This is a genomic window from Aeromonas sp. 602200, assembly GCF_049173895.1.
GTDB lineage: Bacteria > Pseudomonadota > Gammaproteobacteria > Enterobacterales > Aeromonadaceae > Aeromonas > Aeromonas veronii_A.
On sequence record NZ_JAAKSL010000010.1, the window covers coordinates 56,540 to 161,891 of the forward strand.

Annotated in this window: 106 protein-coding genes, 1 tRNA gene and 1 pseudogene; 63 read left to right on the plus strand and 45 right to left on the minus strand. The window is 58.3% G+C overall.

Going from position 1 to position 105,352, the window contains the following annotated elements:
• Nucleotides 1-164: 164 nt before the first annotated feature.
• Nucleotides 165-1,088, minus strand: coding sequence for an LpxL/LpxP family Kdo(2)-lipid IV(A) lauroyl/palmitoleoyl acyltransferase (lpxL, locus tag G5221_RS13025; RefSeq protein ID WP_421263368.1), 924 nt, complete (start codon nt 1,086-1,088; stop codon nt 165-167).
• A gap of 204 nt (nt 1,089-1,292) precedes the next feature.
• Here lpxL and hldE point away from each other — a divergent pair, with 204 nt between their 5' ends.
• Nucleotides 1,293-2,720 carry a bifunctional D-glycero-beta-D-manno-heptose-7-phosphate kinase/D-glycero-beta-D-manno-heptose 1-phosphate adenylyltransferase HldE gene (gene hldE / locus G5221_RS13030; RefSeq protein ID WP_005335903.1) on the plus strand — a complete coding sequence of 476 codons (1,428 nt, stop codon included), beginning with the start codon at nt 1,293-1,295 and terminating at the stop codon, nt 2,718-2,720.
• 116 nt (nt 2,721-2,836) lie between these two features.
• Here the strand turns inward: hldE and tolC are convergent, their stop codons facing one another.
• Nucleotides 2,837-4,159, minus strand: a complete 1,323-nt coding sequence (gene tolC, locus G5221_RS13035) for an outer membrane channel protein TolC (protein WP_058057939.1) — start codon at nt 4,157-4,159, stop codon at nt 2,837-2,839.
• Nucleotides 4,160-4,463: 304 nt separating this feature from the next.
• Here tolC and nudF point away from each other — a divergent pair, with 304 nt between their 5' ends.
• From nudF to parC, 10 genes are all read left to right on the plus strand, one after another.
• Nucleotides 4,464-5,105 (plus strand): ADP-ribose diphosphatase, encoded by a 642-nt coding sequence (nudF, locus tag G5221_RS13040; protein WP_139443426.1) that lies wholly within the window; start codon nt 4,464-4,466, stop codon nt 5,103-5,105.
• Nucleotides 5,068-5,556, plus strand: a complete 489-nt coding sequence (locus G5221_RS13045) for a DUF1249 domain-containing protein (protein WP_418139029.1) — start codon at nt 5,068-5,070, stop codon at nt 5,554-5,556. The genes nudF and G5221_RS13045 overlap by 38 nt, the downstream gene beginning before the upstream one ends.
• 22 nt (nt 5,557-5,578) lie before the next feature.
• Nucleotides 5,579-6,397 carry a 3',5'-cyclic-AMP phosphodiesterase gene (gene cpdA / locus G5221_RS13050; protein WP_041202814.1) on the plus strand — a complete coding sequence of 273 codons (819 nt, stop codon included), beginning with the start codon at nt 5,579-5,581 and terminating at the stop codon, nt 6,395-6,397.
• A gap of 12 nt (nt 6,398-6,409) precedes the next feature.
• Complete coding sequence (locus tag G5221_RS13055) at nt 6,410-6,997, plus strand: YqiA/YcfP family alpha/beta fold hydrolase (protein WP_421236103.1); 588 nt, start codon at nt 6,410-6,412, stop codon at nt 6,995-6,997.
• 2 nt (nt 6,998-6,999) lie between these two features.
• Entirely contained in the window at nt 7,000-7,623 is a 624-nt protein-coding gene (locus G5221_RS13060; RefSeq protein WP_421209318.1) for an NUDIX hydrolase, read from the plus strand.
• 196 nt (nt 7,624-7,819) lie between these two features.
• Complete coding sequence (locus G5221_RS13065; protein ID WP_421249677.1) at nt 7,820-8,062, plus strand: DUF1656 domain-containing protein; 243 nt, start codon at nt 7,820-7,822, stop codon at nt 8,060-8,062.
• Nucleotides 8,055-8,921 carry an HlyD family secretion protein gene (locus G5221_RS13070; RefSeq protein ID WP_156853640.1) on the plus strand — a complete coding sequence of 289 codons (867 nt, stop codon included), beginning with the start codon at nt 8,055-8,057 and terminating at the stop codon, nt 8,919-8,921. Before G5221_RS13065 ends, G5221_RS13070 begins: the two co-directional genes overlap by 8 nt.
• A 1-nt stretch (nt 8,922) precedes the next feature.
• On the plus strand, nt 8,923-10,932 hold the full coding sequence (locus G5221_RS13075; protein ID WP_421263369.1) for an FUSC family protein: 2,010 nt from the start codon (nt 8,923-8,925) through the stop codon (nt 10,930-10,932).
• Between the two features lie 115 nt (nt 10,933-11,047).
• Nucleotides 11,048-12,958, plus strand: coding sequence for a DNA topoisomerase IV subunit B (gene parE, locus G5221_RS13080; protein WP_213387748.1), 1,911 nt, complete (start codon nt 11,048-11,050; stop codon nt 12,956-12,958).
• 83 nt (nt 12,959-13,041) lie between these two features.
• Complete coding sequence (gene parC / locus G5221_RS13085; RefSeq protein WP_101530211.1) at nt 13,042-15,336, plus strand: DNA topoisomerase IV subunit A; 2,295 nt, start codon at nt 13,042-13,044, stop codon at nt 15,334-15,336.
• 59 nt (nt 15,337-15,395) lie between these two features.
• Here the strand turns inward: parC and G5221_RS13090 are convergent, their stop codons facing one another.
• From G5221_RS13090 to G5221_RS13115, 6 genes are all read right to left on the minus strand, one after another.
• Nucleotides 15,396-17,033 carry a hypothetical protein gene (locus G5221_RS13090; protein WP_421263370.1) on the minus strand — a complete coding sequence of 546 codons (1,638 nt, stop codon included), beginning with the start codon at nt 17,031-17,033 and terminating at the stop codon, nt 15,396-15,398.
• A 694-nt stretch (nt 17,034-17,727) separates the two neighbouring features.
• Nucleotides 17,728-19,215, minus strand: coding sequence for a peptide MFS transporter (locus G5221_RS13095; RefSeq protein WP_421263371.1), 1,488 nt, complete (start codon nt 19,213-19,215; stop codon nt 17,728-17,730).
• Nucleotides 19,216-19,740: 525 nt separating this feature from the next.
• Nucleotides 19,741-20,643 carry a cold adaptation protein AtcC gene (gene atcC, locus G5221_RS13100; RefSeq protein WP_421206164.1) on the minus strand — a complete coding sequence of 301 codons (903 nt, stop codon included), beginning with the start codon at nt 20,641-20,643 and terminating at the stop codon, nt 19,741-19,743.
• Nucleotides 20,644-20,654: 11 nt separating this feature from the next.
• On the minus strand, nt 20,655-21,422 hold the full coding sequence (atcB, locus tag G5221_RS13105; protein WP_026458895.1) for a cold adaptation protein AtcB: 768 nt from the start codon (nt 21,420-21,422) through the stop codon (nt 20,655-20,657).
• A 12-nt stretch (nt 21,423-21,434) separates the two neighbouring features.
• On the minus strand, nt 21,435-21,977 hold the full coding sequence (gene atcA / locus G5221_RS13110) for a cold adaptation protein AtcA (protein ID WP_064335393.1): 543 nt from the start codon (nt 21,975-21,977) through the stop codon (nt 21,435-21,437).
• Between the two features lie 22 nt (nt 21,978-21,999).
• A complete protein-coding gene (locus tag G5221_RS13115) occupies nt 22,000-22,284 on the minus strand; it encodes a DnaJ domain-containing protein (RefSeq protein ID WP_005343121.1) in 285 nt (94 codons plus the stop codon).
• Between the two features lie 286 nt (nt 22,285-22,570).
• On the opposite strand from G5221_RS13115, the gene G5221_RS13120 reads away from it, so the two are divergent.
• On the plus strand, nt 22,571-22,999 hold the full coding sequence (locus G5221_RS13120) for an EF-hand domain-containing protein (RefSeq protein WP_421263372.1): 429 nt from the start codon (nt 22,571-22,573) through the stop codon (nt 22,997-22,999).
• Nucleotides 23,000-23,135: 136 nt separating this feature from the next.
• Here G5221_RS13120 and G5221_RS13125 read toward each other — a convergent pair whose 3' ends face one another.
• The gene (locus tag G5221_RS13125; protein WP_421263373.1) at nt 23,136-23,879 is read right to left on the minus strand and encodes a DsbA family protein; all 744 of its coding nucleotides are present in this window, start codon (nt 23,877-23,879) and stop codon (nt 23,136-23,138) included.
• A 218-nt stretch (nt 23,880-24,097) separates the two neighbouring features.
• Nucleotides 24,098-24,475 carry a hypothetical protein gene (locus G5221_RS13130; protein ID WP_421263374.1) on the minus strand — a complete coding sequence of 126 codons (378 nt, stop codon included), beginning with the start codon at nt 24,473-24,475 and terminating at the stop codon, nt 24,098-24,100.
• A gap of 185 nt (nt 24,476-24,660) precedes the next feature.
• Here G5221_RS13130 and G5221_RS13135 point away from each other — a divergent pair, with 185 nt between their 5' ends.
• The 4 genes from G5221_RS13135 to pspG all read left to right on the plus strand — a co-directional run bounded on the left by G5221_RS13135 (nt 24,661) and on the right by pspG (nt 26,736).
• The gene (locus G5221_RS13135) at nt 24,661-25,389 is read left to right on the plus strand and encodes a 1-acylglycerol-3-phosphate O-acyltransferase (RefSeq protein ID WP_421172394.1); all 729 of its coding nucleotides are present in this window, start codon (nt 24,661-24,663) and stop codon (nt 25,387-25,389) included.
• Nucleotides 25,390-25,600: 211 nt separating this feature from the next.
• A complete protein-coding gene (pspA, locus tag G5221_RS13140; protein WP_421263375.1) occupies nt 25,601-26,263 on the plus strand; it encodes a phage shock protein PspA in 663 nt (220 codons plus the stop codon).
• A gap of 2 nt (nt 26,264-26,265) precedes the next feature.
• Nucleotides 26,266-26,472, plus strand: coding sequence for a PspC domain-containing protein (locus tag G5221_RS13145; protein WP_124241612.1), 207 nt, complete (start codon nt 26,266-26,268; stop codon nt 26,470-26,472).
• Nucleotides 26,473-26,517: 45 nt separating this feature from the next.
• Nucleotides 26,518-26,736, plus strand: coding sequence for an envelope stress response protein PspG (gene pspG, locus G5221_RS13150; protein ID WP_216952098.1), 219 nt, complete (start codon nt 26,518-26,520; stop codon nt 26,734-26,736).
• 79 nt (nt 26,737-26,815) lie between these two features.
• On the opposite strand, the gene G5221_RS13155 is transcribed toward pspG, so the two are convergent.
• A complete protein-coding gene (locus G5221_RS13155; RefSeq protein ID WP_216952097.1) occupies nt 26,816-27,160 on the minus strand; it encodes a GIY-YIG nuclease family protein in 345 nt (114 codons plus the stop codon).
• A gap of 45 nt (nt 27,161-27,205) precedes the next feature.
• Here G5221_RS13155 and G5221_RS13160 point away from each other — a divergent pair, with 45 nt between their 5' ends.
• Nucleotides 27,206-27,940 carry a substrate-binding periplasmic protein gene (locus G5221_RS13160; protein ID WP_216952096.1) on the plus strand — a complete coding sequence of 245 codons (735 nt, stop codon included), beginning with the start codon at nt 27,206-27,208 and terminating at the stop codon, nt 27,938-27,940.
• Here G5221_RS13160 and rarD read toward each other — a convergent pair.
• Nucleotides 27,922-28,812 (minus strand): EamA family transporter RarD, encoded by an 891-nt coding sequence (gene rarD, locus G5221_RS13165; protein WP_216979526.1) that lies wholly within the window; start codon nt 28,810-28,812, stop codon nt 27,922-27,924. The two genes, G5221_RS13160 and rarD, sit on opposite strands and share 19 nt — an antisense overlap.
• A gap of 99 nt (nt 28,813-28,911) precedes the next feature.
• Between rarD and G5221_RS13170 the strand changes: the two genes are divergently transcribed.
• Nucleotides 28,912-29,499 (plus strand): uracil-DNA glycosylase family protein, encoded by a 588-nt coding sequence (locus tag G5221_RS13170; RefSeq protein WP_043826081.1) that lies wholly within the window; start codon nt 28,912-28,914, stop codon nt 29,497-29,499.
• A gap of 3 nt (nt 29,500-29,502) precedes the next feature.
• Here the strand turns inward: G5221_RS13170 and G5221_RS13175 are convergent, their stop codons facing one another.
• Nucleotides 29,503-30,360, minus strand: a complete 858-nt coding sequence (locus G5221_RS13175; RefSeq protein WP_040067030.1) for a DMT family transporter — start codon at nt 30,358-30,360, stop codon at nt 29,503-29,505.
• A gap of 91 nt (nt 30,361-30,451) precedes the next feature.
• On the opposite strand from G5221_RS13175, the gene G5221_RS13180 reads away from it, so the two are divergent.
• Nucleotides 30,452-31,342, plus strand: a complete 891-nt coding sequence (locus G5221_RS13180; protein ID WP_040067029.1) for a LysR substrate-binding domain-containing protein — start codon at nt 30,452-30,454, stop codon at nt 31,340-31,342.
• Nucleotides 31,343-31,349: 7 nt separating this feature from the next.
• On the opposite strand, the gene znuB is transcribed toward G5221_RS13180, so the two are convergent.
• Nucleotides 31,350-32,129, minus strand: coding sequence for a zinc ABC transporter permease subunit ZnuB (gene znuB / locus G5221_RS13185; protein ID WP_421263376.1), 780 nt, complete (start codon nt 32,127-32,129; stop codon nt 31,350-31,352).
• A 21-nt stretch (nt 32,130-32,150) separates the two neighbouring features.
• Nucleotides 32,151-32,927, minus strand: coding sequence for a zinc ABC transporter ATP-binding protein ZnuC (gene znuC, locus G5221_RS13190; RefSeq protein ID WP_005354861.1), 777 nt, complete (start codon nt 32,925-32,927; stop codon nt 32,151-32,153).
• A 93-nt stretch (nt 32,928-33,020) separates the two neighbouring features.
• Between znuC and znuA the strand changes: the two genes are divergently transcribed.
• Both znuA and G5221_RS13200 read left to right on the plus strand, forming a co-directional pair.
• Nucleotides 33,021-33,959: a zinc ABC transporter substrate-binding protein ZnuA gene (znuA, locus tag G5221_RS13195; protein WP_323896567.1), complete on the plus strand. Its 939-nt coding sequence runs from the start codon at nt 33,021-33,023 to the stop codon at nt 33,957-33,959.
• Nucleotides 33,960-34,026: 67 nt separating this feature from the next.
• Nucleotides 34,027-34,701, plus strand: a complete 675-nt coding sequence (locus G5221_RS13200; RefSeq protein ID WP_042052461.1) for a transglutaminase-like cysteine peptidase — start codon at nt 34,027-34,029, stop codon at nt 34,699-34,701.
• Here the strand turns inward: G5221_RS13200 and G5221_RS13205 are convergent.
• Complete coding sequence (locus G5221_RS13205; RefSeq protein ID WP_335811936.1) at nt 34,696-35,637, minus strand: TAXI family TRAP transporter solute-binding subunit; 942 nt, start codon at nt 35,635-35,637, stop codon at nt 34,696-34,698. The two genes, G5221_RS13200 and G5221_RS13205, sit on opposite strands and share 6 nt — an antisense overlap.
• Nucleotides 35,634-36,932, minus strand: a complete 1,299-nt coding sequence (locus G5221_RS13210; protein WP_421263377.1) for a LapD/MoxY N-terminal periplasmic domain-containing protein — start codon at nt 36,930-36,932, stop codon at nt 35,634-35,636. The genes G5221_RS13205 and G5221_RS13210 overlap by 4 nt, the downstream gene beginning before the upstream one ends.
• Nucleotides 36,933-37,191: 259 nt before the next feature.
• Between G5221_RS13210 and mepM the strand changes: the two genes are divergently transcribed.
• Nucleotides 37,192-38,529, plus strand: a complete 1,338-nt coding sequence (gene mepM / locus G5221_RS13215; protein ID WP_005343143.1) for a murein DD-endopeptidase MepM — start codon at nt 37,192-37,194, stop codon at nt 38,527-38,529.
• Nucleotides 38,530-38,602: 73 nt separating this feature from the next.
• Here the strand turns inward: mepM and G5221_RS13220 are convergent, their stop codons facing one another.
• A complete protein-coding gene (locus tag G5221_RS13220; protein ID WP_266135387.1) occupies nt 38,603-39,547 on the minus strand; it encodes a D-2-hydroxyacid dehydrogenase in 945 nt (314 codons plus the stop codon).
• Between the two features lie 162 nt (nt 39,548-39,709).
• Between G5221_RS13220 and G5221_RS13225 the strand changes: the two genes are divergently transcribed.
• Nucleotides 39,710-40,291, plus strand: coding sequence for a YjaG family protein (locus G5221_RS13225; protein WP_216979520.1), 582 nt, complete (start codon nt 39,710-39,712; stop codon nt 40,289-40,291).
• A gap of 71 nt (nt 40,292-40,362) precedes the next feature.
• Here the strand turns inward: G5221_RS13225 and G5221_RS13230 are convergent, their stop codons facing one another.
• Nucleotides 40,363-40,842, minus strand: coding sequence for a MarR family winged helix-turn-helix transcriptional regulator (locus tag G5221_RS13230; protein WP_216952087.1), 480 nt, complete (start codon nt 40,840-40,842; stop codon nt 40,363-40,365).
• Between the two features lie 163 nt (nt 40,843-41,005).
• On the opposite strand from G5221_RS13230, the gene G5221_RS13235 reads away from it, so the two are divergent.
• Nucleotides 41,006-41,533, plus strand: a complete 528-nt coding sequence (locus G5221_RS13235) for a hypothetical protein (RefSeq protein ID WP_421263403.1) — start codon at nt 41,006-41,008, stop codon at nt 41,531-41,533.
• A 9-nt stretch (nt 41,534-41,542) separates the two neighbouring features.
• Complete coding sequence (locus G5221_RS13240) at nt 41,543-43,141, plus strand: BCCT family transporter (RefSeq protein WP_421263378.1); 1,599 nt, start codon at nt 41,543-41,545, stop codon at nt 43,139-43,141.
• Between the two features lie 118 nt (nt 43,142-43,259).
• On the opposite strand, the gene G5221_RS13245 is transcribed toward G5221_RS13240, so the two are convergent.
• Complete coding sequence (locus tag G5221_RS13245; RefSeq protein ID WP_421263379.1) at nt 43,260-44,498, minus strand: multifunctional CCA addition/repair protein; 1,239 nt, start codon at nt 44,496-44,498, stop codon at nt 43,260-43,262.
• A 237-nt stretch (nt 44,499-44,735) separates the two neighbouring features.
• On the opposite strand from G5221_RS13245, the gene mutY reads away from it, so the two are divergent.
• From mutY to mltC, 3 genes are all read left to right on the plus strand, one after another.
• Complete coding sequence (gene mutY, locus G5221_RS13250) at nt 44,736-45,788, plus strand: A/G-specific adenine glycosylase (protein WP_421263380.1); 1,053 nt, start codon at nt 44,736-44,738, stop codon at nt 45,786-45,788.
• 8 nt (nt 45,789-45,796) lie between these two features.
• Complete coding sequence (locus G5221_RS13255) at nt 45,797-46,069, plus strand: oxidative damage protection protein (RefSeq protein ID WP_160881969.1); 273 nt, start codon at nt 45,797-45,799, stop codon at nt 46,067-46,069.
• Between the two features lie 117 nt (nt 46,070-46,186).
• Nucleotides 46,187-47,290, plus strand: a complete 1,104-nt coding sequence (gene mltC / locus G5221_RS13260) for a membrane-bound lytic murein transglycosylase MltC (RefSeq protein ID WP_421263381.1) — start codon at nt 46,187-46,189, stop codon at nt 47,288-47,290.
• An 87-nt stretch (nt 47,291-47,377) separates the two neighbouring features.
• Here the strand turns inward: mltC and G5221_RS13265 are convergent, their stop codons facing one another.
• Nucleotides 47,378-47,764, minus strand: coding sequence for a YgiW/YdeI family stress tolerance OB fold protein (locus G5221_RS13265; protein ID WP_033115065.1), 387 nt, complete (start codon nt 47,762-47,764; stop codon nt 47,378-47,380).
• A gap of 254 nt (nt 47,765-48,018) precedes the next feature.
• Here G5221_RS13265 and G5221_RS13270 point away from each other — a divergent pair, with 254 nt between their 5' ends.
• Both G5221_RS13270 and ompA read left to right on the plus strand, forming a co-directional pair.
• Entirely contained in the window at nt 48,019-49,056 is a 1,038-nt protein-coding gene (locus G5221_RS13270) for an SGNH/GDSL hydrolase family protein (protein WP_005363031.1), read from the plus strand.
• Between the two features lie 265 nt (nt 49,057-49,321).
• Nucleotides 49,322-50,359 (plus strand): porin OmpA, encoded by a 1,038-nt coding sequence (gene ompA / locus G5221_RS13275; protein ID WP_421263382.1) that lies wholly within the window; start codon nt 49,322-49,324, stop codon nt 50,357-50,359.
• Between the two features lie 131 nt (nt 50,360-50,490).
• On the opposite strand, the gene G5221_RS13280 is transcribed toward ompA, so the two are convergent.
• Nucleotides 50,491-51,513 (minus strand): GGDEF domain-containing protein, encoded by a 1,023-nt coding sequence (locus G5221_RS13280; RefSeq protein WP_421263383.1) that lies wholly within the window; start codon nt 51,511-51,513, stop codon nt 50,491-50,493.
• Between the two features lie 134 nt (nt 51,514-51,647).
• Here G5221_RS13280 and rnr point away from each other — a divergent pair, with 134 nt between their 5' ends.
• Nucleotides 51,648-54,041, plus strand: a complete 2,394-nt coding sequence (rnr, locus tag G5221_RS13285; RefSeq protein ID WP_421263384.1) for a ribonuclease R — start codon at nt 51,648-51,650, stop codon at nt 54,039-54,041.
• A 375-nt stretch (nt 54,042-54,416) separates the two neighbouring features.
• Here the strand turns inward: rnr and G5221_RS13290 are convergent, their stop codons facing one another.
• The 4 genes from G5221_RS13290 to G5221_RS13305 form a co-directional block, all read right to left on the minus strand.
• Nucleotides 54,417-55,055: a TIGR02594 family protein gene (locus G5221_RS13290; protein WP_421263385.1), complete on the minus strand. Its 639-nt coding sequence runs from the start codon at nt 55,053-55,055 to the stop codon at nt 54,417-54,419.
• Nucleotides 55,056-55,141: 86 nt separating this feature from the next.
• On the minus strand, nt 55,142-55,468 hold the full coding sequence (locus G5221_RS13295; RefSeq protein ID WP_421263386.1) for a hypothetical protein: 327 nt from the start codon (nt 55,466-55,468) through the stop codon (nt 55,142-55,144).
• Entirely contained in the window at nt 55,461-55,922 is a 462-nt protein-coding gene (locus G5221_RS13300; protein ID WP_421263387.1) for a hypothetical protein, read from the minus strand. Before G5221_RS13300 ends, G5221_RS13295 begins: the two co-directional genes overlap by 8 nt.
• A 128-nt stretch (nt 55,923-56,050) precedes the next feature.
• The gene (locus G5221_RS13305) at nt 56,051-56,581 is read right to left on the minus strand and encodes a hypothetical protein (protein ID WP_421263388.1); all 531 of its coding nucleotides are present in this window, start codon (nt 56,579-56,581) and stop codon (nt 56,051-56,053) included.
• A 200-nt stretch (nt 56,582-56,781) separates the two neighbouring features.
• On the opposite strand from G5221_RS13305, the pseudogene G5221_RS13310 reads away from it, so the two are divergent.
• From G5221_RS13310 to G5221_RS13330, 5 genes and pseudogenes are all read left to right on the plus strand, one after another.
• Nucleotides 56,782-56,988, plus strand: a pseudogene (locus tag G5221_RS13310) (helix-turn-helix domain-containing protein); the annotation flags it as partial.
• Complete coding sequence (locus tag G5221_RS13315) at nt 56,972-57,055, plus strand: phage integrase N-terminal SAM-like domain-containing protein (RefSeq protein ID WP_421263404.1); 84 nt, start codon at nt 56,972-56,974, stop codon at nt 57,053-57,055. The pseudogene G5221_RS13310 and the gene G5221_RS13315, both read left to right, overlap by 17 nt.
• Nucleotides 57,056-57,643: 588 nt before the next feature.
• Nucleotides 57,644-58,393: a 23S rRNA (guanosine(2251)-2'-O)-methyltransferase RlmB gene (gene rlmB / locus G5221_RS13320; RefSeq protein WP_421263389.1), complete on the plus strand. Its 750-nt coding sequence runs from the start codon at nt 57,644-57,646 to the stop codon at nt 58,391-58,393.
• Between the two features lie 2 nt (nt 58,394-58,395).
• On the plus strand, nt 58,396-58,968 hold the full coding sequence (locus G5221_RS13325; protein ID WP_421258225.1) for a Crp/Fnr family transcriptional regulator: 573 nt from the start codon (nt 58,396-58,398) through the stop codon (nt 58,966-58,968).
• A 56-nt stretch (nt 58,969-59,024) separates the two neighbouring features.
• Nucleotides 59,025-59,480, plus strand: coding sequence for a GNAT family N-acetyltransferase (locus tag G5221_RS13330; RefSeq protein WP_421263390.1), 456 nt, complete (start codon nt 59,025-59,027; stop codon nt 59,478-59,480).
• A gap of 72 nt (nt 59,481-59,552) precedes the next feature.
• Here the strand turns inward: G5221_RS13330 and srmB are convergent, their stop codons facing one another.
• A complete protein-coding gene (gene srmB, locus G5221_RS13335) occupies nt 59,553-60,776 on the minus strand; it encodes an ATP-dependent RNA helicase SrmB (RefSeq protein WP_005343175.1) in 1,224 nt (407 codons plus the stop codon).
• 119 nt (nt 60,777-60,895) lie between these two features.
• Between srmB and G5221_RS13340 the strand changes: the two genes are divergently transcribed.
• From G5221_RS13340 to brnQ (G5221_RS13350), 3 genes are all read left to right on the plus strand, one after another.
• A complete protein-coding gene (locus G5221_RS13340; RefSeq protein WP_421263391.1) occupies nt 60,896-61,606 on the plus strand; it encodes a tRNA1(Val) (adenine(37)-N6)-methyltransferase in 711 nt (236 codons plus the stop codon).
• A gap of 191 nt (nt 61,607-61,797) precedes the next feature.
• Nucleotides 61,798-63,102 (plus strand): branched-chain amino acid transport system II carrier protein, encoded by a 1,305-nt coding sequence (brnQ, locus tag G5221_RS13345; RefSeq protein WP_421263392.1) that lies wholly within the window; start codon nt 61,798-61,800, stop codon nt 63,100-63,102.
• A gap of 429 nt (nt 63,103-63,531) precedes the next feature.
• Nucleotides 63,532-64,809, plus strand: coding sequence for a branched-chain amino acid transport system II carrier protein (gene brnQ / locus G5221_RS13350; protein WP_235699320.1), 1,278 nt, complete (start codon nt 63,532-63,534; stop codon nt 64,807-64,809).
• A 73-nt stretch (nt 64,810-64,882) separates the two neighbouring features.
• Here the strand turns inward: brnQ (G5221_RS13350) and G5221_RS13355 are convergent, their stop codons facing one another.
• From G5221_RS13355 to zur, 3 genes are read right to left on the minus strand one after another with little or no spacing between them, the layout of a single operon-like run.
• Nucleotides 64,883-65,113: a hypothetical protein gene (locus G5221_RS13355; RefSeq protein ID WP_160882368.1), complete on the minus strand. Its 231-nt coding sequence runs from the start codon at nt 65,111-65,113 to the stop codon at nt 64,883-64,885.
• Between the two features lie 4 nt (nt 65,114-65,117).
• Nucleotides 65,118-65,579 (minus strand): chemotaxis protein CheX, encoded by a 462-nt coding sequence (locus G5221_RS13360; protein ID WP_005343179.1) that lies wholly within the window; start codon nt 65,577-65,579, stop codon nt 65,118-65,120.
• Nucleotides 65,569-66,027: a zinc uptake transcriptional repressor Zur gene (gene zur, locus G5221_RS13365; RefSeq protein ID WP_160882369.1), complete on the minus strand. Its 459-nt coding sequence runs from the start codon at nt 66,025-66,027 to the stop codon at nt 65,569-65,571. The genes G5221_RS13360 and zur overlap by 11 nt, the downstream gene beginning before the upstream one ends.
• A gap of 137 nt (nt 66,028-66,164) precedes the next feature.
• Here zur and dusA point away from each other — a divergent pair, with 137 nt between their 5' ends.
• The gene (gene dusA, locus G5221_RS13370; RefSeq protein WP_421222039.1) at nt 66,165-67,151 is read left to right on the plus strand and encodes a tRNA dihydrouridine(20/20a) synthase DusA; all 987 of its coding nucleotides are present in this window, start codon (nt 66,165-66,167) and stop codon (nt 67,149-67,151) included.
• A gap of 69 nt (nt 67,152-67,220) precedes the next feature.
• On the opposite strand, the gene G5221_RS13375 is transcribed toward dusA, so the two are convergent.
• A complete protein-coding gene (locus G5221_RS13375) occupies nt 67,221-67,535 on the minus strand; it encodes a hypothetical protein (RefSeq protein WP_421222038.1) in 315 nt (104 codons plus the stop codon).
• Between the two features lie 118 nt (nt 67,536-67,653).
• Nucleotides 67,654-69,258, minus strand: a complete 1,605-nt coding sequence (locus G5221_RS13380; protein ID WP_421263393.1) for a peptide ABC transporter substrate-binding protein — start codon at nt 69,256-69,258, stop codon at nt 67,654-67,656.
• Nucleotides 69,259-69,442: 184 nt separating this feature from the next.
• Between G5221_RS13380 and G5221_RS13385 the strand changes: the two genes are divergently transcribed.
• Nucleotides 69,443-70,150, plus strand: a complete 708-nt coding sequence (locus G5221_RS13385) for a ParB-like protein (protein WP_421209358.1) — start codon at nt 69,443-69,445, stop codon at nt 70,148-70,150.
• Nucleotides 70,151-70,244: 94 nt separating this feature from the next.
• On the opposite strand, the gene G5221_RS13390 is transcribed toward G5221_RS13385, so the two are convergent.
• Nucleotides 70,245-70,904: a CatB-related O-acetyltransferase gene (locus G5221_RS13390; RefSeq protein WP_421263394.1), complete on the minus strand. Its 660-nt coding sequence runs from the start codon at nt 70,902-70,904 to the stop codon at nt 70,245-70,247.
• Nucleotides 70,905-71,188: 284 nt separating this feature from the next.
• Here G5221_RS13390 and G5221_RS13395 point away from each other — a divergent pair, with 284 nt between their 5' ends.
• Complete coding sequence (locus G5221_RS13395) at nt 71,189-71,617, plus strand: DUF2753 family protein (RefSeq protein WP_005335785.1); 429 nt, start codon at nt 71,189-71,191, stop codon at nt 71,615-71,617.
• A gap of 18 nt (nt 71,618-71,635) precedes the next feature.
• Here the strand turns inward: G5221_RS13395 and G5221_RS13400 are convergent, their stop codons facing one another.
• Nucleotides 71,636-72,385 (minus strand): enoyl-CoA hydratase-related protein, encoded by a 750-nt coding sequence (locus tag G5221_RS13400; protein WP_421263395.1) that lies wholly within the window; start codon nt 72,383-72,385, stop codon nt 71,636-71,638.
• Between the two features lie 90 nt (nt 72,386-72,475).
• Between G5221_RS13400 and G5221_RS13405 the strand changes: the two genes are divergently transcribed.
• The 3 genes from G5221_RS13405 to G5221_RS13415 all read left to right on the plus strand — a co-directional run bounded on the left by G5221_RS13405 (nt 72,476) and on the right by G5221_RS13415 (nt 74,463).
• Nucleotides 72,476-72,925: a copper chaperone PCu(A)C gene (locus G5221_RS13405; protein WP_005335782.1), complete on the plus strand. Its 450-nt coding sequence runs from the start codon at nt 72,476-72,478 to the stop codon at nt 72,923-72,925.
• Nucleotides 72,926-73,020: 95 nt separating this feature from the next.
• The gene (locus tag G5221_RS13410; protein WP_421263396.1) at nt 73,021-73,653 is read left to right on the plus strand and encodes a TIGR04219 family outer membrane beta-barrel protein; all 633 of its coding nucleotides are present in this window, start codon (nt 73,021-73,023) and stop codon (nt 73,651-73,653) included.
• A 129-nt stretch (nt 73,654-73,782) separates the two neighbouring features.
• Nucleotides 73,783-74,463: an SDR family oxidoreductase gene (locus G5221_RS13415; protein WP_100645096.1), complete on the plus strand. Its 681-nt coding sequence runs from the start codon at nt 73,783-73,785 to the stop codon at nt 74,461-74,463.
• 94 nt (nt 74,464-74,557) lie between these two features.
• On the opposite strand, the gene G5221_RS13420 is transcribed toward G5221_RS13415, so the two are convergent.
• Nucleotides 74,558-76,282, minus strand: a complete 1,725-nt coding sequence (locus tag G5221_RS13420; protein WP_335812289.1) for a proline--tRNA ligase — start codon at nt 76,280-76,282, stop codon at nt 74,558-74,560.
• A gap of 273 nt (nt 76,283-76,555) precedes the next feature.
• On the opposite strand from G5221_RS13420, the gene rlmD reads away from it, so the two are divergent.
• On the plus strand, nt 76,556-77,908 hold the full coding sequence (rlmD, locus tag G5221_RS13425; protein WP_100652771.1) for a 23S rRNA (uracil(1939)-C(5))-methyltransferase RlmD: 1,353 nt from the start codon (nt 76,556-76,558) through the stop codon (nt 77,906-77,908).
• An 80-nt stretch (nt 77,909-77,988) separates the two neighbouring features.
• Here the strand turns inward: rlmD and G5221_RS13430 are convergent, their stop codons facing one another.
• The 3 genes from G5221_RS13430 to G5221_RS13440 are packed head-to-tail and all read right to left on the minus strand — an operon-like array spanning nt 77,989 to nt 81,465.
• Nucleotides 77,989-78,555, minus strand: a complete 567-nt coding sequence (locus G5221_RS13430) for a PqiC family protein (protein ID WP_075116002.1) — start codon at nt 78,553-78,555, stop codon at nt 77,989-77,991.
• Nucleotides 78,552-80,201: an intermembrane transport protein PqiB gene (pqiB, locus tag G5221_RS13435; RefSeq protein ID WP_005335774.1), complete on the minus strand. Its 1,650-nt coding sequence runs from the start codon at nt 80,199-80,201 to the stop codon at nt 78,552-78,554. The genes G5221_RS13430 and pqiB overlap by 4 nt, the downstream gene beginning before the upstream one ends.
• The gene (locus G5221_RS13440; RefSeq protein WP_042081548.1) at nt 80,194-81,465 is read right to left on the minus strand and encodes a paraquat-inducible protein A; all 1,272 of its coding nucleotides are present in this window, start codon (nt 81,463-81,465) and stop codon (nt 80,194-80,196) included. Before G5221_RS13440 ends, pqiB begins: the two co-directional genes overlap by 8 nt.
• 176 nt (nt 81,466-81,641) lie before the next feature.
• Between G5221_RS13440 and hfq the strand changes: the two genes are divergently transcribed.
• Entirely contained in the window at nt 81,642-82,001 is a 360-nt protein-coding gene (hfq, locus tag G5221_RS13445; protein ID WP_005335772.1) for an RNA chaperone Hfq, read from the plus strand.
• Between the two features lie 132 nt (nt 82,002-82,133).
• Here the strand turns inward: hfq and G5221_RS13450 are convergent, their stop codons facing one another.
• The 6 genes from G5221_RS13450 to G5221_RS13475 all read right to left on the minus strand — a co-directional run bounded on the left by G5221_RS13450 (nt 82,134) and on the right by G5221_RS13475 (nt 89,659).
• Nucleotides 82,134-82,724 carry an HAD family hydrolase gene (locus tag G5221_RS13450; protein WP_201998107.1) on the minus strand — a complete coding sequence of 197 codons (591 nt, stop codon included), beginning with the start codon at nt 82,722-82,724 and terminating at the stop codon, nt 82,134-82,136.
• Between the two features lie 66 nt (nt 82,725-82,790).
• The gene (locus G5221_RS13455; protein WP_421263397.1) at nt 82,791-83,894 is read right to left on the minus strand and encodes an EAL and HDOD domain-containing protein; all 1,104 of its coding nucleotides are present in this window, start codon (nt 83,892-83,894) and stop codon (nt 82,791-82,793) included.
• 4 nt (nt 83,895-83,898) lie between these two features.
• Entirely contained in the window at nt 83,899-85,533 is a 1,635-nt protein-coding gene (locus G5221_RS13460) for a diguanylate cyclase domain-containing protein (RefSeq protein WP_421263398.1), read from the minus strand.
• Nucleotides 85,534-85,774: 241 nt separating this feature from the next.
• Nucleotides 85,775-87,808 carry an exoribonuclease II gene (locus tag G5221_RS13465; protein WP_421263399.1) on the minus strand — a complete coding sequence of 678 codons (2,034 nt, stop codon included), beginning with the start codon at nt 87,806-87,808 and terminating at the stop codon, nt 85,775-85,777.
• 99 nt (nt 87,809-87,907) lie between these two features.
• The gene (locus G5221_RS13470) at nt 87,908-88,807 is read right to left on the minus strand and encodes a LysR family transcriptional regulator ArgP (RefSeq protein ID WP_058059683.1); all 900 of its coding nucleotides are present in this window, start codon (nt 88,805-88,807) and stop codon (nt 87,908-87,910) included.
• 201 nt (nt 88,808-89,008) lie between these two features.
• Nucleotides 89,009-89,659: an acyl-homoserine-lactone synthase gene (locus G5221_RS13475; protein ID WP_110303564.1), complete on the minus strand. Its 651-nt coding sequence runs from the start codon at nt 89,657-89,659 to the stop codon at nt 89,009-89,011.
• A gap of 62 nt (nt 89,660-89,721) precedes the next feature.
• Between G5221_RS13475 and G5221_RS13480 the strand changes: the two genes are divergently transcribed.
• Nucleotides 89,722-90,504, plus strand: coding sequence for a LuxR family transcriptional regulator (locus G5221_RS13480; protein WP_005335753.1), 783 nt, complete (start codon nt 89,722-89,724; stop codon nt 90,502-90,504).
• A 207-nt stretch (nt 90,505-90,711) separates the two neighbouring features.
• Nucleotides 90,712-91,320: an L-lysine exporter gene (gene lysE, locus G5221_RS13485; RefSeq protein WP_041235221.1), complete on the plus strand. Its 609-nt coding sequence runs from the start codon at nt 90,712-90,714 to the stop codon at nt 91,318-91,320.
• Nucleotides 91,321-91,401: 81 nt separating this feature from the next.
• Here the strand turns inward: lysE and G5221_RS13490 are convergent, their stop codons facing one another.
• Nucleotides 91,402-93,411 carry a methyl-accepting chemotaxis protein gene (locus G5221_RS13490; protein WP_421263400.1) on the minus strand — a complete coding sequence of 670 codons (2,010 nt, stop codon included), beginning with the start codon at nt 93,409-93,411 and terminating at the stop codon, nt 91,402-91,404.
• Between the two features lie 260 nt (nt 93,412-93,671).
• Here G5221_RS13490 and ruvA point away from each other — a divergent pair, with 260 nt between their 5' ends.
• The 14 genes from ruvA (at nt 93,672) to G5221_RS13560 (ending at nt 105,351) form a co-directional block, all read left to right on the plus strand.
• Nucleotides 93,672-94,286: a Holliday junction branch migration protein RuvA gene (gene ruvA, locus G5221_RS13495; RefSeq protein WP_005335746.1), complete on the plus strand. Its 615-nt coding sequence runs from the start codon at nt 93,672-93,674 to the stop codon at nt 94,284-94,286.
• Nucleotides 94,287-94,294: 8 nt separating this feature from the next.
• Nucleotides 94,295-95,305 carry a Holliday junction branch migration DNA helicase RuvB gene (gene ruvB, locus G5221_RS13500; RefSeq protein WP_005335744.1) on the plus strand — a complete coding sequence of 337 codons (1,011 nt, stop codon included), beginning with the start codon at nt 94,295-94,297 and terminating at the stop codon, nt 95,303-95,305.
• A 934-nt stretch (nt 95,306-96,239) separates the two neighbouring features.
• Nucleotides 96,240-97,796, plus strand: a complete 1,557-nt coding sequence (locus G5221_RS13505) for a cytochrome ubiquinol oxidase subunit I (RefSeq protein ID WP_005335743.1) — start codon at nt 96,240-96,242, stop codon at nt 97,794-97,796.
• A gap of 11 nt (nt 97,797-97,807) precedes the next feature.
• On the plus strand, nt 97,808-98,944 hold the full coding sequence (gene cydB, locus G5221_RS13510; protein WP_005335741.1) for a cytochrome d ubiquinol oxidase subunit II: 1,137 nt from the start codon (nt 97,808-97,810) through the stop codon (nt 98,942-98,944).
• A 14-nt stretch (nt 98,945-98,958) separates the two neighbouring features.
• Nucleotides 98,959-99,075 (plus strand): cytochrome bd-I oxidase subunit CydX, encoded by a 117-nt coding sequence (cydX, locus tag G5221_RS13515; RefSeq protein ID WP_005304933.1) that lies wholly within the window; start codon nt 98,959-98,961, stop codon nt 99,073-99,075.
• Entirely contained in the window at nt 99,062-99,373 is a 312-nt protein-coding gene (locus G5221_RS13520) for a cyd operon YbgE family protein (RefSeq protein WP_041202810.1), read from the plus strand. The genes cydX and G5221_RS13520 overlap by 14 nt, the downstream gene beginning before the upstream one ends.
• A 105-nt stretch (nt 99,374-99,478) precedes the next feature.
• A complete protein-coding gene (gene ybgC, locus G5221_RS13525; protein ID WP_408779276.1) occupies nt 99,479-99,886 on the plus strand; it encodes a tol-pal system-associated acyl-CoA thioesterase in 408 nt (135 codons plus the stop codon).
• A gap of 1 nt (nt 99,887) precedes the next feature.
• Entirely contained in the window at nt 99,888-100,565 is a 678-nt protein-coding gene (gene tolQ, locus G5221_RS13530) for a protein TolQ (RefSeq protein ID WP_216954450.1), read from the plus strand.
• Complete coding sequence (gene tolR, locus G5221_RS13535) at nt 100,565-101,011, plus strand: protein TolR (RefSeq protein ID WP_005335733.1); 447 nt, start codon at nt 100,565-100,567, stop codon at nt 101,009-101,011. The genes tolQ and tolR overlap by 1 nt, the downstream gene beginning before the upstream one ends.
• 5 nt (nt 101,012-101,016) lie before the next feature.
• Nucleotides 101,017-102,147, plus strand: a complete 1,131-nt coding sequence (gene tolA / locus G5221_RS13540) for a cell envelope integrity protein TolA (protein ID WP_216979490.1) — start codon at nt 101,017-101,019, stop codon at nt 102,145-102,147.
• Between the two features lie 95 nt (nt 102,148-102,242).
• Entirely contained in the window at nt 102,243-103,568 is a 1,326-nt protein-coding gene (gene tolB, locus G5221_RS13545) for a Tol-Pal system beta propeller repeat protein TolB (RefSeq protein ID WP_421263401.1), read from the plus strand.
• A 49-nt stretch (nt 103,569-103,617) separates the two neighbouring features.
• Nucleotides 103,618-104,142 (plus strand): peptidoglycan-associated lipoprotein Pal, encoded by a 525-nt coding sequence (pal, locus tag G5221_RS13550; protein WP_005304908.1) that lies wholly within the window; start codon nt 103,618-103,620, stop codon nt 104,140-104,142.
• 158 nt (nt 104,143-104,300) lie between these two features.
• Nucleotides 104,301-105,101, plus strand: coding sequence for a tol-pal system protein YbgF (gene ybgF / locus G5221_RS13555; protein WP_421263402.1), 801 nt, complete (start codon nt 104,301-104,303; stop codon nt 105,099-105,101).
• 174 nt (nt 105,102-105,275) lie between these two features.
• Nucleotides 105,276-105,351, plus strand: a tRNA-Lys gene (locus tag G5221_RS13560).
• Nucleotide 105,352: the final 1 nt, after the last annotated feature.

Here is a 105,352-nt window from a genome sequence, read left to right on the forward strand (position 1 = left end):
TTGATGGAGATGATCGGCAGATTGCAGGAGGTCGTGCAGGAGGTTATGGTGCGGTTGACGCAGGGGGAGCTTGCTTGCCGCACAGGGTTGACTACGGGAAAAAACAAACCGCCAGCAGGCGGTTTGTCGGTTTTGGCGATCTGGCCCCAGTCGGGTGCTGCGGCTTAGTAGAAACCCGCATCCTCGGGGGAGGGGCGGGTCTTGAAGCGGCGATGGAGCCACATGTACTGCTCCGGCGCCTTGCGCACGGCGGCTTCAATCTCGCGGTTGGCGCGGGCGGCATCAACCATGTCATCTCCGCTCGGGTAGTCGGCAAGGGGCGCGCCGATATGCAGGGTGTAACCCTCGCTGGTGCGGATGTTGTAGCAGGGGAGGGTGACGGTATTTTTCACCCGCGCCAGGGTGGCGGTGCCGGTGATGGTGGCCGCCTGCTCTATCGCGAAGTAGGGCACGAACACACTGGCGTGGCTGCCGTAGTCGTGATCCGGCGCGTACCAGAGGGCGTCACCGTTGCGCAGCGCCTTGATCATCCCCTTCACGTCCATCCGGTCTACCAGATATTTGTTGGAAGCGCAGCGACCGTGATACTGGGCATACTCCAGCACCGGATTGGTGTTGGGGCGATAGACCCCCACGCCGGGGCGCACCAGCCCGAAACAGCGGGCGTTGAGTTCCAGCGTCAGGAAGTGGCAGGAGAGCAGCAGCATGCCCTGACCTTTTTCCATGGCGGCGATGACATGCTCTTCCCCTTCCACCTTCATCAGGTTGCGCATCCGCCAGTCTGGCCAGAACCAGGCGATCCCCACCTCGAACACGGCGCAGCCCACGCTCTCGAAGTTTGCCTTAAGCAGTTTCTCCCGCTCATCCCGGGTCAGCTCGGGCATCGCCAGCTCCAGATTGCGACGGGCAATCTTGACCCGGGACTTCAATATCCTGGCGGCGAGACGACCGAGCTGACGGCCCAGCCACATCTGGCTACGCCACGGCAGCAGGGTCAGCAGCCAGAGCAGGCCGAGGCCGAACCAGCTGGCCCAGTAACGGGGATGAAACAGGCGGGGCTCCAGGCGGGGAGCGTTGTCGTGGGCCATGGCTAATCTCTTGTTCGCAAACACAATCGGGGGATTCTAGCCGAAAAGGGGGGGCGGGGGCGAATGGCTGTGTGCTGGTCAGAGGGGTAGCCTGCGTCCGGTTAGCGTGACAGCGGCGGCAACCGCGGTCGGCTTTTTCTACACCGGATAAAAGAGTGTGATAAAATCGCCCGCTGATTTTTCAGGTTTTGAGAGTCGATACAGATGAAGATCACCCTGCCCGATTTTGAAAAAGCCCGCGTTCTGGTCGTTGGCGATGTCATGTTGGACCGTTACTGGCATGGCCCTACCGGTCGGATCTCCCCCGAGGCGCCGGTGCCCGTGGTCAAGGTTGAACACATTGAGGAGCGTCCCGGTGGCGCGGCCAACGTGGCCCTCAACTCCGCCGCCCTTGGCGCTCACGCCGTGCTGCTTGGCCTGACCGGTCAGGATGAAGCGGCCGATGCGCTGGCTGGCCAGATGGCTGGCGTCAAGGTGGCCTGTGACTTCGTTCGTCTGGCCGACTTCCCGACTATCACCAAGCTGCGGGTGCTGTCCCGCAACCAGCAGCTGCTGCGTCTGGACTTTGAAGAGCCCTTCCACTCCGTCGATGCCACCCTGCTGATGAGCAAGGTCGAGCAGGCGCTGCCGAATAGCGACGTGATGATCCTCTCCGACTACGGCAAGGGTGCTCTCAACGACGTGCCCGGCATGATCCAGCGCGCCCGAGCCGCCGGTATTCCGGTGCTGGTCGATCCCAAGGGGACCGACTTCGAGAAGTATCGCGGTGCCACTCTGCTGACCCCCAACATGTCCGAATTCGAGGCCGTGGTGGGCAAGGTGAAGAGCGAAGAGGAGCTGGTCGCCAAGGGGCTGGATCTGGTCAAGCGTTTCGAGCTGGATGCCCTGTTGGTCACCCGTTCCGAGAACGGCATGACACTGATCCGCGAAGGTCAGCCGGAGCTGCATCTGCCGGCTCAGGCCCACGAGGTTTATGATGTGACCGGTGCCGGTGATACCGTCATCTCCACTCTGGCTACCTCGCTGGCGGCAGGCAAGAGCCTGGACGAAGCCTGTGCGCTGGCCAATACCGCTGCCGGTATCGTGGTCGGCAAGCTGGGTACCTCTACCGTTAGCCCGGTCGAGCTGGCCAACGCCCTCTATACCGAGCAGGAGACAGGCTTCGGCGTCATGTCCGAAGCCCAGCTGAAAGTGGCGGTTCGTGCCGCCCGTCTGCGCGGCGAGAAGGTAGTGATGACCAACGGTTGCTTCGACATCCTGCACGCCGGTCACGTCTCCTATCTGGCCAACGCCGGCAAGCTGGGGGATCGCCTGATCGTGGCGGTCAACACCGACGAGTCGGTTCGCCGTCTGAAAGGGCCGGGTCGTCCGGTCAACCCGACCGAGCGCCGCATGGCGGTGCTGGCTGCGCTGGGCGCGGTGGATTGGGTTGTGCCATTTGGTGAAGATACCCCGCAGCGCCTGATCGCCGAGATCCTGCCGGATCTGCTGGTCAAGGGCGGCGACTACAAGCCGGAAGATATCGCCGGTTACGCCGAAGTGACCGCCAATGGCGGCGAGGTGCGCGTTCTCAACTTCGAGGATGGCTGCTCCACCACCGACATCATCAAGACGATCCGCGAGCGCGGCTAACGTTCTGCTAGCCCCGCAATCTGGCGGGGCTCTCTATCGGCGGTAGCAAGCCGACCGAAATACGGATAACAAAAAGGCGACCTTGCGGTCGCCTTTTTCATGTCCGATAGCGGCTATCAGCCCTTGGCTTTTGCCGTGGCTGGCATCAGACCCTGGTTCACTTCCACCAGATCCTGCGCTTCCAGAATACCGGCAGCCTGTTTCAGGCTCAGGATATTGAGGATGTAGTTGTAACGGGCTTCCGAGAGCTTCTGCTTGGCCTCGTACAGCTTGCGAGTGGAGTCCAGCACGTCGACGATGGTACGGGTACCCACTTCGTAACCGGCTTCGGTCGCCTTCAGGGCGCTGTCGGCGGAGACCACAGACTGGCTGTAGGCGCGAACCGAGCCGATGCTGGCGTTCACGTTGTTGTAGGAGGAGCGCACTGTGCTCTGCACCGAGCGGAAGTTCTTCTCCAGCAGTTCGCTGGCCGCCACGTAGTTGTACTGAGCCTGCTTCACCTTGGAACTGGTGGCGCCACCGCTGTAGATGGGCAGCTTGAAGGTCAGACCGATATTGGCCTGATTGTCATTGCCGCCGCTCTGAATACTATCCAGCTTGTAATCGGTATTGCTGGTTTGCAGTCCGGCACCCAGATCCAGCGTCGGCTCATGGCCGGTCTTGGCCAGATCGATCTGTTCCTTGGCAATGTCCTTGCTGATGCGGGCACTGTGCAGTTGCAGGTTCTTGTCCAGCGCCAGCTCCAGCCACTTGTCGGAACCGAAGGCGGTCTTCTGCGGGCTGAAACGATCGGTGTTCAGCACGTCCAGATTGCGGTGATCGATACCGGTCAGCTCGCGCAGGGTCTCGTAGCTGTTGTCCAGAGAGTTTTCGGCATTGATCTCGTCAGCCAGCGCCTGGTCACGGGAGGCTTCTGCTTCATGGACGTCGGTGATGGCGGTCAGGCCCACTTCGAAACGCTGCTGGGTTTGCTCCAGCTGACGCTCTACCGCAACCTTGTTGGCACGGACGAACTCCAGGGTATCCATCGCCTTGAGCACATCAAAGTAGGCTTTGGCGGTGCGCACCATCAGGTTCTGGATCTCGAGGTTGTAGGCAACATCTGACTGGGTGGCCTGCTTCTCGCTGATATCCAGATTGACCCAGTTACTGCGACGATAGAGGGATTGCGACAGCGTCACTTCACCCTTGGCGTTGGTATTGCTCTGGGTATCGTTCTTGTTTTGCAGATAATTGAGCCCGGCACCCAGATCGATCTGGGGCAGCAGAGGGGCACGGGATTCGTTGATCTTCTCGAAGGCCTGGTCGCGAACGGCTTTGGACTGCAGCAACTGCGGGTCTTTGATCTGGGCTTGCTGGTAGATGTCGAGCAGGTTTTCGGCATGGGCACCGGCACTGACGCCCAGCAACACCATGACTGACAAAAGTGTTCTTTTCATAGATCGTTTTAACCTTATGTAGTAACCCAAACTGGTTGCTGGAGAGGCAAATATTGTCACCGACCAAGCTTGATTGCAGCTTAATCACTCTACTATAAGCAAAATTTAATGCTAAGAGTCTCAGGTCCGGTGACGGGAACGTCAAGAACCGGACGCAGTTTTCTCCCCGCGCGCCTAGCCAAATGGTCTGTGGCTGCTAAAATCCACCCCTCATTACCATGGCACGCCGAGTGAATGAACGTTCATTCATGTTCCTCGGATTTTATGGTCAAACTGATACAAGTCAAGCTGACGGGAGCCCCGGATGTCGCAGCAACCCTTGCCGCAAGATCGGCATTACGCCGCCGATGATGTGAAAATCATTGAAAAATCAGCTGGATATAACGGCTTCTTCAAGGTGAATGTCTATCGTTTGCAGCATCGGTTATTTGCAGGCGGCTGGAACCAGCCCATCGTGCGCGAGCTGTTCGAGCGGGGCCATGCTGCCGCGCTGTTGCCCTATGATCCGGTGCGCGACGAGATCGTGCTGGTGGAGCAGTTCCGTATCGGCGCCATGGAGACCAGCCCGACCCCCTGGCTGCTGGAGCTGGTAGCCGGCATCATCGACGAAGGTGAGACCGCCGAGGCGGTGGTGCGTCGCGAAGCGGTGGAAGAGGCCGGTATCGAGGTGGCCCGCTGCGAGCATGCCATCAGCTATCTGGTGAGCCCGGGCGGCAGCACCGAGCGGATCGAGGTCTTTGTGGGCGAGGTGGATGCCAGCAAGGCCGAGGGACTGCACGGGCTGGCGGATGAGGGCGAGGATATCCGGGTGCACGTGGTGAGCCGCGAACAGGCCTACGCCTGGCTCAAAGAGGGACGTATCGACAATGCGGCCTCGGTCATTGCCCTGCAGTGGTTGGCCCTCAACCATGGCGAGCTGCGCGCCCGCTGGCTGGCGGATCGCTGAGGTGGCGCTGACCCTGCAACAGAGCAGGCGCTATGTGCCTGATCTGATGTCCTTGCAGCGTACCTGCGAGGTCAATTACATGGCGTTGATGAAACTGCTGCCGTCAGATGGGGAAGTCGGTGCCGAGCGCCGCTATCGGGTCGGCAACGATCTGCAGTTCCAGCTCACCATCATTGGCGAGAGTCGCTTCACCAATCAGGTGATCCTGAGCCAGCACAACCCCGAATTGCCCGAATATTTACAAGCTCAGATAGAGATTCGTTTGTATCATGATGTGCGGATGGCGGAAGTGTGTGCAGCGCAACAGATTTCCCGTTTGCAACCACGTTATGATTATCCCAATAAAAAGATGCACCAGCGGGACGAAAAGGAGCAGGTAAATCTGTTTCTGGCCGAATGGCTAAAATTTTGTCTCAGACATGGTACCAGCCCGATCAATATCTCCAGTTGAACAAATAAAAAGAAGCGTGATTTTGGAAACAGAGCTCCCCCAGGCGCAGGACGGCAGTGTGCGCCTGTTGCAAATTACCGACACCCACCTCTTCGCGAGTGCCGAAGGGCGGCTGTTGGCTGTGCGCACCGCAGAGAGTCTGGCCGCCGTGCTGGAACAGGTGCAGGCCAATGAACACCCCTACGAGGTGATTCTGGCGACCGGCGATCTGTCGCAGGATCACAGCCCGGAATCCTATCAGCGTTTCGCCTCCATGATGGCGCCCCTGGGCCGCCCCATCTACTGGCTGCCCGGCAATCACGATGACAGCCCGCTGATGACCGAATATCTCCATGCCGCCGGGATCAGTGAATCCAAACAGCTGGTGGGCGACCACTGGCAGGTGATCCTGCTCGACACCCAGGTGCGCGGCAAACCCCACGGCATGATTGGCGATCACCAGCTGGCCGCCCTCGACCGTGCCCTGCGTCAATATCCTGATCGCCACGCTCTTATCACCCTGCACCATCAGGCAGTGCCGGTGGGCTGTGCCTGGCTGGATCAACACAATCTCAAGAATGCCGATGACCTGTTCGCCGTACTGGCCCGTCATCCGCAGCAGAAGACCATCCTGTTTGGCCACGTCCATCAGGAGTTTGACGAGGTGCACCGCGGGGTGCGGCTGATTGCCAGCCCATCGACCTGCATCCAGTTCAAACCTCTCTCTGATGGCTTTGCGCTGGATGAATCCGGCCCGGGCTGGCGCTATCTCACCCTCTATCCGGATGGGCGGGTGGCCAGCGAGGTGTGGCGCCTGCCGGTGGGACAGTTTGTGCCCGACCCCAACGCCACCGGTTATTGAGGAGAGCATTGCATGAAGTCGGTTCTCCTTTATCTGCACGGTTTCAACTCCTCACCGGGCTCCGCCAAGGCGCAGCAGATGGCTGCCTGGGTGGCCGCCAACCGGCCCGACATCGAGGTGATCATTCCGGCCCAGCCCAATACGCCAGCGACGGCCTGGGCGGCTATCGAGCAGACCATTGCTGATCTGCAGCGTCGTTATGGTAGTGACTACAAGCTCGGCGCCGTGGGTAGCTCCCTCGGCGGCTTTATGGCGACCCGGGTCAGCGAGCAGTACGGCTGCCGCGCGGCGCTGATCAATCCGGCGGTGCGCCCGCACGAGCTGCTTTGCGACTACCTTGGCCCCCAGACCAATCCCTATACGGGTGAGCAGTACGAACTGCTGCCTCAACATATGGACGAGCTGCGGGCACTGGCGGTACCGGTGACGGCGCCGGAGCGACTCTGGGTGCTGCAACAGCAGGGGGATGAGGTGCTCGACTACCGTAAGGCGCTGGACGAATACCGCTTTGCCCGCCTCTCGCTGGAGTGCGGCGGCGACCACGCCTTCGTGGCGTTCGAGCGCTACCCCGCCCAGATTATCCGTTTCCTCGGGCTTTAATCATGCAACCGCCGTTGGCCGCCTTTCTGGAACAGGTACTGGTCACGGCGCAAGCGGGCCTCACCTACTCCAAAGACCCCTTCGATATCGGCCGTTTCGAGGCGCTGCGAGCGGCCACCGTGGCCCTTATCGCCAGCCAGGGCGAGCTGGCGCCGGAAGCCATCAGCGACTGGATTGCCCTCGACAGTGGTTATCCCACCCCCAAGCTCGATGTGCGGGCCTTCATTCAGAACGATGCGGGCCATATCCTGCTGGTACAGGAGCGCAGCGATGACTGCTGGACTCTGCCCGGTGGCTGGTGCGATATCGGTGACTCGCCGGCGGATGCCGTGGTGCGTGAAGTGGTGGAGGAGACCGGCCTTGAGTGCCGTGCGGTGCAACTGCTGGCCCTGTTCGACAAGCTAAAACATCCTCATCCGCCCCAGCTGCCTCACGCCCACAAGGCTTTCTTTCTGTGCGAGGTGGCCGGCGGCCAGCTGCTGGGCGAAACCGATGAAACCAAAGGGGCGGGGTACTTCCCCATCGACGACTTGCCCCCGCTCTCCCGCCATCGGGTGGTGGCCTCCCAGTTGCGCACCCTCCATGAGCACTTGCAGCAGGGGCGGCGCGATACCCTGTTTGATTGACATCTGAGGAAGTGAACCCGTTTGAGCTGGGGGAGGTGCCGACGCGCGATGGCGTGCACCATCCAGCGGATCGACAGGTCTGAACAAAAGGGGCTCATATGTTCCTGTTGCGCCCTGCGGGGCAGTGTTAATCTTTAGCTGCCTGTTTACTGTGCCTCGCCCGGGGCAGGGGATGGCCTGACTCTTCTGAACTTCACTGCCAACAGGGAGCACGTTTGTGACAACTCCTTCTGCGCTGCCGGATCTGGTACTGGGCGCCTCTCTCTACTTTCCGCCGCTGTTCAAGGCGGTGCTGCTCGGCCTGCTCTGCTGGCTGTCGGTGCACCATCTGCTGCGCGACTGGCTCTATGGCGGGGATGTCTGGCACCCCTTGCTGATGGATCTCTCCCTCTTTATCCTCGCCGTCAGCGGCGCTCTATGGATGCTGTTACATGGCTAAATCACCTCTCGCGACCCTCAAATACTTCTCCACCCTGCTGGTCTGCGCGCTGGCGCTGGCGGCGGGCTGGTGGCTGTGGAACTACTACATGCAGGGGCCCTGGACCCGGGATGGCAAGGTGCGCGCCGAGCTGGTCAGCATTACCCCCGAGGTGTCGGGCAAGATCATCAAGATCGCGGTGAAGGACAACCAGCTGGTGAAGGCGGGGGAGGAGATCTTTACGCTCGACCCCGAGCCCTACCGGATCGCCCTCGATAATGCCCGGGCGGCGCTGGCCAAGGCGAAATCGGATCTCGACAAGGCCGAGCATGAGGCGAACCGACGCAGTGGCCTGTCGCGCAGCGTCATCTCCGCCGAGACGATGGACGAAGCGCACCTCAATGCCCAGGCGATGCAGGCGGCCTATCAGGTGGCACAGGCCAATCTGGAGAAGGCGGAGTGGTCGTTGGCCAAGACCCGGGTGCATGCCGCGAGCGATGGCTACATCACCAACCTGCAGACCCGGGTCGGCAACTATGCCAGCGCCGGCGTGCCGCTGGTGGCGCTGGTGGATACTCACTCCTTCTATGTGCAGGGTTACTTTGAAGAGACCAAGCTTGGCCACATAGCACCCGGCAAACCGGCCGAGGTGGTGCTCTACAGTGGTGAGCAGCGGTTGCGCGGCGAGGTGGAGAGCATAGGGCGCGCCATCCACGATCAGAGCGTCGATGGCGGCAACGGCCTGCTGATCGACGTCAAACCCAACGTGCCCTGGGTGCGGCTGGCCCAGCGGGTGCCAGTGCGGATCAAGCTGCTGGATGTACCGGCGGACGTGACGCTGATCGCCGGTACCACCTGCACCATCACCATTGGCGAGTAGGGTGAGCGAGTCGTTCTGGCTGCGCACCCCCTGGGGGAGGGCGACAGGGGGGCAGTGGCGCTATGCCCTGCGCAATGCGCTGGCCATGTGCCTGTCGCTCTGGCTGGCCTTCGTGCTGCAGCTCGACTCTCCCTACTGGGCGATGAGCTCGGCTGCCGTGGTGAGTTTTCCCACCGTGGGCGGGGTGATCAGCAAGAGTCTGGGGCGGGTGGTTGGCAGTCTGATGGGGGCGATGGCGGCGGTGGTGATCACCGGTCTTGGCATCAGCGATCCCTGGCTGTTCAGTTTCCTCATCGCCCTCTGGCTGGGCTTGTGCACCTACATCTCCAACCACTATCAGAACAACGTCTCCTACGCCTTTGCCCTCGGTGGCTATACGGCCGCCATCATCGCCTTCTCCTGCGTCAATGTGGCGGATCCCCACCATATCTTCGATATTGCCCAGGCGCGGGTGAGCGAGGTGATCATCGGCATCCTCTGCGGCGGCCTGATGATGATGATCCTGCCCAGCACCTCCGACAGCGAAACCCTGCTGGAATCCCTGCGCAAGAGCCAAGCCCGCCTGCTGGAGCATGCCCAGCTGCTCTGGCTGGGGGAGATGACGCCCGAGGTGCGCAGCTCCCACGAAGGGCTGATCGACCAGATCCTCACCATGAACGTGCTGCGCATTCAGGCGGTCTGGAGCCATCACCGGCTGCGGCGCCAGAACCGGCTGCTCAACTTCCTGCTCCATCGCCAGCTGCGGCTCATCAGTCTTATCTCCAGCCAGCGCCGCATGCTGCACAACTGGCCGGAACAACCGGAAGGCATTCAGGTGCTGCTCGCCACCCTGCTGGCCGAGCTTGGCAAGCCGGGGTGCGACAAGTATCGGGTCGCGAGGTTACTGGCTCCCCTGATGCCGACCAGCGAGCATGATTATCGACTGCGCACCTTTTTGCTGCGGCTGCGCCACTTCTGCTGGAGCTATCTGGAGTGTCAGCGCTGGCTTGACCGGTTGACCCGCTACGACGATCAGGAGTGGCCGGCGCCGCCCCGCCACACCTCCCTCACCAGCCATACCGACACGCTGGAGGCCGCCTATAACGGCGGGCGCACCTTCCTCTGCGTGCTGCTCGGCTGCACCTTCTGGATCAACAGTCAATGGGATGCGGGCAGCTCGGCGCTCACCATGCTCTCCATCTGCTGCGTGCTCTACTCGGCGACCCCGGCCCCGGCTCAGGGGGCCAACACCATGCTCAGGGCGATCCTGCTGCTCAGCCTCATCTGCTTTGCGGTCAAGTTTGGCCTGATGATTCGCATCGACGACTTCTGGCTCTTCTGCCTCTTGCTCTTTCCGGCGCTGCTCACCATGCAGCTCTGCAAACAGCAGCAGGTGCGGCAGGCGGGCCTCTGGGGCCAGATGATCGTGCTGCTCGGCTCGTTTCTCGCTATCATCAATCCGCCCAGCTACGACTATCAGCAGTTCATCAACAGCAGCCTCGCCCAGATGCTGGGGGTGATGAGCGCCGCGCTGGCGTTTCAGCTGCTGCGACCCAGCTCGGATCGGCGCAAGAGCCGCCGGATTATCCGCTCCCTGCGCCGCCACTTCATGGATCAGCTGGAGCCGGCCCCGCGCCAGAGCGAGAGTCAGTTCGAGTCGCTGATCTACCACTGCATCAGCCAGCTCGGTCAGAGTCAGGATCAGACTGCCCGCCTCTGGGGGCTGCGCTGGGGCGTGGTGCTGCTCAACTGCTGCCATATCGTCTGGCAGCTGCGCCAGTGGCGCGGTGACGAGCACCCCCTCTATCTGGTGCGCGACAACTGTATCCGCAGCCTGAAGGGGATCCTCACCGAGCAGGGGGTGCAGCACGCCTCCCTCGACCGCACGCTGGCCGAGCTGCAGCGGATCAGTCAGGGGCTGGCCAACCATGGTGATGGCACGGCGCGAGAGCTGGCAGGCATGGTGTGGCGGCTGCAAAGTTCGCTCTCCCAGCTGCAACAGGCGCTGCCGGGCCCCGCCGAAGGGAGCTGAAACCGCCTTGGGAGGGGCGCAATCCCCTCCGGATCACCCTTTCCCGCAGCCAAGTTTGTCCAATACCCTCCCAACGAGTAAGATTCTCCCCAAACGTCAATTCGCAAGGCCCTCCATGTCTACTCAATACAATGCGGATGCCATTGAGGTCCTCAATGGCCTTGAGCCGGTGCGTCGCCGCCCCGGCATGTATACCGACACCACCCGGCCCAATCACCTCGGCCAGGAGGTCATCGACAACAGCGTCGATGAAGCGCTGGCAGGTCACGCCCGCAATCTGGAGGTGATCCTGCATGAAGACCAGTCCCTCGAGGTGATCGACGACGGCCGCGGCATGCCGGTCGATATCCACCCGGAAGAGGGGGTCAGCGGGGTGGAGCTGATCCTCTGCAAGCTGCACGCGGGCGGCAAATTCTCCAACAAGAACTACCAGTTTTCCGGCGGTCTGCACGGGGTGGGTATTTCGGTCGTAAACGCCCTCTCCGATCGGGTCGAGGTGACGGTGCGTCGCGACGGTCAGGTCTACGACATCGCCTTCGAGCGTGGCGAGAAGGTGCAGGAGCTGACCATCACCGGCACCTGCGGTCGCCGCAACACCGGCACCCGGGTGCGCTTCTGGCCGCAGGCGAGCTACTTCGATTCGCCCAAATTCTCGGTCACCAAGCTGGAACACCTGCTCAAAGCCAAGGCCGTACTCTGCCCCGGCCTCACCATCAAGTTCCTCGACAAGAACACCGGCATCAAGCTGGAGTGGTGCTACGAAGATGGCCTCAAGGATTATCTGGTCGATGCGGTCAAGCAGTTCACCTGCCTGCCGGAGCAGCCCTTTATCGGCTCGTTCAGCTCCGAACAGTCGGCGGTGGACTGGGCGCTCTGCTGGTTGCCGGAAGGGGGCGAATGCCTTGCCGAATCCTATGTGAACCTCATTCCCACCGCCCAGGGCGGTACTCACGTCAACGGCCTGCGTCAGGGCCTGCTCGACGCCATGCGCGAGTTCTGCGAGTTCCGCAACCTGCTGCCGCGCGGGGTCAAGCTGACCCCGGAAGATATCTGGGATCGCTGCGCCTACATCCTCTCCATCAAGATGCAGGATCCACAGTTCGCCGGTCAGACCAAGGAGCGCCTCTCCTCCCGTCAGAGCTCGGCGTTTGTCTCCGGCGTGGTGAAGGATGCCTTCAGCCTCTATCTGAACAGCAATACCGAGCTGGCGGAGCAGATCGCCGAGATCTGCATCTCCAGCGCCCAGCGCCGGATGCGCGCCGCCAAGACGGTGGTGCGCAAGAAGATTACCCAAGGCCCAGCGCTGCCCGGCAAGCTGACTGACTGTAACTGCGCCGACCCCATGCAGGGCGAGCTGTTCCTGGTGGAGGGTGACTCCGCGGGCGGCAGTGCCAAGCAGGCGCGGGATCGCGAGTTTCAGGCCATCATGCCGCTGCGCGGCAAGATCCTGAACACCTGGGAGGTGGAGGCCGGTCAGGTGCTCGCCTCGCAGGAGGTGCACGACATCTCGGTTGCCATCGGTCTCGACCCCGACTCCAACGACCTTTCCGGCCTGCGCTACGGCAAGGTGTGCATCCTCGCGGATGCGGACTCGGACGGTCTGCACATCGCCACCCTGCTCTGCGCCCTCTTCGTGAAGCACTTCCGTGCGCTGGTGGAGAAGGGCCACGTCTATGTCGCCATGCCGCCGCTTTACCGGATCGATATCGGTAAAGAGGTCTACTACGCCCTCGACGAGGACGAGAAGAATGGCGTGCTGCAGCGGGTCGAAGCCGAGAAGAAGAAGGGCAAGGTGATGGTGACCCGATTCAAGGGTCTGGGTGAGATGAACCCGAAACAGCTGCGGGAAACCACCATGGATCCCAACACCCGCCGTCTGGTGCAGCTCACCATGGATCCGGCAGGGGAGAGTGAAGGGGATGCTGCTGACGAGACCCTGCAGCTGATGGACATGCTGCTGGCCAAGAAGCGGGCGAGCGATCGCCGTGAGTGGCTCGAAGAGAAGGGCAACCTCGCCATCATCTAAGCCGTCGGCCGGCCCTCTCGGGGCCGGCAAGCATTTAGCCGGAGTCGCCCTGTGGCGGCTCCCGAACCGAAAGAGAAAATCACATGAGTGATGCTATCGAGCTCAGTCTGGACGGGGTAGAGCGCCAGCCAATGCGCACCTTTACCGAACAGGCTTACTTGAACTACTCCATGTACGTCATCATGGATCGGGCCTTGCCGCATATCGGCGATGGCCTCAAACCGGTGCAGCGGCGCATCATCTACGCCATGAGCGAGCTGGGTCTGTCGGCCCTCTCCAAGCACAAGAAATCAGCCCGTACCGTGGGTGACGTGCTGGGTAAGTACCACCCGCACGGCGACAGCGCCTGTTATGAAGCCATGGTGCTGATGGCCCAGCCCTTCTCCTACCGCTACCCGCTGGTGGATGGTCAGGGTAACTGGGGGGCGCCGGACGATCCCAAATCCTTCGCGGCCATGCGTTATACCGAAGCGCGCTTGTCGCGCTTCTCCGAGCTGCTGCTCTCTGAGCTGGGGCAAGGCACGGTGGAGTGGACGCCGAACTTCGACGGCACCATGAAGGAGCCGGTGGTGCTGCCCGCCCGCCTGCCACACATCCTGCTCAACGGGGTGACCGGTATCGCGGTGGGGATGGCGACCGACATCCCGCCCCACAACGCGCGGGAGGTGGCTTACGCCTGTGCCGAGCTGCTCGACAACCCCAATGCGGGGCTGGATGTGTTGATGCAGCACATTCAGGGGCCGGACTACCCGACCAACGCCGAGATCATCACCCCGCGCGACGATATCCGCAAAATCTACGAGACCGGCAAGGGCTCCATCAAGCAGCGGGCGGTCTGGAGCGAGGAGGATGGCGACATCGTCATCACAGCTCTGCCTCATCAGGCCTCCGGCGCCAAGATCATGGAGCAGATCGCCGCCCAGATGGTGGCCAAAAAGCTGCCGATGGTCACCGACCTGCGCGATGAATCTGACCACGAGAACCCGACCCGTCTGGTGATCGTGCCGCGCTCCAACCGGGTGGATGTGGAGGGGCTGATGGCCCACCTGTTCGCCACCACGGATCTGGAGAAGAACTACCGGGTCAACCTCAACATCCTCGGCCTCGACAACCGGCCGCAGGTGAAGTGCCTCAAGACCATCCTCAGCGAGTGGATCCAGTTCCGCCGCGAGACGGTGCGTCGCCGCCTGCAGTTCCGCCTCGACAAGGTGCTGGCTCGCCTGCACATCCTCGAAGGCTTGCTGATTGCCTACCTCAACATCGACGAGGTGATCGAGATCATCCGCACCGAGGATGAGCCGGGCAAGGTGATGGTGGAGCGTTTCAACATTACCGAGACCCAGGCCGAAGCGATCCTCGAGCTGAAACTGCGCCATCTGGCCAAGCTCGAAGAGTTCAAGCTGCGTGCCGAACAGAACGAGCTGGCCGAAGAGCGCGACAAGCTGGAGCTTATTCTGGGCTCCGAGCGTCGTCTCAACACCCTGCTCAAGAAAGAGCTGCTGGCCGATGCCGAGAAGTACGGCGACGATCGCCGCACCCCGCTGGTGGAGCGTGCTACCGCCGTGGCGTTGACCGAGAAAGAGCTTATTCCCAGCGAACCGGTCACCGTCATCCTCTCCGACAAGGGGTGGGTGCGCGCCGCCAAGGGCCACGACGTGGATGTCGAGGGGCTCTCCTACAAGGCGGGGGACAGCTATCTGGCCCACGCCTGTGGCCGCAGCAACCAGCAGGCGGTGTTCCTCTCCACCTTGGGAAGAACCTACGCCCTCGAATCTCACACCTTGCCTTCTGCGCGCAGTCAGGGCGAACCGCTCACCGGCCGCTTTGCGCTGGGGGCAGGGGAAGAGGTGCGCCATCTGGTGATGGGCAACGAGGGTGAGCCGTATCTGATCGCCAGTGATGCCGGTTACGGCTTTGTCTGCACCTATGACGACCTGATCGGCAAGAACAAGAACGGCAAGGCGCTGCTCACCGTGCCGGAAGGGGGGCAGGTGATGGCACCCCAGAAGATCGGCTCGCCAGAGACCGATCTCTGCATGGCCATCTCCAACGAAGGGCGCATGCTGCTGTTCCCGCTCAACACCCTGCCGGTACTCGGCAAGGGCAAGGGCAACAAGCTGATCAGCATTCCGTCGGCTCGTGTCAAGGCGCGGGAGGAGTTTGTGGTGATGGCCGCCGTCATCCCGCAGGGCCAGTCGGTCACCCTGTTTGCCGGCAAGCGCAAGCTCACCCTCAAACCGTCCGATCTCGACTACTACCGCGGCGAGCGCGGCCGCCGCGGTGCCAAGCTGCCCCGCGGTTTGCAGCGGGTCGATCGCATCGAGATTGAACCCGCCGCCGGTGCCGAACCGGTAGCCGGGGAAAATCAGGAAGGGTAATTAATACAGAAGGGCGCGAAAGCGCCCTTTCTGTTATGAGACGCCAATGTGTAGGAAGATTAATTCTTGTTTTTTGGATTATGTCTCCATATGAATTTAGTTAAAGGTAAACATAAGCAAACAAAAACAATTGATATTAGAAAGCCTATTATTTTTAAAGTGCCACTTTCTTTGGGGGCCCAATTCATAGCTTGGAGCGCTGGTTGTACAATTTCGGGAGATAATGATGCGGATGCCAGAACACCAAAAAATATGGTTATTCTTTTGTTGTCAATTTCAGACGATATTTTTTCATTTAACTCCAAAGACTTTCTTACACCTTCAAGTTTTCGTTCTACATTTTTGATGCTATTCATGACGAAATCACCACATTTTACACACTGTATAAAGGCAGCTATTTCTCCATATTTTTGAGTTGACATTAATGATGATTCGAAAGTGATTAATGATAGTTCCTCTTGAACAATCTCAATTGTGTTACGACACTGTTCAATTCGTTGCTCCGCGTAACAGTAGTAAATTTTTATGTATTCGCCAATTTCATTAAGAGTCAAAGCATCAGATATGACATTTTCAAATGTATAAGAATCTTGAATCGTAAGGTTATTACTTGCATCTTTAGACATCAATACCAAAGAAATAGCATCGCTGTAAAAATGGTTGTAATCATTAAGAGATCTTATGTCATTTATTTTTCGCAATTGTTCTGGATTAGGACTATTTTGTATGACGCGAGACATTACTGAGTCAACAAAATATTTATGGGTGCTCCAGTTTTCAGAGGCTATGTTCATTTGTCTAGAGTGTGTATCGATAAAAATTACCGGCTTTGCACACCAATAGTAACCAAGATATTTGTCCTGTACGCTATTTTGAAACCACTTAAAGGCTAAAGTTGTATTTCCTTGCACTATTGAGGAGGCCAAAAGTGAGAGTAAATTTCTGGCTATATCGGTTATAGTTATTGGGTTAGTTTGTATGAGCTCAAATAAATTTAGTTTTTCTTCGCAAAATTCAATTTGATGGGGTTCTTTTATGGAGGACTCCATTATCTGGTTGAATACGAATCGATTAATGAATTTTGTTGGCAATGTCTCTTTAGATAGCTCATGTGCTATAGATGCTAAAAGTAGATCTTTACAGCATAGAAATGATGTTACATTCAACTGACTTTTATTTATTATATTCCGAATTAGACTTTTATCGGATAAGTAATGGAAGCCTGTTACGGACTTAAAAGAAAGCTGGATTGTTCCATCATCATATATGGAAACTATCGGGAGATATAACTCTGAATCATCACATGTTTCAGTCGTTATTGAGACTGGATGCATGAAAAGACGAATTTTTGGCAATGGAAAACCATAGGATATGTTGAATAGCCTTTTTTCAGACAAAAACAAGTTTAAAGCAATCATAAATGCATATCGGTATATCTGTGATGCATTTGACTCAATAAACTCTATGTGATTGGAAATTTTCATTCCTTGTTCATTTAATGCCATTTGAACATCAAGTTTTTTTTGTGCCAACTTCCCACCATTTCTGTAAGACAGTACGTTATGACTATCAAGAGACATGAGGAAAATATTTGATGAAGTCAGTAGTTTACTAACTGAAGATATACCTTTGAAGTTTAATATACGTGAGGAATAGATATATGCATTTTCACCAGAGTATGTGTCTGACATGATCATAATTATCTCGTAAAATAAAATTTATAGTAATTTCTGTTATCCAGAAATTAATTAAGATATCAACCATAGCTTTTTGGCTAGTGTACTGTCGTTTGGGGAGGGCCAGAAGCCTTTAGATCAGGATATGTGAGGGACGTAGGTCTGATTAGCGAAGCGTAATCAGACGATCGCGAAAACAGGTTGCCGCAATTCTGCTGGTGCGCCAGTTGATCTCTTGTCCATAGCCACCGGGATTGCGGTGCGGACGATTACGCTTCGCTAATCGACCCTACGTGCTCCTGCTTGATTTAACGCCCTGCGGCTTGTCGATGGCTTCTGCTGGGATGGCTTGTGTCCCCTCATCCCCGACCCTTCTCCCCTTATCTATGACAAAGAGTGGGAGAAGGGAGCAGAGATGGCAGCCATTGATAGTGACCGTGGTATGGCGTGATAGCTAAGCGTGACAGCTATGGCTACAGGTTGGCAGGTGCTGATCCCCTCTCCCCTTGGGAGAGGGTGAGGGTGAGGGAAAGCTGACGATAGGGGCAAACGCCGCAACAGGCGCCAGGTTGCCAGCCTGCAAAAGATCCACCTATCCCGCCAAAAGAGAGGGCCCCGCCATCCATGATGGTGGGGCCCTTTGCATTATCAGCCGCGTTGCTGATTCAACCGTTCGCACTGGCAGGGGCCAGTGAAATGGCTGGCCCGAACCCGATCAAACGGGAATGGCGGTCGCTGCCGGTGGCGGGGTGAGCTTGGAGGCGATCAGCTGGCGCAGGCGGGGCACCAGCAGGAGCAACACCACGCCGCCCGCCAGCGAACCCCAGCCGAGCATATTGAACACCGAGCTGTAACCCGGGTTGGTGGCGGCCGGGGTGCTGCCGATATTTTGCGGCATGGCGCCGGAGACATAGCCCGCCAGCACAGAGGCGACGCCAGTCACCATCATCCAGCAACCCATCATCAAGCCTTGCAGGCTGGCGGGGGCCAGCTTGCCAATCATGGCGTAGCCGATGGGGGAGATCAGCAGCTCGCCAAAGCTCTGCAGCACATAGCTGATGGCGATCCACTTGAAGGCGACCAGCCCGTCGGCCCCCGCCAGATGGATGCCGATTGGCAGCACCAGCATGCCGAGCCCCATGCAGAACAGGGAGGCGGCAAACTGGGAGGGGATGTCGATATTCCACCCCTGTTCGCGCAGTCGCTTGAACAGCAGCGCCATCAGGGGGCCGCCGATGACGATGACGAGGGTGTTGATGTTCTGGATCCACTGGGGGGCGACCCGCAGCCCGAACACGTTGAGGTTGATGTTGTGCTCGGAGAAGAGCATCAGCCCCATAGGCGCCAGCTGGTAGAGCGACCAGAAGATGAGGGAGCCGAGGGCGAGGATCAGGTAGGCCACCATGCGGCTGCGCTCGGCGGCGTCCGGGTGGCGGGCTGTCATCACGCAGAGCAGCACCAGCACCACGGCACCCAGGATCAGCACGAAGCTGCCGCTGAAGCTGGCGTGGGTCAGCAGCAGACGCAGCGCCGGCACCAGCATGGCCAGAATGGCGATCCCGGCCAGCATGCGGCGGTAGAAGCCGCTCCCTTTGACGTGGCGCAGCGGGGTGCTGATATCCGCCAGAATCGGCCAGCAGGCGAAGGTGGCGATGATGGCGATGATGTTGCCCAGCGTGGCAAACAGGAACAGGGTGCGGTAATCCTCGGTGAGCTGGAAGTAGCCCGCCACCGTGAAGCCGATAAAGAAGCCCAGATTCATCCCGGCGTAGTTCCACAGGAAGGCGCTCTCGCGGCGGTGATCATCCGGGGCGAAGCGCTGGGTCAGCATCATGTTGAGGCAGGTGACGTTGAGGCCGCTGCCGGTGAGGAACATGGCGAGCCCCCAGTAGAGGCCGGTGATCCCCATCTCGGCGATGAAGTAGCAGCCGATCACCTGCAGCACCATCCCCATCACGAACAGGTTGCGGTTGCTGAGGTAGCGCCCGCCGAGATAGCCGCCAAACAGGTGCAGGCCATAGTTGAAGGCCCCGAAGACCCCCATCATGGCGTTGGCCTGGGATTCACTGAAGCCGAGCCGCTTGGTGGCGTAGAGCACCAGGGTGGAGTAGAGCACGGCAAACCCCAGGGTCGAGAAGGTCTGGATAAAGAACAGCGCCCCGGAGCCGGGGGGAATGGTGGGGTGTTGATTCGAAGCGCTCACGGTCTGTCTCCTGTGAGAGAAGAAAATCATTACTCGTCCTGAGAGCGTACCGGTCTGCTGCCGGCTAGCCTTGTGCGCTTCCATGCTGGTCTGAAGGCCGGTCTGTCATTTAGCGGCCAAGCGGTGCAAATAGCCATACCTGAAATTTAATCCGGCGCGATTAATTGCTTTTTATTGATCTATTCCGCCTTTTTATGCGCGATTGAGCCGTGGTTGTAGCTCGGCTTACCACGCGGTTGTGGCACGGTTGATGTGATCCAGTCGGCTATTTGGTGCCGATTATGGCGCTGTAACGCGATCTGCGTCCCGCTTTGTTGTCCCGAAACGCAGCTGGCGCCAAGTTGTTGTATTGCAGGTTGTTTATTCATCCTCGGGTATTGAGTGAATAAATATCGGGAAGAGAAGGGGTTGCAGCAGGGTGACTTGCGTGTGTTCTCTCTTTGCTGTCGAGAGGGTGAGGGGAGGATAGAACAACGCCCGGCGGGCCGGGCGTTGTGGTGCAACTGATGGGCGGCGAAAGCGGCCTTAGAAGTCGTGGTAGAGAGGCCAGCCGAGCAGCGGGTGCTTGAGACCGGCGCGCATCTCGATGTTGTCGAGCTTCTCCGGCGAGGCGTTCTCTTTTTGCAGCAGCTGGTACTGGCGCACAAAGCCGAGGGTGTGCAGCAGGTTGGGCACAAAGCCCGGGCTCAGCTCTTGGCGCAAGGCGGCGGCCATGTCGGCTGGCAGCGCATTCAGCATCAGTGCCAGCTGGGCGGCGAGGTAGTCGGTGTCATACCAGCTCTCGTCGAGCTCAATCTCCCGCGCCAGTTTGCGCTTGAGATCCTGCTTCACCTTGAGCGGGGCGGCGCCACTGCCCTTGCCGCAGAGGATGCGGTAGAGCAGCGCTTCGGCCAGCTTGTCCTCCATGGTGGGGTGGTCGCTCTCGCAGGCGAAGAAGTGCTGGTCGATGAGTTCCATCAGGCGGCTCTTGTTGTGCTCGGTCAGCGCCTTCTCGTACTCCTGCCACCCTTGCCACTCCTCCACATCGGGCGGGCTCGAGATCTTGTCCAATAGCCGCGCATCCACGTCACCGTAGAGGCTGTTGCCAGCCTGCTTGGGGCTGACGGTGATGAGCATTGACCAGCCCTTCTGGAACGGCTTGATGGGGCCTTCCGGCGCCTGCAGCAGCGCCAGCGCCTTGGCCGGATCCCGCGCCGAGAGCTCCTGCAGGCCGAGGCTCACCACGCCGATGACGTCGTGGGCCGCCTGCTCCAGCAGGTGCATCTTGTACTTGTTGTAGTACTTGTCGGCGAATTTGAGGCTCATCAGCACCGCCTTGCCCTTGATGGCGGCCAGCTGCTGCTGACTCAAGAGTTCGTTGTCGCGGCCAAAGCGCAGCACCTGGGTCAGAAAGGGGCCCTGGTTGGCATCGCGAATGACTAACTGCATGAATGGGCTCCTTAATCCAGAAAGCTGAACATGTCGTCGACGTCGCCGTACTCGTCTTCCTCGACCTTGTTCTTCTCTTTGGCCTGCATCACCAGTTCGGCGGCAAACTTGTTGATGATGCCATCCCAGGTGGAGTGCTCGTTGCGCAGCAGCGCCTTGATGGCTTTCTCCACCTCGGGGGCCAGCTCGCGAATGAGCATCAAGAGGCTGCGCGGGTCGTCCAGCGCATAGTCGTGGCTGTCTTCGGCCTGCTGGCGCTCGCTGTAGCGCAGGGACTCTTCGAGATCTTCCTCTTCGGCGTGCAGCACGTCGCGATAGCCTTCGTCCTCTTCATAGCGATCGCCGCGATAGAACTCGATAAAGGGGATGGCGAGGTAGAAGAGACCGGCCGGATCTTCGGCCACGCATTCGAGGATCTCGCGCTGCTTGGCTTCGCTATCCTGGGTGCGGATCAGGTAGTTGAGGAAGTCGAAGGTGTGCTGTTGCAGCTCGTCGGCGTTGTTCTTGATCGCCTCTTCCCAGTAGAGCGGCTGCTGGCAGACGATGTCGCGGATCCGCTCCGGGGTCATCAGCTCGGAGATGATGGAGGGGAAGGAGATGTCGTGCTGGCCGTTAATCTGGGTCAGGGTAACGATATCAATGTTTTCAATCACTTCTGCCAGCTGGTCGTCAGACATGGTCTTGGCGATCAGCTCGAACTTCTCGCTGGCCTGCTTCGGCTCGATAACGGCCAGCTCTTTGATCTCGATGGCGGTAATTTCTATCAGACTGTTGCTCATGCCTTGCCCCAATTAGAAACGGACTTCGTCGTACATATCCTGATCGCCGTCGTCATCACCATAGCGGTCACTGCCGCCATGGTAGTCGGCGTCGGCATCTTCCCCGTCTTCATCTTCTTCGTCGCGCAGTTCATAGTCGTCATCACTGCGGTGGCTGCCGCGCGGCAGCGGGTTGTCGAGCAGGAACAGCACGGCGCAGGCTTCCATCAGCTGATCTTCGCTCTGGGCCCGCACCGCCTTGACCAGCGGCAGGGCGGCGTTGTTGAAGCCGACGCTCACCTTGAACTCGTCCCAGCTCGGCTGCTCGCCGCTGGCGAGCCACTTGTTCCACTGCGACTTGGCCTTAGCCGGGAACTGCACCCGGCCATAGAGGGCCAGCGGCAGATACTCGGGCATAAACTCCAGCATGCTCATATCGGCCAGCAGCAGGCTCTTCATCTGGTCGGTGAACTGTTCCAGTCCCTTGGGGTCGTCCTGATCCCGGTAGGATTCGATGTTTTCGCTGGCATCGCTTTGCAGCGACTTGAGCCGCGCCTGGTCCCATCTCTTTTGCATAGTTGCTCTTCTGCCTGCTGTTTCAGGGGTAGAACTGATCCCACATCTCCTGCATGGCGGAGGCTGGGTCGGTCACGATGACGTTGTTGAAATCCTTGATAAAGGCGGCCCGCTGTTTCGGATCGGACAGCACTTCATAGGCCTGCTTTACCTGGTGCAGCTTGATGGCTGCCTGCTCTTTCTCTTCTTCACTGGCCCCGTGCAGCTTGTCGGGGTGGTACTGGTTCGACAGCCGACGATAGGCTTTCTTGATGTCGTTTTCGCTGGCGTTGGACTTGACGCCCAGCACCCGAAAGTAGTTGTTCATGGCAGATCCTGCATCACTGGCATCATAGGATTCACGCTGCGAGTGCCTGATGGTGGGGATTGGCAAACCAGGCACGGCAAAAACCCGTCATTTTAACGGAAACCTCCCGCCATCGCCATGAATAGGACGCAAGGTCACTGGCAGAAAAGCGTGACGGGGCACCTTGGGATCTGTCTCCCTGTCGGGAATAGCCCAGGGACTACACTACAGGAGGCGCCGGGGATTATCTTGGCGATCGTCAGTTGGCCTCGGCCGTACCGAGACCCTTACTAAGGAATGGACAGCCATGCTCAAATTTTATCTTCTGCCTATGGTGCTGCTTGGCGGTTTCGCCATCGCTGCCAATGAGAGCATCGATGAGCCCTTGATGTTCATCAAGGGGGACATTACCAAGGCACAGTTTATGGAAAGAGCCGAGCAGCGTTTCACCCGGCAGGACAGTGACAAGGATGGCACCCTCTCGATTGCCGAGAGAGAGGCAGCCATGGCCAAGATGCACGAGGCAATGCAGCAGTCAGGCAAGGCCATGCCGGGCAAGATGGGGAACATGGGTAACATGAGGCCGATGCAGGACACGACCAGGGAACAGTTCATGGCGCATCATGAGGCTCTCTTTACCCAAATGGACAAGAACGGAGATGGTGTGCTTGACGAAGCCGAGCGTACCAGTGCCAGAGGGCGGCTCGGGCAGGGGATGATGGCGCCCGCCCAATAGAGCTGGTTTGTCACCTTTCCTTCCTGAAAAAAGAGCCCGGTAGTGATACCGGGCTCTTTGCATGGAGACGGGGTGACCTGAGGGCTCACCATTGCCGCAGTGCGAGCGCTTCCTGCCCCTGCGGGCGACCCCGACCTTAGCTCTGCCTGGCCAGCTCTGCCTTCACCAGCTGCTCCAGCTCCTCATAGGGGATGGCGCCCGACACCAGCTGGTTGCCGATCAGGGTCGCCGGTGTGCCCTGTACACCCAGCAGGGTGCCAATGCGCAGGCTGTTGCGCAGCTCCTCGGTGGCTTTACCCTCCGGTTTGAGTGCCACATTGCCGGTGGCCGCCAGCGCCTTGTTGATGTCCGCCTCGGTCAGCATCCCCTGCTTGCTCATCAGCTTGTCGTGCAGGGCGAAGAAGCGGGCGGGATCCTGTTGCCACAGGGTCAGGCTGTACTGGGCTGCCTTGGCGGAGCTCTGCCCCTTGAACGGCAGCAATTTGATCACCAGCCCCAAATCATTCGGATAGGCCTTGAGCAGCCTGGTCAGCTGGGGATCGAACTGCTTGCAGTAGGGGCAGTTGTAGTCGGTAAACAGCACCAGCGTCAGCTTGGGGTTTTTAGCACCCAGGCGCGGGCTGGTAGCGCTGTTGAACAGCACATTCTTGTTGCCCTTGATGAAGTTGCCAAGCTGGGCCTCCTGGGCTGCGGCATTCTGCTTCTCCCAGGACTCGGCCGCCTCGTCGAGGATCTTGGGGTTGGCGATGAGAGTCTCGCGGATCAGCTCCTTGATGCGTGCTTCCTGTTCAGGGGTGAAGGGGGCCGCGTGCAGGGTCGGAGCCAGCAGGGTTGCGCAGAGAGAGGCCAGCAGGGGCAGGGCGCTCAGAGTCGGTTTCATGGATACTCCTTAAAATCGGGTAGTGCCAGCCTGAAGTGGCCAGCCTTGTGCAAGCTAGTCGGCAGTCGTCGTGGTTGCGTCGGGGCAGCAAGGTATTCCCCTGCAACAACGCCATGCCGTAAATCTGTTTTCAGTACGCCGCAGTCGTGCCCCGTTGGTGCAAGAAGGCGGCGATGGTCTCGCAAACATGAGTCATGACCAATGGCAAAGAGCCGGAATCATTCCCGCCAGATGCAGAGGGTGAGGTGCAGACGCCGCTCGGGCGGCGAGATGACTCTGGGAGGGGGCAGTGGCGGTGTGTAGCGCCAAAGGGGAGCCAGCAGGGCGATCAGCACCGCCACGGCAAAGAAGAGCTGTTCGACGCAGAGCAGGGTGGCGGCGCTCAGCCACTTGCTGTTGAGCTGGCAACTGCCTAGCTGCGGGCTGGCCGGTTTGGCATCCTCTTGATCCGTTGCCGAGCCTGGAACGGGCAGTGCCTGACAGCTGAGAGCGTGATCGAGCAGGGCAAGCCGGGCCAGCGGCTGGGCCGCACAATTGAGCACCAGCAGGCAGACCAGCAGCAGGAGATGTTTCGCTACCCGTTGTTGCAACATCATGTTCGCCCCGTCCATCAAGATGGGGCCATCCTAACGACCAATGGCGGGTGGGGCAAGTCGGCGGCGTATTGATGAGCAGCACTGTGGGTGGCGTGACGGGGAGGGTGGTCGGTTCTGTTTGGCGAACGCTTGTTCGCTAAAAGGGGGATCAGTATACTGCGCCGAGTTAAAACTCGAGGTGTTCGATGCTCAAAATTGCCCGTGTGCTGCTGCTTGGTCTGCTGCTCATTTTCTGGTTCCTGTTCGGCCTGCTGCTCTGTCTGGTTCGTCCGCGCCATCCCAACAACGTCTATGTCTTCGCTCGCATGTATCACGCGGTCTGCCCGCTGATCGGGTTGCGAGTCAAGGTGACGGTGGCCGACGAGGTGAAATCGGTCGGCCCGGCGGTCTACGTCTGCAACCACCAGAGCAACTTCGACATCTTCACCGTGACCGGTGCGGTGCAGCCCGGTGTGGTGGCGGTGGGCAAGAAGAGCCTGCTGTGGCTCCCCTTCTTCGGCCTTATCTTCTGGCTATCCGGCAACGTGCTGATCGACCGCTCCAACCGCTCCCGTGCCATCGGCACCATAGGTCAGGTGGTGGATCGCATCAAGAATCGCGGCACCTCCATCTGGATGTTCCCGGAAGGGACCCGCTCCAAGGGGCGTGGCCTGCTGCCATTCAAGGCGGGCGCTTTCCACACTGCGGTACAGGCTGAAGTGCCCGTGGTGCCCATCGTCTGCTCCAGCTACTTCGGTCAGATCGACCTCAATCGTTGGGACAACGGCGAAGTGCTGGTGGAAGTGATGGCACCGGTCTGCAGCAAGGAGCACGGTGCCGCTGGCATTCGCGAGCTCTCCGAAGTGTGCCGTGCCAGGATGGAGGCCAAGCTGGCCGAATTGGACAGCAAGCTGGGCCACAGCCACGCAGCTTGACTAGATATCGCAGATGAATCGACAAGGGAGCCTCAGGCTCCCTTTTTTATTGGTAAAAATCACCACCTGGTTGGCTATTTTCACCAACAAACCCTTCTTGAATTTCCTCGGTAAATTCCCATCTATATGTAAAACAACAATAATTTTTCTTGGCACGGCTCTTGTAATGCAATGGGAAGAGATAGCAATCCCATCAACAAGGAGCCAGACCATGAGTGTATTCAGCCGCCTGACCGACGTGATAAATGCCAACCTGCACAGCCTGCTCGACAAGAGTGAAGAGCCGGAGAAGATGCTGCGCCTGATGATCGAAGAGATGGAGCAGGTGCAGGTCGAGATGCGTACCCAGGCCGCCCGCGTGATTGCTGAACAGAAACAGCTGGAGCGTCACCAGCAGGGGTTGCAGGCGCAGATCCTGGAGTGGTCGGCCAAGGCCGAGCTCGCCATCCAGAAAGGCCGTGAGGAGCTGGCCCGTGCCGCCCTCACCGAGAAGCTGGCGGAGGCCAGGAAATGTGAACAGCTGGAACAGGACAAGGCCCGGGTGGCCGAGGTGCTGGCCCAGCTTACCGCCGACAGCGAGCGACTGGCAGCCAAGCTGACCGAGGCGCGGGAGAAGCAGAAACTGCTGACCCTGCGCGAGCAGACGGCCCACAGCCGCATTCGTGCTCGCGCTCAGGTGGACAACCAGCGCATGCATGAGCTGATGGCGCGCTTTGACGGTTTTCAAGGCCGGGTCGATCAGCTGGAAGCCCAGCTGGAGGCGGCCATTTTGGGGCAGAATCCCTCGCTGGAGGCCCAGTTCCGCGAGCTGGAGCTCAATGACGAGATAGAGCGCGAGCTGGCCCGTCTCAAGGGGCAGAAGGTGGAGGTATAACCATGACTCCCTGGCCCAAGGATCTTGTCCATCGCAAGCTGACTGGCGTTTGCGCCGGCATTGCCCAACGGCTGGGGATCTCCAGAGTGACGGTGCGAGTGGTAGCCCTGCTCGCCCTGATCCTGGTGCCACCGCTGGCACTGGCTGCCTATCTGCTGGCGGTGCTGGTGATGCCGCCCCGTTATGAATTGAAACGCTGGCTGGATTGACCGCAAGGCAGCCCCGCGGCACAGAGAGCCCGTAAGGAGCAAGTTATGCTGGAATTTTTCATCTTGCTGGGAGTGTTGCTGGTCATGGCGCTGACCGGCTTTACCCTGGTGGCCATGCTGCTGGTCAGCGGCGTGTTTGTACTACTGGGGCTGCTGAGCGGCATGCTTGCCCTGATCGTCAAGTTGGCCCCCTGGCTGCTGGTCGCGCTGGCAGTCTGTTGGCTCATCAGCCACCGTCGTCAGCGCAACAATACCTATCTGTAGTTGTGCAACAAGTTATGAAATGCTCCCTGATTTCCCCTTTTCGGCCACTCATCGAGTGGCCTTTTTTTAGCTGTAACCCTTAAGGTCGGGTCGTTTCGGGTAACCACTGCGGGCTCCAGCTCTGCCAGAGTGCCGGGCTGTGGATCAGCTGCTCCTTGAAGGATTTTGGCTGCTGCTTGAGGCGATATTCGAGGCGCAGGGCTGCCCCCTTCTCGCCGACCTCCTGCTGCCAAGCCAGCGTCAAGGGGCCCTTGCCGCGCAGGGCGCGAGCCCCCTTGCCGCTCTGGTGCTGACGCAGACGACGTTGAGGATCCGTGCTGACCCCGGTATAGAGCAGGCCGGTGGCGGTGCGCACCATATAGATAAACCAGCGAGAAGAGGGGGGAGAGGCGTGCGGGGATATCCCGTCAGGAGGTTTTATCATTTGTACTTCTCTGTGCCAAACTCAAAAGCAGTGCAAGGAGGTGCGATGAGAGTCTGGTTCTGGTTGTGGTTACTGTTGTCGGTTCCGGCTCTGGGGGAGACGATCCGTCTCTACGATTACCATCAGCATCCGCCCTTCAATACCGGAGTGGATGCCGGACTGAGCCGCGAGCTGGTCAAGTATCTCAATGAAAAGTTGGGGGGGGAACCCAGAATCGAGCTCTGGCTGGTTAATCGCGCCCGGCTGGCGCTGGAGATGGCGGATCCCGACTTTGATGGCCTGGTGGTCTGGGTCAATCCCGCCTGGGTAGGGGATCCCCATCGCGAGCGTTATCTCTGGACCTTTCCGGTGATGCGCGACACCAACGAGCTAATCTCGAACATCGACAAGCCGATCACCTATCGCGGACCCGACTCCCTCAAGGGATTGGTGTTCGGCGGGGTGGAGGGCTACCGCTATCAGGGGATCGACGATGCGGCAGCAAGGGGAGAGCTGGAGCGTCACGATGCCAAGAAGGTGAAGACCAATCTTGAGCTGCTGGTGCGCGGCCGCATCGATGTGACCATGGTGCCTGGCTCCGCGCTGGGCTTTTTCATCGACTCAAACCACTATCAGGGCAAGCTGTTTATCTCGCCATTCCCCCAATCCAGCTATACCCGCCATATCCTGCTGCCCAAATCTCGCCCAGAGCTGCATGCCACCCTCAACGACATCGCCGAGCAGATGGACAAGGATCCCCGCTGGCACAAGGTGCTGGAGTCCTATCGCGGTAAGCCCTGAGGGCGGCGCTTGAGTCGGTGCAGCGGCAACAGGCTCACCAGCAGACCTGCCCAGACAAAGGCGAAACCGACCGCCTTGATGGGGTCCGGCGCCTCACCAAACCAGTAGATGGCAAGCAGGAAGGCGAGGCTGGGCTCGATATATTGCAGCAGCCCCACCGTGCTCATCCGGGTTCTCGCCACCGCATAGCAGAAGAGCCCCACCGGCAGCAGAGTAGCGGGCGCACTGCCCATCAGCAGCAGCTTGTCGGCCAAATCCCCGTTCACGAATGCCCCTTCCCCGTGCCACGCCAGTGTGCCGATGATGATCAGCGCGACGGGCAGTTGCACCATGGCTTCCAGATAGAGGCTGGTGCCGGTGTCGTAGTGGATCTTCTTCTTGATAAGGCCATAGCAGGCGAAGTTGGCCCCCATGATGAGGGAGAACCAGGGGAGTTGGCCGTAGCAGAAGAGCATGTAGGCGAGCCCCGCTAGTGCCAGGGCGACCGCCAGATGCTTTTGCGGGGTGAGTCGCTCTTTGAGGAAGATGACGGCGAATACGATATTGAACAGCGGGGTCATAAAGAAGGCGAGGCTGGTGGTCAGCACTTGCCCGGTAGTGAGGCACCAGGTGAACATGCACCAGCTGATGGACATCACGGGGCCCGCCAGCAGAATGAGGCCGAGCTGGCGCGGCTCGCTGCGCAGTTGTGCCCAGGGCACCTTGTGGCCAAGCAGCAAAAACAGGGCACCCAGCAGCACCACAGACCAGAGCACCCGGTGGGAGATCAGCTCCCACATGTTGACCTCAGGCATGAATTGATAATAGAGCGGCAGCATCCCCCACAGGATGAAGGAGAGGGTCGCGGTGCCGGTACCTAGCCAGTTTTTCATTATTGTCCGTTTATTAAATTAAACACTCATGGCGATAGTATGGGGCGCGCCCTGTTTCCACAAGAGGGAAAACAGGGAAATGCTGGTACTATCAACGTCATGCAGCGAATCGATAAGTTGTTTGAGCAAATCAGGGCCTGCCGTCTGTGTGAGGCTCATCTGCCGCTGGGGCCTCGTCCGGTGATCCGCGGGGCCGAGAGTGCCCGCTTGCTGATCATCGGTCAGGCGCCCGGCACCCGGGTGCATGCCAGCGGTATCCCGTGGGATGACCCCTCCGGTGACAGGCTGCGTCAGTGGCTCGGGGTCGATAAGGCCACCTTTTACGACGAATCCCGCATCGCCATCATGCCGATGGGGCTCTGTTATCCCGGCAGGGGAAAATCCGGCGATCTGCCGCCGCGCCCAGAATGTGCGCCCACCTGGCACGACAAGGTATTGATGCTGTTGCCCAATATCGAACTGACCCTGCTGATCGGCCAGTATGCACAAGCCCATTACCTGCGGGGAGCTGCCAAGGGATCGCTCACCGACACGGTGCGCAGCTGGGCTGACTATGGCCCAGGCTGGCTGCCGTTGCCTCACCCTTCACCGCGCAACACCCTCTGGCTCAAAAAGAATCCCTGGTTCGAGCAGGAGGTCATCCCTCATCTGCAGCAAAGGGTCGCCCCTTTGCTGAAACGACCCTGAGTATTAGACCGCTGGCTCGGCCAGCGGCTTTGGCTTGCTGCGCGCCATGGCGATAAGCGGCAGGACGATACAGATACAGCCCAGCAGCAGCGGCAGACCCGGCTGCTCGTCAAACAGCCATACCCCGATGGCTACCGCCATCAGCAGACCGGTGTACTCCGCCGAGGCGATCTTGCTCGCTTCCGCCTTGCGATAGGCCACCACGCACAATCCCGCATAGACCATGATCAGCGCCGAGGAGCCGAAGGCGGGCCACCACATCTGCCACTGCCAGTCGCCCCCTTCCCACAAGGCCAGCGCGAGAATGAAGGGCATGCTCAGCACGTTGGTGAAAAACAGGGTCTGGGCGATGGGCTGCTTAAGCGGGATTCGCTTGATCAGCAGATTGTTGAGCGCCATCGACAGCGCTACCCCGAGCGCCGCCAGTGCGGCCCAGTTCACTTCGGTCGGGCGCAGCACGATCAGTACCCCGATAAATCCGATGACTGCGGTCAGCACCTTCTGGCGCGAGATCGCTTCCCCCGCCATCCACACCGCCAGCGGTACCATCATCAGCGGCGCGGCATAGAAGAGGGCGTTGGCAGTGGCGAGCGGCAAGCGGGTGAGGGCCACTACCATCAGACAGACGCCGACCGCCCAGATATGGGCCCGCAGCAGGTGCCACTTGATGGCCACCGGTGGATTGCGGCGCCATGACCAGAGCAGCCAGGGCATCAGCAGAATGGCGGCCGAGAGCTGGCGGAAAAAGACAAACTGGAAGATGGGCTGATCCGGCTCCAGTACCTTGACCAGCGCATCGGAAAAAACCGCCACCATATTGCCCAGCACCAGATAAAGGATGCCGATCCCTACTGCATTCATACCACCTCCCACTTCAGATGAGGGGAGGGTAGCGTGCCGGTTGATATCCAGTAAAATGATAAAAAATGACCATTCATGAGATATTTAGATAATGAAGCTTCCTCCCCTGCGTGCGGTGCAATATTTCGAGGTGGTGGCCCGGCTGCTCAGCTTCTCCCGCGCCGCTCTGGAACTGAACGTCAGCCAGAGTGCGGTCAGCCACCAGATCCGTCTGCTGGAGGATTTTCTGGGTGAGCGCTTGCTGCTGCGTCAGGGGCGGTTGCTCTCGCTGACAACCCAGGGGGAGAGCTACTTCGAAGGGATTGCTGCCGGGCTTAGCCAGATTGCCCAGAGCAGCGAACAGCTGCGCGGTGGCGGCGAGATGCGGTTGCGCCTCGCGGTCTACAGCTCGTTTGCGGTTAAGTGGCTGATCCCGCGGTTGGCTGGATTGCGCCAGCTCTACCCCGAGCTGGATTTGAGTCTGGAGATGGTGGCGGAAGATCCTGAGCTATCTGATAGGGTGGCGGATTGCTTTATCACAGTCTCACCCCACGGACGGGGCTACTGCCACGATCTTATCTATCAGGAGCGGCTCTTTCCGGTCTGTAGTCGCCGCCTGTTGCAGCAGATCAGCGGGGAGTGGCCTGAGGCCATCTGGCAGTTGCCGCTGCTGTCGGTGCAGTCCATCTACAAGGCGCGGGGGGAGGATTGGCAGCGCTGGGCCAAGGCCGGCGGGCTGGTTATTCCGGACGAGGCACGGATGCACCACTTCAGCCATGTGCTGTTGGCGATGGAGGCGGCGGCCTGGGATCAGGGGGTGGCATTCGTGAATGATTACATGCTGCGGCCCGATGATCCCCAGCTGGTGGCCTTGCCGGTACACCAGCTGGAGACGGGGGATGCCTTCTACTTTACCTGCAAGCGCTCGCGGGCCCATGAGCCCGCCATCAGCCGGTTGCGCCAGTGGCTGATGATGGAGACACGCCAGAGCATGCCGCTCTAGCGCTGCATCAAGCTTTCTTGAACTGGCTTAGGACAAACAGGCCGGTGGCGCAGACGACGACAGAGGGGCCTGCCGGAGTATCTTGATACCAGGAGAGGGTCAATCCACCCAGCACGGCGAGACAGCCAATCAGCGCGGCAAAGCCGGCCATCTGCTCCGGTGTCTGGCTAAAGCGGCGGGCGGTGGCGGCAGGGATGATCAGCAGGGAGGTGATGATCAGCGCCCCGACAAACTTCATCGCCACGGCAATCACCAGCCCGATCAGCAGCATCAATACGCAGCGCAGCACATCGACCCGGATCCCCTCTACCCGTGCCAGCTCTTCCGAGATGGTCATGGAGAGCAGGGGATCCCACAGTCGCCACAGGGTGAGCAGCACCAGTGCGCCACCGCCGTAGATCCAGAGCAGGTCCATCGGTTGTACCGAGAGCAGGTCGCCAAACAGGTAGGCCATCAGATCCACCCGGACGTTATCCATAAAACTCAAGGTAACCAGACCGAGCGACAGGGCGCTGTGGGCCAGAATGCCGAGCAGGGTATCGGTCGCCACCTGCTGGTTGCGACTCATGATCACCAGCAGCATCGCCATGGCGAGGCAGCAGACCACCACCGCCAGGGTGAGATCGACCTGCAGCAGGATGCCCAGCGCGATGCCGAACAGACAGGCATGGGAGAGGGTGTCGCCAAAATAGGCCATCTTGCGCCATACCACGAAGCTGCCGAGGGGGCCGGCCAGCAGGGCGATGCCGAGACCGGCCGCGAGGGCGTATAACAGAAAGCTGTCCACTTGAATGTCCTGTTGCTTGCGCTATTTGCTGTGAGCGTTGTTGCGAGAAGGCAGGCGGATGACGGGGGCCTGCGGTTCATGATGATGGTGTTCGCCGTCGCAGTGGTGATGGTGGGTATAGACAGCCAGCACCTCCTGCTCCGGTCGCCCGAACAGACGGGCAAATTCGGGGTGGCGCGCCACGCTTTCCGGCTCGCCATGACAGCAGACGTGGCGATTGAGGCAGATCACCTCGTGGGTGCTGGCCATCACCAGATGCAGGTCGTGGGAGACCATCAGCACGGCGCAATTGAACTCGGCGGCGAGCTGGCCGATGAGAGCATAGAGTTCAATCTGGCCGGTGATATCCACACCCTGCACCGGTTCATCCAGCACCAGCAGCTCGGGCTTGACCAGCAGGGCGCGAGCCAGCAGTACCCGCTGCATCTCGCCACCGGAGAGTTTTTGCATCCGGTTTTCCAGCAATCCCTCTGCGCCCACCCGGGCCAGAGCTTCCTCGATGGAGAGACGGCTGTTTTTGCCCAGTTGCAGGAAGCGTCGCACCGTCAGCGGCAGGGTGGGATCCAGATAGAGGCGCTGTGGCACATAGCCGACTCTCAGATCGCGGCTGCGGGTGATCTTGCCCGAATCCGGCGTGAGCAGGCCCAGCACCAGCTTGCTCAGGGTGCTCTTGCCCGCCCCGTTGGGGCCGACTAGTGTGGTGATTTTGCCTTTATTGAGGGTAAAGGAGACCTTGTCGAGCACAGAGCGTCCATCAAACGAGAGAGAGACCTCTTTCAGCTCTACCAGTTGGCTCATGACAACTCCGGGGTTTACAGCCAGTGAGAGTTATAATATAACAAAAAGCGGCTGTTATATTATCACATACTCACCCCCTGACGAGATTCACCAATGAGAATTATTGCGCTTTTCACTGCCCTGCTGGCGGTGAGTTTGCCTGTTCGTGCCATTGAGGTACTGACCACCATCAAGCCCCTTGGCTTCATCGCAGCAGCGATCACTGACGGCGTGAGTGAGCCCAAGGTATTGTTGCCGACCGGCGCCTCTCCCCACGATTTCTCCCTGCGTCCCTCCGATATTCGCAGCATCAACAGTGCTGGGCTGGTGGTGTGGGTTGGCCCCGAGCTGGAAGGGTTTATGGCCAAGCCGCTGGCCAATCATCCCCATGCTTTGGCCCTGACTCAGGTTGAGGGAATGCCGCTGTTCAACTACGCGACTCAGGATAGTCATGACTCCCATGACCATGATGATCACGATCATGCCGCCCACGAGCACGGTAACCATGATCATGATGAAGGGCATGAGGGACATCATCACGAAGGGGTCGATCCCCATATCTGGCTTGGCCCGACGCAGGCCAAGGTGATTGCCAAGGCGATCGCAAGTGAATTGGGCAAGCTGGATCCGGCCAATCAGGCTCGCTATGACGCCAACCTCGCGGCATTTGATGCCAAGGTGGATGCCAAGGACAAGGTGATTGCCGGCCAGATGAAGGCAGTGAATGAGAAGGGGTACTTTGTCTTCCACGAGGCGTATGGCTACTGGGAGCGCCATTACGGCATGAGTTCAAAAGGTCACTTTACCGTGAGCCCTGAGCGTCGCCCGGGCGCCAAGACCCTGGTGGATATCCGCAAGGCACTGGAAGAGAAGCAGGCGAGCTGCATTTATGCCGAGCCGCAATTTTCACCGGCAGTGATCGAATCGGTGGCACGCAATACTGGCGCCAAGGTGCTGTTGCTTGATGAGGTGGGTGAACAGGTGCCGCTCGGCCCGGATGGTTATCCCCAATTCATGCAACAACTGGCAGACGCATTTGCCCAATGTCGCTGATTAGCGGCTGAGTCTCTCATCCGGACGGACTATACTGACCTCCAGCATCTGACATGGAGTGTCCGGTATGAAATGGTTGTTGATCCCGGCCTGCACACTGGCGCTATGTTGCGCCAGTGTGCAGGCTTCGCGCCTTTCCGAATATATTGCCAGCCCCGATCTGCGGGCCAAACTGCAGGAGGTGTACGGTGGCCGCGCCATCCAGCGGGCCGAGGCATTCTCTCGTCTGCTCACTCCCAGAGCGGGAACCACGGATCAGCAGAAGATCGAGCTGGTGAACAACTACTTCAACAATCTCACCTACAGTGAAGACCCCAAGCTGTGGGGAGATGAGGATTACTGGGCCAATCCGCTGGAGTTCATCGGTGCCCGGGGTGGGGATTGCGAGGATTACAGCATCTCCAAGTACTACACCCTGATGGAGCTGGGGGTGGATGAGAAGAAGCTGCGGTTGGCCTACGTCAAGGCGGTGCGTTACAACCAGTTCCACATGGTGACGCTCTACTTCCCGACACCCAAGGCTGATCCACTGGTGCTCGACAACATCAACAGCCGGATCCTGCCGGGTAGCAAGCGTACCGATCTCATTCCCGTTTACAGTTTCGATGCCAAAAGCATCTGGATCATGAAGTCACGGCGGGAAGGGACGCTGGCGGGGAGTGCCGATCGGCTGGCGCAGTGGACATCGATGAAGACCCGTTTCTCCAGCGAGCAACTGCGCTCTCCTCGTCGTCAGCTATAGCTTGCCCGCCGCCTTCAACTCATCGAAATATTTCGCCGCGCCCGGATGCTGTTCAATGCTCAGCACAGGGCCGGTTTTATTGCGTGCCCGGTGAAACATATTGGCGTAGCCATAAGTTTGCTCATTGAATTTGGTTTGCTGGGTCAGCATGGCCTTGGTCAGGCGATAGACAGACTCTTCCGGCATGGTGGCATTGGTAACCAGGGTGGCGGCAATAGCAAAGGTGGGCGTCGCCTTCAGATTGCCGGGGTAGATGCGGGCAGGCACCTGACTGCGTTGGTAATATTTGACACCCTTGAGTAGCTGATCCCGGGTGGCCCCATCGATGGGGAGGAAAGTGACCGCACAACGTTTGGCGGTGTCGAGCACAATCCGGTTAGGGTGTCCCATCACCAGTGCAAATGCATCGATCTGCTTGCTACAGAGCGCATCCGGCAGGTTGGCCATGCTCTTCAGATCGAGATCCTGTTCTTTCGCTCCCAAGATGTTGAACAGGGCCAGCGCCGTCTGGCGGGTACCCGAGTTCTTCAACCCCATATCGATGGGGGCGAGCTTGAGCTGTTCCAGTGACGTGATATCTCCATCGGCACGTATCACTATGGTGAAGGGCTCTGCATGGGTGGCAAATAGTGCGCGCAGCTCAGGTTGCGGCTGCGTGGCAAAAGGGCCCAAGCCCTTGCTTGCCTGATACAGCCAGTCTGACTGCACCATGGCGTAGGAGGACTCGCCACTCTTCAGTCGCTTCAGGTTTTCTATTGAACCCGATGAGCTCTGCAGCTTGCACGCAAGTTGCTCGTCGACCTCATGAGCCAGACGGCAAAATTCTTTGGTTATCTGGTGATAAATCCCCTGCTCACCCCCGGTGGCGATAGTGACGGTTTCAGCCATCAGGCAGGGTTGCCACAGCAGGGGCAACAGCATGGCGAGCTTCTTCATGATTGCGTCTCCTTGGCATAACCATCGATACCCCAGGTCCGCAGTTTGTCGATGTCGCGACACTCTCCCGATTCTGCCAGCAGGGTATAACCGGCGGCATGCATGGTCTGGGAGAGCAGATTCCAGTAGAGCGGTGCATCGGTCAGCTGGCAGCTGATAAAAATGGGATTGAGCGGGTCAAGTTGATTGAAGGTATCCGCATTGAGGGGAATGGCGCTGAAGGCGAGCTCACACCCCTGTTCCTGCAACGCAGCCAAGGTAGACTGGCCGTGGGCGGGGAATGTGGCTACATCCCAGCGCCAATCCAGTGTTTTTCCTCGCCCCTGGCTTAGCAGAGGGGCGATTTCGGACCATTGCGGGTGATTGAGCAGGGAGAGGGGTAGCAAGATCCCCTCTATATGGGAGCGCTGCCATAACTCCAGGGTGCTATGGATGGTCGCGAGATCGCTGTCGGCTCCGAGGGGCTGACTGGGCAAGAAACGCTGATAGAGGGCGATTTCCCCTTGTGTGGAGACAAATTTTTGCAGTTGCCCGCCTTCTGGCAGCGGGCTTAGCCCTTGCAGTGGCTGTGGCATGGTTGGGGCAAGCTGTTTTCCCAGTTGGGTGATCTTGAGCCGTTGTTGCAGCAGATCCCGCTTGCGTTCGGAGACCAGTTGGTTGATGGAAAGTGCCACCTCTTTAAGGTCTTGCAACCAAGGGGTGGGCAGGGTGCTGTTGAACTGGTGTTTGCGCAGCCGGATCAGCTGCACATTGATCTGCTCCAGTGGTTGCAGCAGGCGCTTGCAGACCAGAGAGATGACTAGGGTAAATACGACGAGCCCCGCCAGCAGGGCTATGCCGGTGCGACTGATGGCATTCCACAGATGCTGATAGGCGTAGCCGCTATGTCCCTCAAGGGTCAGAGTGCCCAGCATGCGCCAGCCATCGGTCAACTCTTGCTCAATCTTGACGGGGGGCATGCCGATAACCGAGGGAAGCCAGCCGGGAACATTCTGCTGGGTAGAGTGGAATACCTTCTGAAACAGCAATTGGCCATCCGGATCAACCAGAATAACCGAGCTGACGAAGCCGCCGTCAAACATGGCATTGACAATGGTTTCGGCCAGCACCTGATCATCATTGAGCAGGGTGCCTTGAAGTACCAGTCCAAGGGCTGTGATGGCGGTCTCCAGATTGGCCGACATCTGATCAAGGATTGACTGGCGGACCGTGGAGACTTCAAGAACGAACAACATAACTGCACCAATCAGGAACAGTACAAGGATTATCCAGCGCAACAGTTTTGATAACGTCATATCCACTCCATGGAAAAATTATCGCAACATTTGAATTTTTAATGCCGAATCGAGTCCGACCCGGCTCTTAAAAATAGGAAAAAATAGTTAAAAAAGGCGATCATTTCTGCCCATCAGGGCGTGTTATGCATAAAATGTGAGGTTCATGCAGATTGTGATGAACTATTTGTAATTTGTTTTGTCCAAAAAACAGTTTTATACGGTTTTGTCACAACTGACATCGCAATACTCTCTCTTGGATCTAAATACAGGATAGCGGATGAAACGTCTCCGTCCCTTGGTAGCACAGGCTGCCAATTGGGAACCACCGGTTCCCCGCAAACATTTTTACGCCATGCTGATGCTGACGGCCATGACCCTGTCAGCAGTGGCATTGCTGCCAGCGCCGGGGGATATCCTGGAGCGGCCTCTTCGCCTTGAGTTGCCCATTGATACCGCCGGTACAGCAACCAACGAAAACAACACCGATTTTAACGAAATCCCCGACCACGAACTGGTTGATCAGAGTGCGGCAGAGGACGATATCCCTGTTGATACCGCACCGCAGTGGCAGGATTACCGAGTGCGTAATGGTGAGAACCTGACCGCCATTTTTAACAATCTGGGACTCTCTACCACTACTCTCTACAAAGTACTTGATGCGGACAGCAAGAACTATCTGGCCAGATTGAAACCGGGCCAGACCATAGAGCTGCTGATCGATCAGGACAACATTCTGCAACAACTCAAGATCCGCTTGAATATCAAGCAGACGCTGGTGATGTCGCGCAGTGACGATGCTTATACTGCCTCCATGATCAACGAGAAGGTCGAGTGGCAGCCGCAGCGTTACAATGGCGTGATCAACGGCAGTTTCTATGTCAGTGCCCGCAATGCAGGCATTCCTGCCACTCATATCCAGAAGATTGCCAACCTGTTCCAGTGGCGGATGAACTTTGCTCAGGATCTGAAAAAGGGCGATAAATTCAAGGTGTTGGTACGCCAGGAGACGGTCGAGGGCAAGAGCACCGGTAACAGCCAGCTGCTGGGTGTGGAAATGATCAGTCAGGGCAAGACGGTGTCGGCCTGGCTCTCCGATGATGGCAACTATTACGATGGTCAGGGCAACAGCCTGGAGCGCGGTTTCCGCCGTTATCCGACCCACAGTCGTTACCGGATCAGCTCAAACTTCAACCCCGCTCGCAAGCATCCTGTGACTGGTGCTATCCGTCCCCACGAGGGGACCGACTTTGCCGTTCCGGTGGGTACCCCGGTACTGGCCACGGGTGACGGTGTGGTCCAGAAGGCGACCAGCCACCCGCTGGCGGGTACCTATATCGTAATCAAGCACGGTCGAACCCTCTCTACCCGTTATCTGCACCTGAGCAAGTTGCTGGTCAAAACCGGTCAGCGGGTGAAGATGGGCGACAAGATCGGCCTTTCCGGCAACACCGGTCGCTCGACTGGTGCTCACTTGCATTACGAACTGCGGATCAACAACCGTCCGGTTAATGCCATGACCGCCAAGCTGCCGATGGCTGAACCGCTCAGTGGCAAGGAGCGTCGCCAGTTCCTGGCCAAGGTGAAGAGCTACCGCAAGGAGCTGGCCGCCGGCTAATCGCTGTAGCCACTAGCTGAAATGAAAAGGCCCCGCCAGACTGGCGGGGCCTTTTTTGCATGCGTAGTGCTGGTCAGTAACCCTTGTCGAAGTCAATCTTGCCATCCAGTGGCTGGCCATCGATAAAGCGAATGTAGTTGCGTACAAATATCTGGGCCACATCCTCTGGAAAGCTGTAGGCGCTGTTGTGGGGGGTGACGATTAGGTTGGGTTGTCCCCACAGTGGACTGTCGGCGGGCAGCGGCTCCTGCTCGAATACATCCAGCACCGCCATTGCCAGCTTGCCGGTACGCAGTGCGGTGAGCAAATCGCCCGAGTGTACAGCGCTGCCACGACCGACGTTGAACAGGATGGCGCCCGGTTTGCAGTGTTCGAAGCGGGCGGCATTGAAGAGATGACGGGTATCGCGGGTGGCAGGCAGCACGCTGACGATGACATCGGCCTGCGCCAGCATCTTGTTGAGCGCAGGCAGCTGATAAACCTGGTCAAACCCGGCACGCTCCCGACCACTGCGGCTGATGCCCAGCACCTTCATACCAAAATGTTTGCCGGTGTGGGCGATATGCTGGCCAATGCTGCCGGTACCCAGGATCAGCATGGTTTTCCCTTTGAGCCCCTGATAGGGGTGACTCTGCCAGAGTCGTTGTCTTTGTTGTTCCCGATAGAGAGGAAGTTGGCGTGTCAGACTGAGCAGATGACCAAAGACATACTCGCTCATCAGCGGGCCGAAGATGCCGCGCACGTTGGTGAGCTGATAGTTGCGACGACTGTCCGGATCGAGCAGCACGTCGACCCCGGCATAGGTGGACTGGAACCAGCTCAGCTTGTTGGCTTTGGGCAGCAGTGGCTTGGCGCGGGCTGGCTCTGCCAGCAGAATATGGGCCTCGCCGATAAGTTGTTCGGCATCGCTCGGGTTGTCGGCCCGCAGAATGCGCAGATGAGGGAGGTTGGCCGCCTTGAGCAGACGTTCGTAGTGAGCATTATCCTGGCTGAGCAAAAGAAGGGTACGTTGGCTCATACTCTTGTTCCTTATCAGAATTTGCGGCGCGACAAGATGCCGCTCTCGTCCCATCTTACCCGAGTTGCCAGCGCAACATAGCCGACCAGGGCGCTTTTTCGTTTTCGCCACGCCCCTCGTGGGCTACAATCTGCCCCACATTTTGCAAAGGATCCGACTCCAGTGTTTGGTGACAAGTTTTATAAGCGACTGGCCGAGCTACAGCCTTGGCAACAGACCGTCTACACCCTGGCGCTGGCAGAGCGCATGTACCCCAACTATGCCCTGTTCAGCCAGGCTTCCGGTTTTGGCAATGCAGATGCCTTCCGGCACGCGCTGGATCAGATGTGGAACTATCTGACCGTCAAGGGCTCACGTGTCAATCTGGGAGCCATTCTCGAAGAGTTCGAAGCCCATATTCCGGATCCCCGCAAGTTTGAATCCTACGGCGCCTATCCGGCGCTGGATGCCTGTGTGGCACTGGGCTGCGCCTACAACTCGGTGATCTGCCGGGTTGGCGAAGAGGCCAACGATGCCAGCCATGCCTCCGTTGGCACTGTGGCCGGTTTTATCGAGCTGCTGGAGGAGCGGGATCTGACAGAAGAGGAGCTCTACGAGCACGAGTACATGGAGGCCGAGCTGGAGTTTCAGGTCGAGTTGCTCAAGCGGGTTGCCCATGAGCGCGACAGCGATCGTATCCTGGCCATCAGAGCATTCGCCTCTCAGGATGGTGTCTCCAATATCGGTATCAGCCTGGAAGAGTAATTATCTCCGGTGCCTGATAGACAAAAGCTCCCGGTCGGGAGCTTTTTTTATGTCTGTCATTCTGTGGCTGTTTAAGCTTGCTCTTCGGTCAGGGGTCTGACGCTCAGCACCGGGGCAGCGTCGATTTCGTCTGCATTCATCATGGTGGAGATGCGTTGCAGGGAGGAGAGCAGCAGGGTCTGCTCCCACGCTTCCAGCGCCTGAAAACGTTGGATGAAGCGCTCTTGCAGCGGGGTAGGGGCCTGAGCCAGCAGGGCGCGGCCTGCGTCAGTCAGTGTCGCGTGAACCTTGCGCTTGTCGGTATTGCTGCGAACGCGCTGCACCAGTTGGCGGCTCTCCAATCGGTCCATGATGGTGGTGGCGGTGGCCTGGCTCATGTTGGTGTGATCGGCCAGCTGGCGCATGGAGATCTGCCCCAGTTCGTCGATCCCTTTGAGCAGCAAGAGTTGCGGGGAGGTGAGCCCGGCTTCTTTGATCAGGCGCCTGGAGTGCATGTCGATGGCACGAATAATCTGGCGCAGGGCGACCAGTACTTCATCATGTTTTTCCATGGGGTGTGCGTCATTGGAGGGCTATGGAGAGGCGCAAAATTTTCCGCCTAATTCGTTACAAGGTCAATATTGTTTTTGTTGTAATCATTTTTGCTCTAATTAATTTTGTGTTAGGCTGTCAGGTATTTCACGGAATTCACCCTGACATTTGAGGAGCGAGATGATGAACGACGAGCTGGATATCAAGTCTCTGGTGGCCGAGTTACGTGTGGTCAGAGTGCGCTACGAACTGCCGGACACCTCGGCTTTTGTGCGCTATCAGCCTGCCTATGATGAAGACCCGAACAACCTCAAGGTACACCACTATGATGGTGAGTTACCCCTCTCTTGTAGTGAGACAGGTACTTTCAACATAAAGGAGTTGGTGAACGAATTGCGCTACGCCTATGTGCTGGTGCACCTCTTTCCTGACGAAAGTGCCATGAACTTCTATCTGACCGGCCTAGATACCGGCCTGGCCCAGTTGGAGTTCATCGGTGGCTCTTACGACTTCAACCGGCTCTGGATCACCAGCGGTATCTCCAATCTGGGCGTCCCCATGGCCATCTTCCTCGGCAAGCGTCACGCCGTGAATGGCCAGCCCTCGGTTTCGCTGGTGGATCACCGCGAACAAGCAGCTGGCAAGCTGGTCTATCGCGCTATCGGCGGGGCCGGTGATCATGTGGGCGAAGACTTTTTCAACAACGACTAAGGAGGCTGGATGCGAGCACGCAAAGGGCTATTGAAAGGCCTCAACCCCACCATGGCCATGACGGCCCTCACCGTTATCACCCTGTTTTTACTGTTTGGCGTTTTTGTTCCCGATACCGCAGCCGCTTGGTTTGTCGGTGCCAAGGATCAGATTATTGCCGGGTTCAAGTGGTACTACATTCTGGTGGTCGCCCTGTTCCTGTTCTTCGCTGTCTACCTGATGTTCAGCCGTTTTGGCAGCATCCGACTGGGTGACGACGACCAGGTACCGGAGTTCGGCTACTTCGCCTGGTTCTCCATGCTCTTTAGCGCGGGCATGGGGATCGGTCTGGTGTTCTGGAGCATCGCCGAGCCGATGAACCATCTGCAGGGCAATCCGTTCATTACCGAAGGGATGACCCCGGAAGCGGCCCAGATCGCCATGCGCCTCACCTTTTTCCATTGGGGCCTGCACCCCTGGGCCATCTATGTGATCGTTGGCTTGTCGCTGGCTTTTTTCAGTTATCGCCGCAAGTTGCCGCTGGCGATCCGCTCTGTGCTTTACCCCATCCTTGGCGAGCGGATTTACGGTTTTTGGGGCCATGCGGCCGATGTGCTAGCCGTGTTCGGCACCGTGTTCGGGGTGGCGACCTCCCTTGGACTGGGGGTCTCCCAGATGAATACCGGCCTCAACCAGATGTTTGGTATGGCGGTGTCGCAGTCCAACCAGCTCTGGCTGATTGGCGGTATCAGCCTGATCGCCACTCTGTCGGCGGTTTCCGGGGTCGGGCGCGGAGTGAAGATCCTCTCCGAGCTCAATATCTGGTTGAGCGTGTTCGTGCTCGCACTCTTTCTGGTGCTGGGGCCGACCACCTATATCCTCAACGCCTATGTGCAGAACATCGGTGATTACCTGCAGAACATCGTCAAACTGAGCTTCTGGACCAACACCGAGGCCAACGGCACCTCGGCCTGGCAGTCGAGCTGGACGGCGTTTTACTGGGGCTGGTGGATTGCCTGGGCGCCGTTTGTCGGCATGTTTATCGCCCGCATTTCCAAGGGGCGTACTATCCGCGAGTTTGTGCTCGGTGTGCTGCTGGTACCCTCGCTGCTCGGCATGTTCTGGCTCACCGTGTTTGGCGGTACGGCGATGAATCTGGAGCTGTTTGGCGGTGGCGGCGTGGTCGCTGCGGTCAATCAGGATGTGACGCTGGCGCTCTACAAGACGGTCGAACTGCTGCACTGGGATACCTTCGGCTGGATCGCCAAGGCCGTGCTGACCCTGCTCATCTGCACCTACTTCATCACCTCCAGTGACTCGGGCACGCTGGTCATCACCACTCTGCTCTCCATCGGTGATCAGGAGCCGCCGGTTCTGCACCGCGCAGTATGGGGTCTGGGGCAGGGGCTGGTTGCGGCCATCCTGCTGGTCTCCGGCGGTCTGGCAGCCTTGCAGGCGGCCAGCATCATAGCGGCGCTACCCTTCTCGGTGATCATGCTGGCGATGTGCTATTCGCTGATGCTGGGGCTCAAGCAGGAGAGCCAGCGCCAGTTCGAATATCGCCAGAATCTCAAGCGTCACGATGGCTCATCCCATATGAGCCTGATGGAGCGAATTGGTCCGGCATAACAGCACCAGCAGGGGTTAGCGCCCCTTTACATATAAACTTGGATGCAAAACGGCCGCCCTGGCGATGCTCTCCTTGCGGAGCTCATCATCAGGGCGGCCGTCTGTTATGGGGCCGAGGTTACTCTTCGATAAAGGTCCACTCATCCTTGATGCGGCTGATGGCATCGGTCCGCTTTTTGGCGAGCTGCTCCTTGATCTCTTCTCCCTTGTAACCGGCCGCCACTATCTCTTTCACCGGCACCGCCTGGGCGGCAGCCAGCGCTTCGGCCACATAGTCCGGCTCGGCATAGACCCGCTCCTCGAAACCGGTACGGCCATGGAAGTCGGCGCGGCAGGCATCCAGCAGCTGGGCAAAGCGCTCGGGGCGGCGCCAGGCATCAGCCTTGTCGAACACCTTGAGCAGGGTGGCGGGTTTGAGCTCAAAGGCGATGTGGATGTGGGTATGCAGATCGCTCACCAGCAGCGCCAGATCCCGGCACTCGTTGGGTACCCGGAACCGTTCGCACAGGGCGCGAATAAGCGGCAGCCCCTTCTGGCCGTGACCGTGATGGCTTGGCCATAACTCCTGGGGGGTCACTCCCTTGCCAAGGTCGTGGCAGAGAGCAGCAAAGCGGACGGTCAGCTCGGGGGAGATCCGGCACGCCTGCTCCAGCACCATCAGGGTGTGGATGCCGGTGTCGATCTCCGGGTGCCACTTGGCCGGGGCGGGGACGCCAAACAGCGCATCAATCTCTGGGAACAGCGCCTTGAGGGCGCCGCACTGGCGCAGCACCTCGATAAAGATCTGCGGGGTCGGCCCCAGCAGCACTTTTTCCAGCTCCCTCCAGACTCGCTCCGGCGTGAGGTGGGCAAGCTCGCCAGCGGCCGTCATCTCGCTCATCAGGGTGAGGGTCTCCGGCGCGATGGTAAAGCCCTGAGCGTGGAAGCGGGCGGCGAAGCGGGCGACCCGCAGGATGCGCAGCGGGTCTTCGGCAAAGGCAGGAGAGACGTGGCGCAGCAGCCGCTTTTCCAAATCCTCGATGCCACCGTAGGGATCGTGGAGCTGGCCCTGATCATCTTCGGCGATGGCGTTGATGGTGAGATCCCGGCGCAGCAGATCCTGTTCCAGCGTCACATCGGGGGCGGCGTGGCAGACAAAGCCGGTGTAGCCCTGACCCTGTTTGCGTTCGGTACGGGCGAGGGCATACTCCTGTTGGGTTTTGGGGTGAAGAAACACCGGGAAGTCGCGACCGACCTGGGTAAACCCCAGCGCCAGCATCTGCTCCACGGTGGCGCCGACCACCAGATGATCCCTGTCGCCCTGCGGCAATCCCAGCAGGCTATCCCGCACTGCGCCCCCAACTAGATAAGTCTGCAAACCGTCTCTCCCGTCATCAATCGTGGGGCCGAGTATATCGTCTTTGTTACCGCTTTGCTGCCTGAGCACCACCTGCCCGCAGCGCCAGTCAGAGCGGCTTTGACTTGGGCGTGACGAGGCCTTACGCTGCCGCACCAGACAGCTGGCGCTGTGCTGCGGGATGACTTTATGCCCGCGCAGGCCAGATGAGCCGAAGGAACCGCAGAGTTCCCCTTATATCAACGACATGAGAACAACGTGAATCAATCAACCTTCGCAAGCCGGGTTCTGGAGTGGTACGAGCTTCATGGCCGCAAAAACCTGCCCTGGCAGCAGGAGAAGACCCCTTACCGGGTCTGGGTCTCGGAGATCATGCTGCAGCAGACTCAGGTCGCTACAGTCATCCCCTATTACCAGCGTTTTATGGCGCGCTTCCCCGATGTGGCGGCGCTGGCCGATGCCCCCGTCGACGAGGTGCTGCACCACTGGACCGGGCTTGGCTACTATGCCCGTGCCCGCAACCTGCACAAGGCGGCCCAGCAGATCCGCGACCATCACCACGGCCTCTTTCCCGAGCGCTTTGACGAGGTGATGGCGCTGCCGGGGATTGGTCGTTCTACCGCCGGGGCCGTGCTGTCTCTCTCTCTGGGTCAGCCCCACGCCATCCTTGATGGCAACGTGAAGCGGGTGCTCACCCGCTGGCTGGCGTTGCCGGGTTGGCCCGGCCAGAAACAGGTGGAGAACGAACTGTGGGAGATCGCCATCCGGCTCACTCCCAAGCTGGGGGTGGCGCAATACAATCAGGCGATGATGGATATCGGGGCGACAATCTGCACCCGCAGCAAGCCTGTCTGTGATCGCTGTCCGGTGCGGGCCGATTGCCAGGGGCTGTCGCAAGGCAACCCGACTGCCTACCCCAACAGCAAGCCGAAGAAGAGCATTCCGGCCCGGGATGGCATCATGCTGCTGATCCGTCACGGTGATGAGCTGCTGCTGGAGAAGCGGCCGCCACAGGGGATCTGGGGCGGGCTCTACTGCTTCCCGCAAGTGGCCTCGCTGGCGGAGGTGGATGGTCTGCTGGCATCCCTTGGCCTGAGCCATCACGGTTATCGTGAACTGGCCGGTTTTCGCCATACCTTCAGCCACTTCCATCTCGATATTCAGCCGCTGCTGATTGACATTGATGAGGCGCAGCCGCTGCGGCTCATGGAAGCAGATAACCGACTCTGGTATAACTTACGCAATCCTGCCGAGGTGGGGCTGGCGGCCGCCACGGCCCGTCTGCTCGCCTATCCAGAGTTACAACCATAGAGGTCAACATGAGCCGTACTGTATTTTGCCAACGCCTGAAAAAAGAGGGCCCGGGTCTGGATTTCCAACTCTATCCCGGTGAGCTCGGCAAGCGGATTTTTGACAACATCAGCAAGGAAGCCTGGGCCGAGTGGCAGAAGAAGCAGGTGATGCTGATCAACGAAAAAAAGCTCAACATGATGAATCTTGAGCATCGCCAACTGCTGGAAAAAGAGATGGTCAGCTACCTGTTTGATGCAGGTGAAGTGCAGATCGAAGGTTACACCCCGCCTGTCCAGTAAGCTCTCTGGCTGTTGTACGTGTGAACAGGTGCGGGAATGGCGCCACACTGGCGTGACCGCTCCTGAAGTCGCAGCAAATGAATGATGGGCAGCTCTGCTGCCCGGTTTGAGGATCCTATGGGCCGAATTTTTTGGCTGCTGTGCACCCTGCTGTTTCTCTCTGCCTGCTCATCCTCCCCCAAGCCCAGCGGGAGTGAGGATGACGATCTGGTCAACGGCAAGGACATCCGCGGTTTTGAACACATGATCAGCGCGCTCTCCCATAACGTGAACGAGATATGGGGGCGGGAGGCGCTGTTTGCGGGCAAGTTTGACTACGTCAAATACACGGATCAGTACAAGAGCCGGGCCCACATCGACTTCTCCAGCGGTCACATCATGGTGGAGACGGTCTCGGGCATCGATCCCCGCGCTCACCTGCGTCGCGCCATCATCGAGACCCTGCTGACGCCGGACGATCCGGCTGAAGTGGATCTTTACTCCGACCGGGAAATTCTGACTGGTGGCGAGCCCTTCCTCTACGGTCAGGTGCTGGACAATCAGCGCCAGCCAATCCGCGCCTCCTGGCGCGCCGAGCGTTATGCCGATTACCTGCTCAACACGGCGATGAAGAAGCGCACTTTGGGGATTCGCACCATCTTCTTCGTCGATATTCCCATGGTGGCCAACCATGAAGACAGGCGGGGCTACAAGTATGCGGGGATCATCCGGGAAGCGTCGCGCAAATACGGCGTGCCGGAGAGCCTGATCTATGCGGTGATCAAGACCGAGAGCAGCTTCAACCCCTATGCGGTGAGCCATGCCAACGCTTATGGCCTGATGCAGGTGATCCCGGCTACCGCCGGTCGTGACGTCTATGTTCGGGTCAAGGGCAAGAACGGCCAGCCGACGCGGGAGGAGCTGTTCAACCCGGCCTACAACATCGATGTTGGTACCGCCTATCTGCACCTGTTGCAGACCGTCTATCTGGCGGATATCGAGGACCCGCGCTCCCGTCGCTATGCGGTGATCTCCGCCTATAACGGTGGGGCTGGCGGGGTGCTCAACACCTTCTCAAGCGATCGCAAGGCGGCTCCCAGCATGATCAACCAGCTCTCACCCGAGGCGGTCTATCAGGTGCTGACCGAGCAGCATCCCAAGGCAGAAGCTCGTCGCTATCTCTACAAGGTCAATCAGGCCGAGAAGGGGTTCAAGCGAACATTTGCCAGCCGTTCCGGTTAACGGGTCGCAGCGGCAGAGCGGAAAATGAAAAAGGGCGCTTTCAACAGCGCCCTTTTTACGTCTGGTCAGTCAGGGATCATTCCGGCCTTACTTGGCGATGAAGCCGCCTTTAGCCTTGGGCGCCGCGCCCACTTTCTCCAGACTTTCCACATCAAGCTCGGTCTTGTTCCAGCTGTGGTCCACCTCGCCACGGATGCGGATCAGGTCGTCCGGCCCGACCTCGGTGCCACGCCATACCTTCTCGTCTACCTCGACCTCTACTTCGCCGCTCTCGTCGCGGAACAGGTAGTTTTCACCGCCGAGGTGCTTGACCAGCTTGCCTTCCAGCGTGGCCCAGCTGTCATCGGCCAGATCCTTGAGTTGCGCCACGGAGACCTTGTTCTGCTCCATCGGGCCCGTGTAGGCCGCCATGGCGAAAGAGGATACGGACATCAGGGTCAACATTCCGATAATGGCTGCGCTTGCTTTGTTCATTTCATGCTCCTGTCGTTGGGATGGGGGCATTGTGCGGAGGGGGGCGTGAAACAAGCGTGAAAGAAATAGGCTGGTGTGATTGTCTGTTTTGTGAGCGCAATCGATTTCATCGGTGGCGGAACATGTGTGATTTCATCTGGAACTGTAATCTGTCGCCTTCACCAGAAGTCAGTGGCAGCAGACTCTTCCCATGCCTGTCGCCACTCGAGGAGAAGTCCGCAGGTCTCACCTGCTTAATCGAAGAGCATAACAATATGAAAAAATGGCTTGTTTGTTTATTGGGGTTAATGGCATTGACCGCGCAAGCGGCAGAGGGACGCCAACCTTTTTCCCGGGTCGTGATGTTTGGTGACAGCCTCTCCGACACCGGCAAGATGTACAAAAAGATGCGGGGGTATCTCCCCTCCAGCCCACCCTACTTCAACGGGCGTTTCAGCAACGGCCCGGTGTGGCTGGAGCAGTTGGGTGACGAGCGTTTCCCCGGTCTGGTCGTGGCCAACGAGGCGGAAGGCGGTGCGACCGCGGTGGCCTATAACCATCTGGGGGCTCTGAACGGCTGGCTCGGTTTCTGGTCCTGGGACCCCAAATATCAGGTGATCAACAACCTCGATTACGAGATCGATCAGTTCCTGAAAAAGGACAAGTTCCGCCCCGATGATCTGGTGGTGATCTGGGTCGGTGCCAACGACTATCTGGCTTATGGCTGGAACACCGAGCGGGATGCGGATCGGGTGATCGATACCATCCGGCTGGCATCCAACCGGTTGGTGCTCAACGGCGCGCAGCAGATCCTGCTGTTCAACATTCCTGATCTGGGGCAGACCCCGTCAGCCCGCAGCATGAAGGTGGTGGAGAAGGTGCGCCATGTGGCCAGCTACCACAACCAGAAGTTGCAGAACCTCACTCGCGAGCTGGCTCCCCTTGGCATCGTGAAGCTGTTCGAAGTGGACAAGCAGTTTGACGAGATGATGCGCGATCCCCAGCTGTTCGGGCTGAGTGACACAGAACACGCCTGCTACGGTGGTGGCTATACATGGAAGCCGTTCTCCGGCAGCGCCGCCGAGGTGGCTGCGACCCCGGCTTTGAGTGTCTCCGAAAGAGTGGCTATTGCCGGTAACCCGATCCTGGCGCAGGCGGTGGTGAGCGGGCAGGCAAAAGGGCGAGCAGCGACTCTCAACTGCGATGAGCATATGTTCTGGGATCAGGTGCATCCGACCAGGACGGTGCACAAGGTACTGAGCCAGCGTGTTGCTGACTTTATCGATCAGCACTACGAGTTTGTTCGTCACTGATATCGCTTCGGGCCAGCATGTTGCTGGCCTTTTTTCCCTTTCAGCCCTCATCTGTGCGTCTTTTTGCGTCACATTCAGTTCAAATAACAAACGTTTGTTGCTGTTTTTGTAACGTGGTTGCGTTAGAGTGTTTTTTGTTAATTGATATCGGTGACTTGAAAATAGGCTAACGTTGATATGCTGCGATCGCTTTTGGGTGGTTGCACCTATAAGACGAGGTGATATCAATCAACCTCCTCCTACATAAAGTTGCAGAGGCTCAAACATGAAAAAATCATTGATTACCTTGCTGGTTACCGGCTTTCTGGCGGCCAATGCCCAGGCTGCCGGTCAAGACAATACTTGGTATGGCGGTGCCAAACTGGGTTGGTCCAACTTCTACGGCATTGATGAAAGCAATGCCCTGACCCTTGGCAATGAGACCAACGATGCCTTGGGGGCAGGCGTGTTTGGCGGTTATCAGATCAACAAGAATCTGGGACTGGAGCTGGGTTACGACTATCTGGGCAATTACAAATACGATGCCACTACGGCGGCAGGCGCTTTCAGTGATGAAGTAAAAACACAGCTGGCTCAACTGACCCTGAAACTGGGCTTCCCGGTTACCGATAATCTGGATCTGTATGGTCGTGTCGGTGGCGGTTATGGCTGGGCTGACACCAAGAGCGATGTCTACAAAGATGACAGCCGCTTTGTCATGGTCGGTGCACTGGGTGCCGAGTATGCGTTCAATCTCGACTGGGCCGCTCGCCTGGAGTATCAGTACACCACCCCGTATGGCAGCCGCGATGATACCGGTTTGAGAATGGATAACGGCCTGCTCTCGCTGGCAGCGGTTTATCGCTTTGGTCAGGTTGCCCCTGTGGCGCCCGCCCCGGCTCCGGAACCTGCTCCTGCACCTGTGATGGTTGAGAAGCAGTTCACCCTGAGCTCCGATGTGCTGTTTGACTTCAACAAGGCGACTCTCAAGCCAGAGGCCAGTCAGGCACTGGATAACCTCTATAGCCAGATTGAAGAGGCGCGACCCAAAGATGGCGTGGCAACCGTAATTGGTCACACCGACCGTATCGGTTCCGATGCCTACAACCAGAAGCTCTCCGAACAGCGTGCCCAGACCGTTGCCAACTATCTGGTTGGTAAAGGGATCCCGGCCGCCAAGATCAATGTGGAAGGGCGTGGTAAATCCTCGCCGGTTACCGGCGACAGCTGCGTCAGCAAGTCCAAGCGTGAGCTGATCGTCTGTCTGGCTCCGGATCGCCGTGTTGATGTGAAAGTCGAAGGTGTCAGCGAGGTGCAGGAGTAATCCTTCACACTGAGCAGAGTTCCACTGGGGCTGGAATGAACAGCCCTTGTCGGAGCAAGAGAGACCAAAAAGCCAGTCAGTTGATCTGACTGGCTTTTTACATTGGCATTGCGGTCGGGCAGGGGACTAAATCAGGAAGGGAGCGGCATCACCCGGTTGCGCCCCAGCTCCTTGGCCTTGTAGAGCAGCTTGTCGGTACGTTCGACCAGACAGTCTGCGCTCTCCTGACCGTTGAACTCACCCACGCCAAACGAGGCTGTGATGTGGTCAATGCGGCGGCCCGATTTGCGATCCAGAATGGACATCCGCTCGATGGCGCGGCGCATGCTCTCCGCCATCTGTCTGGCCAGCGCCAGCGAGCGATGGGGGACCAGCATGGCGAACTCCTCGCCACCCAGTCGATAGGCGGTGCCCCCCTCCTTGCAGGCATCGCGCAGCCGTTTGCTGAAGGCTCGCAGCACCTGATCGCCGAGCAGGTGCCCATATTCGTCGTTGAAATTTTTGAACCGATCGATATCGGCGAGGATCAGTGAAAAGGGGTGCTGACTGCGGATCAACCCCTCCAGCTCCAGATCGAAGGCTCGGCGGTTGAGCAGGTTGGTGAGGGCATCCTCGTTGGCCAGTTTGCGGGTTTCGTTGAGCGCGGCACGCAGCTCCTTGATCTCCTTCTCGGCATTGCTGAGCTGGCTGCGAAAGTGCATGGTGGACATGCGTACATCCCGCGATTCGCGCACCAAGTCTCGCAAGATGCCCATGGTATCTTCCAGGCTCAGCCCCTCATCGTCGATCTTACTTAACTTGTCGAAGCTCTTGTCGAGCATCTCCTGAAACATACCGGTATCGGAGATGGCATCCTGCATGGAGTGGCCGAGCTCGTTGGCCATGGCTGCAAGGTTGAGCTTCATCGCCTCCATCTGCTGTTCGTCCTGCGCAGCCAGATACTGGTGATAAAGGCGCTCGCAGGTAGTGAGGGAGCAGGTTCCCTGCAGTTTGATGGCTTGATCGATCGCCTGGTTGAGTTCGGGCATGCTGGCCGAGACATAGTTGTACCAGAGGTGGTAGTTGTCCGGCGTAGTTGGGATTTGGTACTTGATCATCAGGGGAACTGCCTGCTTGAGATAGGCGGCAGATTGGGCAAATGTGTCCTTACTCATGAGTTCTGTGTCTCATCATGCCAGCGAACTGAAGATAGTATGACAGAGAGATTGGCCAAAAGGCAGCCGATGGATGCCATTCGCCCCCCCCTCCGATATAATGGCACCGTTACCACCTACCCTAAGGCCTGCTTATGTCTCAAAAAGATCCTTTCCTCGAACGCGAGGCCGAAAAATACGATAACCCCATCGCCAGTCGCGAGTTGATCTTGGAACTCATCAAGGGCCATGAAAAGCCCATGTCCCGTGAAGAGTTGGCCAAGGTCCTCAAGCTGAAAGATGAAGAGCCGTTGGAAGCCTTGCGTCGTCGTCTGCGCGCCATGGAGCGTGATGGACAACTGGTATTCACTCGCAACCAATGTTATGCCCTGCCGGATCGCCTGAATCTGGTCAAAGGTTATGTAATCGGCCACAAGGATGGCTTCGGTTTTCTGCGTCCGGAAGGTGGTGGTCCGGATCTGTATCTGAACAACCGAGAGATGCAACGCCTGATGCATGGCGATTACGTGCTGGTTCAGCCGACCGAGATCGACCGCAAGGGTCGTCAGGAAGCGCGTCTGGTGCGCCTGCTCAAGTCCCGTGAGGCAGACATTGTCGGCCGTTACTTCGTCGAGAATGGCGTTGGTTTCGTGGTGCCGGATGACAGCCGTATCGGCCAGGACATCATCATCCCGGAAGGGGAAAACAAAGGGGCTCGCCAGAGCCAGGTCGTGGTTGTGCGCATCAATCAACGCGCCACCTCCCGCATCAATGCCGTCGGCACCGTACTGGAAGTGCTGGGCGAGAACATGGCGCCGGGCATGGAGATCGAAATTGCCCTGCGTACCCACGGTATCCCGCACACTTGGCCGGAAGAGGTGACCAAAGAGGTTGCCGGTCTCGGCGAACAGGTGCCGGAGAAAGCCAAAGAGGGCCGCATCGACCTGCGCGCCCTGCCGCTGGTGACCATCGACGGCGAAGATGCCCGCGACTTCGATGACGCCGTCTTCTGTGAAGCCAAACGCGGTGGCGGCTGGCGCCTGTGGGTTGCCATTGCTGACGTCTCCGCTTACGTGAAGCCCGGCACGGCGCTGGATGCCGAAGCGTATCAGCGCGGCAACTCCGTCTACTTCCCCGAGTTCGTGGTGCCCATGCTGCCGGAGGTGCTCTCCAACGGCCTCTGCTCGCTCAACCCGCAGGTTGACCGTCTCTGCATGGTGTGCGAGATGACCATCTCCGCCGCTGGCCGCATGTCCGGCTACAAGTTCTACGAAGCGGTAATGAACTCTCACGCCCGTTTGACCTACACCAAGGTTGCCGCGATCCTCGATGGCGATCCCAAGCTGCGCCAGCAGTATGATCCGCTGGTGGGCCATATCGAGGAGCTCAACAACCTCTACAAGGCGCTCAAGCATGCCCGTCATCAGCGCGGTGCGGTGGAGTTCGAGAGCGAAGAGACCCGCTTCATCTTCAACGCCCAGCGCAAGATCGACCGCATCGTGCCACTGGTGCGCAACGACGCCCACAAGATCATAGAAGAGTGCATGATCCAGGCGAACGTGGCCGCGGCCCGTTATATCGAGAAGAACGAAGCGTCTGCCCTGTTCCGGGTCCATGACCGTCCGGGCGAAGAGCGTCTGACCGGTTTCCGCGATTTCCTGGCCGAACTGGGTCTGGAGCTCAAGGGCGGTCTCGAGCCCGAGCCGAAAGACTTTGCCGAGCTGGCTGCCAAGTTTGAGGGGCGCCCTGATGCGGAGCTGCTCTCCACCATGCTGCTGCGCTCCATGCGTCAGGCCATCTATCAGGCCGACAACATCGGTCACTTCGGTCTGGCGTTGAAGTCCTACGCGCACTTCACCTCGCCAATCCGTCGCTACCCCGACCTCATCCTGCACCGTGCCATCAAGTACCAGACTGCCAAGGAGCAACAGGGCAACCTGCGCCACAAGTGGACCCCGAGCGGTGGTTATCACTACCAGCTGGAAGAAGTGGACCCGATGGGCGAGCACTGCTCCATGACCGAGCGCCGTGCCGACGATGCCACTCGCGACGTAGCTGACTGGCTCAAGTGCGAGTACATGCTGGATCACGTGGGTGACGAGTTTGACGGCGTCATCGCCAGCGTCACCGGCTTTGGCTTCTTCGTCCGTCTGGCGGAGATCCACATCGATGGTCTGGTGCACGTCAGCACCCTCACCAACGACTACTACCAGTTTGATCCCCTGCACATGCAGCTGATCGGCGAGAACTTCCGCCGGCGTTACCGTCTGGGCGACAAGGTGCGGGTCAAGGTGATGGGCGTCAATCTGGACGATCGCAAGATCGACTTCGTGATGGTGGAAGAGCCCCTCAAGATCACCGGCAAGAACGCCAAAGAGATGGCGCGCAAGCAGGCCGAGATCAAGAAAGAGAAGGCCAAGAGTGCCGAGCGCCACGAAAAGCGCAAGGAGAAAGGGGGCAAGGACCACGGTAAACCCGCCAAGGGTGGACGTGCCAAACCCAGCAACAGACGACCGGGCAAAAAAGCTCGCGATAAGGCCAAGGGATAAGCCCTTCGGCCATGGCCATGGCCAGGGTCCGGCGACCCGGGCTGAGGTCGTAAAGGGCTGATGGCCTAGGGTTATCTCCGCCAGCAGCTGCTGATAGCCCTGGCGACGAAAAAAATCCGAACCCTGTGACCGGGGTTCGGATTTTTTATGGTCAGCGAAAAGGGGAGGGACTTAGATTCTGGGCGGAGCTCGGCCAAGATCCGTGCCTATGATGAGGGTCAACTCCCTGCGCGATGGCCAAGCTATTGGCCGCTACGCTGCGCTCAGAAAGGTGGGTGTCCCATGATATTTCCCAATTAAATCCTCCTGATTTATAAAAAACCTAACAACGAATTAACCGGCATGGGCGATAGCCACGTCCGGTTGCATAACTGGTTAGGCAACGTTGCCAGAAATACGATAACCTAAAAAATTGCTTTTAGGGTAGTCTGAGATATTGACTTCATTGCTCTGATTACCGCCAAGAACCTTAATTTTAGTCTCAGTCTCGCCCATATAAAAACCAACATGACCGCCGTTATCTCGTTTAAAAACAACTATGCACCCTTTGCGAGGTGTATTAATTTCCTTCCCCCAATTAAGCCATGTTCTAGCCCACGCAGAATCTGTGCCTTCGTACCCGGCACGTTCAACGCACCAGTTGACAAAAGCTGAACACCAATAGGTTTCATCGTTATTCCTGTCTGGTGCAGGAAGATTTGTGGAATGCAAGTATTCGACGATTCTCGGATTATCTGCATTTCCAGGAAATTCTTTCACTCCAACCTCTCCGAGTGCTATCTTTAACCAGGGGAAATCAGAGTCAACAACTTCAGTAGTTAGCTGAAGATATTTATGAGATGCCCATCCTTTCTCTCCGGTCGGTGATGAAATTCTTAACCAGTAATCGTCACCGGACATACTGATGAACTCAACAGTGTCATTTTTCTTCAGTATTCCAATAATATTTCCGTGTATAGATGGCTCATCCCGGAGATTAAGAGATTCTACGACAACTCGATATTTTTCAGTCATTGCTTACTCCTTTTTAGTTATGCCTAACGCTGCCAGGAGAGGTGCAGCTTGGCTGCATCCTACTGACTGGTTTTGTTATGCAAAATTTATAGAAAAACTTCAAAAGCAGTATCTACAACTAAATTGATAAATCCCTTTCTAAAATTCTCCACTTTAATTAAGGTTAAGCCAGTTTGCCTGAGTGCAAACATTTCTGCTAAAGCCTTTTTTGCAAGAACTAAATCACTGAAGTCTTGCTCATTAATATCACCTTGAGCAAGCAACTTCGTCCAGCGCTTTAAGTCTTCTTTAGACTTCTCTATAAAGTCTTCCGAATCTTGTTTTGCCTGATCTTCGAAACCATCAAATGTTTCTTTTGCAAGTTCTTTTGCACCCTCTTTCAATGCATCAATGAAATCTTCGAAATTAGCCATTTTTAGAATCTCCTTCTGCTATGCACTCTGTTGCTTCTTTCTTGTTGGCTTCCAAGCAAATGATTTCATCAAATGCATCTGAGGCTAGCTTTTTGTATTCTTCAATTAATGTGTCGGATAGAGTTGACCGCTCTTTCCACCTTTTGAAAAATTTTCCTAATAAGTCGCCATTAGGATCTTTTAGGTTTTCCCATTGCTTGGTACTAAACTGATTTGTTGGAATTCCTTTAACATATTCATAAGCCTTTTCAGCTTTGAGTTTAATTTCCTCAACCTCAGCCTCATTGTCTGAATATGGTGTATTTGCTTTTCCGAGAGTGACCAGAACTTCAGCCTTTAAAGACGTAGCATTTTCATAAGCAGTTGGGCTATGTGGGCCGATAAGCGCATTACATCCAGCTAGTGCTAACAGCATGAACAACGCATAGAACTTCATTCGATAGTCTTGAATCATTAGTTTCTCCATTAACCTCTGATATTAAACTACGAACACCCTGATCAGAGTTTCAGTGTGCCCACTGCATAACGTTTGGTGAATGGGCTGGCTTAGCCCGTCCCAGTGAGCGAAGCGAACGGTTTTAACTAGTTGTTAGCTGTGTGGTTATTGGTTGGCTTTGAAATATCGGCAGCCTTGTCAATTGCTTTTCCCATCAAGGTGTTTGCCTCTGTTGGAGTTATTTTTCCTGCGCCAGCCATCATACATATATGGAACATTGCAACGTTAAGAAACGATGCGGACTCGCCTTTTTCGGTTAGTTTGGTGACGGTATCAATAATTTTTAACTGGTCTTCTATTTTTGCGCTATAAATTTTATCTAACACTTTTCCTAGATCTATTTTAAATTCACTTTCGTAGCTGCGAGTTTTTGCAACATCGGCAGATGCTAAGCATGCTGCGGTATCTGAACTGCCGTTCTGGAAAATATAGGCAGCATTGTTATTGGGATTCCAAACATAGAGCTTGTCGGGTTTCGATTCCCCGGCTTGTAGAGAAACATAGCTAATATGCGGCTTATCTGCCCCCCACTTTGCTTCCCATACTGATGTTGCGCAGCCACTAAGCATCATAAATGGAACAAACAGGAAAATTTTTAAAACTAGCGTTTTCTTCATTTCAGTACTCTCGGTTGAGGTGAACAGCTAACGCCCGCGCTCAGCGGGCGGCGTAGCCGTCCGCTGCAGCAAAAGGTTGGGCCGCCCTCCGCTAAATAACTGTTCCGAATAGTAGATCACTGGAGGAAGGGAACTCAGTCCAGTTTGTGCGATCTCATTAGTCGCCAAACAAAACAAGCCGCACCCAAAGGACTGAGTTGATGCCTATCCTACCACCCCTGCCACGACCACAACGGCGCCATGCCACCCGTGATAAAGGACATGCTCGTCGCTTGATGGCCATCTTGCTGTTACATGAAGGCAGCACGATCACTGATGTTCATCACCTTACCGGGGCTGCTCGTTCGACCATCGGTCGCTGGCTTCGGTGGTATCGAGATGAAGGCATCGATGCATTTGCATCACTACAGCATCCGTACTGAAAAGTCCTACTGGTACTGGATCCGCAATTTCATACGTTTTAATCAACTGTGAAATTGGGACAGCTACCGTTTTGCTTCACTCGCTTATCCACTCCATCAGGCAAGGCTACCGCCCCTGAATTCCAGCCTTCAGTCTGCTGCTTTTTACCTGCGTGGTTTCGCTGGCCTGGCTCATAGGTGACTCCGACGAGGCTGTTGCTAAACGACTATATTAGCGTGTGATGCAGGAGAGGATCTCGGGAGGTGGTGATTTTTTGAGCAAGTCCAATAAATTAATCATCTTGAGCTGTGTTGCAGTCGAACATCCACGACGAAAGGGCTGAAATTGGGACAGCGACCGTTTTGAGCGCAGCGTAGTGAGCCCACTTAGTCACTGCTGGGTGGGGTATTGTCCCCCTGCAATCAGCCGAGAGTAGGGTCAGGTGCACCATCAAGGATGATGGCGCAGCCGGATCAAGAGGCCTGTCATAGATCCGGAGCTTGGCCGAGCAGCTTCCTCCTCCCTAGATGCCGGTCTCTCTGGTATGATGCGTCATCATTTAGCGACCGGTGACGACGCCAGCATAATGGTGGTCAGGCTGCCGGTACGGCCATTTTTCTTCGGGCTGCATTTATGCGACCCGACCTACGGATCTTGAACATGAGTACTGAACTGATCTACGGCATTCACGCTGTCACCGCGCTGCTGGAGCGCACCCCGGAGCGTTTCATCGAGGTATGGGCGCTGAAGGGGCGGGATGACGACCGGCTGCAACCCCTGCTGACCGAGCTGGAATCCCTCGGCCTCAAGGTGCAGAGCGTGAATCGCAAGACCCTTGATGACAAAGCGGAAGGCAACAATCACCAGGGCATCATGGCCCGGGTGAAAGAGGCGCCGAAGCTCGCCGAGCACGATCTGGCCAGCCTGCTGGATGAATTGGCGGCACAACAGAGCCAGCCCTTCCTGCTGGTGCTGGATGGCGTGACCGATCCGCACAATCTCGGCGCCTGCCTGCGCAGCGCCGATGCCGCCGGGGTGCATGCGGTGATCGTGCCGCGGGACAAGGCCACGGGGCTCACCCCGATCGTGCGCAAGGTTGCCTGTGGCGCCGCCGAAGTGGTGCCGCTCATTCAGGTCACCAACCTGGCCCGCACCCTGCGCGAGCTGCAGGAGTGCGGCGTCTGGATCGTCGGCACCGCTGGCGAGGCCGATCACGACCTCTATCAGGCCAAACTGACCGGCCCGATGGCGCTGGTGATGGGTGCCGAAGGTAAAGGTATGCGTCGCCTGACCCGCGAACATTGCGACGAGCTGGTGAGCATCCCGATGGCAGGGGCGGTATCCAGCCTCAACGTCTCGGTGGCAACCGGCGTTTGCCTGTTTGAAGCCGTGCGTCAGCGTCGCGGTTAATCATGCTGACTGACAGACCCCCCTTCGATTGGGCGCAGGTCGCAGATAGAGAGGAGGCCGCGCGCCTCCTCTCTTTTGCCCGCCCGCTGACCCTCAGCCCGAAAAGCTGCCTCTGGCACGCCGGCGACAGCCCGGATCTACTGGTCAGGGTGGAGCAGGGGCTGCTGCGGGCCAAGCTGGTGCTGGAGGATGGCCGCGAGTACATCAAGGAGTTCTACTGGGAGGGGGACGAGTTTCTCGACTTCCACCACCTGCTTAGTGGCGAGCCTGCCCGCTACAGTGTGGAGGCGCTGGAGCCCTGCCATCTGCAGCTGTTCAGTCTGGTCGACTTGCGCCAGCTGCCCAGCTGGCCGCGCTGGTACCAGCACCTGTTGGAGGTGCAGCTGCGCATCAAGGAGGAGAAGGAGCAGTTGCTGCTGACCGGCAGCCCGCAGGCGCGCTATCAGCACTTTCTCGACAGTTTTCCCGCGCTTGATGCCAGAGTGCCGGATCACCTGATCGCCGCCTATCTCGGTATCACTCCCATTAGTCTGAGCCGCATTCGCAAACGGCTGAAAGAACTTAACAAAGGTTAATGCAGGGCGCTGGCGCCACGATTATGCTGGCAGGCCGAACTGATAAGGAGTTGCCGATGAACTGGATCCTGAAACCCTGGTCTGAACTGACCACTGACGAGTTGTATGAGTTGCTGGCGCTGCGGGCCGAGGTGTTCGTGGTGGAGCAGACCTGCCCCTTTCAGGATCTGGACGGGCTCGATCGCCGCGAAGGGGTCTGGCACCTGCTCGGTTATCAGGGCGATCTGCTTGCTGCTTACGCGCGGATTATGGCGCCCGGCCTCGGCGACGAGAGCGGCGCCGCCATAGGCCGGGTGGTGACCTCACCCAAGGCGCGTGGCGGTGGTCTTGGTCATAAGCTGATCGGCGAGGCGGTCAAGGCGTGCGAGGCGCGCTGGCCGACCCACAGCATCTGGCTGGGGGCGCAGGCCCATCTGCAAGGCTTCTATGGCCAACACGGTTTTGTGGCGGAAGGGGAAGGCTATCTCGAAGATGATATCCCCCATATGGGGATGCGCAGAGTGGTGGCATAACCACTCGTCAGAGTGATTCAGAATGCAGAAGGGCCATCCCGCGGGATGGCCCTTCTCTTTATCGCCAGGCGATCACTTCTTCTTTTTCTTCTTGGCGGACTTCTTCTTGTCGACCGGCTTTTTCTTCTTCACCGGTACCCGCGCTTCCTTGTGTTTCGGGCGCAGCTCGTCGATCACCCGGCGCTTGAGGCGCTCCTCGGTGTAGCGTTCGATCTTGGCGACCATCGCCATGTCGTGGGCTTCCACCAGGCTGATGGCACAGCCACGGTTGCCAGCGCGGCCGGTACGGCCGATCCGGTGGACGTAGACATCGGCGCCGTAGGGCATGTCGTAGTTGATGACATGGCTGACGTTCGGCAGGTCGATGCCGCGGGCGGCAACGTCGGTGGCGATCAGGAAGGGTACCTCCCCCTCGTGGAACTTGCGGATCGACTCGATACGCTTGCTCTGCTCCATCTCGCCACGGATCCAGGCGCAGGAGATACCTGCCGCCTGCAGCTGGCCGGAGAGCTCCGCCAGACGCTCGCGAGTCTTGACGAAGATAATGGCTTTCTGGGTTTCCGGATCTTTCAGGATATGGGTCAGCAGCGCCAGCTTGTGGGCGGCGTCATCAGCCAGATGGATCCACTGGGTGATGGGGCGACGTTCGCTGCGGGGCGGCTCGGCGTGCAGCTCCACCGGATCCTTGAGGATCTCGTTGGCGAACTTCTCAAGGCCGGCCCCTTCCAGGGTGGCGGAGAAGAGCATGGTGTGCTTGCGGTAGCGCGCTTCGGCCACGATGCGGTTCACATCCTTGATAAAGCCCATGTCCAGCATGCGGTCCGCTTCATCCAGCACCAGCACTTCGATGTCGTGGCTCTCGAATTCCTCTTTCTCGATGTACTCGAGCAGACGGCCCGGGGTGGCGACCACGATGTCGGTGGTCTTGGTCAGGGCAGGCAGCTGCTCTTCATGGCTGACGCCGCCGATGATGGTTTCGATGCTGAGGTTGGTATGGGCCGCCAGCGCCTTGGCGTGGGCGGTCACCTGCAGCGCCAGCTCGCGGGTCGGGGTCAGGATCAGCATGCGGCAGGGGCCCGGCTTGCGGCGCGGGAAGTCCAGCAGATGCTGGAGTGCCGGCAGCAGGAAAGAGGCGGTCTTGCCGGTACCGGTCGGTGCGGATGCCAGAATATCGCGGCCGTCCAGGGCTGGCTCCAGCACCATCTGCTGGATGGTGGTGGGGCGGGTGAATCCCATCTCGGCCAAGGCCCGGTTGAGGGCTGGGTGCAGGTCGAAATCATCAAAGGACTGGCTCATGGCAATACTCGGTCATTAAGGAAACGGCAGATTATAGGCGATTATCTCGTCGGCTCCTATTGGTGAGTGTGTCTTAGCCGCTATAATCGCCCACCATTTTTGCAGATGACGGGGGCCAGATGGGACGTAGTCGCGGATTTACCTTCAAACAGTTCCATATCAATCACGATCGCTGCGCCATGAAGGTGGGCACCGATGGCATTTTGCTCGGTGCCTGGGCGCCGGTCGAACAGGCGCGTCGAGTGCTCGATATCGGCACCGGCAGCGGCCTGATCGCCCTGATGCTGGCCCAGCGCAGCAGATCTGACTGCCGTCTTGATGCGGTCGAGCTGGATATTAATGCGGCCAGTCAGGCGCGGGAGAATGCGGCTGCTTCTCCCTGGGGCGATCGGGTGACCATCATAGAGAGTGCCATTCAGGATTATCAGGCTGCCCCTTACGATCTTGTCGTCTCCAACCCTCCCTATTTCGTGGCAGGCCAGTCATTTAGCGATCCGGCGCGGGCGTTGGCCCGCCATACCGGCGCCCTCGACAGCCACGCATTACTGGCGGCCTGCGATCGTTTGCTGAGCCCGAACGGGCAGGTGGCGCTGGTGCTGCCGACGGCGATGGCCGATGAAATTTTATGCATTTCGGCGAATTATGATCTGCATGGTATTTGTTATACAGCTGTTATCACCAGAGAGGGTAAAGAGGCAAATCGTGTTTTATTGCTACTTGGCAGAGGATTAAACAGGTGTGAGAGGGGTGAAATTGTGATCCATTCTGCTGATGGGGCCTATTCCGACAGATATATCCAACTGACCAAGCCCTTCTATTTGAAGATGTAAATTTCGTCTTGAACTATTTTTTCACGCCATTATGCTGGTTCCAGATCGAGCGCCCGCTCCAGACCAGCTAAAACCACTGGTTGCGATGAAAAAACATGCGGGGCTCTTTTTTTATACCCCCTGAACACACCCGGTCCGCGACCGATAAAAACTATAACAAGCAATAATTTACAAGACAGACGAGGTTGAACTTGACGAAATCACTCACATTGTCCGATGTACTCGGATTAGGGTTTATGACCTTCGCCTTCTACCTGGGCGCCGGTAACATCATTTTCCCGCCGTTGGCCGGTTACATGGCTGGTGAGCACCTCTCCCTGGCGATGTTTGGCTTCCTGGTCACTGCCGTGGGCCTGCCTCTGGTGACCATTCTGGCCGTGGCGAAAGCCGGTAACGGCTGGGCTGGCATGACCAAGCTGCTGCCTGCCGGTGTTGCGACTGCGCTGGCCGTTGCCATCTATATCATCATAGGCCCGGCCTTTGCCGCGCCCCGTACCGGTCTGGTTGCCTACGAAATGGGCCTCAAGCCGTTCATCGGTGATATGGGGCAAGCGGGTCTGGCGGCCTATACCGTGATCTTCTTTGGTGTGGCCATTCTGGTCTCCATGAACCAGGGCAAGCTGATGGACGCCATCGGCAAATACCTGACTCCGGTACTGATGCTGCTGCTGCTGACTCTGGCGGTCGGGGTATTCGTAGCGCCGCAAGGCGCCATGCCTGACGCGTCCGGTGACTATCAGAACAGCCCCTTCGTGAAAGGGATCCTGGAAGGTTACAACACCATGGACACCCTGGCATCCCTGATGTTTGGCGCCCTGATCGTCGATCTGCTGCGCCAGAAAGGCATCAACGATTACAAGAGCCAGTTCAAGTATCTGGCCATTGCCGGCCTCATCTCTGCCGTTGGTCTGAGCGTGGTGTACGTCTCCCTGTTCCAGCTGGGTAACACGGCAGCCGGTGTGGCGAAGGATGTCAGCAATGGTGGCGCCATCGTCAACGCCTACGTACTGAGCCTGTTTGGTCAGCCGGGTCAGTTCATTCTGGCGGCCATCATCACTCTGGCGTGTTTTACCACTGCAGTCGGTCTGATCTCCGCCTGTTCCGATTTCTTCCACAATCTGACCGGCATGGCTTACAAGAAGCTGGTGGTGTTGCTGGGCGTTATCTGTGCCGTGGTGGCCAACGTGGGCCTGAGCCAGCTGATCAGCCTCTCCATTCCGGTGCTGGTTGCCATCTATCCGGTTGCCGTGGCGCTGGTGCTGGTCACCTTCCTGAAGGGTTACTTCGGCCGTCCCCGTCTGGTGTTCCGTGGCGTGTTGATGGTTGCCTTCCTGTTCGGGTGCCTGGATGGTCTGGGTGCTGCCGGCATGAAGATGGATGCGTTTGCCTTCCTGCCGCTGTTCGACAAGGGCCTCGCCTGGCTGATGCCGACCCTGCTGGCCTGCGTAGTTGGCGTGATGGTGCGTCCGACACAGATGGCTGCCGAAGCTGCCTGATCACGCCCGATGTGATATTGCCAAGAGCCTGCCCCGTGCAGGCTCTTTTGCTTTCCGTCACTCTGCATTGTGTTTTGCCGGGTTGTGATGGTCACTGCCGGTGACGCTTGCCTGTTCCGCGCTTTTGCTGCCTGTTCTCGCCTCTTTGCTCAATCTCTCTTTACATCATTTTGAGAATGGCAAACTTGTTGGTGATTAATTCTATTTGTTCAAATTGTTTCAATATATTAATTTGATATTGAGATTCGATTCCTTTTCTTTATGCTGAATGCGCAATTCTTGTCCGGTATCCGTACGAGAGAGAAGCAAGAGACATTGTTACCGGTTATCTGCCAGGCAGTGGGTGCAATCAATAACAAGCTGATAAGGCAGATGAGGTTGGGTTTGACGAAATCATTGAAGTTGTCCGACGTATTCGGACTGGGGTTTATGACGTTTGCCTTCTATCTGGGGGCTGGCAATATCATTTTTCCGCCGCTTGCGGGTTTTATGGCTGGTGAGCATCTGCTGGCCGCCATGTGCGGTTTTCTACTGACGGCGGTGGGGCTGCCGTTAATCACCCTGATTGCGGTGGCCAAGGGGAGTTCGGGGGGCCGCGCGAGTGGCTGGACCGGAATGACCCGCTATCTGCCCGCCGGGGCGGCGACGGCGCTGGCCATCGCCATCTATATCATTATGGGGCCCGCCTTTGCCATTCCCCGCACCGGTCTGGTCGCCTACGAGATGGGGCTCAAGCCCTGGCTCGGCGATGCCGGTCATGAGGGGCTGCTGATCTACACCCTGAGTTTCTTTGCGCTGGTGATCATGGTGGCGCTCGATCGGGGCAAACTGCTCGATGCGGTTGGCAAGTACCTGACTCCCGCCCTGATGGCGATGCTGCTCATTCTGGCGGTCGGGGTCTTTATCGCGCCACAGGGTACCATGCCCGATGCCAGCGGTGACTACATCAGCGCTCCGCTCACCAAGGGGATGCTGGAGGGGTATAACACCATGGATACCCTGGCATCCCTGATGTTTGGCGCACTGATCATCGGGTTGCTGCGCCAGAAGGGGATCGAGGACTATCGCAGCCAGTTCAAATACCTCACCATTGCGGGCCTGATCTCGGCGGTCGGGTTGTCGGCGGTCTATCTCTCTCTTTTCCAGCTTGGCAACAGTGCCGGCGGAGTGGCGAGCGACATCAGCAACGGCGGTGCCATCGTCAATGCCTACGTCCTGAGCCTGTTTGGTCAGCCAGGGCAGCTTATTTTGGCGGCCATCATCACTCTGGCCTGTTTTACCAGTGCAGTAGGCCTGCTCTGTGCAGGAGCCGATTATTTCCAAGATTTGACTGGCTGGACTTACCACAAGTGGGTGATGCTGCTGGGGGCACTCTGTGCGCTGGTGGCCAATGTGGGGCTGAGTGAGCTTATCAGTCTCTCCATCCCGGTGCTGGTAGCCATCTACCCGGTTGCCATTGCACTGGTGCTGGTGACCTTCCTCAAAGGGTGGTTTGCCCAGCCACGGCTGGCGTTTCGTGGCGTGCTGCTGGTCGCCTTCCTGTTTGGCTGTCTGGACGGACTGGGCGCTGCTGGTATGGCGATGGACGGCTTTGCCTTCCTGCCGCTGTTCGACAAGGGACTTGCCTGGCTGCTGCCAACTCTGCTGGCCTGCATCGTCGGCATCTTGATGCGACCAAGCGGTAAGCTGGCTGCCGAAGCGGCTTGATTCAGGATCAACGAGATAGCAAAGAGGCCAGCATCTGCTGGCCTCTTTTGTTTCTGCCGGATCCGTTACCGGATCAGATTTGCGGGCCTGCCGGCTTGGGTTTGCCATCCAGACCATACCAGTGGGTTTCTACCCGTCCGGCATGCCACTCGAAGGTGCCCCAGGGCTGTTTGGTTTCCCAGCGCGGGAAGTTGATGAGAACCCGGTTATCTTCGTACTTGTAGAGGGAGGTGCTGATCTGAATGTCCGACAGGATCAACAGTAGTGCCCAGCAGATGAAAATCCATTTCAATGCTTTCCACATAGGATTACTCGAAGCAAATTTCGATAGTGGCGCGACCGAAATCGGATTCGAACGGCATCATTATCTTGGTGCCATCGGCCCTGTGGGTGATGGTGTGGTTGGGGCCGGAGACGATGATGGGGGTCGCCATGTCAAACTCGTAGCCCTTCTCGCCCAGCATCCGTTTGGCACCGCCGGTCACCATGTTGGTGATTTCACCGACCATGTCGGTCACCTCTTCATTGATGGAGGCGGGAGCTTCCCCCAGCATGCGACGCATGATCTCCAGCGCCAGCCCCTTCTCGAAGCTGATGGAGAGGGAGCCGCGGGTCTGCGGGCCGACCATGCCGATCAGACCGGAGACGTCGCCGCGCGCCAGCTCATCCATCTTGCGTTTCGGTTTGCCCGGTTTTAGTTCCAGCTGTGCCATGGTCGAGAGCACATTGAGCAGAGATAGCAGGAACGGATTTACAAAATCAGCCTTCATGATGACTTCCTACAGTGGGCGTACAGCGAGCACATTGGCCATGTGCCTCTATTGTCTTATTGGTAATCGTAAAGCCATGCAAGTGGGCCTGCTCGGAAAACGCGCTATCTATTGCACTATCGTGAAGTTCGACCACATCCCCGCACTCGTCGCAGATCAGCAGCTGCATCGGGTGAGCGTGATCGAAGTGGCAGCAGAAGATAAACGCGTTGAGCGATTCCACTTTGTGAGCAAAGCCCTGTTCGAGCAAAAAATCGAGTGCCCGATAGACGGTTGGCGGCTTGGCATTGGCTTCGGTTTGTTGCAGCTGGGCCAACAAATCATAGGCGCTGATGGCGTTGCCGTGTGCCGCCAGCAGGCGAAATACCTGACGTCGGGTCGGGGTGAAGCGGATCCCTCGCTGTATACAGAGTCGCTCGGCTCGTTGTAAAAGTTGGTCTTGATTCATGATCGCGCAGATACCCTTTCTATTAGCCGGATACTATCACAGGGCCTCGCATGGCGCGGCGACAAAATTCATTTTCTGGGGCTGCTTCACGTTGTGATAAAATCCGCCCCTTTCTTTAGCCAACCCGGATGATTTTTATGCAGGCGCAGCGTTTTTCCATCGCCCCCATGCTGGACTGGACTGATCGGCATTGCCGTTACTTTCATCGACTGATGAGTCGCCAGACCTTGCTCTATACCGAAATGGTGACCACCGGTGCCATCATCCACGGCAAGGGGGATTATCTGGGTTACAGCGAGCAGGAGCATCCCATCTCCCTGCAGCTGGGGGGCAGCAATCCGGCCGATCTGGCGCGCTGTGCCAAGCTGGCCGAGGAGCGCGGCTATGACGAGGTGAACATCAACGTCGGCTGCCCCTCCGATCGGGTGCAAAACGGTCGCTTTGGCGCCTGCCTGATGGGCGAACCAGCGCTGGTGGCGGACTGCGTCAAGGCGATGCGCGATGTGGTCGATATTCCGGTGACGGTGAAGACCCGTATCGGCATCGACGATCAGGACTCCTACGAATTTCTGCAGACCTTTATCGAACAGGTGCGCGATGCCGGTTGCGACACCTTTATCGTCCATGCCCGCAAGGCGTGGCTGAGTGGCCTGAGCCCCAAGGAGAACCGCGAGATCCCGCCCCTCGATTATCCCCGCGTCTATCGGGTCAAGCAGGATTACCCGGATCTCACCATCGCCCTCAACGGCGGCGTCACCTCCATGGAGCAGACCCTCGCGCATCTGCAACACGTCGATGGCGTCATGATGGGGCGTGAAGCCTATCAGAACCCCTACATTCTGGCGCAGGTGGACAATCTGGTGTTTGGTCAGAACAACGCCGTGCCGAGCCGCCACGAGGTGGTGCGGATGATGCTGCCCTATATCGAGCAGGAGCTGGCCAAGGGCAACTACCTCTCCCATATGACCCGCCACATGCTGGGGCTGTTCCAGAACATGCAGGGGGCTCGCGCCTGGCGCCGTCACCTGAGCGAGAACGCCTGCAAACCGGGCGCCGGTATTCAGGTGGTGCTGGATGCCATGGCCAAGGTGCCGGAGTTTGCCAGCAGCGAGACGGCCGAATAAGCCGCTTTGTCAGGGCAAGAACCACAAAAAGCGCGTCAATCGACGCGCTTTTGGTTTTTCTGGTCAGGGTCACCCTGATGTGTTGTCAGAAGCCGTACTGTAGTCGTGTATCTCTCCGGGGCGCGGAGTAAAACGTGGATCGCCATCTTTGTATTCACGAACAAGCTGCATGGTCTTGCAGAAGCTGGCCTGCTTGTCGTACTCCTGCCGGGCAAGATCGATGGCCCGCTCGGCCCGGCGCCGCTCCATCTTGTCAGACTTGCGATCGCTGAACTGTTGCTGCTGATGCAGCATCCAGCCGACAAACTCTTGCTGGCATTGGGATTCGCTATGGGCCTGCGCAGGCAGGGTCCACAACAACGAGAGCAGTATCAGGTAGCGCATGACTGAGTGGGGATTGAAGATTAATTGAACAGAAGGGGCGGCATTTTAGGCTGGAAATCGTGGTGTGAACAGTATCAATAGCGAGGCCCGGCGGGGCCTCGCATCGTTGTGGCCGGTGTCAGTGTTTGATCAGATAGAGCTGGCGGCTGTAGGCCACATCCTCCGGGTTGTTGATAGGGTAGCCCTTGAGCCATGGCTTGATGAGTCGGGCATTGGTGTACTGGTAGATGGGGGCGATGGGGGCCTGATCCAGCAGGATCGCTTCCGCCTCGCCAAACAGCTTGCTGCGGCTGGCGGCATCCTGAGTGCTGGCCGCCTCTGCCAGTAGCTGGTCATAACGGGCATTGGCAAAGCCAGCCATATTGCCACTGTGACGGGAGCCCCACAGGCCGAGGAACGCTGAAGGGTCGTTGTAATCGGCGACCCAGGATGAGCGGATCACCTCGAACTGACCGCTCTGGCGGCTGTCGAGATAGGTTTTCCACTCCTGATTGGTCAGCTCGACCTCGGCGCCCAGCTTCTGCTTCCACATGCTGGCAATCGCCAGTGCCATCTTCTTGTGAATTTCCGCGGTGTTGTAGAGCAGGGTCAGCTTGAGCGGCTTGTCCGGGCCGTAACCGGCTTCCTTGAGCAGGGCCTTGGCCTTGCTGTCCAGCTCCGGCTGGCTGCTGGTGGAGAGCAAGTTGGCGGCCGGGGTAAAGCTGGCGGTCACATCCGGAGTGAAGTGATAAGCCGGTTTCTCGCCAGTGCCGAGCACTTTGTCGGCGATCAGGGCGCGGTCGATGGTGTAGGAGAGCGCCTTGCGCACCCGCACATCGCTCAGTGGCGCCTCACGGGTATTGAAAGCGTAGTAGTAGGTACCGAGCTGATCCGGGGTGTAGACCTCATTCGGGATCTGTAGCTTCAGCTTGTCGTACTGCTCCTTGGGGAAGGATTCGGTGATATGCAGATCGCCCGCCAGATAGCGGTTGGTGGCCGCGCTCTCCTGATTGATAGGCATGAAGATCACCTTGGTCAATACGGTATGGGTCCGATCCCAGTACTGAGGGTTGGGGGTCAGCTCCAGCTTCTCGTTGACCACCCGGTTGTTCAGCACAAAGGCACCGTTGCCCACCAGTTTGCCGGGCTGAGTCCACTGGTTGCCGTACTGCTCGATGCTGGCCTGATGGAGCGGCGACAGGCTGGGGTGGCTCAGCAGGTTCAGGAAGTAGGGCACCGGCTGGGAGAGGGTCACCTGCAGGGTGTGGTCATCGAGGGCCTTGACCCCCAGCTCGCTGGCAGGCAATTTGCCAGCGACTATCTCGTCCACCTTGTCGAAACGGGCCAGTTGGGCAAACCAAGCGAAGGTGGCCGCCTCTTTCGGGTCGACCAGCTTGCGCCAGCCGTAGACGAAGTCGCCGGCCTTGACCGGATCGCCGTTGGACCAGCGCGCATCCGGGCGCAGATGGAAGGTAAAGAACTGGTTGCCCTTGTTCTCCCAGCTGGCCGCCACCCCGGCAACCGGTTTGCCATCCGGCCCCTGGGTCAACAGCCCCTCGAACAGATCCCGCAGTACCTGCAACTCCGGCAGGCCGACCAGCTTGAGCGGGCTCAGGCTCGCAGGTTCATCCTTGAGGTGGCGAACGACAATCTGCTCGGCGGCGAGTTGTGTTCCGGCGGGAATATCGGCAGCCTGGACAGCAGCACAGCCCAGCAGGGCCAGCAAGGGGGTCCATCCTTTCATGGGTCGGATCCTTCAAATAGTGTGAAGCGGGGAGAAAACTCGGCGAGAAAATATCGCCGACAGATGGGAAATCATGATATCCCGTTTGCTGGTCTGACCGCCAGCATTCGACTCTCACTCCCAATCGGGGTAGAAGAGCGTTCCCGGCGTCTGTGCAGTTCAATGTGGTGAGGAGTGTCAAACGATGAAAGCATGGTTATTGCTGGCCTGTGTGTTGAGCCAGGGTGCCTGGGCGTTGGCCCCGTGCCAGAGCGACACGGCGGTGGGCAACTGGTGCGAGATCGGCATCGATGCCTTGCACCCGACTCAGGGGGGCGTCGGCCAGATCCAGGTCGATGAGACCCAGGCCACATTGGCGGGCATGAGCACAAAGCAGCTCGACAAGTTGATGAAAAAGAAAGAGATCCCCGTGGTGATTGCGCCGGATGGCAGCTACTGGCTGGTGGACAGACACCATCTCACCAAGGCGCTGTGGCAACAAGGAGTCAAGGATGCGCGGGTCAAGGTGATTGGCCGCCTGCAGGACAAAGCCAACTTCTGGAGTCAGATGCAGAACAACCACTGGGCCTGGCTCAAGGATGAGAAGGGACAGCCGCTGACCCCGGAGCAGTTACCGACCAGTATCGACAAGCTGCCTGATTATCCCTATCGCACCCTCGCCGGACTGCTGCAGAATGCGGGCTACTTTCGCAAGGACAAACAGGTCTATTTCGTCGAGTTTGCCTGGGCCAGCTGGCTCGGCAAGCAGATGCAGTGGATGCCGGTGGACAGCGCCAATCTGGCGGCCCGCCTGCAACAGGCCAAACGGCTCGCCTGCGGCAGCGATGCCAAAGAGCTACCCGGTTATCCCGGCAAGCAGTGCAGCCTCAACCAGTCCAAAAGCGCGCAATGAGTGGATGTGCGATGCCGGCACCCTGAGCATGCCGGAGATAAAAGAGGGCGACCCCGGGGTCGCCCTTATGCTGTCAGCTACTGGTTAGCGGTGGTCACTCATGGCGCTCCGCCCAGCGGACAGCCGCCTGCTCAAGCAGGGCGACGTCACCTTGCTGGATCAGCGGTAGCAGATCGTTGACCTGTTGATCCGGCCAATCCCACCAGGCGAGGGCCTGTAGCCGGGCAATCTCCTCCTCGCCAAAGCGCATCCGCACCACCCTGGCCGGGGTGCCCGCCACCATGGCATAGGACGGCACATCCTGATTGACCAGCGAACGGGCGGCGATGATGGCGCCGTCGCCGATGGTGACGCCAGGCATGATCATCGCCTCCATGCCGATCCAGACATCGTTGCCGATGCGGGTATCGCCAGCGGGGCGGTAGCTGCGCTTGAGCGCCGCCAGATCGGCGAACGGATAGGTGCTGATGAAGGACGTGTTGTGGGTGTGGTTGCCGCCCATGATGATCTTTACCCCGGCGGCAATCTGCACATAGTCGCCGATATGGAGCCGGTCGATATGCCAGAGCGGCTCCCAGCCGGTTTCCGGGCTGCGGCTGAAGGGATCGCCATGGAGGTAGCGCACTGCCACCTCTTCGAAGGGACCATCCCAGGCACCCGAGTAGTAGCTGTGCTGCCCCTTTAGGCAGATATTGGGGTTGGTCACCGTCAGGTGCAGGTATTCGACCTGCGACCAGTGTTGGCAGGTGTTCATGTTGGTACTCCTTTGCTGAATGGATCGGATGGGTTGCGTTCGCTTGAGCGCAGCTAATAGATCCAGACCAGCATGCGGGGCACGCAGAGCAGGGAGCAGCCCAGCATCTGCGGGAGTCGTGGTCGCATTGTGGGGCTCCAAAGAAGGGGGGCAAGGGCGCGATCATAAAGTCGGGCGCCGGGTTTGCCAAGGTTGCGCAGAGATCCTGCACTAACCCTCTGGTTGATATTTATTCTCAATTAGCCATGATAACACTCCCACCATGACGGATTCGGGAGAGCGAGATGACACCGCAAAGTTGGCAACGATACATGCTGGAGGCGGAGCGTGCCTGGCAGGCCGGTTCGCTGGGTGCAGCGATCTGCTTTTATCAGCAGGCGCTGGGGGATGTTTACGAGATGACCCAGGTGGAGTTGACCGAACTGGCCACCATGCGAGTCGCCACCTGCCACCGGCTGGCCGACTTCTGGCGGGCGATGGATGAGCCGACTTACGAGCTGCGCTACCTGAAGCTCGCCTCCGAGCTGGTGACGGCGCTGGTGCCACAATGCCCCAACCGGGAGTGCGAGGCACTGATCAGCGAGTTGGGTTGCTGTCGCGGCGCCCTGCTCGCCTTTCTCAAGCGTCACCCCAATCCGGAAATTGCCCGGCTGATCCAGCTGCAGGACAAGGTGCAGGGCTGCGAGCTGATCGGCCGTTTTCGACTCAACTGACTGGCGTTGAGCGGCAGTTCAGCTCCGCCGTTTGAGTGTCTGGGCGATCCGTTGTTGCGCCTCTTCCCCTTGCAGTGCCTGGGCGAAGGCGCGCGCCTCCAGATCGATGACAAAGTGCACCGCCTGTTTAAGCTCCTGTTTCAGCAGCGCCTTGCTCTTTTGTAGCGCTCTGGGCGGTTTGGCCGCCAGCTTCAGCCCCTGCTCGCGGGCAAAGGAGAGCACTCCATCGGCCGCCACCACCTTGTTGGCCAGCCCGAGACGTAGCGCTTCCTCGGCATCCATCGCCTCGGCCAGCAGCAACAGCTCGGCCGCCTTGAGGTGTCCCACTAGACGTGGCAGCAGCAGGCTGGAGGCGAACTCCGGCACCAGCCCCAGCTCGACAAAGGGAAGCTGCAAGCGGGCGTTATCCGCCAGATAGACCAGATCGCAGTGCAGCAAAATGGTGGTGCCAATCCCCACTGCCGGGCCTGCAACGGCAGCGATCACGGGTTTGGGGAAATCGGCCAGGGTGTGGAGGAACTGCAGTATGGGGTCGTCGGGCTCCAGCGAGCTCTTGCCCATAAAGTCAGCCAGATCATTGCCCGCGGTAAAGCAATCCTGCTGCCCCTGCAACAACAGGACATGCACCTCCTCATCGGCTGCCGCTTCTCGCAGCGCCGCCACCAGTTGCTTATAGAGCTCGGTATTGAGGGCGTTGCGCTTGTCGGGGCGGTTGAGGGTCAGGGTGAGCAAGCCATCCTGCTGCTCGGCAATGAGAATGGGGGCCATGTCTAAATCCTTGTTATTGAAAGGTGCAAAAAAGGTTGCTGCTGGGGTAACCTTGGCGCCGTTTAACAACATCATAAAAGGATTTCAACCATGTTTAAACGTGCGTTTTATTCTCTGCTGGTTCTGGGGATGACTGCGCCTGCACTGGCCAAGGTCGAGGCTGTCGACGGCTATGTGCGCCTGTTGCCGCCGGGTTCCCCCAACACCGCCGCCTTTATGGTGCTTAAGAATGATGCCGACCAGCCGGTCAAGCTGGTGGCGGCGGCTTCTGCTGCGGCCGGGCGTGCCGAGCTGCACACCCACCTGCACGAAAATGGTGTGATGAAGATGCGTCAGGTCGAGAATATCGAGATCCCGGCCAAGGGCGAGGCGGTGCTGAAACCGGGCAGCCTGCACATCATGTTGTTCGAGGTGGGCACGCTCTCCGAGCAGACTCCTTTCCCGCTCACCCTCACCATGGATGATGGTCAGAAGCTGGATCTGTCACTGCCGGTGAAGCCGATTGAGCCGATGGCAGAGATGAAGCATATGAAGCACTGACATTTGTCGTCGTTTGTTCAGGATTGACGCTGGGTATTTTGGCTGCACCGAGTAAAATAGTGCTCTTTTCCATGTATGCAAGAGGAAGTGACGTAATGAAAAAGACGCTGATTGCCGGTTTTGTGCTGGCTCTGTGCAGCCAGAGTGCCATGGCCGCTGACGACTGGCGTTTTGCCGCCGGTGCCGACGTATGGGCCGCCAAGGGCAGTGGTCAGGCTTATGGCACCAGTGCTGATGGCAGCTATGACGACAGCTACAACTGGAACGGCTATCTGCAACTTGAACACGGCATCATCTTCCTGCCGAACGCCAAGTTTGAAGTCTCCGATTTCAGCACCTCCGGCGGTAACTTCAAGAACGATCTGACCGCCTACGATCTGAGCCTCTACTACCGTCTGTTCAACAACGATCTGTTCAAGATCGATCTGGGTATGACCGGTCGTCACTACGATGGCGAGCAGGTCTACTTCGGTCGCAAGGGTTATGACGAAGATACCCTGATGGCCTATGCCGGCAGCGAAGTGAAGATCCCGGGCACCGGCATCGCCTTCTTCGGCGATCTGCGCACTCACGATGCGGACAACTATGACTACCGTCTGGGTGGTTCCTACAAGTTCTCCTCCATGCCGATCAAGCTGCGTGCCGGCTGGCGTGAAGGCAAGGTCGACTTCGCCAATATCGACCAGTCTGTCGATGGCTGGTTCATGGGCGGCGAATTCACTTTCTAATCTGACGTTGTCTGACAACGGGGGGTGAAATTCTTCGCCAACATCTATCAGAGCATTCTGTCGATGGCTGGTTCATGGGCGATGAATTCACTTTCTAATCTGACCGTCGACTGACGGCGAGGAGCAATCATGGGCCACATCATAGTGACAGGCGCCGGTTCTGGTCTCGGCCGGGCGCTGACCATAGGTCTGGTTGAGCGGGGCCATCAGGTCTCCATGATGGGGCGCCGTTATCAGCGACTGCAGGAGCAGGAGCTACTGCTCGGCAGCGCGGTGATCGGCATCGCCGCCGATCTGGCGCACCATGAAGAGGTCGATGTCGCCTTCGCCGCTGCGGTGGAGTGGGGTGGCCTGCCCGACATGGTGATCCACTGCGCCGGGGTGGGCGAGTTTGGCCCGGTCGGTGTCTACACCGCCGAGCAGATCCGCCGGGTGGTGGAGAGCAATCTCATCTCCACCATTCTGGTGGCCCAGCAGACGGTGCGGCTTATCGGTGAGAAAGGCGGAGTACTGGCCAATGTGCTCTCCTCCGCCGCGCAGGTGGGCAAGGCCAACGAGAGCCTCTACTGCGCCTCCAAATGGGGGATGCGCGGCTTTCTCGAATCCTTGCGCGCGGAGCTGAAAGGCTCGCCACTGCGGCTGGTCAATCTCTATCCGAGCGGGATCCGCAGCGAATTCTGGGACAACTCGGATCACGTGGACCCGAGTGGCTTCATGACCCCGGAAGATGCGGCAGCCTATATGCTCGACGCGCTGGAAGCCAGAAGCAGCTGCCACGTGACCGACCTCTTTATCGGTCGCAATCCCTGAGGCGAAGCCCGCCATCCGGTTGCCGTCGTCAGAACATACAGAAACAAAAAGCGCGCCAAACGGCGCGCTTTTTTATATCGGGAAGAGGGCGGAATTAACGGCTCAGCTTGGCCTTGAGCATGGCGATGATGTCGCTGATGGCCACTTCCTGCTTCTCGCCGGTGCGGCGGCACTTGTACTCCACCACTCCGTTGTCCAGACCGCGATCGCCGATGACGATGGCGTGCGGGATGCCCAGCAGCTCCATGTCGGCGAACATCACGCCCGGGCGCTCTTTACGGTCGTCGAACAGCACGTCCACACCAGCGGCTTTCAGCTCGGCGTAGAACTGTTGTGCCTGCTCGGCCACACGCTCGGATTTGTGCATGTTCATCGGCACGATGGCCACTTCGAACGGGGCGATGGCATCCGGCCAGATGATGCCGTACTGGTCGTTGTTCTGCTCGATGGCGGCAGCCACCAGACGGGAAACCCCGATACCGTAGCAACCCATCTCCATGGTGACGGATTTGCCAGCTTCGTTCAGCACGCTCGCCTTCATCGCTTCGGAGTACTTGGTACCCAGCTGGAAGATGTGGCCCACTTCGATACCGCGCTTGAGCAGCAGCTTGCCCTGGCCGCACGGGCTCGGGTCGCCTTCCACCACGTTGCGCAGGTCGGCAACTTCGTAAGAAGCGATGTCGCGATCCCAGTTGGCACCGGTCAGGTGGAAGCCGGTTTCGTTGGCGCCGCAGACGAAGTCCGCCAGATGGGCAGCGCTGCGATCGACGATGATGCGACCGGCAAAGCCGACCGGGCCGATGGAGCCTGCGTCGCAACCGGCGGCAGCTTTGATCTGCTCGTCGTTGGCGAAGGTCAGCGGGTTAGCCACGCCAGCCAGTTTCTCTGCCTTGATTTCGTTCAGCTCGTGGTCGCCACGCAGAACCAGCGCAATAACGGCCTGCTTGCCGTGCTCATCTTCCTCTGCCAGTACCAGCAGGGTTTTGGCGATGGCGGTCGGTGCTACGTTCAGGAAAGCGGCCACTTCGTCGATGGTGTGGACGTTCGGGGTGGCAACCTTGGTCAGGGCTGCTGTGGCGGCAGCGCGCTCACCAGCCGGTGCCAGCGCTTCGGCCATCTCGATGTTGGCGGCGTAATCGGAGCTGTCGGAGAAGGCGATCAAGTCTTCACCGCTCTCGGCCAGTACCTGGAATTCGTGGGAACCGGTACCACCGATGGAGCCGGTATCAGCCTGCACCGGACGGAAGTTCAGACCCATGCGGGTGAACGCCTTGCAGTAGGCGGCGTGCATCTTCTCGTAGGTATCGACCAGAGACTCTTTGTCGATGTGGAAGGAGTAGGCATCCTTCATCAGGAATTCGCGGCCGCGCATCACGCCGAAACGGGGGCGTACTTCGTCGCGGAACTTGGTCTGGATCTGGTAGAGGTTGAGCGGCAGCTGCTTGTAGCTGTTCACTTCGTAACGCACCAGCGCAGTGATCACCTCTTCGTGGGTCGGGCCCAGCACGAAGGGACGGTTGTGACGGTCGGTCAGACGGCACAGCTCGGGACCGTAGTCATCCCAGCGGCCGGACTCCTGCCACAGCTCGGCGGGTTGTACCACCGGCATGGAGACTTCGACGGCACCAGCATTGTTCATCTCTTCGCGAACAATGTTCTCGATTTTCTTCAGTACCCGCAGACCGGTTGGCAACCAGGCATACATGCCGGAGGCCAGTTTACGGATCATCCCGGCGCGCAGCATCAGCTGGTGGCTGACAACTTCAGCGTCGGAGGGGGTTTCCTTGAGAGTGGAAAGCAGATATTGGCTGGTACGCATCGCGGTAGACCTTAGCTAGAACGGGCGCGGGGCCCAGGATAATTTCAAGGGCGGAATTTTAACAGGCTGGGCGTTATGGCCCAAGGGCTAAATTTGCCGCAACCCGAAAGGTGGCAACGCCCGGCAGATAGCCTGGGACAATGACCATTGTAACAAGCAGGCTTTTTATGCCTGCAATTTGGCCGGATCTCCGCTAAACTCTTCCACCTTTTCTCGATGGGCATGGCTTTTCCGCGTCCATCACCCCCATTTTTAGTACTTTTGGAGCCGCTCATGCCGTTAGTGGGACATCAACACCAGATCGAGATCCTGGAACTGACCGACAAAGGAGATGGCAAAGGACGCCTGTTCGATCGCCCCCTGTTTGTCGAAGGTCTGCTGCCCGGTGAGCAGGCGCTGGTGGAGCTGACCGAGGTCAAGCCGAACTATCTGCACGGCAAGGTTGCCGAGCTGCTCCAGCCCTCTGCCGATCGGGTTGCCGATTTCTGCCCCAACACCGAGTGTGGTGGCTGTCAGGTACGTCCGCTGGCCTATCCGGCCCAGCTCAAGCTCAAGCAGGCACTGGTGCAGAGCGCACTGGAGCAGGCCGGGCTGGGTGACACCCCGGTCAAGGATATCCTTGGCATGGAGAGCCCGTTCGCCTATCGCAACAAGGCGCAATATGCGGTGCGTGGCTGTGACGCCGGTGCCGAGATCGGTTTTTATCGCAAGCACTCCCACGATCTCATCACCGCCGATGACTGTGCGGTGCAGGATCCGTTGCACGTGGAGCTCAACGCCCGGGTGCGCAACTGGATGCGCGCGCATGACATCGCCGCCTATGACGAAGTAAACCACAGCGGCTGCGTGCGCAACCTGATGACCCGCAAGGGCTTCAAGAGCGGCGAGCTGATGGTGGTGCTGGTGACCCTGAGCGAGGAGCTGCCGTTCGAAGCCGAGCTGCTGGCAGCCCTGAGCGATCTGCCGGTCACTACCCTGGTGCAGAACATCAACGATGAGCGCACCAACCGCATTTTGGGTGCCACCAACCGGGTGCTGCTTGGCGAAGGGGTGATCCGCGACAAGATCCACGAACTCGAGTTCGAGATCTCGCCGCTCTCCTTCTTCCAGAACAACCCGACCCAGACCGATGTGCTCTACTCCAGTGCCCTCGAGTATGCCGAGCTGACCGGCAACGAGACGGTGTTCGACATCTATTGCGGTATCGGCACCATCTCCCTGTTCCTTGCTGGCAAGGCCGCCAAGGTCGTCGGGATCGAGTCGGTGGAGAGCGCCATCAGCGATGCCCGCCGCAACGCTGCCCTCAACGGCATCGAGCACACCGAATTCCACGTCGGCAAGGCCGAGCAGCTGATGCCCGAGCTGCACGCCCAGGGCGTGACCGCTGATGTGGTGGTGATGGATCCGCCCCGCAAAGGCTGTGACAAAGCGGTGCTGCAGACCCTGGTCGCCATGGCGCCCCGTCGTCTGGTCTATGTCTCCTGCAACCCGCAGACCCTGGCCCGCGACCTTGCCTGGCTGGTCAAGCAGGGCTTCGTGCTGGACGAAGTGCAACCGGTCGATATGTTCCCGCACTCCATGCATGTGGAAGCGGTTGCCCGCCTGAGCCTGCCTGCCAAGGCATAAGTCGCCCCCGACTCTTGCCCATAAAAAAACGACGCCAGCTGGCGTCGTTTTTTCTATCTGATGCTCGCAGGTTGATGTGCTCAACCCTGCTTGCGCACCTCGGCAGCGATCTGGTCGAGCAGCTGTTGCCAGCCCTGACCCAGTTCGTTCACCAGTGCGTTGTAGCCATCGGCCGGCAGTACTCGCTCCTGACGGAAGGGGGCATCGCGCAGCACTGTGCCATCTTCCGCCAGCAGGCGCCAGCGACCGCTCAGCACGGCGCTGCCGTCATGACGGCCCTGAAAGCGCTCCACCAGAATGGTCAGCACCGGCCCCTTGCGGGCGCCATCCTGCCGTACCACCCAGCCCGGCAGGCGGGTGGAGAGGCCATTGAGGGTGAGTTGGTTGAGCTGATCGTCCAGCGCACCGGCCCAGCGATGGTACTCGGTGAAGTGCAGCTCTTGCCCTTCCAGCTGATAGACCAGGCTGATCCGATCGAGCTGGCTGGCCAGCGCCACCGGGCGCAGCACCAGCTGGTGCTGCGGTTGGGCCGGGGCCGTTACGGGTTGCTGGCTGTCGGCATCGAGCGAGTAGTAGTGCAGGCTTGGCTGGCTGCTGCAACCCGCCAGCAGCCCCAGCAGGGCCAGCGTCAGGATCTCTTTTTTCATTGTTTGCCTCGCTTGGGCTCAGGGTCCGATGGATGCGCGCGATCGAAGATCAGCGAACTGGGCTGCTCGTTGAGGGAGTGCACCAGCGGCTGCAGTTCGCGCATCAACTGATTGAGGGTCTGCACCGACTGACGCAGATCCTGATTGGTCTGCGATTGGGCGTCATAGGCCTGCAAGGTCTCCTGCAACTGCTTGAGGCTCTCGTTGAGCGAGGCGGGCAGCTGCTGGGTGGAATCCTTGGCGGTGAGCTTGTTCAGGTTGGCGCTGACTGCACTGATGTTCTTCAGGGTGCCATCCAGGGTGGTCAGTGACCCGTTGACCTTGGTCAGGGTGGTTGCCATGTCCATGTCGACAAACTTGTCGAGGATGAGGTTCACCTTGCGCTCGATCTGATCCAGCCCGCCCTGCACGGTGGGGAAGACCTGATAACCGGCCAGCTTGGCCTGTTCGAAACGTGGCGCGTCCGGATAGAAGTTGAGGTCGATGATCTTGCCGCCAGTCAGCAGGCTCGAGGTCTTGAGGCTGGCACGCAACCCCTCCTTGAACTGCTTGCCGAACAGGGCACGCCACTGATCCTTCTCCGCCTTGGCATAGCGGTGGGAGAGGCGCTGTACCTCGATGCGGGCCAGCACCGGGATCTGGCGGCTCTTGAAGATCTGCACGCCCTTGTCCTCGATGAGGTAGGGGGCGGAGATGACGGTACCGACCCGGATACCGCGATACTGCACCGCCGCGCCCGGGTGCAGGCCACCCACGTTGTCATCGAACAGGAAGACGTAGTCGATGAACTGATCCAGACTACCGGCCAGCACGCTCGCCTCATCCTGGAACAGGGTGAACCCTTCCATCTGTTTGACCGGCTCGCCAGGTGCCCAGCCGGGTGGCAGACCCATGGTGATGCCGCCATCGATCAGGCTCTCGAGCGAATCCATCTTCACCTTCATCCCCTCGCTGCTCATGGAGACCTCGAAGCCCGGGGTCATCCAGAAGCGGGAGTTGCTGCTCACCAGAATGTCATAGGGGGCGTGGATGAAGATTTGATACTGCATCTCGCTCTTTTCTGGCAGGAACTTCGCCTCTTCCACTTGACCTATGGTGAAGCCCTGATAGTTGATGGGGGAGCCTTCTCCCAGCGCGCGAGTGTCGCGACTACTGAGGGTGAGACGCAGCCCCTTGGCATCGAGGGAGGCGAGCGGCGGTTTGTCGAGCATGGCGTATTCGTCCCGCGCCCGCCCTTTCTTGCCGGGGGCGAGCTCGATATAGGCGCCGGAGAGCAGGGTGCTCAGACCCGATACCCCTTCACGGCCCACTCTGGGCTTGACCACCCAGAACTGGCTGTCACCGCGCAGCATGCCGGAGGCGGCATTGGTCAGCCGTCCTTTCAGCACGGCATGGCTGTAGTCATCACTCAGCTCGACGGCCTCGATACGGCCGACGTCCACTTCGCGGGAGCGGATCACCGTCTTGCCAGCGACTATGCCCTCGGCAGTGGCGACTGTCAGGGTGAAACTGGGGCCCTGGGAGTACCAGTGCTGGAACAGCATCCAGAGACCGATGAACAGCGCCAGCAGGGGCACCATCCAGATTGCGGCGGCAGAGCTCAGAAAGTCAGAGCCCGGTTTCCACCTTTTTTTACGCTCACTCACGTTCGCGTTCTCCTTGTTGTAAATCCCAGATCAGGCGGGAGTCGAAACTCATGGCGGCGACCATGGTGATCAGCACCACACCTGCAAATGCGACGGCCGCAGGGCCGGGATAGATGGTCATCAGATTGTCGAGCCGGATCAGGCCCGCCAGAATGGCCACCACGAAGACGTCGATCATCGACCAGCGTCCGACAAATTCGGTCATGCGATAGAGTTTGAGCTTGCCGAGGGGGGAGGTGACATTGCCGCGCTGCACCATATAGCAAAGCCAGAATAGCGCCAGTATTTTCACCAGCGGCACCACCACGCTGGCGAAAAAGATCACTGCTGCGATGGGGTAGGAGCCCATGGCCCAGAGCAGCACCACACCGCCGAGGATGGTGGAGGGGCTGTCATCACCGAGAAACACCGTATCCATGATGGGATAGACGTTGGCCGGAATGTAGAGAATGGCGGAGGTAAACAGCAGCGCCCAGGTGCGGTTCAGGCCGCCCGGCTTGCGCGCATGCAGCTTGCCCCCGCAGCGGGAGCAGCTGTGGCTACCCACCTCGCTCAGAGCGCCACAGATATGGCAGCCCACCAGACCTGATTCCAGCGCCCCCGCTTCCGGGTCGATCTCCCGCGACTCGGTAGGGCCGAACAGCCGCTGCCACAGCCACATCTGATCCAGTGAGGAGATCATCTTGATGAGCAGCACGGTGTAGCCGACGAAAGCCCAGAATGACAGCCCCATCTTGATGTCGGCCATTCCCATCAGCTTGACCAGCGAGATGAGCACCCCCACCAGAAAGACATCCACCATCAGCCAGGGTTTGATCCGGCAGAGCAGACGGCCGAGGGAGCGCAGGGCATTGCTGTGCAGATCTTTATCGACCCGCCACAGCACCAGCATGATGGACCCCATATAAACCAGCGGCAGGCCGATCAGGGTCAGGCTCAGTACCGCGCCGAGAAACAGATAGCCCTCATCCACCAGGGTGGTGATGCTCTGCAAAAAGGTCATCTCCTGGCCCACCCCTTTGGCCGAGAAAGACATAAAGGTAAAGGCATTGGCGAGCACGAACATGATAAGTGCCGCGAACCCGTAGGAGATCGGCCGCAACTCCTGCTGTGGCAGGTGGCGACTCAGGGTGTGTCCGCAACGGGGGCAGCAGCTGGCCTGTCCCACCTCGAGCGGTGTGGCCGGTATCAGCAGGTCACACTCTTCGCAGGCAGTGGCATCATGGACATAGGTGGTGTGGTGTTGGTGTGAAACCGGATGCAAGATAAAACCCCAGATAAGGCCCATGGTGGAGCCAGAGCTGGCGATTATCGCAGTTGTGCTGGTCAGCGACCAGCCCCCGGAGGCCGCTATTGCTGGCGGGAGTGAGAATGACTTTGACAAGCCAGTGCCCATTTAGCACAATCAAACGCCACTTTTTTTCCGCGGGACAATAATTTATGACAACTGAATCCCCAAGCTACTCCACGATTGAGCAAGCCTTCTCCCTCGGGAACGGGCAAGATTCTGCCCTCAACTGGTTGCGCAAGAACCGCAGTCAGGTCGCTATCTTTCTGGTGAGCGGCATCAAGCTGGAAGGCACCATCAGCGGGTTTGACCAGTACAGCGTGCTGCTGACCGATGCACACGGCAACCAGCAGCTGGTCTACAAGGCCAAGATCTCCACCATCGCCATGCACACCGGCCGTCCGCAGGTGAACATCCAGCGTGCTCGCAAGCCGCGTGTCTCCATGGCGCCGCGCCCCCATGGTGCGCCGGGTCGGTATGACGACAATCAGGGCGGCGGCAACAACGAGTAATCGTCTGCCCCGCACTCCCCGTTGACGCGCCCTGCGTCAGCGGCTGACGGAAACTGCTCTCATTTTCATTCATGTCCCGTATGAGAGTCGGTTTCGGTTATCGCCCCTTGCAGGGCGATATTTTTTTACGCACTACGCGGTTATGCCGACCGGTTGACCCTCTTTGACCATGCAGGTCTGCATCCCCGCCGCCTCTCCGGCCTGTACCCCGATACCGGTATCTTCAAACACCAGACAGCCTGATGGCGCGACCCCCAACTTGCTGGCGACCAGCAGGAAGGTGTCCGGATTGGGCTTGTGCAGCTCCACATCGTCGGCCGTGACCACCACGGAGAAATAGCGATCCAGCCCGGTATTGCGCAGCACCGCTTCGGCGTTGACACGAGGCGAGCCGGTGCCGATCCCCATCGGGATGACGCCATGATAGCGCTCGACCAGCGCCTGCATGGCCGGAAACACGGTCGCCTTGTGCAGGTTGGCCACATAGTGGGCGGTCTTGCAGCGGGTGACTTCGAGCGGATCGAGGGGGATCTGCTGCTCCTGTGCGACCAGCAGGGCGATCTTGCGGCTCGGCATGCCACCCAGCTCATAGAACCAGTCGGCATCGAAGTGAAAGCCAAACTCGCGGGCTGTGTGCTCCCAGGCGGCGAGGTGCAGCGGCATGGAGTCGACCAGGGTGCCATCAAGGTCAAAGACCAGGCCTTGGAATCCGGAAAGAGTCATGGTGCGGGGTCTGTCTCTGAAAAAAGGGAGCCCATTCTAGCCAGTGGCTCCCCGCCTCGCCATCACCTAGCAGGTGAGAAACGCTTGCCCCCACATTTGCGCCTGAAAATAGACGGGGGTGAGTCTGGTCGGGTCGAGCTGGTATTTCGGTGCCAGCTGCTCCAGCAGGGCCCAGTTGCCCTGTTCGTAGGTCCTGACCAGCTGGAACAGGTGGAACAACGGCCCTTCGTGCCGCTCGATGGCTCGTTTTACGTTGTTGGGCAGGTGGGCCTTCAGCGACTCCGATAGCAGGGAACCATCGAGTACCAGCCCTACCAGAAAAGCCCAGCTTGCTTCGCGTTTGTCTAGGGCGGTGAGGGCGATAAGTTCACAGAAGCGACCGCGAGCGATGGCCATCCGGGTAGAGGCCTCCGGCATATGCTGGCTTACCCTGGCTAGGCCGTTGATCAGCACAAACTTGCGGATCTCCTGCTCTCCCAGATAGGAGAGGGCGCGGGAAACCGAGGTGATGGGGGCTGCATGATCGAAGCCGGGGGCGTTGACATAGGTGAGTAGCTGGCCCGGGAGCAAGGCATCCTGCTCCAGCAGGCGGGCCACCTGGGCAAAGGAGAACTCCTCGTGGCAGATGAGCTGGAGGATCTGCTGCACAAGTGCCATGTCGGGCTGGGTGGCACGCTGGTTGACCAGCTCGGGGCGGGCGAGAAAACCACCGGCAAAGAAGTCGACTCCGGCCTCTCGCAGCGGGAGAAAGTCTTCCCAGGTTTCGATATCGAGGGCCATCCGCTTGTGTTCGGTGGGCTGGCAGATCCCCTCTTCGCCCATCCAGAATACCAGCAGACGGCTGGCACCGAGCCAGCGTGGCTCACGGCTGACCCCGTGTACGGCAAGCCGGCGTCGACTGTCTCGCCACTGTTCCAGCACCGGAAAGGAAGCTGGTAGCCGTTCGCTGGAGGCTTCGACCAGCGGGATCGCATCCTGATCAAACAGCAGGGGGCGCTGTTCATCGAGCTGTTCGTGGGTGAAGGGCACCAGATATTGGCGCCCTTGTGCCAGCAGGCGGCAATGTTGTGCCAGCGAGGGCCACTCGTCCGGTGAGCCGAGCAGATAATCGATGCCGTAGGCCACCAGGGCCATGCGGCGATTGAAGATGGGATAACGACGCAACAGCATGGGATCACCGATAGGCCAGAGTGCGCGCCCGTCCTTGAGACTTGGCGTGGTAGAGCGCCTGATCGGCCTGTTCGGTCAGACTCTGCCATGCCTCGTTCAGGGAGGGAACCAGATAGCTAAAGCCTATGCTAACCGTAATGAAATCAGCAACCCGCGAGGCGGGATGGGGCAGTTTTAATCGGGTTAGGCCATCATGGATCCTCTCGGCCAGTTGTTCGGCCTCACCGGGTTGGGGGGCGCAGAGCAGAATGACGAACTCCTCGCCACCGTAACGGGCGACCAGATTGGTGCAGCGCCGCTCTGCATCCCGCAGCACATGGGCCACCTGTTGCAGGCAGAGATCCCCCTTGGCATGGCCGAAGTGGTCGTTGTAGGCCTTGAACTCGTCCACATCGATCATCAATACCGCCAGCGGATTTTGGGTGCGCCGTGCCCACTCCCATTGCATGGTGATGTCCCACTGGCGCCGATTGGCGATACCAGTCAGAGGATCTTCCAGCGAGAGCAGGGAGAGGCGGTGATTGGCCTCCTCCAGCGCCCGATTGGTTTCGGCCAGTTGTATCGTGCGTTCGGCAACCCGCTCCTCCAGCTGGCGATTGAGCCGCTCCAGCTGCTCCTGGGTGCGCTGGCGGATCAGTAACTGTGACAGGATGGCGGCGTACTGTTTGAAAATCTCGCTCTGATAGGCTTTGAGCGGGCGGTGCCACAGCAGGTTGTCGGCGGCGATCCAGCCGATGGGAGTGGTGCCATCCCACAGCGAGACCATGGCGTTCCAGCCACGACCTACCTGCTGTTTCTCGTAGTAGAGGGGGGTATCTTCCAGCACCAGCACGTAGTCCTTGCGCCTGAGCGCCTCCTGCACCGTGGGGTGCTCCGGAATGGGACTGACAAAGTCATGTTCGTCTACCAGCTCTCCCTCTTCGCTGGTGCCCCAGGTGCCGCGCATGGTCTTGCCATCGGGTTCGATCAGGAAGATGGCAACCCGATCGAACTGCAGCTCTTTGCGGGCCAGCAGCACGGCATCCCGCAGCAGATCGTTCTCGCTGCGACTGCGGGAGAGGGTAACGCTTACCATGTGCAGCGCCTGCAACATGGTGAGGAAGGAGCCCTGCAGTGCCTGACTCTGTACCAGATCGGTCTGGGTATGGAGTCGCTGGTCCCGCTCCTGATTGACCTGGCTGGAGAGCAGGTGATTGCTGAGCTCGGCCGTCAGATAGTGAATAAGGAGCTGGATACCCTGACGCTGGTGGGAGGAGAGGCGATCGATGCGGCGGCGGGTCTCCAGATAGATGACCCCTTCCAGGTTCATATGGCGTTTGAGGGGGAAGCAGGCGCGTAGTCGTTGCTGGGCTGGTTCGACATTCTCACCAGAGTCCGGCGGCTGGTAGATCTGCTCGATCACCAGTTGCCCCTTGTCCATCGCCTTGTCGATCAGGTGGTGGGGCAGGGTCAATTGACCGAGATGGGCGAGATCAAGCGTGGTCAGCCCCTGATCGAGCTGAAAGCTGTAGAGCTGCGGTTCGGGGGCTTTCAGCCAGAGGTAGAGGCGTTCGGCATCGGTCTTTTCACGGATGGTGGCGAGGCTCACTTCGCATAACTGAGCGAAGTTGGTGAAGTGTTCCGGGTCCCATTCCTGCATACCAATATCCCTTGGATTGTACCCAAGCGAGTATATATAGAGTCCGTTTAATTTATTGATTGAAATGTCAAAATGGAGATCCAGAGCCCAGATTTTGGCTCCTTTTATGGTGCGTGATGACGGGCTTTGCGTGGGGCTATTAACTGTTACGGGTAACAGCAATCAGTGGCAGGTTGGCAGGGAGATTTGAAGGGTTATGAAAAGAAGAGCCCGCACAGTGGCGGGCTCTGGAGAGGGGGATTTATTCCGCCTTGCTGGCTTCATCGGCCGGTGCCGCGGCGTTATCCGCACTGCTCTCGGCGACCGGCGCTTCCGGTGCCGGACCCGGTACCAGATCTACCGCCGGTTTGGCGATGAGAGAGCGGGTCTCTTCCACCGCTTCGGTCAGCTTCACCTCGATGATCTGGCCGAGCTCGTAGACCACCTCGGTCTTGTCCAGATAGACGCGGCCGTTGTCCCAGTTGCACTCCAGTCGATCCTTGTTGTCGAGGATGTGACGGGCAGGCATGAAGACCACGGCGCCGTTCTCCTGCAGACGCAGCTTGAGACCGGCACGCATCACGTCGATGATCTCGGCGTTGAACACCTTGTCGGTGCCAGCATCGGCCTTGAGGTAGCGAACATAGAGCCAGTCGCCGATGTCGCGCTCCACCATGCGGTGCAGACGGCGGCAGGCGGTCAGATGCTCGGTGAGCTCGGTGCTCGGGCGCTCGCCCGGGGTCTTGCCGGCGATAACGGCTTTAAGCAGACGATGGTTGACCATGTCGCCGTATTTACGGATCGGGGAGGTCCAGGTGGCGTAGGCATCCAGACCCAGGCCGTAGTGGGCGCCCGGCTCGGAGGACATCAGCGCATAGCTCTGGAAACGGCGGATCTTGCCATCCAGCCAGCGGGTGTCGAGGTTGTCGATCCAGCGGCGCAGGGCACAGAAGCCGGAGAGGCTGGCGATCTCGTCGCGCTCGAACGGGGCTTCGGCACTCTTCAGCAGGTCGATGGCGCCGTCGAGGGACTCTTCGTCAAAGCCGGTGTGAACGTTGAAGATGCCGTAACCGACGCTCTTGCCCAGCACGCGACCGGCACAGATGTTGGCGGCGATCATCGACTCTTCCACCATGCGGTTGGCGATGCGGCGCGGCTCGACGTGGATGGCCAGCACTTCGCCATTCTCGCCCAGCTCGAAGTCGTAGTCGGGACGATCCGGGAATACCAGGGCATGCTCGGTTCGCCACGCGATGCGCGCCTCGGTCATTGCCTTCATCAGCGGCAGCTGGGCCAGTACGCCTGCGTCGATGGACAGCTCTTTGCCATGCTCGGCCCAGTCGGAGACGTCGTCGTAGTTGAGACGGGCGTGGGAACAGATGCGGGCAGCGAAGAACTCGGTCCCCTCCAGCAGCAGACCGTCTTCGGCGATGAGCAGACGGGCACACAGGGTGTTGCGCTCCTCACCCTCTTTCAGGGAGCAAAGCTCGTCGGAGAGGGTGCGCGGGATCATCGGCACGTTGCGGCCCGGCATGTAGACGGTGAAGGCGCGCTGGGCGGCTTCCTTGTCCAGCTCGCTCCCTTCGGCCACATAGGCGGTCGGGTCAGCGATGGCGACCAGCAGCTCCCAGCCGTTGTCCAGCTTGGTGATGGCCAGCGCATCGTCCATATCCTTGGTCTTGGCACCGTCGATGGTGAAGAAGGGCACCTTGGTCAGGTCACGACGGGGCAGCTCTTCCTCTTCGATCACCTTCCACTCCGGCAAGTCAGCCGGTTCGACCTGGGCCAGATTGTGGCGGGCCAGCACCACCCACCAGGGCACATTGTGATCTTCCTGGGCGGCGATCTTCTGGGTGATCTCGGCAGAGAAGTTGCCGTCGACCAGCGCGTGGCGCTTGAGGGTAGCCACCACCCAGTCACCTTCCTTGAACTCTTTCTCATCCAGACCCTTCTTGACGCGGGCCTTGATGGCATCCTTGATCAGCGGATGGTCGGCCACCACGTTGAGGCGGTCTCGGAACATCTTGACCCGGGCCACGAAGCGGGTGACGGACTGCTCCAGCAGGGTATCCGGCTCGGCCACTTCCTTCTCTTTTTCGGTGCGGATCAGGGCGGTCACCCGGTCACCGTGCATCACCTTCTTCATGTAGGGAGGCGGCACGAAATAGCTGGTCTTCTCATCGACTTCCAGAAAGCCGAAGCCCCGGTCCGAGGCGCGGATAACACCCTCTTTCTTCGGGATGTTTTCGCGGATTTGTTGCTTGAGCTGGGCCAGCAGCGGATTGTCTTGGAACATAAGTGAGGAACCTGAAGTGAAAACCTGGGTGGAGACCTGATGAAGGATCGCCCAGCACTATACGTTTTTAGCCCTGCAAAGCCAAGGTGAATGGCCTGCTCAGCGTGGTTTCAACTGCGATCTGGCATGGTCGATAAGGCGTTGGGAGAGCTGCTTGTGAACCCCTTTTTCCAGTACCCAGCGGTGCCAGTAGAGGCGTTCCGTCAGGACGTGGTCGGGACTGAGGTTGAGCAGTGACCCGCCTGCGAGCTGGCCTCTTATCTGCAATTCGGGAATGAGACAATAGGCCAACCCCTGCTCGGCCATGGCGACGAAGGCCTCTGAGGAGTGGACCGTATGGCAGGGATAACCGCCGGGCTCCAGCCCGAAGTGTTCCCTCATAAAGCTCACATGCATGTCATCGCGCTGATCGAACGCCACCGCCGGTGCCTTGGCCAGCGCCTCACGAGTCAGGCCGCGAGGGAAGTGGCGGGCTACGAAGGCGGGGCTGGCGGTAAGCAGATAGTTCATCTCACCGAGCTCGTCGACGCAGCAACCCGCCAGCGGTTGGGGATGCAGACTGACCGCACCAAAGGCCTGGCCCTCGCGGACCTTGTCGAGGGTGCGGCTCTCGTCATCGACCAGCAGGTTGAGTTCGATGGGGTGCTGTTTCAACAAGGGGGCAATGGCGGGCAAAAACCAGGTGGCCAGGCTGTCGGCGTTGACGGCGATGCTGATCCGGATTGGCCCCTGCGGCTGGTCGGGGGTCAGCTCCCCCGCCAGTTCGAGCTCAAGCTGATGTACCTGCCGATAGTGGGCCAGCAGTTTCTGGCCGAGTGGCGTGGCCTGCAGCGGCTGGCTGCGAATGAGCAGCGGCTCGGCAAACTGTTGCTCCAACTGCTTGATCCGCTGGGAGATGGCCGACTGGGTGATATGGAGCGACTTGGCCGCCCGATCGAAGTTCTGCTCCTGCAGTACCGCATCCAGTGCCCGCAGCAGTTTGTAATCCAGCTCTTTCATCTTCTCCCCCTTCCGTTGCCCAAGGGCTGACTCTACGTCACTCGGCAGGGGACAACAATGGGCGGTGGAAGGGGCGTTGTGCTGTGATTTTTGACAGTAGTGGTCAGGCCATTGAGGGAGGATACTCTTTGGTGCCGCATGGGGTAGCCCTGCGCAGATCGTAGCGACATCTTTATCCCGGGTCTGTTTTCCCGGGATTTTTTATGAGTGAACTGCCAGCACCGGTGACAGTTGCTGTGGTGGATAATGGCTGGTTTGATAATGGCCCAGCAGAGGTTGGGAGACCGCCTGCGCGAAGCGCTCATCCAGATGGAAGCGGATGCCTACGCCCCTTACCGCCCCCAGATCGACCGCCTGACGATGACCGAGCCGCTCGATGGGCAGGCCGAGGCGGCGGAAGATGCGCTCCACCGGCAGGCTGACGACGGCGACCAGCTCCCGGATCCCGTGGGCATGGGCGAAGGCATAGACCTCGCGGAAGATGACACAAGTGAGTTCGCTGACGCCATTGCTCATGCGCGGTGCGCGCTGGGCATCGATAGCCAGACGGGTGAGTTCCCAGACATCGGGGGTGCGTGGCGCGCTTTCACCGGCAAGGGCGGTGGGGAAGATGGTGGGCAGCATATAGGCATCGGCACAGTTGAGCAGACGAATGCAGCCACACAGCCCTTTTTCGTCCTCGATCAGAACCCAATGGGTGTCTGGCGTGTCGAAGCTGTCACGCTCCAGGCCCCGATGAGACTCGACATCCCAGCCTAGCCGGTCGGAAAAGACGCGATTTCGAAAGCGATAGAGTTCATTCTCCACCTCGTTTCGTGGATGTTCTCTCAATTTTCCTTTAAAAACCAACATTATGGACCCTCTATCTTGCTATTCGCCGTTATAATCACATGTCTGGCCAAGGGGGCTTTCATATGAACAGAGACCAACTGCTTGAGTACCTCGAACATTTCACTTCGGTGACGGACGGCAATCGTCTGGCCGAACTGATCGGTCGCTTTACGCTCGGGATGGGCTATGACTACTATCGCTTCGCCCTGATCCTGCCGATGTCGATGCAAAGGCCCAAGGTGGTGCTGTTCAACCAGTGCCCCGATTCCTGGGTGCAGGCCTATACCGAAAACAACATGCTGGCGTGCGATCCGGTGATCCGGCTGGCACGCAAGCAGACGCTGCCCATTTACTGGAACCGCCTCGATGAGCGGGCCAGTTTTCTGCAGGAGGGAACCATGGACGTGATGGGGTTGGCAGCCGAGTTCGGGTTGCGTAACGGCATCTCCTTCCCTCTGCACGGTGCTGCCGGGGAGAACGGTATTCTCTCCTTCATCACCTCCGAGCGGGCCTCGAGCGACCTGCTGCTGGAGTCCTCGCCGATCCTCTCCTGGATGTCCAATTACATCTTCGAGGCGGCCATTCGGGTGGTGCGTTTCAGCATGATGGACAGTGCGGGTAAAGACCCCTTGACCGAGCGCGAGACCGAGTGCCTGTTCTGGGCCAGCGAAGGGAAGACCTCTAGCGAGATCGCCTGCATCCTCGGGATCACGGAGCGCACGGTCAATTACCATCTCAATCAGGTCACCCGCAAAACCGGCTCAATGAACCGCTATCAGGCCATTGCCAAAGGGGTTAGTACGGGGCTGTTGCTACCCAATCTGGAGCAAGTTGTGGTTACCAACTTCCCCAGATTGCTGCAGTAGGCTGAGCCCACAGGCGCAACAGATTCTCCTGCCGCACTCTGAGGGTCACAATTGTCAGATCCGGTAATTGACAAGGGCTGGAACAGCGGCTGGGTATGCCGGTTTTTATTAGCAAAATGAATCAATAAGTAAATCAATGAATTTCTAAGAAGGAACCGCAATCGCTATAGTGCCGCTCATTCATCATTTCGAACGGTGCTCTCCATGATGCTCGCAACGACACTGCAAGGCTTCACCATCGGTCTGGCCATGATCATCCCCATCGGCGCCCAGAATGCCTTTGTGCTGAGCCGGGGCATCCATCGCAATCACCATCTGCTGACGGCCACGCTCTGCAGTTTCTGCGATCTCACCCTGATTGCTATCGGCGTATTTGGCGGAGCCAATGTGCTGGCCGCCAGCCCCCTCGGCATGGCGCTACTCACCTGGGGTGGCGTGCTGTTTCTCGGCTGGTTTGGTGGCCGTTCCCTGCTCAGTGCCTGGCGCGGTAAGGGGGAGGGACTTGCCGATTCTGCTCAGCAGATGGGGGCCAAAAGCGTGCTGGCGATGACGCTGGGAGTTACGCTGCTCAATCCCCACGTCTATCTCGATACCCTGATGCTGCTCGGCTCCCTTGGCAGTCAGGTGAGCGAGTCCCTGCGTCCGGCCTTTGCTGCGGGGGCCATGCTGGCCTCGCTGGTGTGGTTCTACTCGCTGGCGCTGGGGGCTGCGGCACTGGCGCCCTGGTTGGCCCGCGGCCGGGTGCAGCAGGGGATCGATCTGCTGGTTGGCATCATCATGCTGAGCCTGGCTGTTCAACTGGCCATAGGACGTTGAGGAAGTTAAGGCGGCAGGAATGAGCGACCGGTAACAAAAAGATGCCACTCACATGAGTGGCATCTTTGCTATTGAAAGGGGTCAGACCCTGAACTGGGAGAGTAGGCGCTGTTGCAGCAGGCTGGCTTGATGGAGCGAGGAGGCGAGCTGCAGGCACTCCTGTGCCTCCTGTTCGCCGGTTCTGGCTTGCAGACTGATACCGGAGACCTTGTCAGAGGAGTGGCTCAGGGTGTGTGACAGTTGCCCGGTAGCCACGGCTACCTGCTGCACCATGTCGGCCAGCTGGTCGATGGCGCCTTCCACCTTGAACAGGATCTGCTTGGTGTTCTCGGAGTCCTGCATGCCGGACTCCACCGTCTTGAGGTTGCGTTGCATCATCAGATAGGCGGTCTCGGTCTGCTGCTGGATACTGCTGATCACCTGGCTAATTTCGGCGCTTGATGTTGCGGTGCGATTGGCCAGGGTGCGCACCTCGTCCGCAACCACCGCAAAGCCACGCCCCATCTCCCCCGCGCGGGCCGCTTCGATGGCCGCATTGAGGGCAAGCAGGTTGGTCTGCTCCGAGATGCCGCTGATGGTGGAGATGATCTGGCCAATCTGACCCGCCTGCTCCTTGAGGGAGTTGATGGCGATGGCACACTCGCTCACCTCCTGTACCACCCGTTGCATGCCCGCGCTGGCGGAGGCGACATACTGGCTGCTCTCGGTGGTCAGCTGGCGCACCTCGTTGGCATTGTGGGCCGCCATGCTGCAGTTGTCCGAGATACCGGTGGCGACTTGCACCATCTGCTCACTGTCGTGGTGCAGGGCCAGCGCATGTTCGGCGGTCTGGCGGCTGCTTTGGCTGATTGCCTCCACCCGGTTGACCGAGGTGTGAACGTGTTCGCTGATGTGCTGGTTGTTGTCCATGGTGGAGCTGATCATCTTCTGCAGTTTCTCGATGAAACGATCCACGCTGTTTGCCAGCGAGCCTATCTCGTCATCCCGTTGCAGGTTGATGCGGGCGTTGAGGTCTCCCTCGCCGGCGGCGATATCCTGCATTCGTTTGTCCACTTGCAGCAGCGGGGTCACCAGCTTGCGGGTCAGCCAGAAGCCGCAGAGGGTGACCATGATCAGGCTCAGCAACAGGCCACCCAGCAGCAGGGTTCGGGTCTGGCTGATGATGCCGTTGAGCTGGGCCACCTGATCCTCGACGGTGGCATCGCCGCTCTCCTCGATGGCAACCAGCTGTTGTCGCAGCTCATCGGCACTGGCTTCATAGATGGCCTGTTGGGCCTGATAGCTGCCGAGCGCATTGACCCACTGTCCCATCAGCTGCTGATGTCGGGCTAACAGGGCTCGATACTCTGCTGACAGTGTCTTGCCGGCAAATTCCCCGGTTCCCTCGATATCGAACAGCCCGGTGCCGAGCATGCTGTCGACTGCTTCGTGGTAGAAATCGGTCGCCTCTTTCAACTCGGCCTTGATCGCATCTGTGACTCCTTGTCTGCGCATCTTCTCCAGCGCATAGAGTTGGCGCAAAAAGCCTATGTTGGATTCCATCCCCCCGTCGGCCGCTTCCCAACGAGTGGAGAGGCCGCTGTTCCAACTGATGGTCTGGTCGGGGGATTGGGTCAGCGCCTCGACCGCGCCATCGCCGATCACCTCCAGCTGGATCGAGAGGCGAGCCATCAGATCGGCGTTGTGATGCAGGGCCTGATCCACCTCTGTATAGGCGTGATAGAGCGCCAGCAGCTTCTCTTGTTGCTGTTGATAGTCCTGCTTGTGCTGTTCCATGGTGGCAAGGGCTGCACGATCAATGAGCTGCCCCTGGCTGACCCGGGCCAGCGCGTCATCGGTCGCCGCCTTGGCAGCATCGAGTTCGGCGCGATTGAGCGGGGTTCCGTTTTGCATCTTCTGAATCTGTAGCTGTTGGTTGCCCAGCTCTATGGAGCCCTCCATGGCACCGTCGGCGGTCTGCCAGGCGGCGCCCAGGACATAGGAGAGCAGATTGGCTAGCCGCTGGCTGCCATACCAGCCAACGACCCCCATGCCCAGCGTGCAGCCGAGCAATATGGCAAGACCCAGATTGGAGGTGGTAACAATTTTCATGTGATGGCCTTCCTTGGTATCGACATTGGCACCAGTTTCGGTTCCGAACGGGTTTAGTGTAGTGGTTTATCCCCCGCTCGGGGGCCGGTGCGGCGCTGAAACATCCCGTGCACTGGCTGCACCCGATCAAGCATGGTGGAAAATGGGATAAAAAGCCTCTCTGACTACGCGGGTGTTGCAGCCCTATGCTGGATACTTATCCAGTTATTCTTTATGCTATGAGCCAATTTACGAATAGTTGTATTGGTGAGGAGAGAGCCGTGATTGGTCGCTTGAGAGGCATTGTCATTGAAAAGCAGCCCCCCGAGGTCCTGCTGGAAGTGGGCGGGGTTGGCTATGAGGTACAGATGCCGATGAGCTGCTTCTATGATTTGCCGGAGATCGGCAAGGAAGCGACCATCCATACTCACTTCGTGGTGCGGGAAGATGCCCAGTTGCTCTATGGTTTCAACCACAAACAGGAGCGGGCACTGTTCCGCGAGCTGATCAAGACCAACGGAGTCGGCCCCAAGCTGGCGCTGGCTATTCTCTCCGGCATGACAGCTACCCAGTTTGTGCTGAGTGTCGAACGTGAAGAGATAAGCTCTTTGGTCAAACTGCCGGGAGTCGGCAAGAAGACCGCCGAGCGTCTGGTGGTGGAGATGAAGGATCGCCTCAAAGGGTGGGTCAGTCACGACCTCTTCTCCCCGGCCATGGTCACCTTGCCAGCCAGTGAGCCCGAATTGCGGGCACCTGATGTGACCGAGGAGGCGGCCAGTGCGCTGGTGGCCCTCGGTTACAAGCCGCAGCAGGCGAGTCAGATTGTCAGCAAGATTGCCAAAGAGGGGATGTCGGTGGAAGATATCATCCGTGAATCCCTGCGTAGCCTGGTATGAGGTAGTTGATGATTGAAGCAGACCGCCTCATCTCGGCCAGTGCCGCCCGTGAGGATGACATTATTGACCGGGCTATTCGTCCCAAGAAGCTGGCTGACTACACCGGTCAGGATACCGTCTGCGAACAGATGGAGATCTTTATCGAAGCGGCCCGTCAGCGGGGAGAGGCGCTCGATCACCTGCTGATCTTCGGCCCGCCGGGTCTGGGCAAGACTACCCTCGCCAACATCGTCGCCAACGAGATGGGGGTCAATATCAAGACTACCTCCGGCCCGGTGCTGGAGAAAGCGGGGGATCTGGCGGCGCTGCTCACCAACCTCGAACCGAACGATGTGCTGTTCATCGACGAGATCCATCGCCTCAGCCCGGTGGTGGAGGAGGTGCTCTATCCAGCGATGGAGGATTACCAGCTCGACATCATGATCGGGGAGGGACCCGCAGCTCGCTCCATCAAGCTGGATCTGCCTCCCTTCACCCTGATTGGCGCTACCACCCGGGCAGGTTCACTGACCAGCCCGCTGCGGGATCGCTTCGGCATCGTCCAGCGGCTGGAGTTCTACAACGTCAAGGACCTGACCGATATCGTCTCCCGCAGTGCCCGTTGTCTGGGGCTAGACATGACGGAAGATGGTGCCATTGAGGTCGCCCGTCGCTCTCGCGGCACGCCGCGGATTGCTAACCGTTTGTTAAGGCGGGTGCGCGACTTTGCCCAGGTGAAATCCGATGGCCGGATCGACGGCCCCATTGCTGCCCGCGCCATGGACATGCTGGATGTCGATAATGAAGGCTTCGACTTCATGGACCGCAAGTTATTGTTGGCTGTGATAGACAAGTTTATGGGGGGCCCGGTGGGTCTCGATAATCTGGCCGCCGCGATCGGGGAAGAGAAAGATACTATCGAAGATGTGCTGGAGCCTTATCTGATCCAGCAAGGGTATCTGCAACGTACACCCAGAGGACGGATTGCGACCACACGAGCCTACGCTCATTTCGGTCTTCAGCGACCAGATGAGAAGTAAAAACAGTCGTTTGAACATGAAACCGCCGTCAAAGGCGGTTTTTTATTATCCGGGCAAAAAAAAGCCCACGGCGGATGCGGTGGGCAAAGACAATTCAGGATGGATGTTCACAGACAGTGAGTGCGTCTGGACACAGACCGGAAAATAAACAGGTGAGCCGTCGCGAGCTCTCAGAGTCGGTTCAGTTGATAGAGCTGAACAAAGGAAAGCTTGTAGTAACGGATGGTTTTAGCAACAAACTTTTTCATCTTCGATTCCAATAGACAGGTTCAAATTGATCGTCGAATACGTACCGTGAACCCGGATTAACCGGCCTGTATCCAAGGGTATGCCCTCACTGCGAGGCGCATTGTAGGAGTTCGAATCGACCCCGGCAAACAAGAAAAATTGCACTCTTCAAATTAGTTTATCTAATGTCTTTATTGATGAAATTGGTTCGCATGAGTATGCATTCTTTGCAATTTTAAATTGAGTTTTCGAATCAGATTGCCTGACTCGGATAAAATGGAAAAAGGCGCGTCATTCACGCTTTTCAAATTAAACCGAGCGGCGGGATGTTAAATTCTTAAATTGATTTAAATCAATGTTTTACGCTTTATCGTGTTTTGTGATCTGGCTCGCGTCAATAATCGTGAAATAGATTAAAAATGCCTTTCAAAGCCATGTATGGCGGGTCCTTTTACATTGATTTCAATCAAATAAAGGTGATATAAAAACCCGGTCATCATGGGCGAGAATAAATTTAGGCTGATTGTTTTGTAATTGTTAAACATTAGCTTTATTTGTGTTCTTGTATTGCCTTGTTGTTAATGTCAGTGGTTACTGAACGCGTTTTGTTGTGACATGTCCCAATAAGGCTCATTCGATAACCTCCAACGGAAGCTTTGTGCTTAAAACTTAAAATAGCCGTGCCAATAATCGGTGAGGAAACATCATGATTGCTGAGCATGTGGTAGACCTATCGCGGTTCCAGTTCGCTGCGACGGCCCTTTATCACTTTTTGTTTGTACCCCTGACGCTGGGAATGGCCTTTCTCCTGGCGATCATGGAATCCGTCTATGTGATGACCAACAACACCATCTACCGGGACATGACCAAATTCTGGGGTAAGTTGTTTGGTATCAACTTTGCCTTGGGGGTCACCACTGGTCTGGCCATGGAGTTTCAGTTCGGGACGAACTGGGCTTACTACTCCCATTATGTCGGCGATATCTTTGGGGCCCCGCTGGCTATCGAAGGGCTGATGGCCTTCTTCCTGGAGTCCACCTTCGTCGGTATGTTCTTCTTTGGTTGGGATCGTCTGAGCAAGCATCAGCATCTGGCTGCCACCTGGTTGATGGCGCTGGGTACCAACCTTTCAGCCCTCTGGATCCTGGTCGCCAACGGCTGGATGCAGAACCCGGTCGGTGCCGAGTTCAACTTCGAATCCATGCGGATGGAGATGATGAGCTTCGCTGACGTGGTGCTCAACCCGGTTGCTCAGGTCAAGTTCGTCCACACTGTGGCGGCTGGTTATACTTGTGGCGCCATGTTTGTGCTGGGTATCTCCTCCTACTACCTGCTGAAGAATCGTGATGTGGCGTTTGCCCGTCGCTCCTTCGCCATTGCCGCTGCGTTCGGTATGGCTTCCATCGTGTCCGTGCTGATCCTCGGTGACGAATCCGGTTACGAGACCGGTGAAGTGCAGAAGGTGAAACTGGCCGCTATCGAAGCTGAGTGGGAAACTGAACCTGCTCCGGCCGCCTTTACCCTGTTCGGTATTCCGAATCAGGAAGAGATGCGTACCGACTACGCCATCAAGATCCCCTATGCACTGGGCATTATCGCGACCCGTTCTCTGGACGGTCAGGTCACCGGTCTGAAGGATCTGAAGAGCGAGCACGAACTGCGCGTTCGTAACGGTATGACCGCTTACGACTTGCTGACCAAGCTGCAATCCGGTGACAAGTCTGACGAGACCCGCGCTCGCTTCGACGAAGTGAAGCAGGATCTGGGCTACGGTCTGCTGCTCAAGCGCTACACCAGCAACGTGACCGATGCTACCGACGAGCAGATCAAGGCCGCCGTGGATGACTCCATCCCGCAGGTACTGCCGCTGTTCTTCGCCTTCCGCATCATGGTTGCCGTCGGCATGCTGATGCTGGTGCTGATTGGTATGGCCTTCTATGACAGTGCCCGTCACCAGATCGGCAAGCGCAAGTGGCTGCTCAAGGGTCTGCTGTGGGGTATCCCGCTGCCGTGGATCGCTATCGAAGCTGGCTGGTTTGTTGCTGAATATGGTCGCCAACCGTGGACCATTGCAGAGGTGTTGCCGACTTCCCTCTCTGCATCCAACCTGCCTGCAGCCGAGATCTGGTTCTCTCTGATCGGTATCTGCCTGTTCTATACCGTACTTCTGGTTATCGAGATGTACCTGATGTTCAAGTATGCCCGTCTTGGCCCCAGCAGCCTGAAGACTGGCAAGTATCACTTTGAACAGATCAAGGCATAAGGAGAGCGACCATGTTTGATTACGAAACTCTGCGTGTCATCTGGTGGGCTCTGGTCGGCGTACTGCTGATCGGTTTTGCCATCACTGACGGCTTCGACATGGGGGTAGGCGCACTGCTCCCGTTCGTTGGCAAGAAAGATGTCGAGCGCCGCGTGATGCTCAACACCATGGGACCGCACTGGGAAGGTAACCAGGTTTGGCTGGTCACTGCCGGTGGTGCCTTGTTCGCCGCCTGGCCGATGGTGTATGCCGCGACCTTCTCCGGCTTCTACATCGCCATGATCCTGACCTTGATGGCGCTGTTCCTGCGTCCGGTCGGTTTCAAGTACCGCTCGCTGCGTGCTGATGCAAAATGGCGCAGCAACTGGGACTGGGCCTTGTTCGCCGGTAGCGCCGTACCGCCCATCGTCTTTGGTGTGGCCTTTGGCAACCTGCTGCAAGGCGTTCCGTTCGAGTTTAACCAGTTCATGATGTTGACCTATCACGGCAACTTCTTCGGCCTGCTTAACCCGTTCGGCATTCTGGCTGGTCTGGTGAGCCTGTTCATGCTGCTCACCCAGGGCGCAACCTGGTTGATGATGAAGACCGACGGGGAAGTGCTGGCACGTTCCCGTACTGCCGCCATGATCTGCTCACTGCTGACCCTGGTGCTGTTTGCTGCCGCGGGTTGGTGGGTAAGCGGTATGGAAGGGTATGTCATCGTCAAGGCTGCCGCGACTGACGCAGTATCCAACCCGATGAACAAGGAAGTTGTCCTGCAGGCTGGTGCCTGGATGAACAACTACACCCTCTATCCGTGGATGGTGGCTGCCCCTGTACTGGGTCTGGCCATGAGCCTGCTGACTGCGCTGTTTGCCCGCATGAACATCGGCTGGCTGGCGTTTACCAGCTCCTCGCTGGCGATTGCCGGGGTCATCCTCACTGCCGGTTTCTCCATGTTCCCGTTCGTGATGCCCTCAAGCCTTGAGCCGTCACTGAGCCTGACCATGTGGGATGCTACCGCCTCTTTCAACACCTTGCAGGTGATGACTGTGGCTGCAGCGATCTTCGTACCGATTGTGCTGGGTTACACCATCTGGACTTACATCAAGATGTTTGGCCGGGTAACCAACAAGCACATCGAAGATAACCAACAATCTCTCTATTAAGAGGTGCGCTGACAATGTGGTATTTCACCTGGATCCTGGGGCTGTTGCTGGCCTGTGCATTTGGCATTATCAATGCGCTGTGGCTGGAACACACCGAGAACATGGATCGTCAGATCGATGAAAACAAGTGATCGACTCGCCAGGCTGGCCGCTCCACTGGAGCGGCAGCCGTGGCAGGGGTTGATGTTACTCGCGGCGGCCTTGTTGGCCGTCGCTATTTTACAGGCCCCCAATCTGATCGCGGCCAACACCAGCGAGCATGGTCTCTGGCTTGCTCCCTGGCTGATGTGGGCCGTCTGTTGTGGCGTACTTAACGGGCTTGGCTTTCATCTGAAAAGCCTGCCCGGACGTGTGCTGTTCAACCCCTGGCTCGCCTGGCCCAGTTTGTTGTATGGCCTCTGGCTGACACATTCATATTTCCTTTCATAAAAAACGGGGGGAGGCAGGATTTCCCTGTCTCCCCCTGCTTCTTTCCTATTCAGCCCTGCGCTATGATAGCCCCCCATCTGACTGTCGAATGGATCACAGATTGTTATGGGGGAAGTCTTTGAGTTTCCGGTACGTGTCTACTACGAAGACACCGATGCCGGGGGCATCGTCTACAACGCCAATTATCTCAAGTTTATGGAACGTGCTCGCACCGAGTTTCTTCGTGCCAAAGGGGTCGAACAGGACGTCTGGCTGCAGGAGGGATATGCCTTCGTGGTGAGCCGAACTGAGATCGATTTCCGCTCGGCGGCCCGTTTTAATGAACTATTGAATGTATTAACGCAAGTGATTGAAGTGAAACGCGCATCCCTGCGTTTTTCGCAGCAGATCCTGGCGGCTGATGGACGACTCGTCACCCAGGCCATGGTACAGATAGCCTGTGTCAGTCATCCGCAAATGAAACCTGTAGCTATACCTGAAAAAATCAAGGGAGTGCTGTTAAGTGCACGCTGAAATTTCGTTTATTGGTCTGTTTTGGCAAGCCAGCCTGTTGGTAAAACTGGTCATGATCACCCTGATGAGCATGTCTATTGTCTCCTGGGCGCTGATTATCCAGCGTTCCAAGGCGATCAAGGCGGCCAATCTCGCATCGGAACAGTTTGAAGATCGATTCTGGTCAGGGGTCGATCTCAATCGCCTCTATCAGGAGTCCTCTTCCCGCCGCGATGATATCGAAGGCATGGAAGATATCTTCTACTCCGGCTTCAAGGAGTATGCCCGCCTGCTCAAGGCCGGGGCCCGTGGTCAGGATGCGGTGATGGATGGTACCTACCGTGCCATGCGCGTCTCCCTCTCCCGTGCGGTGGATGATCTGGAATCCAACCTGCCGGTGCTGGCGACCATCGGCTCCATCAGCCCCTACATCGGTCTGTTCGGTACCGTATGGGGGATCATGAACGCCTTTATCGCCCTGGGTCAGGTGCAGCAGGCCACCCTGCAGATGGTGGCACCGGGTATCGCGGAAGCGCTGATTGCGACCGCCATGGGTCTGTTTGCCGCTATCCCGGCGGTAATCTTCTACAACCGCTTCTCCAACAAGGTCGAGCGGCTGGAGAATGCCTACGCCAACTTCATGGACGAGTTCACCACCATTCTGAACCGTCAAATTGCTCAGCAGCAGGGTGATCAGTAATGCAAACCTATCAGCGGATCCGGCGCAAGAAGGTGGCCGAGATCAACGTGGTTCCCTATATCGACGTCATGCTGGTGCTGCTTATCATCTTTATGGCGGTCACGCCGGTGATCACGCAAGGGGTCAAGGTGGATCTGCCGCAGGCTGAGTCCGAGCAGTTGCCGGAAGATGCCAAGCCGCCCTTCATCGTCAGCGTCAATACCGAAGGCGAGTATGTCATCAAGGCTGGCGAAGCCGATGACGAGCCGGTGCCAAGTGGCACGCCAGAGGCGATGCAACAATACATCACCGAAAAAGCCATGGGCTATCTGGCGATCAACCAGAATGCCCCCGTGGTGGTCGCGGGTGACAAGGCCGTACGCTACGAAGAGGTGATCCTGTTGATGGTGGCCCTCAAGAATGCGGGTGTGCCTCAGGTTGGCCTGATGACAGATCCGGTGAACTAACGGAGATGGATGTGAAGCGTGGTATTTCCGGTTATCTCATCGCGTCGTTTCTGCTGCACCTGATCATCGGCATCATCCTGTTTGTCGGGCTCGATTTCAGCAAACCGAAACGACCCGAATCGAAGGGGCAGATCGTCAATGCCGTCATGCTTGATGAGAACTTCCTCAACGAGCAGGCCAAGCAGATCCAGCAGCAGAAAGCTCAGCCCAAGCCGCAGAAGGTAGAGAAAGAGAAGGATAAGGAAGATACGGATCTTGCCAAACGCGAACTAGCCCAGCAGCAGGAACGGCTGCGTATTGCCGAGGCCAAGCGGAAAGAAGCAGAAGAGGCGACCCGCAAGGCCGAGGCCGAGAAGCAGAAAAAAGTTGCCGAGCAGAAGCGGGCGGAAGAGAAGGCGCAGAAAGCCGAGGAGGCCCGCAAGCTGGAAGAGCAGAAGGCCAAGAAGGCGGAAGCCGAGCGCAAGGCTGCTGAAGAGGCCAAGGCACTGGCGCTGAAGAAAAAGAAAGAGCTCGAGAAAAAACAGGCGGAAGAGAAGGCTAAAGCCGAGGAGGCCAAAGCCAAGAAAGCTGAAGCTGACAAGAAGGCCAAGGCTGAGGCAGAGAAGAAAGCCAAGGCAGAGGCTGAGAAAAAAGCCAAAGCCGAGGCTGAGAAGAAGGCCAAGGAAGAGGCAGCCAAAAAGGCAAAAGCTGACGCAGAGAAGAAAGCCAAGGCTGAAGCCGAGAAGCAGGCCAAGATCGCGGCAGAACGCAAACGCAAAGCGGCCGAGGAGGCCAGACTGCAAAAAGAGATGGAAGCCATGATGCAGCAGCAGCTGGCGGCTGAAGCCAATGCCCGCAGCCAGGCTGCCTCTGCAGCGGCACAAGGTGAGGTCGACAAGTATGCGGCGCTCATCAAGGCCACTGTTGAGCGGTATATGATTTTGGATCCCACCATGCGGGGCAAAACATGTACTATCGGCGTACGTCTTGCGAGCAGTGGCTTTGTCATATCGGTAGATAACGGCCAGGGTGACCCGGCGGTCTGTCGTTCGGGTAAGGCGGCTGTCTTGAAAGCCAATCAACTGCCAGTGCCCAAGGATCCTGCGGCATTCGAGATGTTGAAGGAATTTAACCTGAAGTTAGAACCGAGTATCTAAGCGTGATAAAACGAGGTTGCTTGCCTCCGGTTGGCAACCTCTCGCCGAGAAAGGAATTTAACCTCTCATCTTTATTGGAACCGAGTATTTAAGCCATGATCAGAAAAGTATTTTTTGCTTTGGTTGGCTGTTTGTTGCTGGGCCAGAGTGCCCAGGCGGCCCTGGACATCGTCATCACCGGCGGTATTGATAGCGCACGCCCCATCGCCGTCGCCCCCTTCAAGTGGGAAGGCAATGGGCAGTTGCCGCAGGACATCGCGGAAGTGGTCTCCAACGACCTGATGCGCAGCGGCAAGTTCAAGCCGCTGGCCCGTGGCCAGATGCCGCAGACCCCGAGCAGCAGCAGCGAGATCAACTTCGCTCCCTGGGCCTCCCAAGGGGTTGAAGCCGTGGTGGTGGGGTCCATTTCGGCAGTCGGTGACGGCACCTACAAGGTCAACTTCGAGCTGGTCGATGTGCTGAAAGGCCAGCTGGCCAAGGCACAAGGTGGCGAGAGCAACGGTTACATTCTGGATAGCCGTATGGCGACCATCCCGGGTGCCCAGATGCGCCAGTTTGCCCACCGTATCTCCGACATCGTCTATGAGCGTCTGACTGGCGAGCGCGGTGCCTTCCTGACCCGTCTGGCTTACGTCTCCGTACAGCAGGGTACCCAGTTCCCGTACCAGCTGCGCATTTCTGACTACGACGGTTACAACGAGAAGACCCTGCTGCGCTCCCGCGAGCCGTTGATGTCTCCGGCCTGGTCGCCGGATGGCAGCAAGCTGGCCTACGTGAGCTTCGAGAACCAGAAGTCCGAAATCTACGTGCAGGATATCTACACCCAGCAGCGCAGCCTGATCACCAGTTTCCGCGGTATCAACGGGGCGCCGGAGTGGTCTCCGGATGGTCGTCGTCTGGCTATCGTTCTCTCCAAAGATGGTTCACCGAACCTCTATGTGGTTGATGTCACTAGCAAGCAGCTGACCCGCGTCACAACCAGCCGCGTGATCGACACCGAACCCTCCTGGATGCCGGATGGGCAAAATTTGTTGTTCACCTCTGAACGTGGTGGCAAACCCCAGATTTATAGCGTAAATTTGGCGACTGGTATGACTCGCCGGATGACTTGGGAAGGTGAATCCAACCAGGGTGCATCCATCACTCCTGATGGCAAAATCATGGTGATGGTGACCCGTGTTCAGGGACAGTATCGTATTGCCCGTCAGGACATGGAAAACAATGCCCTGCTGGTCCTTACCCAGAGTGCTCTGGATGAGTCGCCAAGTGTGGCTCCCAATGGCAGCATGATCATTTATGCCACCATCTATCAGGGTCGTAAGAGTCTCGCGTTGGTGTCGACTGATGGTCGCTTCAAGGCTGTGCTTCCGACCAGTAGCGGTGAAATTCGTGCACCAGCTTGGTCGCCCTTCTTGAATTGATAAAAATCCAATTGTTTTTTGTTTTGTTATAAAGGTTTAAGGAAATAGCATGCAACTCAATAAACTGCTCAAGGGTTTGGCCATCGCACTGCCACTGTTCACCCTGGCCGCTTGTAGTTCTTCTTCTGATTCCGACGCCGCTGGCGCCGAATCAGGTATGACCGACGGCATGGGCGGTGTACAAACCGGCGGCGCCAACGGCATGTTGTCCCCGGAAGAGCAGATGCGTCAGAAGTTCGAAGCACTGCAGCGTGACAACGTGATCTACTTCCCGTTCGACGGTTACGATATCCAGGGTCAGTACGCTGATCTGCTGGATGCCCACGCCAGCTACCTGCGCGAGCGCCCGAGCGTTAAAGTCCTGATCGAAGGTCACGCCGATGAGCGCGGTACTCCGGAGTACAACATCGCTCTGGGCGAGCGTCGTGCCAAGGCTGTTGCCAAGTATCTGCAAACCCTGGGTGTGCAGGCCGAGCAGCTCTCCATCGTCAGCTATGGCGAAGAGAAGCCGCTGGACATGTCTCACACCGAGGATGCCTTTGCCAAAAACCGCCGCGCGGTTCTGGTTTACTAAGGTTTGAACCGAACGAAGTTCGTTTATATGCAAGCGGCCATTTCGATGGCCGTTTTATTTGCACTAAACGCCAAGGTTTGATCCGAATGAAATCTGCATATGCGAGCGACGATGGCGCTGGCCGTTTTATCTGTACTAAACGCTAAGGTTTGATCCGAATGAAATCTGTGTACAAGCAAGCTGTCGTTGCGCTGGCCGTAATGGTTGCTCTGAATGCGCAAGCTGCGGCACCGGTCAGCGATCTGGGCGGTGACTCAAGTGGTGGGGTTGTCCTTAGCGGCAACAACGGCGCCATCGTGCCCACCGGTAGCCTGGAAGAGCGGGTTGCCCTGCTGGAGCGCACCCTCAATGCCCGTCTGCGACTGCAAGCTGAATTGCAGCAACAGGTCGACTCCCTGCAAGGGGAGGTCTCCGAGCTGCGTGGTCAGCTGGAGCAGCAGACCTACCAGATGGAACAGTCGCAAGAGCGCCAGCGTCAGCTCTACCAAGAGCTCGACAAGGTTGCCAGCAGCCAGCAAGCTGCTCCAGCCACCCCGGCCCCTGCTGCTGCCACACCGGCTGCTGCCGCCAATTACTCAACCAATCAGGATGAGAATCAGGCCTACGACGCAGCGGTCAACATGGTGCTCAAAGAGAAGAACTATGACAAAGCCATTCCGGCTTTCCAGGGCTTCATCAAGCAGTACCCCAATTCGGGCTATGTTCCCAATGCACACTACTGGCTCGGCCAGTTGCTGTTCAACAAGGGTGACAGAGCCGGTGCCTCGGCCCAGTTCTCGACCGTGGCCAACAAATACAGCAAATCCCCCAAGCGAGCCGATGCGCTGCTGAAGCTGGGTATGCTGGCGCAGCTGGATGGCAAGAAGGCGGAAGCCAAATCCTTCTATGAGCAGGTGATCAAGGGCTATCCCAACACCTCGCCAGCCCAGTTGGCCAAACAGAGTCTGGCCAAGCTGTAACATTGCTGTATGTCACTGTTTTCGTAACGATACTGTAAAAACAGCCTGCATTTGTACGCACAGTGAGCAAACGGATTTAAATTACGAATTTTCTGTTGCACCGGAAATTTAAATCCGTAATATAGGCCGCCGTCAGAGCCGAAGCAGTAATGCAGTCGGAACTGGTCGTGGTGAGGGTCGTTAGCTCAGTCGGTAGAGCAGTTGACTTTTAATCAATTGGTCGCTGGTTCGAATCCAGCACGACCCACCAT

Bases quoted from the DNA above. Each gene is read 5' to 3' on its own strand.
- parC (WP_101530211.1), top strand. From the start codon at position 13,042: ATGAGTGATGCTATCGAGCTCAGTCTGGACGGGGTAGAGCGCCAGCCA.
- mepM (WP_005343143.1), top strand. From the start codon at position 37,192: ATGAAACGTCTCCGTCCCTTGGTAGCACAGGCTGCCAATTGGGAACCA.
- G5221_RS13455 (WP_421263397.1), bottom strand. From the start codon at position 83,894: ATGCTGTTGCGTCGTTATCCCATCTTCAATCGCCGCATGGCCCTGGTG.
- G5221_RS13385 (WP_421209358.1), top strand. From the start codon at position 69,443: ATGAAAGCATGGTTATTGCTGGCCTGTGTGTTGAGCCAGGGTGCCTGG.
- atcA (WP_064335393.1), bottom strand. From the start codon at position 21,977: ATGCAAAAGAGATGGGACCAGGCGCGGCTCAAGTCGCTGCAAAGCGAT.
- G5221_RS13415 (WP_100645096.1), top strand. From the start codon at position 73,783: ATGGGCCACATCATAGTGACAGGCGCCGGTTCTGGTCTCGGCCGGGCG.
- G5221_RS13125 (WP_421263373.1), bottom strand. From the start codon at position 23,879: ATGAAACCGACTCTGAGCGCCCTGCCCCTGCTGGCCTCTCTCTGCGCA.
- zur (WP_160882369.1), bottom strand. From the start codon at position 66,027: ATGAATCAAGACCAACTTTTACAACGAGCCGAGCGACTCTGTATACAG.
- G5221_RS13255 (WP_160881969.1), top strand. From the start codon at position 45,797: ATGAGCCGTACTGTATTTTGCCAACGCCTGAAAAAAGAGGGCCCGGGT.
- G5221_RS13055 (WP_421236103.1), top strand. From the start codon at position 6,410: ATGAAGTCGGTTCTCCTTTATCTGCACGGTTTCAACTCCTCACCGGGC.
- hfq (WP_005335772.1), top strand. From the start codon at position 81,642: ATGACAACTGAATCCCCAAGCTACTCCACGATTGAGCAAGCCTTCTCC.
- G5221_RS13270 (WP_005363031.1), top strand. From the start codon at position 48,019: ATGAAAAAATGGCTTGTTTGTTTATTGGGGTTAATGGCATTGACCGCG.
- G5221_RS13235 (WP_421263403.1), top strand. From the start codon at position 41,006: ATGAACGACGAGCTGGATATCAAGTCTCTGGTGGCCGAGTTACGTGTG.
- atcC (WP_421206164.1), bottom strand. From the start codon at position 20,643: ATGCAGTTAGTCATTCGCGATGCCAACCAGGGCCCCTTTCTGACCCAG.
- G5221_RS13205 (WP_335811936.1), bottom strand. From the start codon at position 35,637: ATGAAGAAGCTCGCCATGCTGTTGCCCCTGCTGTGGCAACCCTGCCTG.
- G5221_RS13090 (WP_421263370.1), bottom strand. From the start codon at position 17,033: ATGATCATGTCAGACACATACTCTGGTGAAAATGCATATATCTATTCC.
- G5221_RS13375 (WP_421222038.1), bottom strand. From the start codon at position 67,535: ATGCGCTACCTGATACTGCTCTCGTTGTTGTGGACCCTGCCTGCGCAG.
- G5221_RS13240 (WP_421263378.1), top strand. From the start codon at position 41,543: ATGCGAGCACGCAAAGGGCTATTGAAAGGCCTCAACCCCACCATGGCC.
- G5221_RS13380 (WP_421263393.1), bottom strand. From the start codon at position 69,258: ATGAAAGGATGGACCCCCTTGCTGGCCCTGCTGGGCTGTGCTGCTGTC.
- cydX (WP_005304933.1), top strand. From the start codon at position 98,959: ATGTGGTATTTCACCTGGATCCTGGGGCTGTTGCTGGCCTGTGCATTT.
- rlmB (WP_421263389.1), top strand. From the start codon at position 57,644: ATGAGTACTGAACTGATCTACGGCATTCACGCTGTCACCGCGCTGCTG.
- G5221_RS13360 (WP_005343179.1), bottom strand. From the start codon at position 65,579: ATGAAGGCTGATTTTGTAAATCCGTTCCTGCTATCTCTGCTCAATGTG.
- atcB (WP_026458895.1), bottom strand. From the start codon at position 21,422: ATGAGCAACAGTCTGATAGAAATTACCGCCATCGAGATCAAAGAGCTG.
- ompA (WP_421263382.1), top strand. From the start codon at position 49,322: ATGAAAAAATCATTGATTACCTTGCTGGTTACCGGCTTTCTGGCGGCC.
- G5221_RS13300 (WP_421263387.1), bottom strand. From the start codon at position 55,922: ATGATTCAAGACTATCGAATGAAGTTCTATGCGTTGTTCATGCTGTTA.
- G5221_RS13305 (WP_421263388.1), bottom strand. From the start codon at position 56,581: ATGAAGAAAACGCTAGTTTTAAAAATTTTCCTGTTTGTTCCATTTATG.
- pspA (WP_421263375.1), top strand. From the start codon at position 25,601: ATGAGTGTATTCAGCCGCCTGACCGACGTGATAAATGCCAACCTGCAC.
- G5221_RS13330 (WP_421263390.1), top strand. From the start codon at position 59,025: ATGAACTGGATCCTGAAACCCTGGTCTGAACTGACCACTGACGAGTTG.
- znuC (WP_005354861.1), bottom strand. From the start codon at position 32,927: ATGAGCCAACTGGTAGAGCTGAAAGAGGTCTCTCTCTCGTTTGATGGA.
- G5221_RS13060 (WP_421209318.1), top strand. From the start codon at position 7,000: ATGCAACCGCCGTTGGCCGCCTTTCTGGAACAGGTACTGGTCACGGCG.
- G5221_RS13295 (WP_421263386.1), bottom strand. From the start codon at position 55,468: ATGGCTAATTTCGAAGATTTCATTGATGCATTGAAAGAGGGTGCAAAA.
- G5221_RS13490 (WP_421263400.1), bottom strand. From the start codon at position 93,411: ATGAAAATTGTTACCACCTCCAATCTGGGTCTTGCCATATTGCTCGGC.
- G5221_RS13405 (WP_005335782.1), top strand. From the start codon at position 72,476: ATGTTTAAACGTGCGTTTTATTCTCTGCTGGTTCTGGGGATGACTGCG.
- G5221_RS13070 (WP_156853640.1), top strand. From the start codon at position 8,055: ATGGCTAAATCACCTCTCGCGACCCTCAAATACTTCTCCACCCTGCTG.
- lpxL (WP_421263368.1), bottom strand. From the start codon at position 1,088: ATGGCCCACGACAACGCTCCCCGCCTGGAGCCCCGCCTGTTTCATCCC.
- ybgF (WP_421263402.1), top strand. From the start codon at position 104,301: ATGAAATCTGTGTACAAGCAAGCTGTCGTTGCGCTGGCCGTAATGGTT.
- G5221_RS13420 (WP_335812289.1), bottom strand. From the start codon at position 76,282: ATGCGTACCAGCCAATATCTGCTTTCCACTCTCAAGGAAACCCCCTCC.
- G5221_RS13265 (WP_033115065.1), bottom strand. From the start codon at position 47,764: ATGAACAAAGCAAGCGCAGCCATTATCGGAATGTTGACCCTGATGTCC.
- nudF (WP_139443426.1), top strand. From the start codon at position 4,464: ATGTCGCAGCAACCCTTGCCGCAAGATCGGCATTACGCCGCCGATGAT.
- pspG (WP_216952098.1), top strand. From the start codon at position 26,518: ATGCTGGAATTTTTCATCTTGCTGGGAGTGTTGCTGGTCATGGCGCTG.
- G5221_RS13470 (WP_058059683.1), bottom strand. From the start codon at position 88,807: ATGAAAGAGCTGGATTACAAACTGCTGCGGGCACTGGATGCGGTACTG.
- G5221_RS13520 (WP_041202810.1), top strand. From the start codon at position 99,062: ATGAAAACAAGTGATCGACTCGCCAGGCTGGCCGCTCCACTGGAGCGG.
- G5221_RS13340 (WP_421263391.1), top strand. From the start codon at position 60,896: ATGGGACGTAGTCGCGGATTTACCTTCAAACAGTTCCATATCAATCAC.
- G5221_RS13175 (WP_040067030.1), bottom strand. From the start codon at position 30,360: ATGAATGCAGTAGGGATCGGCATCCTTTATCTGGTGCTGGGCAATATG.
- G5221_RS13480 (WP_005335753.1), top strand. From the start codon at position 89,722: ATGAACAGAGACCAACTGCTTGAGTACCTCGAACATTTCACTTCGGTG.
- G5221_RS13325 (WP_421258225.1), top strand. From the start codon at position 58,396: ATGCTGACTGACAGACCCCCCTTCGATTGGGCGCAGGTCGCAGATAGA.
- pal (WP_005304908.1), top strand. From the start codon at position 103,618: ATGCAACTCAATAAACTGCTCAAGGGTTTGGCCATCGCACTGCCACTG.
- G5221_RS13135 (WP_421172394.1), top strand. From the start codon at position 24,661: ATGCTCAAAATTGCCCGTGTGCTGCTGCTTGGTCTGCTGCTCATTTTC.
- G5221_RS13145 (WP_124241612.1), top strand. From the start codon at position 26,266: ATGACTCCCTGGCCCAAGGATCTTGTCCATCGCAAGCTGACTGGCGTT.
- rlmD (WP_100652771.1), top strand. From the start codon at position 76,556: ATGCCGTTAGTGGGACATCAACACCAGATCGAGATCCTGGAACTGACC.
- G5221_RS13400 (WP_421263395.1), bottom strand. From the start codon at position 72,385: ATGGCCCCCATTCTCATTGCCGAGCAGCAGGATGGCTTGCTCACCCTG.
- G5221_RS13230 (WP_216952087.1), bottom strand. From the start codon at position 40,842: ATGGAAAAACATGATGAAGTACTGGTCGCCCTGCGCCAGATTATTCGT.
- mltC (WP_421263381.1), top strand. From the start codon at position 46,187: ATGGGCCGAATTTTTTGGCTGCTGTGCACCCTGCTGTTTCTCTCTGCC.
- parE (WP_213387748.1), top strand. From the start codon at position 11,048: ATGTCTACTCAATACAATGCGGATGCCATTGAGGTCCTCAATGGCCTT.
- G5221_RS13355 (WP_160882368.1), bottom strand. From the start codon at position 65,113: ATGTGGAAAGCATTGAAATGGATTTTCATCTGCTGGGCACTACTGTTG.
- G5221_RS13390 (WP_421263394.1), bottom strand. From the start codon at position 70,904: ATGAACACCTGCCAACACTGGTCGCAGGTCGAATACCTGCACCTGACG.
- dusA (WP_421222039.1), top strand. From the start codon at position 66,165: ATGCAGGCGCAGCGTTTTTCCATCGCCCCCATGCTGGACTGGACTGAT.
- ybgC (WP_408779276.1), top strand. From the start codon at position 99,479: ATGGGGGAAGTCTTTGAGTTTCCGGTACGTGTCTACTACGAAGACACC.
- brnQ (WP_235699320.1), top strand. From the start codon at position 63,532: ATGACGTTTGCCTTCTATCTGGGGGCTGGCAATATCATTTTTCCGCCG.
- tolA (WP_216979490.1), top strand. From the start codon at position 101,017: ATGGATGTGAAGCGTGGTATTTCCGGTTATCTCATCGCGTCGTTTCTG.
- G5221_RS13220 (WP_266135387.1), bottom strand. From the start codon at position 39,547: ATGAGCCAACGTACCCTTCTTTTGCTCAGCCAGGATAATGCTCACTAC.
- G5221_RS13155 (WP_216952097.1), bottom strand. From the start codon at position 27,160: ATGATAAAACCTCCTGACGGGATATCCCCGCACGCCTCTCCCCCCTCT.
- rnr (WP_421263384.1), top strand. From the start codon at position 51,648: ATGTCTCAAAAAGATCCTTTCCTCGAACGCGAGGCCGAAAAATACGAT.
- G5221_RS13115 (WP_005343121.1), bottom strand. From the start codon at position 22,284: ATGAACAACTACTTTCGGGTGCTGGGCGTCAAGTCCAACGCCAGCGAA.
- G5221_RS13210 (WP_421263377.1), bottom strand. From the start codon at position 36,932: ATGACGTTATCAAAACTGTTGCGCTGGATAATCCTTGTACTGTTCCTG.
- rarD (WP_216979526.1), bottom strand. From the start codon at position 28,812: ATGAAAAACTGGCTAGGTACCGGCACCGCGACCCTCTCCTTCATCCTG.
- G5221_RS13315 (WP_421263404.1), top strand. From the start codon at position 56,972: ATGCATTTGCATCACTACAGCATCCGTACTGAAAAGTCCTACTGGTAC.
- G5221_RS13450 (WP_201998107.1), bottom strand. From the start codon at position 82,724: ATGACTCTTTCCGGATTCCAAGGCCTGGTCTTTGACCTTGATGGCACC.
- tolC (WP_058057939.1), bottom strand. From the start codon at position 4,159: ATGAAAAGAACACTTTTGTCAGTCATGGTGTTGCTGGGCGTCAGTGCC.
- G5221_RS13465 (WP_421263399.1), bottom strand. From the start codon at position 87,808: ATGTTCCAAGACAATCCGCTGCTGGCCCAGCTCAAGCAACAAATCCGC.
- tolR (WP_005335733.1), top strand. From the start codon at position 100,565: ATGCAAACCTATCAGCGGATCCGGCGCAAGAAGGTGGCCGAGATCAAC.
- G5221_RS13045 (WP_418139029.1), top strand. From the start codon at position 5,068: ATGGCGAGCTGCGCGCCCGCTGGCTGGCGGATCGCTGAGGTGGCGCTG.
- G5221_RS13280 (WP_421263383.1), bottom strand. From the start codon at position 51,513: ATGAGTAAGGACACATTTGCCCAATCTGCCGCCTATCTCAAGCAGGCA.
- G5221_RS13475 (WP_110303564.1), bottom strand. From the start codon at position 89,659: ATGTTGGTTTTTAAAGGAAAATTGAGAGAACATCCACGAAACGAGGTG.
- G5221_RS13460 (WP_421263398.1), bottom strand. From the start codon at position 85,533: ATGCAGGAATGGGACCCGGAACACTTCACCAACTTCGCTCAGTTATGC.
- tolB (WP_421263401.1), top strand. From the start codon at position 102,243: ATGATCAGAAAAGTATTTTTTGCTTTGGTTGGCTGTTTGTTGCTGGGC.
- ruvB (WP_005335744.1), top strand. From the start codon at position 94,295: ATGATTGAAGCAGACCGCCTCATCTCGGCCAGTGCCGCCCGTGAGGAT.
- lysE (WP_041235221.1), top strand. From the start codon at position 90,712: ATGCTCGCAACGACACTGCAAGGCTTCACCATCGGTCTGGCCATGATC.
- G5221_RS13200 (WP_042052461.1), top strand. From the start codon at position 34,027: ATGAAATGGTTGTTGATCCCGGCCTGCACACTGGCGCTATGTTGCGCC.
- G5221_RS13410 (WP_421263396.1), top strand. From the start codon at position 73,021: ATGAAAAAGACGCTGATTGCCGGTTTTGTGCTGGCTCTGTGCAGCCAG.
- G5221_RS13395 (WP_005335785.1), top strand. From the start codon at position 71,189: ATGACACCGCAAAGTTGGCAACGATACATGCTGGAGGCGGAGCGTGCC.
- srmB (WP_005343175.1), bottom strand. From the start codon at position 60,776: ATGAGCCAGTCCTTTGATGATTTCGACCTGCACCCAGCCCTCAACCGG.
- cydB (WP_005335741.1), top strand. From the start codon at position 97,808: ATGTTTGATTACGAAACTCTGCGTGTCATCTGGTGGGCTCTGGTCGGC.
- G5221_RS13170 (WP_043826081.1), top strand. From the start codon at position 28,912: ATGCAGCGAATCGATAAGTTGTTTGAGCAAATCAGGGCCTGCCGTCTG.
- G5221_RS13160 (WP_216952096.1), top strand. From the start codon at position 27,206: ATGAGAGTCTGGTTCTGGTTGTGGTTACTGTTGTCGGTTCCGGCTCTG.
- G5221_RS13180 (WP_040067029.1), top strand. From the start codon at position 30,452: ATGAAGCTTCCTCCCCTGCGTGCGGTGCAATATTTCGAGGTGGTGGCC.
- G5221_RS13130 (WP_421263374.1), bottom strand. From the start codon at position 24,475: ATGATGTTGCAACAACGGGTAGCGAAACATCTCCTGCTGCTGGTCTGC.
- G5221_RS13430 (WP_075116002.1), bottom strand. From the start codon at position 78,555: ATGAAAAAAGAGATCCTGACGCTGGCCCTGCTGGGGCTGCTGGCGGGT.
- G5221_RS13505 (WP_005335743.1), top strand. From the start codon at position 96,240: ATGATTGCTGAGCATGTGGTAGACCTATCGCGGTTCCAGTTCGCTGCG.
- G5221_RS13290 (WP_421263385.1), bottom strand. From the start codon at position 55,055: ATGACTGAAAAATATCGAGTTGTCGTAGAATCTCTTAATCTCCGGGAT.
- znuA (WP_323896567.1), top strand. From the start codon at position 33,021: ATGAGAATTATTGCGCTTTTCACTGCCCTGCTGGCGGTGAGTTTGCCT.
- G5221_RS13120 (WP_421263372.1), top strand. From the start codon at position 22,571: ATGCTCAAATTTTATCTTCTGCCTATGGTGCTGCTTGGCGGTTTCGCC.
- hldE (WP_005335903.1), top strand. From the start codon at position 1,293: ATGAAGATCACCCTGCCCGATTTTGAAAAAGCCCGCGTTCTGGTCGTT.